Below are 100,804 nucleotides of genomic sequence, written 5' to 3' on the forward strand. Positions count from 1 at the left end.
GTTATAGGACGAACGGCTTGTCCTCGGCACTACAACTACACCATCCGTCCAGCCACGTCGGCCAAACCGATGGAATTGCCCTCCCAGGTGTTCATCAGCGACGGAAGCCGATGGACCATGCCATAGCGGACAGTCACGCAGCGGTAACGATCAGTCACAGGGCAACCAGGAGTCGTCAGAAGTCGTCAGACCCCCCAGAGCATGCAATACCGAGCTTTCCGCCCATAGTTGGGCGGACAGAGTCCTCCCCGGACTCCTTGTCCTATTTTGACATAAGGAGTAGGGAAGGGCGCAAGGGCCCCGTTAGTGCTATCCATCACGCTTGAGGCAAAGGCCCGGTTCGGGACCTAGGTCCCGCGGGCCCGAAGGGACATTCTCGCCCCACCTGTCGCACGCGTCACACCTGGACCGGGTTCACGGTCCGTCAGTTTCTCTCAGGACATCCTCGTTCACCTCCGCAGGGCCTCCTCGGTGCCCACCGATGTCGGACACCTCACAAGATGTCTCTTCCCTGCGGATAGCGGCTCTATGCGATGAAGCATCGTCATTGGCACCGCTTCGGGCTAGTTGGAGGATTGTAGGTCGCGCACCGCCCGCCAGCGTTCCGCGAGACGCCCGTAGGCCACGCCCGCCGCGTCGTGGTCCCCGTCACGCAGCGCCGCGATGCCCTCCGCCACGTCCGCGGCCGACCGGTCGCCGACGAGGTGCTCGCCGCTCAGGGCGTGGACGAGGCCGCCGTAGTCCAGCTCGACCAGGGAACGCGGGTGGAACTCCTCCAGCCAACGGCCCACCTCCACCAGCCCCTCGGTCAGCGGCCCTTCGTCGACGGTCTCCCGCAGGGTCCGCAGCGCACGGGCCAGCCGGCGCCGCGCCTGCACCATCGGGGTCCGGTAGCGCATCAGCCGGCGGTCGGCGGCGCCGTCGGTCACGCACTCCCGCTCCTCGTCGTCGAACAGGACGAACCAGCGCACCGGGACGTGCCACAGCGTGGTCCTGATCCAGGGACGGGCGTCCGGGTTCCGCTCGGCCCACCGCTCGTAGTCCGCCGTCGCCTCGCCCCGCACCACCGGGGGCAGCACGGCGTCCAGCACGGTGGCCGGAAACAGACCCCCCAGTTCGCTCATCGCCAGCCAGCCGCGCATCCGGGTCCGCCACGGACACACACAGAGCACCCCGTCGAGCACCGCGACGAAGGCGTCCCCGCTCTCCCGCACCGGCACCGCGACCGGCGGGGTGGGGACCAGGCCGGCGAGCGACCGGCGCAGTTCGTCCTGCGCCGTGGGAAGGTCCGCACGCCGTGCGTAGCGCGTCCAGTGACCCCGCTCGGGTTCGCGGAAGGCGGCGAGCGGCTCGTACACCCGCAGGTAGGACGCGTAAGGGACGAGCACCGAAGACACCACCGACATGCGTAGATCGTGTCACGGCCGTACTCCACCGGGGGGTGATCCGGGGGAGCGGAACAGATCCGCCCGCCGGGAGGACTTACGCTCGTGCCCAGCCGTCCGGCCGGTTCCGGTCGGTCCGGGACCCTCCCCACCGTCAGGAGGGTCTTCCGCCGCTTCGTACTTGGGAGTCACCACCGTGACCGATGTGACCGGCGTACCCGTCGATGTGCTGCGCACCCTGTTCCACTCGGACCAGGGCGGCCACGAGCAGGTCGTGATCTGCCAGGACCGCGCCAGCGGCCTCAAGGCCGTCATCGCCCTCCACTCCACGGCCCTGGGCCCGGCCCTCGGCGGGACCCGCTTCTATCCGTACGCCTCCGAGGCCGAGGCCGTCGCGGACGCGCTGAACCTGTCGCGCGGCATGTCGTACAAGAACGCCATGGCCGGCCTCGACCACGGCGGCGGCAAGGCCGTCATCATCGGCGATCCGGGCCTGGTCAAGACCGAGGAACTGCTCCTGGCCTACGGCCGGTTCGTGGCCTCCCTGGGCGGGCGCTACGTGACCGCCTGCGATGTCGGCACCTATGTCGCCGACATGGACGTCGTCGCCCGCGAGTGCAGCTGGACCACCGGCCGCTCCCCCGAGAACGGAGGCGCCGGCGACTCCTCCGTCCTCACCGCCTTCGGTGTCTTCCAGGGCATGCGGGCCTCCGCCCAGCACCTGTGGGGCGACCCCACCCTCCGCGGCCGCACGGTCGGTGTCGCGGGCGTGGGCAAGGTCGGCCACCACCTGGTCCAGCACCTGCTGAGCGACGGCGCCCGGGTCATCGTGACGGACGTCCGCGAGGAGTCCGTACGCCGGATCACCGACCTGCACCCCGAGGTCTCCGTCGCCGCGGACACGGACGCGCTGATCCGCACCGAGGGCCTCGACATCTACGCGCCCTGCGCGCTCGGCGGGGCGCTCGACGACACGACGGTGCCCGTGCTCACCGCGAAGGTGGTGTGCGGTGCGGCCAACAACCAGCTCGCGCACCCGGGCGTCGAGAAGGACCTTGCCGACCGATCGGTTCTGTACGCGCCGGACTACGTGGTGAACGCCGGCGGCGTCATCCAGGTCGCCGACGAGCTCCACGGCTTCGACTTCGAGCGGTGCAAGGCGAAGGCCACGAAGATCTTCGACACCACGCTGGCCATATTCGCACGTGCGAAGGCGGACGGGATTCCGCCGGCCGCTGCGGCCGACCGGATCGCCGAGCAGCGGATGGCGGACGCCCGTCGTCCCTGACCCGTCGCCGAGGTGTCCGGGCCCCGTCACCGAGCCGTACGCGAAGGCCGGTGACGGGGCCCTGCACGTGCGTCAGCAGGCCCGTGGTCCACGGGGAGACAAGACTCACTCGGGTCGGCGGGTCGGCCGTCCGCAAGAGGTTAAAATCAGGGTTGACCAGCGAGGAAGGGCACCTCGTCGGTCCTGCTCGGCGGCGCGTGACGCGGGCGGCGTACCGTAGGGCCGAGGAAGCAGGTACGGTTAAAGCCACGGGCGCGGTCTCTCTGCCGAGAGTCCGTCCCGAAACATGAACGCGTGTCAAGACTCTGGGGCCGTCGAGCCCCGTCACCGAGGGGGTCGAGCCATGGGGCGCGGCCGGGCAAAGGCCAAGCAGACCAAGGTCGCCCGCCAGCTGAAGTACAGCAGCGGCGGGACTGACCTGTCGCGTCTGGCCAATGAGCTGGGCGCATCGCCTTCGAGTCAACCACCGAACGCCGAGCCGTTCGAGGACGACGACGAGGAAGATGACCCGTACGCACAGTACGCGGATCTGTACAACGACGACGAGGACGCGGACCAGGACGACCAGTCCGGTCCGTCGTCACAGCGCCGCGGCGCTTGACCTCGCGCTGACACATCGACCCGGTCCGGGCCCGCCCGGACCGGGTTCTGTGCTGTCCGGGCGCGGATCGTTCCCGCGTCGATGGCCGGCGGGCCCGGTGACGCGGCCCCGCCGGTCCGTCGAGGTGCCGGACCGGCGGGTCATGACGTCCTACCGCGCGTAGCTGCCGGTCAGCGCGGCGCCCGTGGCGTGGTCGCCGCGCTCGGTGATCTCACCGGCGACCCAGGAGTCGACACCCCGGTCGGCCAGCGTCGTCAGAGCCGCGTCCACCGAGTCGGCCGGGACGACCGCGATCATGCCGACGCCCATGTTGAGCGTCTTCTCCAGCTCCAGCTGCTCGACCTGTCCGGCCCGGCCGACCAGGTCGAAGACGGCGCCCGGGGTCCAGGTGGACCGGTCGACCGTGGCGTGCAGCGCGTCCGGGACGACCCGGGCCAGGTTGTTGGCCAGGCCACCGCCGGTGACGTGGCTGAAGGCGTGCACCTCGGTCGTGCGGGTCAGCGCCAGGCAGTCCAGGGAGTAGATCCTGGTCGGCTCCAGCAGCTCCTCGCCGAGCGTCCTGCCGAACTCCTCGACCTGGCGGTCCAGGGTCCAGCCCGCGCGGTCGAAGACCACGTGGCGCACCAGCGAGTACCCGTTCGAGTGAAGACCGGAGGACGCCATGGCGATCACGGCGTCACCCGTGCGGATACGGTCCGGGCCCAGCAGCAGGTCGGCCTCGACCACACCCGTGCCGGCGCCCGCGACGTCGAAGTCGTCCGGACCCAGCAGACCCGGGTGCTCGGCCGTCTCGCCGCCGACCAGCGCACAGCCCGCGAGGACACAGCCCTCGGCGATGCCCTTCACGATGGCCGCGACACGCTCGGGGTGCACCTTGCCGACGCAGATGTAGTCGGTCATGAACAGCGGCTCCGCGCCGCACACGACCAGGTCGTCGACGACCATGCCGACGAGGTCGTGCCCGATGGTGTCGTACACGCCCATCTGGCGGGCCAGATCGACCTTCGTGCCGACACCGTCGGTGGCGGAGGCGAGCAGCGGGCGCTCGTAGCGCTTGAGCGCCGAGGCGTCGAAGAGGCCGGCGAAACCGCCCAGGCCGCCGAGGCCCGCGACCTCGGGGCGCTGCGTCTTCTTCACCCACTCCTTCATCAGCTCGACGGCGCGGTCACCGGCTTCGATGTCGACGCCCGCCGCGGCGTAGGAAGCACCTGTTGTCTCAGACATGGCCCGGGATCTTTCGTGTGGGAATACGGGGCTGGTGGGGAGGCAGCCGGTCGGTCCGGGTCACGGACGACGCAGCGCGTCGGCCGCCGCGGTCGCGGCGGGACCGGCCGCCAGCTCGGTCTCCAGCAGCTGCTTGCCGAGCAGCTCCGGGTCCGGGAGCTCCATCGGGTATTCGCCGTCGAAGCAGGCACGGCACAGGTTCGGCTTGGCGATCGTCGTCGCCTCGACCATCGCGTCGAGCGAGATGTACGCGAGGGAGTCGGCCCCCATGGAGCTGCCGATCTCGTCCACGGACATGCCGTTGGCGATCAGCTCGGCGCGCGTCGCGAAGTCGATGCCGAAGAAGCAGGGCCACTTCACGGGCGGCGAGGAGATCCGGATGTGGATCTCGGCGGCTCCCGCCTCGCGGAGCATCCTCACCAGGGCGCGCTGGGTGTTGCCGCGGACGATCGAGTCGTCGACGACCACCAGGCGCTTGCCCTTGATGACTTCCTTGAGCGGGTTGAGCTTCAGCCGGATCCCCAGCTGACGGATGGTCTGCGAGGGCTGGATGAAGGTCCGGCCGACGTAGGCGTTCTTGACCAGTCCGGCTCCGAACGGGATTCCGCTCGCCTCGGCGTAGCCGATCGCCGCGGGGGTCCCCGACTCCGGAGTCGCTATGACCAGATCCGCCTCGACCGGAGCCTCGGCCGCCAGCTTCCGCCCCATCTCCACGCGGGAGAGGTAGACGTTCCGGCCGGCGATGTCGGTGTCGGGGCGGGCCAGGTAGACGTACTCGAAGACACAGCCCTTGGGCTTCGCTTCTGCGAAGCGAGAGGTGCGCAGACCGTTCTCGTCGATGGCGACGAGCTCGCCCGGCTCGATCTCGCGGACGAAGCTGGCACCGCAGATGTCCAGGGCGGCGGACTCGGAGGCCACCACCCAGCCGCGCTCCAGACGGCCGAGGACCAGCGGGCGGATGCCCTGCGGGTCACGCGCCGCGTAGAGGGTGTGCTCGTCCATGAAGACCAGCGAGAAGGCGCCCTTGACCTCGGGAAGCACCTTGGCGGCGGCCTCCTCGATGGTGAGCGGCTTGTCGTCGTCGTCCCGCTGGCCGGCGAGCAGCGCGGTCACCAGATCGGTGTCGTTGGTCGCCGCGACCTGGGTGGCACGCCCGTCCTTGCGGGGAAGGTCGGCGACCATCCCGGCGAGCTGGGCCGTGTTGACCAGGTTGCCGTTGTGACCGAGGGCGATCGAGCCGTGCGCGGTGGCACGGAACGTCGGCTGCGCGTTCTCCCACACCGAGGCACCGGTGGTGGAGTAGCGGGCATGACCGACCGCGATATGGCCCTGGAGCGATCCCAGAGACGTTTCGTCGAAGACCTGCGAGACCAGTCCCATGTCCTTGAAGACCAGGATCTGCGACCCGTTGCTCACTGCGATGCCCGCGGACTCCTGTCCACGGTGCTGCAGGGCATACAGTCCGAAATAGGTGAGCTTGGCGACCTCTTCACCCGGAGCCCAGACACCGTAGACGCCGCAAGCGTCCTGGGGGCCCTTCTCGCCGGGGAGCAGGTCGTGGTTGAGTCGTCCATCACCACGAGGCACGCCACCGAGTGTAGGGGAGATCGACCACCGGTCCGAATTGGGTGGGCGTCCGGAAGCGACCGCGGCCGGGACGGCGGGGCGCCCTCCGCGACGGCCTGACGTGCGGTCGAACGATCACCTTGGGTGACCGGGGCACCCGGCCCGGACCGGCTGCGAGGGCCCCCGGACCCGCCGATGCCGGGGATGGGAGGCGGTTACCGGCGGGTCCGGCAGGACGCCGCCGCCGGACCGGAACCGCCCCGCCTCCGGCACTCGCTGCACCGGCATCACCGCACGGGCCGACGGCGGATGCACTCCCGGACCGTGGCGAGCCTCACACCGCGGGCCCTCCGCCGGGGAGCCCCCGACGCGCTCCCGGGCCGCCCGCCGCCCGGTGCGGCGCCGTCGGCCGGCACGGCGGTCCGGAGGCGTGGCGGCCGGGGTCAGCCCTTGGCCGCGGGGGCGGACGCGTCCAGGCCCTTGCCGCTCTCCGCCTCGATCGACAGCGAGCGGTGCTCGATCGTGTACGAGGTCGTGCCCTTCAGCACCGCGAGCAGCGCGCGCTCCAGCTCCATCTCGGGGCCCGGGCACATCTTCCTGGTGGAGGCGAGCGGCCCGAAGGTGAGCGTGGAGCCGGAGACCTCCGCCTTTCCGTGGAAGGAGTTGCAGCCGAGGTTCCCCTCCACCGTGCCGTCCTCGCCGAAGGTGAGGTGCGCCGCGTCCTGCGTGCCGGCGGGAAGGGCGGAGACGGTGCTGCCGGACACGAGCCCGGTGACCTTCCAGGCGGTCCCGGCGAGCGGCGCCGGCGGCTCCGAGGTGAGGGCGATGGAGTCACCCCGCGCGGTGGTCAGGGTGAGGTTCTTCGCCTCCCCCCGTCCCGCCACGGCGGCCCGCAGCTCGCCGCGGAAGGCCTCGCCCATCGCGTCCTCGAACTGCTGGGACTCCTTCGCGCAGGCCATCCCGGTGCTGGTGACCTCCCCGACGGTGACCTTGTCGCCGTCGAGGCGGGCGTCGGCGGTGAAGCGGTTGCAGCCGAGGTTGCCGGTGGCCTTCCCCTCGGGGTCGATCTCGACGTGCGTGCCCTCGGGGGCGGAGGTCTTCTTCCCGCCGACGGTCAGGGACGACACGTTCCAGTGGACGCCGGTCACGGCGGGTTCGGCGCGCACCGTGCCACTGCCGTCCCCGGAGTCCCCGGACCCCGCTCCGGAGCCCGGTTCCGTACCGCAGGAGGCGAGGGCGAGGGTGGCCAGGACGGCGAGGGCGCTGACGGTCATACGGTGTGTACGCATGGTCCTGGGACGGAACGACCCGCCGATCCGGTTCCCCCGTCAGCCGGCCAGCGGGAGCAGCCCGGCGAGGTCGGCCCGCTCGCCACTGGCGCTGACCTGCGCCGCTTCGCGCGCGTCCGCCCACCGGATCCGGCCGGTCGCCAGCCGGATCCAGGTGAGGGGGTCCGTCTCCACCACGTTGGGCGGGGTGCCCCGGGTGTGCTGGGGACCGCCGATGCACTGGACGACCGCGAAGGGCGGCACGCGCACCTCGACCGAGCCGCCGGGCGCCTTGTCCGCGAGCGCGTCGGCGAGCAGCCGGGTGCAGGCGGCGAGCGCCTGGCGGTCGTACGGGATGTCGAGGCCGGTCGCCCGGTGGAGGTCGTCGGTGAGGACGACGAGCTCCACGGCACGGGTGACCAGCAGGTCGCCGAGGCGCATGGTCCCCGCGCGGGTCGCCACCAGCCGCTCCCCCGGGCTCCCGGCGACGAGCCGCGCGAACCGCTCGGCCGTCTGCGCGTACAGCGCGCCGAGGGCGGGCCGCTCCCCGGCGCCGTCCGCGGTCCCCCCGGTCAGCCCCGCCGAGGTGACGGACCACGCCAGCGGGGTGAGCTGCGGCTTCGCGCCGGGCGGCGCCGGCAGCTCCAGCTCCCGGCTGACCTCCTCCAGCACCGCGGCCGGGAGCGCCGCGAGGTCGTGCACGGTCCGCTCCCCCCGCCCGGACGGAGCGGACAGCTGGTCCTGCGTCAGGGCGCCCACCGACTCACGGACACGGTCGAACTGCGCCAGGACCGCGGTGCGGGTCCGGGCGGGGTCGTAGGCGCGGGGGCGCTTCTTGGCCGGGGGCATGGGGGCGAGACTAACCGGCGCCTGTGACACCGCGCTCCGCCCCCGCGCGGCGGCCCGGCCGCGCCCCTCGCGGGTGCCCGGCCGCGCTCCTCACGAGGTCCCGGCCGCCCTCCGCACGGGGGCCGGGCCGGGCCGCATCCCGTGCGGGGGCCGCGCCCGCGCCCCGTGCCGTGCGCTTCAGCGGCCCCCGTCGCCCCGGCCGCCGTCGCCGCCCCGGCCGCCACCGTCGCCGTCACCCCGGACCCGGACCCGGGTGGCGTCCTGCGGGCGGTCGGCGGCCTCGGCCACGAACGCCTCGCCGTTGCGGGGAACACCGATCCCCCGCCAGGTGAAGGGGATGCCCCGCGCCACGTCCAGATCCGGACGGTCCATCAGCTGGAAGTGCACGTGCGGCTCGGTGGAGTTGCCCGAGTTCCCGCAGCGGGCGACCACCTGGCCCTCGCGCACGGTGTCCCCCGCTTTCACCCGGAGGGAGCCTCGCCGCAGGTGCGCGTACACGGCGTACGTCCCGCCGCCGAGGTCGAGCACCAGGTGGTTGCCGACGACCCGGCGGGCCCCGGCCAGATCCCGCAGGGAGGCCTCCACCACCAGGAGATAGGCCAGCGCGGGCCCCGAGGTGCGGCTGAGGTGATCACGCTGCCCGTCGCCCGCGTGCACGACGGTGCCGTCGGCCACCGCCACGAGCGGGGCGCCGAAGGCCGGGAAGTCCCGGTTGGGGCGGGCGAGCGGCCACAGCGGACGGAAGGACGGGCGGCTCCCCTCCTCCGGCTCCGCGACGACGTCGATCGCGTGGGACTGCCCGTACCCGTGGGTGCCGTGGCTGGGCACCTTGTCGGCCGGGCTGTTGAGCGCCACCCAGCGTCCGGTCACCGGCGGCCCCACCTCCACCGCCGGCCGCTCCTGCGCCGCGGCCGCCCGCCCCCCGCGGGCCACCAGGAACCCGATGAGGACCGCCGCCACCGCGGGCACGAAGGTCAGCCCGTACGGCACCAGCGGCTCGGCGACGACGTCGACCAGCACCAGGGCGACGAACACGAGCCAGCAGCAGCGGTGGAGGATCATCGCGGCCTTGCGCACGGACATGGGGTCCCCCTCGGTCTCGGCGTGCGGGTCTACGGCCGGGCGGCCGTGAGCACCACCAGCAGCGGCACCACCCGGGAGCCGGGCACCTCGTAGCGCCCGCGCCCGGTCGTGTGCAGCCACCCGGCGCCGGTCAGCTGACGCAGGTGGTGGTAGATCTGGCCGGTCGTGCCGGTGTCGTCCAGCCCGGCCAGTTCGGCGGCGGTGCGGCAGCCGCCGAGGATCTCGCGGAGCAGCCGCAGCCGGACCGGATGGCCGAGGGCGGCGAGCGGCTCGGCGGCCTCCGCCCAGTCGGGGCGCTCCTCGTCCGTGCCGAGGAGGCCCGCGGTGAGCGCGCCGTACTGCCACTCGTAGTGCTCGCCGGCGGGCAGTCGCACCGCGCCGGTGAACAGCACACCGCCGTCGGCGGCGGCCTGACCGACCTGTTCGAGCTGATCCTTCAGCCCGTCCAGCGCCCAGAAGTCCCCGTCCCCCAGATCGGGCCTCCCGGCGTCCGCCGCCCGCTCCAGCGCCGCGAGGCGACGCTCCAGCTCGGCGACGCGCTCCTCAAGCTTCACAGAACACAACCTTACGTAATTACGTAACATCCATCAACGGTTTCGTGTGAGAACGCCGAAGCCCCCGTCCGGTCGACCCGGACGGGGGCTTCGGCACAGGCAGAATCTAGGCGAACAGACCCTTCAGGGTTCCCTCGTGCGCCGTGCGCAGCTCCTCCAGCGGAATGCTGAACTCGCCCTGGATCTCGATCTCCTCGCCGTCCACGACACCGATCCGGGCGACGGGCAGACCCCGCGCACCGCACATGTCGGTGAAGCGGAGCTCCTCGCTGCGCGGGACCGAGACGACCGCACGGCCCGCGGACTCCGAGAACAGGAAGGTGAACGCGTCCAGACCGTCCGGGACGACCAGCCGGGCACCCTTCCCGCCGCGCAGGCAGGACTCGGCGACCGCCTGGACCAGACCGCCGTCGGACAGGTCGTGCGCCGCGTCGATCATGCCGTCGCGGGAAGCCGAGATCAGGATCTCGCCGAGCAGCTTCTCGCGGCCCAGGTCGACCACCGGCGGCATACCGCCGAGGTGCTGGTGGACGACCTCCGACCAGGCCGAACCGCCGAACTCCTCACGGGTGTCGCCCAGGAGGTAGAGCAGCTGCCCCTCCTCGGCGAACGCCACCGGAGTGCGGCGCGTGACGTCGTCGATCACACCGAGGACGGCCACGACCGGCGTCGGGTGGATCGCCGTCTCACCGGTCTGGTTGTACAGCGACACGTTGCCACCGGTGACCGGCGTGCCCAGCTCCAGGCAGCCGTCGGCGAGACCGCGGGTGGCCTCGGCGAACTGCCACATGACGTCCGGGTCCTCGGGCGAACCGAAGTTCAGGCAGTCGGAGATGGCCAGCGGCTTGGCACCGGACGCGGCGACGTTGCGGTAGGACTCCGCGAGCGCCAGCTGCGCACCCGTGTACGGGTCCAGCTTGGCGTAGCGGCCGTTGCCGTCGGTCGCCATGGCCACGCCCAGGTTCGACTCCGCGTCGATCCGGACCATGCCGGCATCCTCGGGCATCGCGAGCACGGTGTTGCCCTGCACGAAGCGGTCGTACTGGTCGGTGATCCAGGACTTGGAGGCCTGGTTCGGGGAGGAGACCAGCCGCAGGACCTGCTCGCGCAGCTCCGCGCCGTTCGCCGGACGGGCCAGCTTCCCGGCGTCGTCCGCCTGGAGCGCGTCCTGCCAGGACGGCCGGGCGAACGGCCGCTGGTAGGTCGGGCCCTCGTGGGCGACGGACCGCGGGGGCACGTCCACGATCTGCTCGCCGTGCCAGAAGATCTCCAGCTGCGAGCCCTCGGTCACCTCACCGATGACGGTGGCGATGACGTCCCACTTCTCGCAGATCTCCAGGAAGCGGTCCACGTGCTGCGGCTCGACGATCGCGCACATGCGCTCCTGCGACTCGCTCATGAGGATCTCCTCCGGCGAGAGGGAGGAGTCGCGCAGCGGCACGGTGTCCAGCTCGACGCGCATGCCGCCGGAACCCGCGGAGGCCAGCTCGCTCGTGGCGCAGGACAGCCCGGCGCCGCCGAGGTCCTGGATGCCCGCGACCAGCTTCTCCTTGAAGATCTCCAGGGTGCACTCGATGAGGAGCTTCTCCTGGAACGGGTCTCCGACCTGGACGGCCGGGCGCTTCGCGGGCCCGGTCGACTCGAAGGTCTCCGAGGCCAGCACCGAGACGCCGCCGATGCCGTCGCCGCCGGTGCGGGCGCCGTACAGGATCACCTTGTTGCCGGGACCCGAGGCCTGGGCGAGGTGGATGTCCTCGTGCTTCATCACGCCGATGCAGCCGGCGTTGACGAGCGGGTTGCCCTGGTAGCAGGAGTCGAAGACGACCTCGCCGCCGATGTTCGGCAGACCGAGGCAGTTGCCGTAGCCGCCGATGCCCGCGACGACGCCGGGCAGCACCCGCCGGGTGTCGGGGTGGTCGGCCGCGCCGAAGCGGAGCGGGTCGACGACCGCGACCGGGCGGGCGCCCATGGCGAGGATGTCGCGGACGATGCCGCCGACGCCGGTGGCCGCGCCCTGGTAGGGCTCGATGTACGAGGGGTGGTTGTGCGACTCGACCTTGAAGGTGACCGCGTACCCCTGGCCGACGTCGACCACACCGGCGTTCTCGCCGATGCCGACGAGCATCGCGTCGTTGGCGGGGACCTTCTCGCCGAACTGCTTGAGGTGGACCTTGCTGCTCTTGTAGGAGCAGTGCTCGGACCACATCACGGAGTACATGGCGAGCTCGGCACCGGTGGGACGGCGGCCCAGGATCTCGCGGATCCGGGCGTACTCGTCCTCCTTGAGACCGAGTTCCTTCCAGGGCTGTCCGGCGTCCGGGGTTTCGGCCGCGTGCTCGACCGTGTCCAGGCTCATGCGTTGACCAGCTTCTTGATGATCGAGGTGAAGAAACCCAGGCCGTCGGTGCGACCGGTGCCGATCAGCGGCTCGACGGCGTGCTCCGGGTGCGGCATCAGACCGACGATGTTGCCCGCGGCGTTGGTGATGCCGGCGATGTCGCGCAGCGAGCCGTTGGGGTTGACGTCGGCGTAACGGAAGGCGACGCGGCCCTCGGCCTCCAGCTCGTCGAGCGTGCGCTCGTCGGCGGTGTACCGGCCGTCCATGTTCTTCAGCGGTACGGAGATCTCCTGGCCCGCCGAGTAGTCCGAGGTCCAGGCCGTCTGCACGTTCTCCACCCGCAGCTTCTGGTCGCGGCAGATGAAGTGGAGGTGGTTGTTGCGCAGCATCGCGCCGGGCAGCAGGTGCGCCTCGGTCAGGATCTGGAAACCGTTGCAGATGCCGAGGACCGGCAGACCGGCCTTCGCCTGCTCGATGACGGTCTCCATCACCGGCGAGAATCGCGAGATGGCGCCGGCGCGCAGATAGTCGCCGTAACTGAATCCGCCCGCCAGGATGACCGCGTCGACCTGGTGGAGGTCCTTGTCACGGTGCCAGAGGGATACGGGTTCGGCACCCGCGATCCGCACGGCCCGCAGGCTGTCCTGGTCGTCGAGCGTGCCGGGAAAAGTGACGACTCCGATACGGGTGGTCACTTCTCCTCCTCCACCGTGACGGTGAAGTCCTCGATGACGGTGTTGGCGAGGAAGGTCTCGGCGATCTCGTTAATGCGGGCGAGGGCGGCATCGTCGACCGGCCCCTCGACCTCGAGCTCGAAACGCTTTCCCTGACGAACGTCCGCGATTCCGTCGAAGCCGAGACGGGGCAGTGCGCGCTGCACAGCCTGTCCCTGCGGGTCGAGGATCTCCGGCTTGAGCATGACGTCGACTACGACGCGTGCCACGGGCACTCCCGGTGGTGTGGTGCGGCTGTGTCTGCGAGGGGTTCCCCTGATCCCCACGGGTCCGCTCAGCCTACCTGGCCAGAAATTCTACGCGGGTAGATATCACCCCGGGGCGATCACGGCGAGATATCGGAGGCAACGACTCACGGGAAAAATCCTGGAAAAAATCTTCACCCGGATTGCACATGGACCCGCAGCGGCAACACGCGGACGCAATTGGCCGGGCTTCACAATACGGCTCCCGCCGCTGTACAAATGAATACACGGGAAAGCACGATTACCCGGGAACAGTCGACACCAGTCGATCCGTATCCGCCCAGCCGCCGGAAGGCCGGCATCAACGCATGTCAGGCGTGACGATGCCGCAGGAAAGGACCGATATCCGTGGCTCAGCGCGTAGTGGTGACGCTCTCCGACGACATCGACGGGGGAGAAGCGGCAGAAACGGTCACCTTCGCCCTGGACGGGAAGTCGTACGAGATCGACCTCAATCCCGCCAATGCAAAGAAACTGCGTAAGACGCTGGCTCCGTACGTGACGGCCGGCCGAAAGCAGACAAACACCGGCAAGCGCGGCAGGCCCTCGGTCCCGTACCGCCACACCTCGCTGGCGCCGGACCCCGCGGCCGTCCGCGCCTGGGCCCGCTCGCACCGGATGGAGGTGCCGGCCCGCGGCCGCATCCCCAAGAAGGTCTACGAGGCGTTCGACGCGGCCAGTTGAGGGCAACGCCCGGAATGTTCCATTCCGATCTGCGTCCCTCCGCCCGCCGGAGGGACGCCCCGGGGAGCCGACTTGCACAACACCCCTGCAGGTCGGCTAGAGTCTGGAGCACGCCGAAGGGCAAGGCCGAAAAGCCGGGTCCGACGCAGCGTGCGGGTGTAGTTCAGTAGTAGAACATCCCCCTTCCAGGGGGAAGGCGCAGTGTGCAATTCCTGTCACCCGCTCTGCACTGCCTTACCGGGCCACTCAGTGGATCAGGTAGAGTAGTGAGCGCTCCACCGGTGAAAGCCGAGTGGCAGCAATGCGGACGTAGCTCAGTTGGTAGAGCGCAACCTTGCCAAGGTTGAGGTCGCCAGTTCGAACCTGGTCGTCCGCTCGTGACGCAAAGGCCCCGGTCGATATCGACCGGGGCCTTTGCCGTTTCCGGTGGTCGGCGCGTGCCGTGCGCGGGGAGCCCGCGTCGGGCCCGTCCGTGCCGGCACGGACGGCGAGCGCCGTGTCTGCGGTGAGCGGGTGGTTCCGCCGGGATCCACCTGGCCGAGCCCCGGACGGGGCCGAGGGGGATGCGTGCTGTGTGGGTAGGGACGCAGGTGCGGAGGTGGCGGGCGCGCAGCGGCTTCGACAAGATCGACCTCTATACGCGGGGCACTCTCCACGCCCTGGTGTGGATGGCGGTCGTGTGTCAGGCGCTGCTGTCGGTGACCCGCCCCGTGCGGTCCTCCGGCGCCCCTGCCGCGCTGATCGCCGGGACGGCCCTGATCGCGATCGCCCAGGGGTTCTGCTCGGGGCCGCTGGTGGCCCGGGGGATGGAGAGCTATCTGGTGCGCCGTCCGGTCGAGGGGCCGCTGCCGGCGCTCGGGGCCGCTCTGCTGCTCGCGAACACGGCGGGCCTGCTCGCGCTCGGCGCGTACACCGGGCCGGAGAGGTTCCCCGAGCTGCAGCTGGCCCTGGCCGCGGCGATCGTGCCGTTCACCACGTTCCTCGCCCTGACGGCCCCGCTGTGGATGTCCTGGGTGGCACCGCTCGTGCTGACGGCAGCGGTGGGCGCGGGCGCCGCGGCGGTGGGCGGCGGCGGGCCCTTCGTGCTCCGGACCTGTCTCGGGACGGCTTTCGCCGTGGGGCTGACGGTGGCGACGGTGCGGCTCTCCGCCTGGTCGCTGGGGGTGATGGCGCGGCTCCGTGACGCCCAGGACGTGAAGACCCGGCTGGCGGTCGCGGAGGAGCGGCTGCGGTTCGGGCGGGACATGCACGACGTCCTGGGCCGGAACCTGGCGGTGATCGCGCTGAAGAGCGAGCTGGCGGTCGAACTGGCGGAGCGCGGGAAGCCCTCGGCCAGGGAACAGATGGAGGAGGTCCAGCGCATCGCCCGCGTCTCCCAGCAGGAGGTCCGCGACGTCGTGCGGGGATACCGGGAGGCCGATCTCCGCACCGAACTCCTGGGCGCCCAGGGCGTCCTGCGGGCGGCCGGCATCGACTGCGCCGTCCACGGCGACGGAGGTGTCCGGCTGCCCGCCCCGGTGCGGTCGGCGCTCGGCTGGGCCGTACGGGAGGCGGCCACGAACGTGCTGCGGCACGGCGATCCGCGGCGGTGCGACATCCGGCTGGAGACCACCCCGGACGGCGTCCGGCTGGTGGTGGAGAACGACGGCGTGGGCCCGGGCGGTGGCGCGGGCGGGGGTGCTGGTGGCGCGGGTACGGGTCCCGGCGGGGGCGCGGGTCTCGGGGGCGGCGCGGGCTCCGGTGGGGGCGCGGGTCCGGGTGGCGCGGGTGCGGGCTCCGGCGAGGGCACGGGTCCTGGTGGTGGCGCGGGCTCCGGCGGTGGATCGGGGCTCGGCGATGGCGTGGGCTCCGGTGGGTCGGGGTTGCACGGGCTGCGCGAACGGCTGGCCGCGGTCGGCGGATCGCTGGAGGCCGGGCCGACGGGCGACGGCCGTTTCCACCTGACGGCAGCAGTCCCGCTGCCGTCGCCACGGGCTGACCGGGCGGACGCACCGCCTTCGCCGCGGGCCGACTCACCGCCGTCGCTACGGGCCGACTCGGCGGTCCCGCCGATCTCACCGCGGGCCCACCCGGAGGTTCCACTGCCTTCACCGCGGGCCGACCGGGCGGTCCCGCCGGTGGAGGGGCCGCCGACCGTCAGCGGTCCCGCGTGAACCCGCTCGGGCCACTGGCCACGCGCCACCTCACACCCCCGCCCCGTTCGGAGGGCGGGCTCTGGTCGGGAGAGCGGGGGCGGCAGCCACGCCCCGAAGCCGCGGGCGGCAGCCGCCGGCCACGGCCGGAAGGCGGAGGCGTCCCCCACCGATGGGCAGGGACGCCGGCCACGACCGGAAGACGTGGCGACAGACCACGACCGGAGGCCGGCCGCAGCGGCCGTGTGAGGGTGGCCACATCAGCGGTGGAGAGCCGCCCGGAGGACCGGCCGGGACCGCGCTGTTCCTCGGGGGCCGGCGACGCCGGACCGGCGAGGACAGCGAGGACGGCGAGCGTCCGGGTGTCCGCCCCGGGGACGGCCGGCGCCCGGCGGCGCCCCGGAGCGCGCGTACGGTGCGGACCGAAGACCGGCGCCCGCAAGTGGAGTTGACGGGCCGCGCGGCCCCCTCCGGCGCACCCCGTCGGACGCGGGCGGACCGGAGCGCCCGGGCCGGCGGTGGACCCGGCAGCGGTCGCGGAGGCCACCGGGAGAGCGGGGCCGTCGCGGCCCTGCCCGCCGGGCGGACGGTCCGGCGCCGGAGCCGGGAGGGGCCACTCGGCGGTGCGTCTCGCCGGGGTGAGAGGTTGGGTATAGTGGTCAGCGCGCTGCGGCGCATGCGAACGTAGCTCAGCTGGTAGAGCGCAACCTTGCCAAGGTTGAGGTCGCGAGTTCGAACCTCGTCGTTCGCTCCGTACAGAAAGGCCCCGGTCCTCGTGACCGGGGCCTTTCTGCGTCACCGCTACCGGGCCGACCAGCTCAGGCCCGTCAGAAGCTCGTACGCCTCCAGGTACTTGGCCCGGGTCGCGTCGACGATCGCCTGCGGCAGCGGCGGGGGCGGCTGCTCGCTGCGGCGGTCCCAGCCGGAGGCCGGCGAGGTCAGCCAGTCGCGCACGAACTGCTTGTCGTACGACGGCTGCGCCCTGCCCGGCTCCCAGACCTCGGCCGGCCAGAAACGGGAGGAGTCCGGCGTCAGCACCTCGTCCGCGAGGACCAGCTCCTCACCGCCGTCCTCGGTGGACGCGAAACCGAACTCGAACTTCGTGTCGGCGAGGATGATCCCGCGCTCACGGGCGATGTCCCGGGCACGGCCGTAGACGTCCAGCGTCGTACGACGCAGCAGGGACGCCGTCTCGGGGCCGACCTCGCGGGCCACCACCTCGTAGGAGACGTTCTCGTCGTGGTCGCCGACCGCGGCCTTCGTGGCCGGGGTGAAGATCGGCCCCGGCAGCTCGGACCCGTCGACGAGCCCCTCGGGCAGGCCGATGCCGCAGACCGTCCGGGACGCCTCGTACTCGGCGAGGCCGGAACCCGCGAGATAGCCGCGCGCCACGCACTCGACCTGGACCATCCGCAGCGAACGGCAGATCAGGGTCCGCCCGGCCCAGTCGGCGGGGGCCCCGGCGGGGAGCTCCGTCGACAGCACGTGGTGGGGCACGAGATCGGCGAGCTGGTCGAACCACCACAGCGACAGCTGGGTGAGCACGCGCCCCTTGTCCGGGATCTCGGTGGGCAGGACCCAGTCGTACGCGGAGATGCGGTCGCTGGCGACCATCACGAGGTCACCCGCCTCGTTCCGGTACAGGTCGCGCACCTTGCCGGTGTGCAGATGGGTGAGCCCCGGCACCTGCACGGGCTCGGGCTTTTCTACGAAACCGGACACGCTGCCTCCGCGTAGGTTGATCCAGGAGTCGTTCCGATTGTCCCGCATACGAGGAGCCCACGGCGCCGGGGGTCGCCCCGCGGACGGACCGGGTCACCCCTCCCCCACGCAGCCCGCCCGGGGCCTCCCCCGGCCGCCGCTCAGTCCCGCTTGCAGATCCGGTCGAGGAGATTGGCCGTGGCCCGCTGGATACGGGCGTCCACATGGCCGGGCCGGTCCAGGGCGGGCGACCAGGCGAAGGTGCCCGACGCGAAGACGAGCGCGCCCGACGGGGCGCGGTACAGCGAGGTCTCCTGGTGCCGGGTGGCCCCGTCGCCGTCGGTGTACGGGGAGTGCGCCAGCAGCATGCGGCTCTCGTGCTCGGGCAGCGACGTGCGCGGGAAGTAGCGGTCCGCCTCACCGGCCACCAGCCCGTCGATCTCGTCGCCCTCGGCCGCGCCGGTGGCCTCCCAGAGCCAGTGGCTCGCGTTGCGCACGACCATCGGGTGCGGCTCGGGGACCCGGCCCGCGTACTGGATACCGAGCAACTGCTGCTCGGGGCGGTCGATCTCGCGCCACAGCGCGGACTTCCCGGGGCCGCGGCGCTTGCGGCAGGTGAGGAGGCGGTCGGGGACGCCGGAGGGCGACGGGCCGAGGCCCACCTGCCAGTACATGGTGTTGGCCGAGAGGAAGACCAGCGAGGTGCCGGTGTCGCGGGCCAGCTCGGTGGTGCGGCGCATCGGCACCGACCAGTACTCGTCGTGCCCGGGGAAGACCAGCCCGCGGTAGCGGCTGGGATCGACGCGTCCGGCGTGCAGGTCGCGGGCGTCGGCGTACGCGAGGTCGTAGCCGTAGCGCTCGGCCCAGCGGATGAAGTCGTAGGCGTGGCCGACGTGCAGGGGCAGCCCGGCGCCCGCGTAGGGGCGGTCGAAGGACAGGGTGACGGCGGCGTCCTCCTCCCCCAGCAGCCGGCCCTCCTCGTCCCAGGCGTGGTAGAGGCTCGCGCCGGTGCGGCCGTCCTCGGGGTAGAGGTTGTAGGCCTGCCAGGTCACGTCGGGGAGCAGGAGCAGCAGGTCCGCCGGGTGGTCGTCGCGGATCGTGAAGGGGACGTGCGAGCGGTGGCCGTCGGCGGTGGTGAGCACGGCGACGTACGCGCCGACCGACCAGTAGCTGGGGATCTGCAGCCGCCAGGAGAGCCACCAGTGGTGGCAGGACACCGTCCGCTCCGCGGCCAGCGGGGCCGGCTGGACGATGCCGGAGAGGCGCGGGCTGGTGCTGATCTTGGCGGCGCCGTCACCCGCGTAGTGCCCGATGCGGTAGACGTCGACGGAGAACTGCTGGGGCGGGTCCACGGTGATGTGGAAGTCGATCGCCTCGCCGGGGGCCGCCGCACCGGGGGAGGCGAAGCCCTTGATCTGCTGGTGGACGTCGTCGGCCGAGCGGGTGCCCCCGCCGGTCCCGCCGCGGCCCAGGGCGGCGTCCGCGTACCAGGGGACGACCTGGCCGGTGTCGTCGAAGTAGTGCTCGCAGCCGCGCAGCCAGGGCAGCGGCCCCATTCCGAAAGGGTCGCTCACGGCGTGCGCGAGGGCACCCGATTCCCAGCGCCGGATGTGCTCAGCCCCCATCCCGCACCCCTCCCTCGTCCCCGACACCTCAGGTGCGCCGCCCACCGGCACCACACCAGCACATCACATTACGCACGCATACCGTTACCGTTCGTCGCGAATTGACGGGAACGAAGCCCATACTTCCGGGCATTGACGGGACATCTGGCGCATTGCACCGCCTAAGTGGACGGACGACCGTGCACTCAGGTCGACCGCAGCCCCACCCGCACCGTCAGCCCAGGCGTACGGGCTTGTCGGTGCGCACCCCGACCGCGGTGAGCCAGGAGAGCAGCGGCTCGGCGTCCCCGTCCTCGACGAGGCTGGACACCGGGGCGCCGAAGTCCGACCGGCGTCCGCCGTCGACCAGCAGCGCGGGCCCGTCGAGCCAGTCGAGCCCGGGCGCGGCCCCCGCCGTGTCCACCGCGGCGCAGCAGACCATCGCCACGACGTGGTCGGCGAGCAGCTCCGTGCCCGAGCGCGGGGGCTGGAGGGGGAAGAGCGGCAGCGGGACGGACCCCCAGAGCTCGGAGGCGTCGCCGCCCGCCCCCGACGGGCCGCCCGCCGGGGAGCCGTCGGCGCCGGGCCGCGGCGCCGCCGTCTCCTCGTCCCGGGCCGCGGCGGCGCCGATCCCGGCCGCGAGCGCCTCGCTGTCGGCCCCCGGTGCCGCGAGGTGGTCGATCACCCGGGCCAGCGTGGGGGCACCGTCGGTCCCCGGCGCCGCCGGACCGCCCACGGAGACGCTGCCGGGGACGCCCATGGCGTCGAGCACCCGGTGCAGCCGGCCGGCCTCCGTACGCCACTTCCGGTCGACGACCTCCTCCGGATACTGCTGCCAGTCGATCGGCGCCCACTCGGGACCGGGCTCGGCCGGCCCTCCGTGGAAGAGCCGGGCGGCGAGCAGCGAGGCGGCCTCGTCGGCCGCACCGGGCTCCTCGATCAGATCGCAGGCGGGACGCTCCCCGAGGCGTGAGGTGAAGCCCTCCGCCATTCGGTCGCGCCGCGACAGCTCCGTGAGCGCGGAGACGACACCCGCGTCGAGCCGCGAGGGCCAGCGCCCCATCCGCCAGGCAGGCAGCGCGACCCGGGTCAGCAGGCGGTCCCAGCCCGCGTAGGCGAGACCGACCTGCTCCTGGGCGACGATCCGCAGCCCGTAGTCCACCTCGTGCGCACGCCCCGACGCGGCAGTGGCGACGCAGCGCTCCATCTCGGCCGCATGCCCGCGGCAGCCGCGCAGCAGCACCCCGGCGATCCACCCGACGAACGCCGCGGGGATCCTGCGGGCGAACCCCTGGCCGGGCAGGGCGGCGTCGGCGACGGCGGCGTCCAGACCCCGCAGGAAACGGCGGGCGGCGGCTATGTCCGGGTGTGCGGCCGGCCCGGTGCCGGCGACGACCGGGGCGAGCACCGCCCGCAGCTCGGCGACCCTCATCCACCACAGGAAGGGGGACCCGATCACCAGCACGGGGGCCGCCGGGACCCGGCGGCCCCGCCGGAGCCCCGACCGCCCCTCGGCGGTATCGGCTTCCGACCGCGGGCGCGCGGCGGGGTGGGTACGGTCCTCCAGCCAGCTGTCGCAGTCCGGGGTGAGCGCTATGGCCGACGGCGCCGGGACGTCCAGCCGGTCTGCGAGGTCCCGGACCAGCCGGTAGAGATCGGGGGCCGCGGCCTCGGTGAGCGGGACGGTGGGGCTGACCGCCGGCCTGGCACGCGCCACCGCGAGGGCGACACCGGCGGCGACCAGCAGGACCACGACGGCGCAGGCCGTCACCACCCAGCTGACCGTGGTCCAGACGCCTGGACCGATGTGCCCCTGCGCGACCGCTGCGAGCAGCACGACCGACGCGGCCGCCGGAAGGATCGCCAGGGCGGTGGCTCTGCTGCGGACGCGCAGCAGAGCCACCGCCCTGGCCCGCGCTGCGTGCGCACCGAGCTCCTCAACCGAACCGGTACCGGACACGGCCGTAGGTCACCCCCTCTGCCCCCGCGACGGTGTTGGTCACTCCCCCACTGTGGCACCCGTCACCGACATCGCAATGCCGGTGGGCCAAGTGCCCGAACGCTTGCGCCGCACCCTAGTTGGGGCCCCGGCGGGCGTCATCCGGATGGCTCAGCCGTCACCCGATGGAATGGCTTTGGGCAAAGCTGCTGACGCGCCGGTGCGGAGCCGTTCAGCGATACGACGGCCCTGCCGGGAGCGCGGGAGACGCGCTGCTCGGCGCCGTGCCGGGGGCACGGGAGACGCGCCGCTCGACGCCGTGCCGGGGGCACGGGAGACGCGCCGCTCGACGCCGCGCGAGACCCACGGGGGACGTCTGCTCGACACCCGCGCGAGACCCACGGGGGACGTCTGCTCGGCGCCGAGCCGGGAGCGGGCGTCCTCGTGGGTCCCGCGGCCTCGGGTGCGCGGGGCGGACCGGTAGGGCGCGGCGGTACCGGTAGGGGGCGGTACGGGTGCGGGGCCGCGTGCGGGCGGCTCTCCCCGGATCGTCCGTCCAGGGCACCAGGCGCCCCGGGCGGACCCGATGCCCGATGCACACCGGATACACCGGATACACCGGATACACCGGATACACCGGACCTCCCGGGTCACTGGCTCTGCGGACCCCGGGCCGTCCTCGGGCCGGCCCGGACGGCCCCGGACGCACCCGTGCCCGGCGCCGCCGCCTGCGCGGTGGGCCGGGCACGGGTTCGGAGCCGGGCGGCGGAGCGAAAGAGGACCGGGCGCGGAGCGAAGGAGGGCCGGACACCCGGCCCTCCGACGGGCCTCAGGCCTCTTCGGCGGCCTTGCGGGCGATGTCCGTACGGTGCTGGGAGCCGTCGAGTCGGATCCGGCCGACGGCGGCGTAGGCACGCTCGCGGGCCTGCGTGAGGTCCTTGCCGGTCGCCGTGACGGAGAGCACGCGGCCTCCGGCGCTGACGACGGCGTCGCCGTCCCGCCGGGTACCGGCGTGCAGCACGAACGCGTCCGGCGCATCCTGCGCCACCACGTCCGCGAGGCCCTCGATCGGGTCTCCCGTCCGGGGGGTGTCCGGGTAGTTGTGCGAGGCGATGACCACGGTGACGGCGGCGTCGTCGCGCCAGTTCAGCTCCGGTACGACGTCCAGGGTGCCGTTCGCGGAACCGAGCAGGACCCCGGCGAGCGGCGTCTTCAGCCGGGCCAGGACCACCTGGGTCTCGGGGTCACCGAAGCGGGCGTTGAACTCGATGACCCGCACACCGCGCGAGGTGATCGCGAGGCCCGCGTACAGCAGCCCGGAGAACGGGGTACCGCGTCGGCGGAGCTCGTCGACGGTCGGCTGCAGGACCGTCTGCATGACCTCCTCGACCAGCTTCGGGTCCGCCCACGGGAGCGGGGAGTACGCGCCCATGCCACCGGTGTTCGGGCCCTCGTCGCCGTCCAGGGCGCGCTTGAAGTCCTGGGCGGGCTGGAGGGGCAGCACCGTGGTGCCGTCGGTGATCGCGAAGAGGCTCACCTCGGGGCCGTCGAGGAACTCCTCGATGACCACGCGGTCGCAGGCCAGGGCGTGGGCACGGGCGGCTTCCACGTCGTCGGTGACGACGACACCCTTGCCGGCCGCGAGACCGTCGTCCTTGACGACGTACGGGGCACCGAAGGCGTCCAGCGCCTCGTCGATCTCGGCGGGGGTCGTGCAGACGTAACTGCGGGCGGTCGGGACGTTGGCACCGGCCATCACGTCCTTGGCGAACGCCTTGGAGCCCTCCAGCAGGGCCGCCTCGCGCGAGGGGCCGAAGCAGGGGATGCCGGCCGCGCGCACGGCGTCGGCGACACCGGCGACGAGCGGCGCCTCCGGGCCGACGACCACCAACTCGGCGCCCAGCTCGGTCGCGAGACGCGCGACGGCGTCACCGTCGAGCGCGTCGACCGGGCGCAGTTCGGCCACCTCTGCGATACCGGCGTTGCCGGGTGCGCAGTACAGAGCGGTGACGTCGGGGTCGAGGGACAGAGAGCGGCACAGGGCATGTTCGCGGGCGCCGCCGCCGATGACGAGGACCTTCACGGGATGCAGCCTAACCGCCGGGGACCGGGGGCCTCGACGGCCGCCGCTCCGTGGACAGCACGCGGGCCCGGCGGGGAAAGCAGGTGCGGCCGACGGGGGAGCACACAGGGACAGCGGGGAGGGCGGACGGGGCTCCGGAGCGGGATCGGCTCGGGCAGAGCCCGGTAGCCGGGGCGCTCGCGTACGACCCGGTGGCCCGGGAGGCGTGGCAGACGTGCGGCCCGGCACCACAGCCGGCCCCCTGCCGACCCGGCGGCCCCGAAGGGTCGACCGACGTACGGCCCGGGGAGGACGGACGTTAGGCCCGGGAGGGCGGACGTAAGGCGGCCCGTCACGAGCGACGGACGTACGACCCGGGAGGACGGACGCACGGCCCGTCAGGGGCGACCGATGTAAGGCCCCGGGAGGTGCGACGTACGCACGGCCCGGCGGTCGGCCGGCCACCGGTGGCGCGCACGCCGCGGGGTGCTACTCGTTCGTGAACTCCTCGACGACCGTGGCGCCCAACTCGCGGACGATCAGGTCGTGGCCGGAGAGCGCGGAGTCGACGAGGTCGGGATCGTCCGCCTCGGCGGTGTCGTCCTCGGGGGCGACGGCGTGCGGCGGCTCGGGGGCGCGCTCGTACGCGGAGGGTTCGGGCCGCCCGGCCTGCTGCTGCGTCGGAGGCTGCTGAGCGGGCTGCGGGGCCGGCTCCGGAGCGGCGGGCCGGGGCTCGTACGCCGGAGCCGGGGGCGGAGGCGCGGGTGCGGGCTGGTACGGAGCTGCCGGGGGCCTGCCACCGCCCCCGCCGGTCTGCGAGGGCTGGCCACCGCCGCCCGACGGGTCGACCACCGCGTCGACCCGCCACTTGGCGTTGAACTGCTCGGCGAGCGCCTGCTTGAGGACCTCCTCGCTGCCGCTGCTCGTGAAGGTGTCACGGGCACCGGCGTTGAGGAAGCCGATCTGCAGGGTGCTGCCGTCGAAGCCGGTGACCTGGGCGTTCTGGCTGAGCAGGATCCAGGTGAACCGGCGGCGGTTCTTCACCGCGTCGAGGATGTCCGGCCACATGTTCCGCACCTGCGCGGCGCCCTGTGCCATGCCCTGCCCGCCGGGAGCGGGCGCCTGCGCGGCGGGAGCCGGGGCCGGGGCAGCCGGAGCGGGGGCGGCGGCAGGCGCGGGAGCCTGCGGCATCCCGCCGCCGGGGGCGGAGGCGGTCGGCCAGCCACCCGGCCTGCGTGCCGGCTCCGCACCGGCCGCGCCGCCGCCGGCTCCGGCCGCCGAGGGCCAGGCCCCGGGGCGCTGGCCCGCGGGCGCCGGAGCCTGCTGGGGCTGGGCGGGCTGGACCGGGGCCTGGGCGTGCCCGGACGGGGGCGCCTCCTGCGGCGCCGTCGTCGGCCGGGGCTGCGGCTGCTGCTGGTACTCCGGGGCGGCCGCCGCCTCCGCGGCCCGGGCCGCGGAGGGACCTGCGACGCCTCCCGCACTTCCGGCGGGCATCCCGACGCCCGCCCCGTGCGCCTCCGGACCCGGCACATACCCCAGGGCGGGGCCGGAGCCGGCCGCGGCGAGGGAGGCCCCGCGCTCCAGCCGGTCGAGGCGGGCCTGGAGCGAACGCTCGTCGTCGAAGGCGCCGGGCAGCAGCACCCGGGCGCAGATCAGCTCCACCTGGAGCCGGGGCGAGGTCGCCCCGCGCATCTCGGTGAGCCCCTCGTTGACCAGGTCGGCGGCGCGGCTCAGCTCCGCGGCGCCGAACACGGAGGCCTGCGCCTGCATCCGCTCCACCACGTCGGCCGGCGCATCGATGAGGCCCTTCTCCCCCGCATCGGGCACGGCGGCCAGGATCACCAGGTCGCGGAGCCGCTCCAGCAGGTCGGCGACGAAGCGCCGGGGGTCGTTGCCGCCCTCGATCACACGGTCCACGACCTCGAAGGCCGCCGCCCCGTCGCCCGCCGCGAAGGCGTCCACGACCGAGTCCAGCAGGGACCCGTCCGTGTAGCCGAGGAGCGAGGTCGCCATGGCGTATGTCACACCGTCGTCGCCCGCACCGGCCAGCAACTGGTCCATCACCGACATGGAGTCACGCACCGACCCCGCACCGGCCCGCACCACGAGCGGGAGCACCCCGTCCTCGACGACGCTGCCCTCCCTGCCGCACACGTCCGCGAGGTAACCGCGCAGCGTCCCGGGCGGGACCAGCCGGAAGGGGTAGTGGTGCGTACGCGACCGGATCGTGCCGATGACCTTCTCGGGCTCGGTGGTGGCGAAGATGAACTTGAGGTGCTCCGGCGGCTCCTCGACCACCTTCAGCAGGGCGTTGAACCCCGCCGGGGTGACCATGTGGGCCTCGTCGATGATGTAGATCTTGTACCGGCTCGACGCGGGCCCGAAGAACGCCTTCTCCCGCAGGTCACGGGCGTCGTCCACACCACCGTGCGAGGCCGCGTCGATCTCGATGACGTCGATCGAACCCGGCCCGTTGCGCGCGAGGTCCTGGCAGGACTGGCACTCCCCGCACGGGGTGGGCGTGGGGCCCTGCTCGCAGTTCAGACAGCGGGCGAGGATGCGCGCGCTGGTCGTCTTCCCGCAGCCGCGCGGCCCGCTGAAGAGGTACGCGTGATTGACCCGGTTGTTCCGCAGGGCCTGCTGCAACGGGTCAGTGACATGCTCCTGACCGATGACCTCGGCGAAGGACTCGGGGCGATAGCGGCGGTAGAGCGCAAGGGACGACACATCTACGAGGTTATCGGGGCGCACCGACAACCGGTCCCGCCCGGGACCCGGCGCCCGGCGGAACACCCGTTCCGGACACGCAAGGGCCCCCCACGCACCCGCCAGAGCCAACCTACCCTTGCTGCCTTCCGGCCCTGGGGGAGTTCAGTCAGATAGCGCCACGTGAGGGGCTGACGCCCACCTTAGCCGATCCAGACCCCCTGCCGTCCACCCGCTCCCCTCCCCCATCCCTCCCGGAGGACGGTCCGGAACGATCTCCGGGAGACGTGTTCGCGAGCACCCTCCAACGTCTTGTATTGTTTGCCGCGGAGGATTCGCCTAGTGGCCTAGGGCGCACGCTTGGAAAGCGTGTTGGGGGCAACCCCTCACGAGTTCGAATCTCGTATCCTCCGCCGTTGCTCTCACCGGGCAATACGTCGAAGGGCCCCGCAGCTTGCTGCGGGGCCCTTCGGCGTTGAGGTGGTCTCACTCGCGCACCACTGGCACCACGCCGGCATTGATCCGGCTCCTGCGCGGCAGCTGCAGCCGCGGACAGACTGCCGTGGGCGGGATCGGCAGTGCCGGGCAGGTCCTCCGACGCGTCGCGGCCGGTTCTATAAGCACAGCTCGGTCCGCAGGATCACTTGCTCGGGGCGGCTGCGGCGGCCGGAGCCTGCTTGTCGGCGTCGGTGAAGAGGAGAGTGGGTTCGGCCAGGATGTCCCTGCCGGACTCGCTCTTGTAGATCTCGTCGACGCTGCCGAAGCGGGCTTCGGAGTAGTCGAGGTCGAGCAGGGCGGCTGCCTGGCGGACCGATGCCTCGTCGGGGCCCTCGATCTCGACGAAGGTGGGGAGGTCCGGCCAGGTGTCGAAGTCGAAGGCGACCTCGCCGAGGCGCCATTCCTCGCGGTAGTTCTCCTGGTACCGGACCTCGCGCATGCCGAGGCTGCGCAGGATCTCGGCCATGGCGTGCAGATCCGTCACCTCGGTCTCGATCTCGGTGGTGCCGTTGATCGTGGTGGGGTCGGTGACCTGCTTGAGCGTGAGCGTCGATCGGGTGCCCTCGTCCCGCAGGCGCACCCAGGCGCCTCCTTCGAGTGCGTCGCTCTCGAAGATCCTGCGGGTCAGAAGGGTGCGCGGAAACGCCTGCGTGGCGCCCAGAGCGGTCAGCTGGTTCTGGAGGCCGGTGACGTCGACGGCGAGGAACGTGGCTTCGTACTCGTGCTTCACGGGTTCTTCCTTCGTACGAGGGGAGAGTGCGGGCCGCGAGGAGCAGGCCCACCCGGTGAGGGTGGTCCCGGAGCCGGCCGATGGGGGCTCGCTCGGTGAATCGGGGATACGCGGGGCCCGTAGGACATGCCGGTCACCGATGAAATGACACCGGAGGCCGGTCCCCGCGGCCAGGAGAACAGCACCTATCTGTAGCCAGTGGGCGATCCGGTGAACGCGGCAACTCGCAGGGCTTGTTCAGCCTTGACAGCTTCTTGGCCTCCGCCGCGGAGGCGATCGCTGTGAGCGGCGGGGTCGGAACGCTTGGCGGTGGTGGGGTGGCAGGCTCGTCAGTGGGGGAACTTCCGGCTGCGTTTCCTCGAAGGTCTCCCGCTCCTCCTTCCTCCCCGTCAGGCCGTCGTGTAGACAGCTCGGGGCGTCTTGACGCGAGGGACGAGGGGGAGGGTGCATGGCCGGGTTGGGCAGGCTCGACGGCAGGCGGGCTCTGGTGATCGGTGGTGGCGGGGCGGGGATCGGCCGGAGCATCGTCCGTGCCTGTGCGGACGCCGGCGCGGCGGTGGCCGTGGTCGATGTGGATGCGGCACGGGCGGAGGAGGCCGCGAGCGAGGTGCGGGCGGCCGGGCGGGTGGCCCATGCGCTGAGCGGTGACGTCCGTTCCGCCGAGCAGCTCGAGGCTGTGATCGTCGGCGCGGCCGAACGGCTCGGCGGGCTGGACACCCTGGTCACGGTGGTCGGCGGGCAGGTGGCGTTCGTACCCGCGGTCAGGCTGCACGAGATGGCCGACGAGGACTGGGACACCGTCTACGAGGTGAACCTGCGTTACGTGGCCCGCGCGGTGCGGCACGTGCTGCGGCTGTTCCTGGAGCAGGGCACCGGCGGGAACATCGTCAGCATCGGCTCGGTCACCGGATTCATGGCGGCGCCGCGGCAGGCCGGTTACGGGGTCGCCAAAGCGGGGCTGTACAGCCTGGCGCGGACGGTCGCCGCCGAGTACGCGGCCGACGGGATCCGGATGAACGTCGTCGCGGGTGGGGCGATCAGTACCGCCGTCAACGCCGGGTCCTCCGGCGCGTGGGTCCCCGAGATCCCGGCGGGGCGCTACGGCACGTCGGAGGAGGTGGCTGCCGCGGCCGTCTACCTGGCCTCGGACGAGGCCCGTTACATCACCGGTCAGCAGATCGTGCTCGACGGCGGCGTCTCGGTCCGTGGCCCCTTTCCCGAGTAGTGGCCCTTTTCCCGAGTAGGTGAGCGGCCGTCACCGCCCTCCTCGGGGAGGAGGCCGCAGCGATGGTCCGGGGCAGGCGGAAGACGCTGACACCGCGCGCCGGAAGGGCCGCGCGCGCACCGGTCCGGGCCGGTGGGCGCGGCCGGGCGCTCAGCGGAGTTCCTGGATGCGGATCAGGTTGCCCGCGGGGTCGCGGAAGGCGCAGTCGCGCACGCCGTACGGCTGCTCGGTCGGTTCCTGGACCACCTCGGCGTCACCGGCCTGCACCTTCTCGAAGGTGGCGTCGAGATCCCGGGTCGCCAGGAGGATCCAGCCGTAGGTGCCCTTCGCCATCATCTCGGCGACGGTGCGGCGTTCGTCCTCGGTGATCCCGGGATCGACGGCCGGCGGCGCCAGCAGGATCGACGTGTCGGGCCGGCCGACGGGGCCGACCGTGATCCAGCGCATCGCTCCGGATCCGACGTCCTTGCGGACCTCGAACCCCAGGGTGTCGCGGTAGAAGGCCAGGGCCGCGTCCGGGTCGTCGTGCGGGAGGACGCTGGTGTGAATGGTGATGTCCATGCCGGTCACGCTAGGGGCTGTCCTGTGGCCCGGGCTTCTCGATTCCTGACCGGTCTGGTCATCTGTTTCGCCACGCACGCCGGCACTCCCTCCGCCCCGCCGGCCGCCCGGCGCCGGTAGGTGCTGGGCGGCATGCCGACGAGTTCCGTGAAGCGTGTGCTGAAGGTGCCCAGCGACGAACAGCCGACCGCGAAGCAGACGTCGGTGACGCCGAGGTCCCCCGGCGCAGCAGCGCCATCGCCCGCTCGATGCGCCGCGTCATCAGATAGCCGTACGGCGACTCGCCGTAGGCGGCCCGGAACCGGCGGCTCAGGTGCCCGGCCGACATGTTCACGCCCCGGGCGAGCGCCTCCACGTCCAGGGGCTGCGCGTACTCCCGGTCCATCCGGTCGCGGACCCGGCGCAGCAGGGCCAGATCGCGCAGGTGCCGGGTCTCGGACGGTCTGCTCGTCACAGGGGCGATCGTGCCATGCGGCCCGCCGGGAAGGACGCGTTCCGCCGTTCCGGTGTACGTGACGGGACAGCCGGGGCGCCGGTCAGTGCGGGGCCTTCTCCCACTCGAAGCCGTCCGGGTCGGCGAACGGGCCGCTGTCGCCGGTGAGCACGATCCGGTGCGACCCGGTGCCGTCCGGCGGTACCCCGGCGTCCTTGGCGAGGGCGCGGCGACCGTAGAGAGCGAGCGTGACGGGGCTCGACGGCAGCTCGAACTCGACGTACTTCCGGCCGAAGCTCTTCCCCACGGTGAAGCCCCGGTCGACGTAGAACCGCTTGCTCGCCAGCACGTCCTCGGCTCCCAGGAGGAGCACGAGGCGGTCGATCTGCCGGGTGGCCGGGCCCTTGTCCTTCTTGGCCGAGGTGGCGATCTTCCAGAGGGTCCCGTCGGGAGCCTGTACGACGCCTCCGTAGCCCCACAGGGACTTCTTGACCGGCTTCACCGGCGAGGCACCGGCCGCGAGGGCGGAGTCGACGAGGGCGTCGACCGTGGAGGGCTGGGAGACCGTGAGGGACAGCGTGAAGCCGCGGAAGCCGGTCGACGGCGCCTCCGAGGCCCGCACGCGGAGCTCGGGGCCCAGGCCGAAGGCGGTGGCGTAGAACTGTTCGGCGGCGACGGGGTCGGCCACGTCGAGGGTGACGGATGTGAGAGAAGCCATGGGTCGACGCTATGGCGGCTCGACGCCGCGCGCTTCTCGATTCCTGACCGGTCGGGGATCGGCTTCTGATGGCTTCTGGCTGGTCGGGGTCGTCTACGGACCGGTCGAGGTCACCTACTGACCGGCCGGGGGCGGTCGTGACTGGTCAGGAGCTGGGGTCCGGGACCGTGCGGCTCCGCGGTGCTTGCGTGCCGGGCGGTGACCACGGACCGCCACGGGCGTTCCGGCGTCGGCCGACCGGCACAGGCATACCGGCACAGGCATACCGGCACAGGCGTACCGGCACGCGCGTACCACCCCGCCGCCGCGCGGGTGAGCACCGGCCCGCAGTACCGGGCCACAGCCGCCCCGCGCCGGTGGCCCGCCCGTACGGCCGCCCCGGGAGACCGCGCACCGGCCCCGGACCCCTCGGCCCCCGGCACCGTCCCGGCCGTGGGGGGAGCGCTCGCACGAACCCGTCGATCCGTGGGGCCCGGGGCGGGGCCCGGGGTGGCTGCTCGCGCCGCTCAGGCGGCCGGGGCGGTGAAGTAGTGGCCCTTGTCGAGGTCTTCGAGCAGGCCGGGGTGGGTCGGCCGCCAGTCGAGCAGTTCGCTCGTGAGGGTGTGGGACGCCGTGACGTCGAGTGCGAGGAACCCGCTCAGCCAGGAGAAGTGTCCGGCCGCGTCCGCCGGGTCCACGGAGGTGACCGGCACGTCGAGGTGGCGGCCGATCACCTCGGCGATGTCGCGGATCGTGACGCCCTCCTCGGCCACGCCGTGCAGTACCGAGCCCGCGGGTGCCTTGTCCAAGGCCAGCCGGAACAGTCGTGCGGCGTCCAGGCGGTGGACCGCGGGCCAGCGGTTGGTGCCGTCCCCGAGGTAGCCGGAGACGCCGTGCGCGCGGGCGGTGGCCACCAGGGTGGCCAGGAAGCCGTGGTCCCCCTCGCCGTGGCAGGTGGGGGAGAGCCGCACGACGGAGGCGCGGACGCCGCGCGCGGCCAGGGCGAGGGCCGCCTGCGAGGTGGTCGCCCGTATCGAGGTCGGGGAGCCGTCGATCGTCGGCATGTCCCGCTCGGTGGTCACCCGCCCGGTGGTGAGGCCGGCGACACCGGAGGCGATGACGAGGGGCCGGTGGGTGCCCGCCAGCACGTCGCCGAAGGCGTCGACGGCACGGCGGTCGGCCTCGGCCGCGCCCTGGAAGTCGCCGGTGAAGGCGATGTCGTGCTTGAAGGCGAGGTGGATCACGCCGTCCGACGCGGCGGCCGTGTCCCGCAGGACGCCGAGGTCGTCGACGGTGCCGCGGACCACGTCGGCCCCGGCCGCGGTGAGCGCGGCGGCGGAGGCCTCGGAGCGGGCGAGGCCCACCACCCGGTGGCCCGCGTCGATGAGCTCGGGCACGACGGCGGAACCGATCCAGCCGGACGCACCGGTCACGAAAACACGCATGGAGAACTCCGGAACTGTTGATGTCATGGACTGACATCAAACGTAGCACTCGATGTCAGTCCCTGCCATCACGTAGGATCCGTCCATGGGTAGATGGGAGCCGAACGCGCGAGGACGCCTGGCGGAGGCGGCGTTGGAGCTCTACAGCGAACGCGGATTCGAGCAGACCACCGTGGCGGAGATCGCCGGACGCGCCGGGCTCACCGAGCGGACCTACTTCCGGCACTACGCCGACAAGCGCGAGGTCCTCTTCAGTAACTCCGAGCTACAGGACCTGCTGGTCGCGGCGACCGAGGGCGCTCCGGCGGCCCTGGCGCCGATCGACGTGCTGGCGGTGGGCCTCGACGCGGTCTCCGAGATGTTCGAGGACCGGCGTGCCCATGCGCGGAAGCGTCAGGCCGTCATCGCGGCCAACGCCGAGCTCCAGGAACGCGAGCTGATCAAGCTCGCCTCGCTGTCGGCCGCGCTCGCCGGGACCCTGCGCCGCCGCGGTGTCCCGGAACCGGCCGCCGGGCTGACCGCCGAAGCGGGGATCGCCGTCTTCAAGGTCGGCTTCGAGCGCTGGCTCGCGGAGTCCGAGGAGCGCGGGATGGCGACGGTGATGCGGGAACTGCTGGGCGAGCTCAAGGCCGTGGCCGCCGGCGGACACGGACACGGCGCGTAGTCCTCCGCCGGGCCGGTCACCGCAGGCCCTCCCCCCGGATCCCTCCTCCGGGCCGGTCACCGCAGGCCCTCCCCGGAACCCTCCTCCAGGCCCGTGCCCCGCAGGACCCCGCCCGCCCGTGCCGGTCCCCGCAGGACCTTCCCGGGCCGGTCCGCCGCAGGCCGCCCCGGCGGGCCGTCTCGTGGGCCCGGCCTCGCCGCAGACCGCCGCGTGCGACCCTCCCCCGCCGCAGACCGCCGCGTCCCCCTCCCCCGCTCACCCGCGGCCGGCGGCATGCAACAGGCGGCAGGCAGCAGGCAGCCAGCGTCGGACGGCAGCCACCCGGCAGCAGGGCCCGCCTCAGCCGCCGAAGGAGAGGCCCCTGGTCACCCGGTCCGCCGACGACAGCAGGCTGGCCCGGACCTGACCGGTCCGGTACATCCGGTCCGCACGGAACGAGACGCCGAGCGAACCGAGCGTGGTGCCGTGGCGGACCGGCACGGCGATGCACACCGTGCCGAGGTCGTACTCCTCGCGGTCCATGACCACCGGCGTCGGCGGCGACGAATCGAGCTGCCGGATCAGCTCCTCCCGGTGCGTGAGCGTGCGGGGGGTGAGATCGGTGAGGGCGTGCCGCGAGAGGTACTCGGCGCGTGCGTCGTCGTCCAGTTCGCGCAGGACGCACTTGCCGAGCGCCGTGGCATGGCCCGCGTCCTCGAACCCCACCCAGAGGTCGACCCGCGGTGTCTGCGGGCTGTCGACGATCTCGGCGATCCTGATCTCACCCTCCTCGTAGAAGGTGAGGTAGGCGGCGGCCGACAGCTCGTCCCGCAGGGCGGCGAGGGCGGGGCGGACCCGGCTCATCGGGTCCCGGGCGGGACGGTCGCCTCCCAGGTCACCGCCGAGGTCCTCGCCCAGCACGAAGCCGCCGTCCTCCAGGCCGCGCACGCAGCCGTCCCGCACGAGGGTCCGCAGGACGCGCAGGGCCGTGTCGACGGGCAGGCCCGCAACCCTCGCCAGCCGTTCCGCGGACGCCCCGGCCGGGTGCGCCGCGACCGCGTCCAGCAGGCGCATCGCCTGCTGGACGGATGTCATGGGCGCGCGGCCCACTCGGTCACCCATCACACCAGCGTGACCCCGCCGCCCGGAGACGGCAAGACAGGACTGCCCGCCCCGGCGGGGCAGCCCGCCGCACCGCGGCCCGGGGCGTCCGGGGGCGCACCGGCCGGGTCACCCCGCCGGTGCGCCCCGGCTCAGTCCTCGCCCTCCAGGTCGCCCTCGGTCTCCAGGAACACCTGGCGCAGCGCGTCGAGCACCGCCGGGTCGGGCTTCGCCCACATCCCCCGGGACTCCGCCTCCAGGAGGCGCTCCGTGATGCCGTGGAGGGCCCAGGGGTTGGCCTGCTGGAGGAAGGCGCGGTTCGTGGGGTCCAGGACGTACGTCTCGGTGAGCTTGTCGTACATCCAGTCCGCGACGACGCCCGTCGTCGCGTCGTAGCCGAAGAGGTAGTCGACCGTCGCGGCCAGCTCGAAGGCGCCCTTGTAGCCGTGGCGGCGCATCGCCTCGATCCACTTCGGGTTGACCACCCGGGCGCGGAAGACGCGGGACGTCTCCTCGACCAGGGTGCGCGTGCGGACCGTCTCGGGGCGGGTCGAGTCCCCGATGTACGCCTCGGGGGCGGTGCCCCTCAGCGCGCGCACCGTCGCCACCATGCCGCCGTGGTACTGGAAGTAGTCGTCCGAGTCCGCGATGTCGTGCTCGCGTGTGTCGGTGTTCTTCGCCGCCACCGCGATCCGCTTGTACGCGGTCTCCATCTCGTCCCGGGCCGGACGTCCGTCCAGCTCACGGCCGTAGGCGTAGCCGCCCCACACCGTGTACACCTCCGCGAGGTCGGCGTCCGTACGCCAGTCGCGGGAGTCGATCAGCTGGAGCAGCCCGGCGCCGTACGTGCCGGGCCTGGAGCCGAAGATCCGGGTGGTGGCACGCCGCTCGTCACCGTGTTCGGCGAGGTCGGCCTGGGTGTGGGCGCGGACGAAGTTCTGCCCGGCCGGCTCCTCCAGCGAGGCCGCCAGGCGCACGGCGTCGTCGAGGAGACCGATGGTGTGCGGGAAGGCGTCGCGGAAGAAGCCGGAGATCCGCAGCGTGACGTCGATGCGCGGGCGCCCGAGCTCCTCGTACGGGATCGCCTCCAGGCCGGTGACCCGGCGCGAGGCGTCGTCCCAGACGGGGCGGACGCCGAGCAGGGCGAACGCCTCGGCGATGTCGTCGCCCGCGGTGCGCATCGCGCTGGTGCCCCAGAGGGACAGGCCGACGGAGGTCGGCCAGTCGCCGTTGTCGGCGCGGTAGCGCTCCAGGAGCGAGTCGGCGAGTGCCTGGCCGGTCTCCCAGGCGAGGCGGGAGGGGACGGCCTTCGGGTCGACGGAGTAGAAGTTGCGGCCGGTCGGCAGGACGTTGACCAGGCCGCGGAGCGGGGACCCGGACGGGCCTGCCGGGACGAAGCCGCCGTTCAGCGCGTGCACCGTGTGGGTGAGCTCGTCGGTCGTCGCGGCGAGCCGGGGCACGACCTCGCGGGCTGCGAAGGCCAGGATGTCGGCGACCGCCTGCGGGTGCCCCGCGGCCACCTCGGCGACGGCGGCCGGGTCCCAGTCCGCGTCGTCCATCGCCTGGACCAGCGCGCGGGCCCTCTCCTCGGTCTCGTCGGCCGCGGTGCGGGTGGCCGCCGACTCGTCCAGGCCGAGGGCCTCGCGCAGGCCCGGCAGCGAGGACGTGCCGCCCCAGATCTGGCGGGCGCGCAGGACGGCCAGGACCAGGTTGACGCGGTCCTTCCCGGCGGGGGCGCCGCCCAGGACGTGCAGGCCGTCCCGGATCTGGACGTCCTTGATCTCACAGAGCCAGCCGTCGAGATGCATGATGAACTCGTCGAAGCCCTCGTCCTCGGGCCGGTCCTCCAGGCCCAGGTCGTGGTCGAGCTTCGCGGCCTGGATGAGGGTCCAGATCTGGGCGCGGACGGCCGGGAGCTTGGCCGGGTCCATCGCGGCGATCTGGGCGTGCTCGTCCAGGAGTTGTTCCAGGCGGGCGATGTCGCCGTAGCTGTCGGCGCGCGCCATCGGCGGCACGAGGTGGTCCACGAGCGTGGCGTGCACCCGGCGCTTGGCCTGGGTGCCCTCGCCCGGGTCGTTGACCAGGAACGGGTAGACCAGCGGCAGGTCGCCCAGCGCGGCGTCGGGGCCGCAGGCGGCCGAGAGGCCCGCGTTCTTGCCGGGCAGCCACTCCAGATTGCCGTGCTTGCCCAGGTGGATCATCGCGTCGGCGCCGAAGCCGTTGTCCTCCGCGGACGCGGCGATCCAGCGGTAGGCCGCCAGGTAGTGGTGCGAGGGCGGGAGGTCGGGGTCGTGGTAGATCGCGATCGGGTTCTCGCCGAAACCGCGCGGCGGCTGGATGAGGATCAGCAGGTTGCCGCGCCGCAGGGCGGCGAGCACGATGTCGCCCTCGGGGTTGCGGGACCGGTCCACGAACATCTCGCCGGGCGCCGGGCCCCAGTGCTCCTCGACGGACTCGCGCAGCTCGGCGGGCAGTGTGGCGAACCAGCGTCGGTAGTCGGCGGCCGGGATGCGGACCGGGTTGCGGGCCAGCTGTTCCTCGGTGAGCCACTCCTGGTCGTGCCCGCCGGCCTCGATCAGCGCGTAGATCAGCTCGTCGCCGTCCCCGGAGACCAGGCCCGGGATCTCCTCCTCGGGACCGAAGTCGTACCCCTCCGCGCGGAGCCGGCGCAGCAGGGCGACGGCGCTGGCGGGGGTGTCGAGGCCGACCGCGTTGCCGATGCGGGAGTGCTTGGTCGGGTATGCGGACAGGACGAGCGCTATGCGCTTCGCGGCGGCCGGGATGTGGCGGAGCCGGGCGTGCCGGACCGCGATCCCGGCGACCCGGGCGGCCCGTTCGGGGTCGGCGACGTACGCCGGCAGGCCGTCCTCGTCGATCTCCTTGAAGGAGAACGGCACGGTGATCAGACGCCCGTCGAACTCCGGCACCGCGATCTGGGTGGCCGCGTCCAGCGGGGAGACCCCCTCGTCGTTCTCCTCCCAGGCGGCGCGCGGGCTGGTGAGGCAGAGCGCCTGAAGGACCGGTACGTCGAGGTCGGTGAGCGCGCCCGCGTCCCAGGACTCGTCGTCGCCGCCCGCCGAGGCCGTCGCGGGCTTGGTGCCGCCCGCCGCGAGCACGGTGGTCACGATGGCGTCCGCGGCGCTGAGCTCGCCGATCAGCTCGGGTTCGGGCGTGCGGAGCGAGGCGACGTACAGCGGGAGGGGGCGGGCGCCCGCGTCCTCGACGGCCGTGCAGAGCGCCTCGATGAACGCGGTGTTCCCGCTCATGTGGTGGGCGCGGTAGTAGAGCACCGCGACGGTCGGGCCGGTGACGTCCCGGGCGGTCCGCTCCAGCGGGCCCCACGCGGGGGCCGGGGCGGGCGGCTCGAAGCCGTGACCGGTGAGCAGCACGGTGTCGGAGAGGAAGCGGGCGAGCTGCTCCAGGTTGGCGGGACCGCCGTGCGCGAGGTAGGCGTGCGCCTCGGCGGCGATGCCGATCGGCACCGTCGACGCGGCCATCAGCTGGGCGTCGGGCGCCTGTTCACCTGTCAGCACGACGACGGGCCGTCCGGTGGCCAGCACCTCGTCCAGCCCCTCCTGCCAGGCGCGGACACCGCCGAGGAGGCGTACGACGACGAGGTCGGCCCCCTCCAGCAGCTGCGGGAGGCCGTCGGGGGAGATCCGGGAGGGGTTGGCGTAGCGGTAGCTGACCGGTCCCTGCGAGGCGCGTGCGCTCAGCAGGTCGGTGTCGGACGTCGACAGGAGCAGGATCATGCGGCGTCAGCCCTCCTCGGGGTGTCCACGCCCCGGGCAGTGTCGGATCGGCGGCTCGGACGGGACCGAGCAGCCTGGGAAAGGGAGTTCCTGACTCGCACGGCCGGTGGGCCGGGCTCACAGTGGCGGGACCGCGCCGGCATCTCACCGGGCTTCCTCCCCTGTCGCCGTACGGCGATGGCGGACCGTACGGACCGCCGCTAGGCATAGTAGGCAGGGAGAGGGGGGTTCTGACCAGACGGCCCCCGATCCGGACCGGGGGTACGGCAGGTGTCCCCCAGGTCACAGTGACCACAGGGGTGCTCCACGGTCACGGTCGGTATGCTCGCCGCCATGTCCGCCTCCCCGTCCGCGCCCCGGCCCCCGGGCGATGCGCGCTCCCGCAGCGGCGGCGACGCCTGCCCCGGCGCGCTGCGTCTGCACCGGGCGGACGACGGTGCGCTGGCACGGATCCGCATACCCGGCGGGGTGCTGACACCCCGCCAGGCCGACGCGCTGGGAGGGGCCGCCGGGCGCCTCGGCGACGGTGAGCTGCATCTCACCTCCCGCGGAAACGTTCAGCTGCGCGGACTGCGGCCCGACTGCGGGTCGGAACTGGCCGGGCTGCTGGACGAGGCCGGGCTGCTGCCCTCCGCACGGCACGAACGCGTCCGCAACGTCGTCGCGTCCCCGCTCTCCGGGCTCGACGGCCTCGGGTCCGCCGACGTCAGGGACTGGCTGACCGGCCTCGACCGCCTCCTGTGCGGGAGCGACGGCACGGCCGCGCTCTCCGGACGCTTCCTGTTCGCTCTCGACGACGGCCGCGGAGACGTGGACGCCCTCGGAGCGGACCTCACCCTGCTGGGCCGCGGTGACGGCACGGCCCTGCTGCGCGTCGGGGCCGGCGAGGAGGTCCTCCGCGTCCCCGCCGCCGACGGCCCCCGGGCCGCGCTCATCGCCGCCGAGGCCTTCCTCGCCGCCGCCCGCGAGACCGGCGCCTGGCGGGTGAAGGACCTGCCGGACACCACCGCCGCCGCGCTGCCCGCCGAGATCGTCCGCCGTCTGCGGCGCGCGGGAACCGCCGTCACGGCGGACCGCCGCCCCCGCCCCCTCGAAGCCCTGCCCCCGGCCCACGGCCGCGTCCCGGGCGGACACCGCGAGGCCGCCCTGTCCGTCGGCGTACCGCTGGGACGGCTGGTGCCGGCCCAGTGGCGGCTGCTGTCGGGCGCCGGGGAACTGCGCCTCACCCCGTGGCGCGGCGCCGTCGTCACCGGCGTCGCCCCCGACCGCGCGGACGGCCTGCTGGACGCCCTCGCGGACGCCGGGCTGATCACCGGGCCCGGTTCCCCCTGGGCCGGGGTGGGCGCCTGCATCGGACGGCCCGGCTGCGCGAAGTCGCTGGCCGACGTGCGGGCCGAGGCGGGGGCCGCCGTCGGGCCGGCCGGACGGCTCCCTGTGTACTGGTCCGGGTGCGAACGCCGCTGCGGCCGTCCGCACGGCGAGTGGATCGACGTGGTCGCCGTCCCCGGCGGTCACCGGATCTCCCGCATGCGGGGCGACCTCGCCACCGGGACGGCGACGGTGGCGGACGACCCGGAGGCGCTGGCCGCCGCCGTGGCGACGGCCCGGGGCACACGCACCTGACCACCACCCAGACCCCTGTCCGGCCTCTTCGACCGGTTCGGCGAAGAAGATGAAGAAAGCGACGGCACTGTGCATCAGTACGAGAAGGACGGACCGGCGATCTACCGCCAGTCCTTCGCCACCATCCGCGCGGAGGCGGATCTGGCAGGGCTGCCCGCCGACGTGAGCCAGGTCGCCGTCCGCATGATCCACGCCTGCGGCATGGTCGACCTCGTACGCGACCTCGCCTTCTCGCCGAACGCGGTGGCCGACGCCCGTGCGGCCCTCCGCGCCGGCGCGCCGATCCTGTGCGACGTGGCCATGGTCGCCAGCGGTGTCACCCGCAAGCGGCTGCCCGCGGACAACGAGGTGGTCTGCACCCTGTCCGACCCCGCCGTTCCCGGACTGGCCGCGGAGCTGGGCACCACCCGCAGCGCGGCCGCCCTGGAGCTGTGGCGGGACCGGATGGAGGGCGCCGTCGTCGCCGTCGGCAACGCGCCGACCGCCCTCTTCCGGCTGCTGGAGATGATCGAGGAGGGCGCCCCGCGCCCCGCCGCCGTCATCGGTGTGCCGGTCGGCTTCATCGGGGCCGCCGAGTCCAAGGAGGCCCTGGCCGCCCACCCGTCCGGGCTGGAACACCTCGTCGTGCGGGGCAGGCGCGGCGGCAGCGCCATCGCCGCCGCCGCACTCAACGCGATCGCCAGCGAGGAGGAGTGAGCGTGCCCGAGCAGCAGCACGACACGGTCCCCGGGAGCACGGGCCGGCTGTACGGCGTCGGACTCGGCCCGGGCGACCCGGCCCTGATGACCGTGCGGGCGGTGCAGGTCATCGGCGAGGCCGACGTCGTCGCCTACCACTCCGCGCGGCACGGGCGCTCCATCGCCCGCTCGATCGCCGCGCAGTACCTCCGCGCCGACCACATCGAGGAGGCGCTGGTCTACCCCGTCACGACGGAGACCACGGACCACCCGGGGGGCTACCGGGGCGCGCTGGACGAGTTCTACACGGAGGCCGCGGCCCGCCTCGCGGTCCACCTCGACGCCGGGCGCACCGTGGCCGTGCTCGCGGAGGGCGACCCGCTCTTCTACGGCTCGTACCAGCACATGCACAAGCGGCTCGCGGACCGCTACGAGACCGAGGTCGTCCCGGGTGTCACCTCGGTCAGCGCCGCCGCGGCCCGTCTCGGCACCCCGCTCGTCGAGGCCGAGGAGGTGCTGACGATCCTCCCGGGCACGCTGCCGGAGGAGGAGCTGACCGCACGTCTGGCGGCCACGGACTCCGCCGTGGTGATGAAGCTGGGGCGGACGTTCCCCGCCGTGCGCCGGGCCTTCGAGGCGTCGGGCCGGCTGCCCGAGGCACGGTACGTCGAACGCGCCACCATGGCCGGGGAGCGGACCGGTCACCTCGCCGACACGGACGCGGACTCCGTGCCGTACTTCGCCGTCGCCGTCCTGCCGAGCCGGATCGACGCGCCCCGTCCCGAGCGGAGCCCCGGGTCCGGCGAGGTCGTCGTGGTCGGCACCGGGCCGGCCGGCCCGCTGTGGCTGACGCCCGAGACCCGCGGGGCGCTGGCCGCCGCCGACGACGTGGTCGGCTACACGACGTATCTGGACCGGGTGCCCGTCCGCCCCGGGCAGCGGCGCCACGGATCCGACAACAAGGTGGAGTCCGAACGCGCCGAGTTCGCCCTCGACCTGGCACGCCGGGGGCACCGCGTCGCCGTGGTGTCGGGCGGCGACCCCGGGGTCTTCGCGATGGCCACGGCCGTGCTGGAGGTGGCCTCGCAGGACGCCTACGCGGACATAGCCGTGCGGGTGCTGCCCGGGGTGACCGCGGCCAACGCCGCCGCCGCCAGGGCCGGCGCGCCGCTGGGGCACGACTACGCCACCCTCTCGCTCTCGGACCGGCTCAAGCCGTGGGAGGTCATCGCCGGACGGCTGCGCGCGGCGGCCACGGCCGACCTGGTCCTGGCGCTGTACAACCCCGGCTCCCGCAGCCGGACATGGCAGGTGGGCAAGGCCCGCGACCTGCTGCTGGAGCACCGCTCCCCGGACACCCCGGTGGTGCTCGGCCGTGACGTCGGGGGCCCGTCGGAGACCGTGACCACGGTGCGGCTCGCCGATCTGGACCCGGCCGACGTGGACATGCGGACGATCATCATCGTCGGCTCCTCGCAGACCCGGTGGGTGCACCGCGACGGCGGCCGGCAGATCGTCTGGACGCCCCGCCGCTACCCGGAGGACGGACCCGCGGAGGACTGAGCGGCCGGGCACGACCGGCGGGTTGAACGGCAGGGCCGGCACGGCAGGGGCGTGCCGCCCCGCCGCCCGCACGTCCGCTCGGCTGCTCGTCCGTGCGCCGCCCCGCCGTCCGCGCCGGCCGGTGGCCCCGGTCCGTGTGCCCGCGGGGCGGGACCCGGTGCGGGCGCCGTCTCCCGTCAGGTCAGCCGCGGTGGGTGCGCCGCCCCGTCAGGCCGTCCAGCAGGGCGAGGGCCTCCTCCGGCGTGCCGGCCACCGGCACCCCGGGCGGGACCGGCGGCCGTCCGACCACGACCACCGGGATCGCGGCCTCGCGGGCGGCCGTGAGCTTGGGGGCGGTGGCGTCGCCGCCGCTGTCCTTGGTGACCAGGACGTCGATGCGGTGCCGCCGGATCAGCTCCCGCTCACCCTCCAGGGAGAACGGCCCCCGGTCCAGCAGGACTTCCGTCCGTGCGGGGTGCGGGGGCTCGGGGGCGTCCACCGAGCGCACCAGGAACCACAGCGTGTCCAGGTCGGCGAACGCCGCCAGACCCATCCGCCCGGTGGTGAGGAACACCCGCGACCCCAGCCCGGGCAACAGCTCCGCCGCACCCGCGAGGGATCCGGTGCGGTGCCACCGGTCACCCGCTACGGGCACCCAGCCGGGCCGCCGGAGCGCCAGCAGGGGAACATGGACAGCGGCGGCGGCCGACGCCGCGTTGAAACTGATCGTTCCGGCGAAGGGATGGGTGGCGTCGATGACCGCATCCACACGGTGTGCGCGGAGCCACTCGGCCATGCCCTCGGCCCCGCCGAAGCCGCCGACGCGCACCTCGCCGGGCGGCAGCCTCGGCCGGGCGACGCGTCCGGCGAGCGAGCTGGTCACCCGGAACCCGTCCGCGGCCACCAGGGACTCCGCCAGCCGGCGGGCCTCCGTGGTGCCGCCGAGGACGAGTACGTGCACGAGCATCCGATCGGTCCATCCGTGAGCAGTGAGGCGCAGGGCGGGCGCGCCGCCCAACTCAAGCACACCGGTCTGCGGCCGGGCTGGACGACCGGTGCCTGTGCGACGGCGGCGGCCACCGCCGCGTACACCGCCCTGCTGACCGGTGAGTTCCCCGACCCGGTGACCATCACCCTGCCCAAGGGCCAGACGCCCGCCTTCGCCCTCGCGGTGGAGGAACGGGGCGACGGGCAGGCCACGGCGGGCGTGGTCAAGGACGCGGGCGACGACCCGGACGTCACCCACGGGGCCCTGGTGCGGGCCACCGTACGGCTGCTCCCCCCGGGCTCCGGGGTGGTCTTCCGGGCGGGTTCCGGCGTGGGGACCGTGACGCTGCCCGGGCTGCCGCTGGACGTCGGGGAGCCCGCGATCAATCCGGTCCCCCGCCAGATGATGCGGGACCACATGGCCCGGGTCGCGGCGGAACACGGCGGCACCGGAGACGTCGAGATCACCGTCTCGGTGGACGGCGGTGAGGAGATCGCACGTTTCACGTGGAACATCCGCCTGGGCATCCTGGGCGGCATCTCGATCCTGGGCACGACGGGCATCGTGGTGCCGTACTCCTGCTCGGCCTGGATCGACTCGATCCGCCGCGGGGTGGACGTGGCACGCGCGGCCGGGCACCGCCATGTCGCGGGGTGCACGGGCTCGACCTCGGAGAAGACGGTGGTGGCCGAGTACGGGCTGCCGGAGATCGCCCTGCTGGACATGGGGGACTTCGCGGGTGCGGTGCTGAAGTACGTACGCCGGCACCCGGTGGAACGGCTGACCCTCTGCGGCGGTTTCGCCAAGCTGTCCAAGCTCGCCGCCGGGCATCTGGACCTGCACTCGGGCCGCTCCCAGGTGGACAAGCCGTTCCTGGCACGGCTGGCGCTCCAGGGGGGTGCGAGCACGGCACTGGCCGAGGAGATCGAGGTCGCCAACACCGGCCTCGCGGCCCTGCAGTCGTGCATGGCGGCCGGTGTGCCACTGGGTGACCTGGTGGCCGAGGCGGCCCGGGACCAGGCGCTGTCGGTCCTGCGGGGCGCTCCGGTCGCCGTGGACGTGATCTGCATCGACCGGGCCGGAGCCGTCGTGGGGCGGAGCGAGACCCGCTGAGCGGGGGCGGGACGACGTCGCCCCGCCCGCCCGTCAGCAGATGTGGCGGTCCCGCGCCGGGGAGTACAGGTGGCTGTCGCGGAACTGCTCCGCGCCGAGAGTCCGGCCGACCATGATCACCGCCGTCCTGATCACCCCCGCCTCCTTCACCTGCTCCGCGATGGAGTCCAGCGTGCCGCGCAGGACGATCTCGTCCGGGCGCGAGGCCATGGCGACCACGGCGGTGGGGCAGTCGGCCCCGTAGTGCGGCAGCAGTTCGTCCACCACCCGGTCCACGTAGCGCGCCGCGAGGTGCAGCACGATCAGCGCGCCGCTGCGGCCCAGCGTGGCCAGGTCCTCGCCCTCGGGCATCGCCGTGGCCCGCTGCGCGATGCGGGTGAGGATCACCGTCTGGCCGACCGTGGGCACGGTCAGCTCCCGCTTGAGCGCCGCAGCCGCCGCGGCGAACGCGGGCACCCCGGGAACCACCTCGTAGGGCACGCCCGCCTCGTCCAGCCGGCGCATCTGCTCGTTCACGGCGCTGAAGACCGAGGGGTCGCCGGAGTGCAGCCGGGCGACGTCGTGGCCCTCCTCGTGCGCCCGCACCAGCTCGGCGGTGATCTGGTCGATGTCCAGCAGCGCCGTGTCCACGAGCCGGGCGTCCCGCGGGCAGGCGTCGAGCAGTTCGCGGGGCACCAGACTGCCCGCGTACAGGCAGACCGGGCTGGCGGCGAGGACACGGGCGCCGCGCACCGTGATCAGGTCGGCGGCACCGGGGCCCGCCCCGATGAAGTACACGGTCATCTGTCGTCTCCTGGAGCGTGCGAGGTCTTCTGTACGGACCACTGGGTGACGGGCATGGCCTGACGCCAGCCGGTGAAACCGCCGACGGGCACGGCGTGGGCGACCGCGAGCCGGACCAGGTCACCGCCGTGGCGCCGGTACCACTCGGTGAGCAGCGCCTCCGACTCCAGCGTGACGGTGTTGGCGACGAGGCGTCCGCCCGGGGGCAGCGCCTCCCAGCAGGCGTCGAGCAGCCCCGGCGCGGTCAGCCCGCCCCCGATGAACACGGCGTCGGGTACCGGCAGTCCGGCCAGGGCGTCCGGTGCGCGGCCGGTGACCACCCGGAGCCCGGGGACACCGAGCCGGTCCGCGTTGCGGGTGATGCGCCGCGCCCGTTCGGGATCGCGTTCCACGCTGACGGCACGGCAGGACGGATGGGTCCGCATCCACTCCGCCGCGATCGAACCGGACCCGCCGCCGACGTCCCACAGGAGCTCCCCGGGGGCGGGCGCGAGCACACCGAGCGTGGCCGCCCGGACATGGCGCTTGGTGAGCTGGCCGTCGTGCTCGTACGCCTCGTCGGGCAGGCCGGGCACCGCTCCGAGGCGCAGGGCGCCGGGGGTGCTGCGGCAGTCCACCGCGATCACGTTGAGCGGGTCGCCGGGCGGGTGGTCCCAGGTGTCGGCGGTGCCGTCCAGGCGGTCCTCGGCCGCGCCGCCGAGCTGTTCGAGCACCCGCATCCGGCTGGGCCCGAAGCCGTGGTCCCGCAGCAGGGCGGCGACCTCGGCGGGCGTGGCGGCGCCCGCGGAGAGCACCAGCAGCCGGCGCCCGTCGTGCAGGGCGCCCGCCAGCCGGGCCGCGGGCCGCCCGACGAGGGTGACGGTCGCGGTGTCCTCCACCGGCCAGCCGAGCCGGGCGCAGGCGTACGACACCGAGGACGGGTGCGGCAGCACCCGGAGCGCACCGGCGCCCAGCTCCTCGGTGAGCGCCCGGCCGATGCCGTGGAACATGGGGTCGCCGCTGGCCAGCACCGCCGTCCTGCGGTCCGCGTGCGCCGCGAGCAGTCCGCGCACGGCGGGCCGCAGCGGCGAGGGCCAGGACACGCGCAGGCCCCCGCACTCCGGCGGGAGCAGGCCCAGCTGGCGCTCACCGCCGATCAGCACCTCGGCGTCCCGGAGCACCGCGCGCGACGCCTCCGGCAGTCCCGCCCAGCCGTCGGCGCCGAGGCCCACGACGCTCACGGCGGACGCGGGCACCGGGACGGGGGGCGGAGGGGAAGCGGGGGACACGGCCGGCACCTCGGATTTGGTCGGACAACGCAGCCGAACTCTACGGGGACCGCGCCCGGGCCTCCACGGGGCCCACACCCCGGCCGCACAGCGGGGCACACCCGGCCCCCGCGCGACGGAGCGCCCCGGCCCGCACCCGGCCCCGCGCGGCGAGACGCGCCCCGGCTCCCGGCGACGCCCCTTACGGCGGGACGCCCCCTGCCGCACGCACCCCGCCCCGGCCCGCACGACGGCTCCGCAGGCGCTCCCGCCCCCGGAGCGCGCGGCGGGGTGCCCCGAACGGCCTCCCGGACGGTGCCGGGACGCGGTGGCGGGCCCCGCCGGTCCCGTGCGGCGGCAGGACCGCCCGCCCTGCGCAGCCGGGACCCGCCTCCCGCGGAGGCACGGGCCCGGCTGCCGGGAGCGCGGGGCCCGGGCTGCCGCCGCCGTACGCCGGAGGGACGGGGCATCGCGCGGCCCCGCACCGAGTCGCCGATCCCGGGCACCCTCGCGATCATCGGATCCATGAGCACGAGCGACAACGGCAAGGCCCGCGGCATCCGGATCGCCCAGGATCCCGCCGCGGACGAACTGCTGGGCCGCAGCCCGCTGGCCGCCCTCGTCGGGATGCTGCTGGACCAGCAGGTCCCCATGGAATGGGCGTTCACCGGACCGTTCACGCTGGCCCGGCGCATGGGCGCGGACGATCTGGACGCCCGGGCGATCGCCGCGTACGACCCGGACGCCTTCACCGCGCTGTTCACCGACAAGCCCGCCCTGCACCGGTACCCGGGCTCCATGGCCAAGCGGGTGCAGCAGCTCTGCCGGTATCTGGTGGACACGTACGACGGGCGGGCGGAGGCGGTCTGGACGGACGCCGCCACCGGGCGCGAGCTGCTGGAACGGCTCCACGCCCTGCCCGGTTTCGGCGTCCAGAAGGCGCAGATCTTCCTGGCCCTGCTGGGCAAGCAGTTCGAGGTGCGCCCGGAGGGCTGGCGGGAGGCCGCCGGGCCCTACGGCGAGGACGGCTCGCACCGCTCGGTCGCCGACATCACCGGTCCCGCGTCGCTCGCCGAGGTGCGGGCGTCCAAGCAGCGGGCCAAGGCGGCGGCCAGGGCCGCGTCCCGGTCCGGCTGACCCGCACGGACCCGGCGCTCCCCACCACCGCCCGCACCGGAAGGACCCCCGTGTACGCGACCCGTCGCAGAGCCGTGGCCGTCGTCGCCGCGACCGTCCTGGCCGCACCGCTCCTCCTCGCCTCGTCCCCGGCCCCCGGACGGACGCCGGCCGGTCCGGCCGGGGACGCCGCCGGGCTCGCCCGGCAGCTGGTCGACCGCTCGTCCGCCGAGGGCGCCCACCGGCACCTGGAGCGGTTCCGGGCCATCGCCGACGCGGCGGACGGCCACCGCGCCGCCGGCACCCCGGGACACGACGCCTCCGCCGCCTACGTCCACCGGCTGCTCCGGAAGGCGGGCTACCGGGTCGCGCTCCAGGCGTTCGACTTCGTCGGCACCGAGACCGTCGCCGAGAAGCTCTCCGTCGTCTCCCCCACGCCCCGCGACGTGCCGATCCGGGCGATGACGTACACCGCCTCCACCCCGGAGGGAGGCGTCACGGCCCCGCTCGCCGCCGTCCCGCCCGACGGCACCACCGGCTGCGAGGCGGCCGACTACGCGCCCGCCGGCGTCACCGGCGCGATCGCCCTGATCGAGCGGGGCGGCTGCTCCTTCGCCCAGAAGCAGGCGGCGGCATCGGCGGCGGGCGCGACCGGTGCGGTGATCTGGAACAACACCGACGGGGCCCTCTCCGGCACCCTGGGCGACGCCACGGCGGGCACGATCCCCACCGGCGGGATCACCCGGGACGAGGGGAAGCGGCTGCTGGCGGACCTCGCGAAGGGCGAGGTGAAGGTCTCCCTCGACCTCCGTGAGTCCCGCGAGGAGCGGACCACCCACAACGTCGTCGCCGAGACCCCCGGCGGGAGCACCGCGCGGACGGTCATGCTCGGCGCGCACCTCGACTCCGTCACCGACGGCCCCGGCATCAACGACAACGGGTCCGGCGCGGCCGGGCTGCTCGAAGTCGCCCTGAAGCTGGCCGAGTCGGGGCACACTCCCGTCCACCGGGTGCGGTTCGCCTGGTGGTCGGCGGAGGAGAACGGCCTGCTCGGCTCGGAGGCCTACCTCGCGCGGCTCCCCGCGGCGCAGCGCGAGAGGATCGCGCTCTACCTCAACTTCGACATGATCGCCTCGCCCAACGGCGCGCAGTTCGTCCTGGACGGCGACGACTCCGACGGCACGGGCGAGGGTCCGGGCCCCGCGGGCTCCGAGCAGCTGGAGCGGGACATCAACGCCTTCCTGGACGGCCGGGGCGAGCCGCACACCGGCACGGACTTCACCGGGCGCTCCGACTACGGGCCGTTCGTCGAGGCCGGGATCCCGTCCGGCGGCACGGACACGGGCGCCGAGGGGATCAAGACGGCCGCCCAGGCCGAGATCTACGGCGGTACGGCCGGTGTCGCGTACGACCCCTGCTACCACGCGGCCTGCGACGGGCCGGACAACATCGACACGGGCCGCTTCGAGACCAACATCGACGTGATCGCCCACGCGGTGGGCACCTACGCCGACGACCTGGGCGCGCTGAGCCGCCCGGCGCCCGCGGCCGACGGTCCCCGCCGCGGGGACGCCACGCGCGGGGGACACGCCCACGGCGTCACCGGGTGACGCCCCGGCGCTCCGGGCGGCGGCCCGCGCCACGCCCGCCGGGCGGCGCACCGGGGCGTCATCCGGCCGCAACCGGTCGGCCGCCGTGCGGACACACGGCGCACCCGCGCGGACCGGCCGCCCGCCGTGGCCGGAACGTGCGGCACTTCATGGCGATTCGTACCGTTCCGGGCATCCGCGCAGTCCTGTTCCCCGGCTGCGCCCGGACCCCCTTGCCCGGTAGGCTTTCCGTGTGATCTTCAAGCGCATCGGAAATGGTCGGCCCTACCCCGACCACGGCCGGGAAAGCACCCGACAGTGGGCGGATGTCGCGCCGCGTCCGGTGCGCCTGGACCAACTGGTGACCACCAAGGGCCAGCTGGACCTGGAGACCCTGCTCGCCGAGGACTCGACGTTCTACGGCGACCTGTTCGCCCACGTCGTCAAGTGGCAGGGCGACCTCTACCTCGAGGACGGGCTGCACCGTGCCGTGCGGGCCGCCCTGCAACAGCGTCAGGTCCTGCACGCACGCGTGCTCGAAATGGGCTGAGCCCGCCACTCCCACCTGTGGCGCATTTCGGGCCTTTCGGGTGCTTTTATGCTCGTACGGGTGCCATCGGTTGATCGTTTAGTACGCATCATCACGAGGTCGCACTACGCTGCGCCCATGAGCATGCTGACCCCTCCCGGCATGGGCGGAAAATACCGCGTCACGGGTAACACGTATCCCCGTATGCGCCGTCCCCGTCATCGCCGCAAGCTGGTCCTGTCGGTGACCGGCGCCGTGGTGGCCCTCGGCCTCGCCGGTTGGGGCACACTCCAGATCGTCGACGTCTTCACCGGCGGCGACAAGCAGGCCAACGCGGCGGACCGCCCGAAGGCCTGCCCGTCCCCCAGCGCGACGGCGCCCGCGAAGGTGCTCCCGAAACCGGCCGCCATCAAGGTCAACATCTACAACGCCACGCCCCGCAGCGGGCTGGCCAAGGCCGCGGCCGACGAGCTGAAGAAGCGCGGCTTCGCCATCGGCAAGGTGGACAACGCCCCGGCCGCGTACGACAAGAAGGTGCCCGGCACCGGGATGCTGCTCGGCGGCCCGGCGGCCATGAACGGCTCGTTCCCGGTGCTCACCACTCAGCTGCCGGGCGCCGCGCAGAAGACCGACACCCGCAGCACCGCGGACGTCGACCTGATCATCGGCACGAAGTTCAAGGCGTTCAGCACGCCCGCGGCGGCGGCGACGGCGCTCACCGCCCTGACGGAGCCGGCCCCGGCGCCGTCCTCCTGCTGAGCACGCGGGACGCACGCCGGGCGGCGGAACCGGTCCGGGACCTCCCGGACCGGCCGGACGGCCGCCGGGGTCAGTCGGCGGTGCCGTACATCCGGTCGCCGGCGTCGCCGAGCCCCGGCACGATGTAGCCGTTCTCGTTGAGCCGCTCGTCGACCGAGGCCGTGACGACCGTGACCGGCGTGCCGGCCAGCTCGCGCTCCATGACCTCGACGCCCTCGGGCGCCGCCAGCAGCACGACCGCGGTGACGTCGTCCGCGCCGCGCTTGATCAGCTCGCGGATGGCCGCGACGAGCGTGCCGCCGGTGGCGAGCATCGGGTCCAGGACGTACACCTGACGGCCGGAGAGGTCCTCGGGCATCCGCGTGGCGTACGTCTCCGCCTGGAGCGTCTCCTCGTTGCGGATCATGCCCAGGAAGCCGACCTCGGCGGTCGGGAGCAGGCGCACCATGCCGTCCAGCATGCCGAGCCCGGCACGCAGGATCGGGACGACCAGCGGGCGCGGGTGCGACAGCTTCACACCGGTCGTGGGCGTCACCGGGGTCTCGATGTCGACCTGCTCGGTCCGCACATCCCTGGTGGCCTCGTACGCGAGGAGGGTGACCAGCTCGTCGGCGAGCCGCCGGAAGGTCGGGGAGTCGGTGCGCTTGTCGCGCAGCGTGGTGAGTTTGTGCGCCACCAGCGGGTGGTCGACGACGTGGATCCGCATGCCGTCAACAGTAACCGGGCCCCGGACGGGGTCCCCGCCGGTCTGCGCTGGCATCAAGCACCTGTTCGGGGGGAAGGTGGGTCCCTACGGACCCAGGCTTGGGGTGGTGTGTCGATTGCCCGACGGGAAGCAGCGGTACCAGCGGCAGGCCGGACGCGACGCGCGCGACCTGCCGGACGCTCCGGCCGATGTGCCGGACGCGCAGGAGAGTGAAGCCGCGCGGCGCCGGCGCAGGGCGCAGTTCCTCCGCGAGCTGCACGAGGCGAAGCAGCTGCGGGACCGCGTCCAGCCGCGCCGGGCCCGGGCAGCCCGTATGCGCCAACAGATGCGGATGCGTACGTTCCGCTGGTGAGGGCGGACCCGGGGGCCGGCCGGACGGCCCGCCGGGGGAGCCGCGGGGGGCCGGGCGGCGGACGCGCACTCGGGTAACTGATGCCGACGCAACGACCGAAGAGGTCTCGCATCGCGCTCGTTTCTGCCACGATGCCGAATGGGCGGGGCCCAGAGCGGCCGGACGACCGGCTGCCCTCCCGTCGGACCGATTCGCCTAAGACCAGTGGGAGAGTCACGGTGTACTTCGCCGCACTGCTCGCGCGCACCGAAGACGGGTGGGAAGCGAGCGACACGGAGCTCGACGATGTGGAGACCCTGTCCGACCTGACGGATCTGGCCCGTGAGGCCTCGGTGGACGAGGACACGGTCCTGGTCTACATCGAGCAGGAGGGCGCCTGGTTCGGCGTCGTCCGGGTGGACGGTGAGGAGGACCCCCGTATCTACGTCTCGGACGCGTCCGCCGCCGCCCGCTCCTCGTACGGGGAGATCCTGCTCACCGATGAACTGCTCGGCCGCGAACCCGGGGCCGAGGACGAGATCGCCGCACTCGAGGAGCTCGTCGGCCTCGACGGCACGGAGGACGGCGAGCCGGACGGATCCGGGTCCGGCGCGGACGGCACCGTCACCGGACCCGACCCGGATCACGACCCCGACGCCGTACCGGCGGGGCCGCTCGGCGAACTCGGGGTCCTCGCCGACCTCGGGGTGTCCGAGAAGGATCTGCTGACCCTGCGCACCGACGCACTGGCGGAGATCGCGGACGCGCTCGGGGCGTCCGAGGTCCTGGAGGCCGTCCGTTAGGGTCCGCGGGTGAACGCGCCACCACCCACACCCTCCTCACCGCCTCCCCCCGATCCCGTACGGGACCCGTGGCAGGCGCCCATGCGCCGAGCCCTGGACGAGGCCGCGCGGGCGGCGTCGGCCGGCGACGTGCCGGTCGGCGCCGTCCTGCTGGGCCCGGACGGCACCCTGCTCGCCCGCGGCCACAACGAACGCGAGGCCACCCACGACCCGACCGCGCACGCCGAGGTGCTGGCCCTGCGCCGGGCCGCCGCCGCCCTCGGCTCCTGGCGGCTGACCGGCTGCACCCTGGTCGTCACCCTGGAGCCCTGCACGATGTGCGCGGGCGCGCTCGTCCAGTCCCGGGTCGCCCGGGTGGTCTACGGGGCACGGGACGAGAAGGCCGGGGCGGCGGGTTCGCTCTGGGACGTCGTGCGCGACCGCAGGCTCAACCACCGCCCCGAAGTGATCCACGGCGTCCTGGAGGACCGCTGCGCGGACCTGCTGACCACGTTCTTCCGGGAGCGCTGAGAGCGCCCGGGGCGCCCGCCGGGAAGCGGATTTCGAACCAGGGCCCGGCATGGTCTAAGCTCTCTCTCGGTAGCGTGTCCGAGCGGCCGAAGGAGCTCGCCTCGAAAGCGAGTGTGGGGAAACTCACCGAGGGTTCAAATCCCTCCGCTACCGCAGCGAGATGAAGGGACCGACCCGTCAGGGTCGGTCCCTTCACTGCGTTCCGGGCCGGTTTCCGTCCCGGCCGGCGGTGCGGCGCCACAGGGAGGCACCCGTGTTCCGGGCACCCGTCCCGCTCCGTAAATAATTTTGCAGGATGTGCATTTTTGCCTACCATGCAGGATGTGGCGAAGACCAGGACATCCGCACCCGGACTGCGGGAACGCAAGAAGCAGGCCACCCGCCGGGCCATCGCCGAGGCGGCGGTGCGGCTCGCCGCCGAGCACGGGGTCGAGAACGTCACCGTCGAGGCCATCAGCGAGGCCGCGGGCGTCTCGCCCCGGACGTTCTTCAACTACTTCCCCAGCCACGACGACGCGTTCGTCCTGGTGGACGAGGAGGTGGGCGAGCGGATCAGGGAGTCCGTGCGCCGGGCCCCGGCCGACCGGCCGCCGCTGGACGTCGTCCGCGACGCCCTGGTCACCGAGCTCGACGGGTTCGAGGCCCGCCAGGAGCTCTGGGAGCTCCAGTGCAGGGTGCTCCAGCGGTCACCGCATCTCGTGCACCGCGGGCTGAAGGCCCATGTGACCGAGGAACGCGCGCTGGCCGCCGCCCTCACCGACTGGCTCGAAGCCACCGAGCGGGGCCCGCGCGAGCCGTCCGGCACCGACGTCTTCCCCCGCCTCCTCGCCGCCGTCGCCCAGACCGCCCTGCGGGTCGCCGTCGAGCACTGGTGCGACCACCCGGGCGAGAACGTACTCGCGGACACCTTCCAGGAGGTCTTCGCCCAGCTGGCGCAGGGCCTCCCCCGGCCGCCGGCCTGACCCGCCCGGCCCGCGGTGACCGCCCCGCACCACCGATCCCGCTCCGCCCCAGACCGAAGAAGGACCCCGTGACCGCAACCGAGGCGCCTCCGCAGGCGCCCACCTCCATGTCCAACCGCCAGATACTCCAGGCGATGTCCGGCCTCATGGCGGGCATGTTCGTCGCCATCCTCGCGGGCACGGTCGTCGCCAACGCCCTGCCGAGGATCATCGCCGACCTCGGGGCGAGCCAGTCCTCGTACACCTGGGTCGTGACCTCCGAACTGCTCGCCATGACGGCCACCGTGCCGCTCTGGGGGAAGCTCGCCGACCTGTTCAACCAGAAGCTGCTGCTCCAGCTCTCGCTCGGCCTGTTCGTGGTCGGTTCCCTCGTGGCCGGCTTCTCCCAGGACGTCGTGACCCTGATCGTCAGCCGCGTCATCCAGGGCATCGGGGCCGGCGGTCTGACGGCCCTGGCCCAGATCGTGATGGCCGCCGTCATCCCGCCCCGCAGGCTCGGCAAGTACGCCGGCATCTTCGGTGCGGTCTTCGCCGTGGGCACCGTCGCGGGACCGCTGATCGGCGGCGTCCTGGTGGACACCTCGTGGCTCGGCTGGCGGTGGTGCTTCTTCATCGGCGTGCCGTTCGCGCTGGCCGGCATCGTGCTGCTGCAGCGGACCCTGAAGCTGCCGACCGTGCGCCGCGAGGTCAGGATCGACTGGCTCGGCGCCTTCCTGATCGTGGCCGGTGTCTGCGCCCTGCTCATCTGGACCTCGCTGGCGGGCAACAGCTTCGGCTGGGCGTCCTGGCAGACGGCCGTGCTGGTGACCACCGGGGTGGTGCTCCTCGCGGCCGCGGTCCTCGTCGAGTCGCGGGCCGCCGAGCCGGTCATCCCGCTGGGCATCTTCCGCAACCGCACGGTGTCGCTCACCACCCTGGCGAGCTTCTTCGTCGGTATCGCGATGTTCGCCGGGACCGTGTTCCTGTCCCAGTACTTCCAGATCTCGCTGGGCAAGTCCCCGACCGTCGCGGGGCTCATGAGCCTCCCGCTGATCGGCGGTCTGCTGGTCTCCTCGACCATCGCCGGGCAGATCATCTCCGCCACCGGCCGGTGGAAGGTCTACCTGATCGCGGGCGGCGTCGTCATGACGGCCGGCCTCGGGCTGCTCTCGACCATCGACGCGGAGACGCACTTCGGCCTGCTCAGCGTCTACATGGCCTTCATGGGCATCGGCGTCGGCATGCTGATGCAGAACCTCGTGCTCGCCGCGCAGAACGACGTCCCCGCGCACGAGCTGGGCGCCGCGACCTCGGTGCTGTCGTTCTTCCGCAGCCTCGGCGGCACCGTCGGGACCAGCGTGCTCGGCGCGATCCTCGCGAACCGGGTGGCTGACGAGATGACCAGGGGCCTCGCGGAGAACGGGATCCCGGCGGCCGGCGGCGCACACGGCAGCGCCGTGCCCGACATGGCCACGCTGCCCGAACCGCTGAAGGGCATCGTCGAGCACGCGTACGGCGTCGCCACCGGCGACCTCTTCCTCATCGCGACCCCGTTCGCCTTCCTCGGCCTGATCGCGGTGCTCTTCATCAAGGAGAAGCCGCTCAAGACGACGAGCGGCATGGAGCGCCTGGCCGCCGAGGACGCCGCCGCGGTCACCGTCCCGGCGCCCCGCGACGGTACGGACCCGGGCGTCCAGGAGGCCGCCTCCGGCCCGGTCGGCCTGCGCAAGGACTGACCCGCGGGAGCGACAGCACGAAGGGCCCGGCGGGGTGAGCCGGGCCCTTCGTGCTGTCAGGTCGGGGGAGGCGGCGTCGGGGGGACAAGCCGCCTCCCCCGGTGAGAACGGGGACCGCAGGTCCTCGCCGCGGTCGGGGGAGTCACGCGGTGGGGACCTCGTGGAGGTCCCGTTCCTCGGCCCGCGCATTCCTGCCGGTACGGCGGGCCCACCCACCATCCTGCCGTGTGCCGTATGCCGCGCCTGCCGACAAAGGGCCCGAATCGACGGGTCCTTCGACCCTAAAAGCCATGTCAGTGATCGGAAACGACCAGCGGATACGGCCGTTTGTGCGGCTAGAATCACCCGACTGCACAGGCGATCGAAGGGGAGGGGCGGGGCTGTGGCGCAAGCGAGGAAGATCGCGCTCTACATGATTGTGGTCTTCGTGCTGTACACGATCATCACCTCTCCCGAGCGGAGCGCCGACCTCGTCCAGATAGGGTTCGAGGGTGTGTCGAGCGCCGCGCAGGGCGTCGGAGACTTCATGTCCGAGCTCGTGAAGTAGGAGAACCGCGATGATCCGCCACCTGGTCCTGTTCAAGCTGGACGACGGCGTCGAACGGGACGATCCGCGGGTCGTCGCGGGCGTGGAGGCCTTCCGGGAGCTGGGCGGGAAGATCCCCGAGCTGGAGTTCTGGGAGTGCGCCTGGAACATCACCGACCGGCCGATCGCCCACGACTTCGCCATCAACTCGGCGGTCGCCGACGAGGACGCGCTCACCCGCTACCTCGACCACCCCGACCACCGGGCCGCGGCCGACCGGTGGCGCGCGTTCGCCACTTGGGTGATCGCCGACTACCCCTTCTGACCCCTTCGGATCTCCGGTCCCACCGGCCCCTCCCCCTGCGGGGAGGGGCTTTCCGTCATGTTTAAACCCCGAAACCCTCAACACGGCGCTATGGGGTACTTGCACACAGTGGGCATGTCTTGTGATGCTATGACCGCTTTTGACGGATGAGTTGACCGTAGTTGACCGCAAAGGGGTGGCGACACCGTGCCGGCCAGTACAGCGCCTCAAGTCCCGCCCCAGAGCGTCCAGACGGACGACATCCAGACCGAGACCCCCGATCCCACGACGCCCGCGAGAACCAGGGGCGCGGACACCAGGGCACTGACCCAGGTCCTGTTCGCCCGGTTCAAGGACCTCGAACCGGGCAGCGCGGAGCACCACCGGGTGCGCACCGCTCTGATCGAGGCGAACCTGCCGCTCGTGCGGTACGCGGCGGCCCGCTTCCGCAGCCGCAACGAGCCGATGGAGGACGTGGTCCAGGTCGGCACCATCGGCCTGATCAACGCCATCGACCGGTTCGATCCGGAACGCGGCGTCCAGTTCCCCACGTTCGCCATGCCCACCGTGGTGGGCGAGATCAAACGCTACTTCCGGGACAACGTGCGGACCGTGCACGTGCCGCGACGGCTGCACGAGCTCTGGGTCCAGGTCACCGGCGCCACCGAGGACCTGACGACCGCCCACGGACGCTCACCGACCACCGCCGAGATCGCCGAGCGCCTCAAGATCTCCGAGGAGGAGGTCCTCGCCTGCATCGAGGCCGGCCGGTCGTACCACGCGACCTCGCTGGAGGCGGCCCAGGAGGGCGACGGGCTGCCCGGGCTCCTGGACCGGCTCGGGTACGAGGACCCGGCACTGGCCGGCGTCGAGCACCGCGACCTGGTGCGGCACCTGCTGGTCCAACTGCCCGAGCGCGAGCAGCGGATCCTGCTGCTCCGGTACTACAACAACCTGACCCAGTCTCAGATCAGCGCCGAACTGGGCGTCTCCCAGATGCATGTGTCAAGGCTCCTGGCCAGAAGTTTCGCCCGCCTGCGATCAGCAAACAGGATCGAAGCCTAATCAGAACGGGTAGACCCCCGGAAGAGCGGATCCGGGAGGCGTAAAAGCCGCACACCCCCTGTTTCCTGCGCGGTTCCGGCGCTCGGTTGTCGACTTGTCACTACAGCGTGTTGCCGACATGTGACATTCTGCTGGAACCGCGTTTGCCGCAGCCCCACCTCCGGTATTCAGGGGGAGGCTGCGTTCCTCCGATGGTCGTGGCCACCGCGACCGTCCGCGACCTCAAGGGGGTGGCATGTCCACAGAACAGGGCAGCTCGAAGGTGCTCACGCTCACCAAGAGCGCGCCGGCACCTGCCGTGCTCACCAGCTCGCCGGAAGCCATCGACACCCGGACCCTGTCCCGCTCCCTGTTCCTGCGGCTCGCCGCACTGGGTCCCGCCTCGGGCCCCGACGGAACGGACAGCCCCGAGCGGGCCTATGTGCGGGACACACTCATCGAGCTCAACCTCCCGCTCGTGCGGTACGCGGCGGCGCGGTTCAGGAGCCGCAACGAACCCATGGAGGACATCGTCCAGGTCGGGACGATCGGCCTGATCAAGGCGATCGACCGCTTCGACTGCGAACGCGGCGTGGAGTTCCCGACGTTCGCGATGCCGACCGTGGTGGGGGAGATCAAACGCTTCTTCCGCGACACCTCCTGGTCGGTGCGGGTGCCGCGCCGGCTCCAGGAGCTGCGGCTCGCCCTCACCAAGACCAGCGACGAGCTCGCCCAGAAGCTCGACCGCTCGCCGACCGTGCCGGAGCTCGCCAAGGCGCTCGGGGTCTCCGAGGAGGACGTGGTCGACGGTCTGGCCGTGGGCAACGCCTACACGGCCTCCTCGCTGGACTCACCGTCCCTGGAGGACGACGGCGGCGAGGGCTCGCTGGCGGACCGCCTGGGCTACGAGGACGCGGCGCTGGAGGGCGTGGAGTACCGCGAGTCCCTGAAGCCGCTGCTGGCCAAGCTCGCCCCGCGCGAGCGGCAGATCATCATGCTGCGCTTCTTCGCCAACATGACGCAGTCCCAGATCGGCGAGGAGGTCGGCATCTCCCAGATGCACGTCTCCCGGCTGCTGACCCGGACGCTGACCCAGCTCAGGGAAGGGCTCGTCTCCGACTGAGCCCCACGGGGCACGGACGGCACTCCCGGGCCCGCCGGCCGCCGGGGGCGGCACGACCGCCTCCCCCGGCAGCCCACCCCGACCGGGCGTCCGGGAGCGACGGAGCGGCACGGAGAAGACGCGTACGTACGGGCCGGCGCACGGAAGGCCGGGCCGTACGGGCCCCGCAGAGGGCGTCCTGCGCCGCGCACGCGCGCGCAGGGGCTGGAAACGCAGCCGCTCCCGCGTCGGCGGAGCGGCGCGGGAGCGGGACGCGGAAGGACGGCGCCCACGCGCGCGGGCGCCGGGCAGGCCCTCGCCCCCGGGACGGGGCGGTGGGGCCGGCCGGTGACGGGGACGGTCAGCCGAGTGCGAGCCAGGCGACCGCGCCGAGGACGATGACGACCGCGGCGACGATCACGATCACCCCGGCCTTCGAACCGGACGAGGTCGCGGCGGGCTGCTGCCTGCCCTGCGGCTCGCCGTCGTCGACGAAGGCGCGGAACATCTGCGTGCTGCCCGCCGGGTCGTGAGTGCCCTCGGGGCCCGGCTGCGGGGCGTGGGGGTTGTGTGCCATGGTCCAGGACCCTAGCGAACGCAGCCCTTCCGCCCAACCCCCGGGCCCACAACGGTCGGTGCCCCGCCTCCGCGTCCGCGCGCCGTCCGGCCGCTCCACCGGCGCCCCGCGCACCGCCTCCGCGGCCTCCCGGGACCGGCCGGAGCTGTGACCAGGAACACAGCCGGCCCGGCCCACCCCCCGTGGGCTGCACGCTTGACCGGGCCCCGACGCGGGCTTGGCTTTTCCTTTACTTCTGCACAGTCCGTTTCGTTTGCCTGCGGCAACCAACTGCTTCTATCGTTGCCCTAAGCAACAAGATGACCTCGCGAGACGTCTGGAGGGTCGGTGGCAGCACGGAGCCAGTACGAGGAACTGGCCCGGCAGCTCAGCGCCGTCGGAGCCGTCAAACGGGGCCTCTCCCGCATCCTGCCCGCCGAGTGTCCCGGTGGCTCGGCCACCGTGCTGACGCTGCTGGCCAAGTACGGCGAGATGCGGATCACCCGGCTTGCCGAACTCCTCTCCGTCAACATGTCGGTGACCAGCCGCCATGTGGCGCACGCGGTGGAGAACGGCTGGATCGAACGGTCTCCCGACCCGGAGGACAAAAGGTCCCGCATCCTGCGGCTGACCCCCGCGGGCGACGAACTGCTCGACGAGCTGACCCGGCGGACGACCGAAATGTTCGCCCACAACCTCATCGACTGGACCGACGAAGACGTCGGTCGGCTCAACACGTTGTTGGCCCGGCTGCGCGACAGCTTCTCCTGCCGCGGCTCCGGAGGGTGCGCCCCCGGGAAGCACAGCGGCGACTGCCGCGCCGGGCACTCCGACGACACGCACACCCGTACACCCGTGTAACAGAAGCAAAGACAAGGATTTCAATGGCTACGACCACACCCTCCGGTGTGCGGGGCGGCCACGCCAAGCACGGGGCCGTCGAAGCCCCCTCGGGCGCGCCGATGACACACCGGCAGATCATGGAAGCACTGACCGGGCTGCTGCTCGGCATGTTCGTCGCGATCCTGTCGTCGACGGTCGTCTCCAACGCCCTGCCGGAGATCATCTCCGACCTCGGCGGCGGTCAGAGCGCCTACACCTGGGTCGTGACGGCCTCCCTGCTGGCCATGACCGCCACCACCCCGCTGTGGGGCAAGCTGGCGGACCTGTTCAGCAAGAAGCTGCTGGTCCAGATCGCTCTGATCATCTACGTGGGCGGCTCCATAGTCGCCGGCCTGTCGACCAGCAGCGGCATGCTCATCGCCTGCCGTGTGGTCCAGGGCATCGGCGTCGGCGGTCTGTCCGCCCTCGCCCAGATCGTGATGGCCGCGATGATCTCCCCGCGCGAGCGCGGGCGCTACAGCGGCTACCTCGGCGCGGTCTTCGCCGTCGCCACCGTCGGCGGCCCGCTCCTCGGCGGTGTCATCACCGACACCAGCTGGATGGGCTGGCGCTGGTGCTTCTACGTGGGTGTGCCGTTCGCGGTCATCGCCCTGATCGTGCTCCAGAAGACCCTGAAGCTCCCCGTCGTCAGGCGCGAGGTCAAGGTCGACTGGGCCGGCGCGTTCTTCATCAGCGCCGCGGTCTCGCTGCTGCTGCTCTGGGTGACCTTCGCGGGCGACAAGTACGACTGGATCTCCTGGCAGACCTGGACGATGCTCGGCGGCACCGTCGTCCTCATCGGCCTGTTCCTGCTGACCGAGTCGAAGGCCAGCGAGCCGATCATCCCGCTGCGCCTCTTCCGCAACCGCACCATCACGCTGGCCTCCGCGGCCTCGCTGTTCGTCGGTATCGCGATGTTCGCGGGCACGGTCTTCTTCAGCCAGTACTTCCAGCTGGCCCGGGACAAGTCGCCGACGATGTCCGGCGTCATGACCATCCCGATGATCGCCGGGCTCTTCCTGTCCTCGACCGTGTCGGGCCAGATCATCACCAAGACGGGCCGCTGGAAGGCATGGCTGGTCACCGGTGGCTTCCTGGTCACCGCGGGCCTCGGGCTGCTGGGCACCATCCGCTACGACACCGAGTACTGGCACATCGCGATCTTCATGTTCGTCATGGGCCTCGGCATCGGCATGATGATGCAGAACCTCGTGCTCGCCACACAGAACCAGGTGGCTCCGGCCGACCTCGGTGCGGCCAGCTCCGTCGTGACGTTCTTCCGCTCCCTCGGTGGTGCGATCGGCGTCTCGGCACTGGGCGCCGTCATGGCCAACCGCGTCACCCACTACGTCAAGGACGGCCTCGCCGACCTCGGCCCCGAGGGTGCCGCACTGGGCCACGGCGGTACGGGAGGCGGGGGCATCCCCGACCTGGACAAGCTCCCCGCGCCCCTCCGCACGGTCATGGAGGTCGCCTACGGCCACGGTGTCGGCGACGTCTTCCTGTACGCCGCGCCCGCCGCGCTGGTCGCGTTCGTGCTGACCCTCTTCATCAAGGAGGTCGCCCTGAAGACCCGGGCCGGCAACGACGACACCCCGGCCGAGGTGACCGCCGCGACGGAGTCCGTCGAGGCCACCACCGGCACCGCGCTCACCGCCGAGGGAGCGGCCGGGGTCACCTCGGTCGCCACCTCCGACGAGACGGCGCCCACCGGTCAGCCGACGGTGCAGGGCACGCCCGTGCGCGGTGTGGTGCGGGGCGCCGAGGGCGCGCCCGTCGCCCGCGCGGCCGTCACGCTGATCTCGCTCGGCGGCCGGCAGCTGGGCCGCTCCGTCGCCCAGGCCGACGGCGGCTACGTGCTGGACGCCCCCGGCTCCGGCAGCTACGTCCTGATCGCCTCCGCCGACGGCTTCCAGCCGCAGGCCTCCACCGTGGTCGTCGGCGACGAGCCGCTGGCCTTCGACATCCTGCTCGCCGGGACGAGCGGCCTCTCCGGAACCGTACGGACCGAGGAGGGCAACGTCCCGGTCCGGGGCGCCATGGTGGTCGTGACCGACGTGCGCGGCGACGTGCTGGCCACGGGTGTCTCCGGTGAGGCGGGTGACTTCACCTTCGGTGAGCTGATCCCCGGATCGGTGACCGTCGCCGTCACGGCCGCGGGCTTCCGTCCGCTGGCCCTGCCGGTCGAGGTCGGCGGCCAGGGCGTCACCCGGGTCGACGTGGCCCTGCGCTCCGGTGCGCTGGTCCGTGGGGTCGTCCGGGCCGGCTCCGGCCGGGCCCCGCTGAACGACGCCCGGGTCACGCTGATCGACGCGGCCGGCAACGTGGTCGCCTCCTCCACGACCGGGGAGGACGGCGTGTACGCCTTCGCCGACCTGGACGCCGGCGAGTACTCCGTGATCGCGACCGGCTACCCGCCGGTGGCCGGCTCGCTGACCGTGAGCGGCACCGGAGTCGACGGGCACGACATCGAGCTCGCCCACCCGGGCGCGTAACGACCCGGAAGATTCACCAGGACCCCTGGCGGTACGGCACTTCGAGCGGAGAGGCTGTGGCCGCCGGCGGAAAAGGGCCCCGGGGCGGGAACGGCAGGCAGGGGACGGCCTGCCGACCCCGCCCCGGGGCCCGACTCATTGAGTCGCTGCTTCACGAGTGATTTGAGCAAGGAGAGAACACGGGATGGGACTTCGCGCACAGGTACGCACGCGGGACGGCTGGGCGGTCCAGCACGCGGTCGTGACGGTGACCGACATGACGGGCACCCAGGTGGTCCGGGCGGCCGCCGACGAGAACGGGGCCGTCCGCACCGACGGTCTCCTCCAGGCCGGCGCGTACACGGTGATCGTCACCGCGGTGGGCTACGCCCCCGCCGCGTCCACCGCGCTCGTCACGGCCAGCGGCCGGGTCGAGGCCGGGACCGTCGTGCTGGCCCGGCAGGGCGGCGTGGAGCTGCCCCCTCCGGGCACCTGGTCGCTGGACCCGGTGCACTCCTCGGTGGCGGCGGTCGCCCAGCACCTCGGGATCTCCAGCGTGCACGGCCGGTTCACCGAGTTCGGCGGCCGCATCGAGATCGCCCAGGACGTCCAGCGCTCCCGGGTCGAGGCGTTCATCGCCTCCGGCAGCATCGACACCGGCAACGCCATGCGGGACAAGCACCTGCGCTCGGCGGACTTCCTGGACGTCGACACCTACCCGGAGCTCACCTACCGCTCGCGCGGGCTGACCCCGGCGGGGCCGGACCGCTGGACGGTGCACGGTGTGCTCACCATGCACGGCATCGCGCGGGACGTCGACCTCGACCTCAGCTACCTGGGCACCGGCCCCGACCCGTGGGGCGGGGTGCGGGCCGCCTTCCACGCCACGGCCGAACTGCGCCGCGACGACTTCGCCATGAACTACAACCAGGTCCTGCAGGCGGGCATCTCCGCGATCGGCACCACCCTGCGGGTGGAGCTCGACATCCAGGCGGTCCAGGGCGAGTCCCTCCCCGGCTGAGCCCGGCGGGAGGACCTGAGGGCAGGGCCGTCCCCCCGTCCCCGGCGGGCGCGGGACGACGGCCACGGCGCCCCGCCGCCGTGTCGGAACGCCCGGACCCGCCCGGGACGCGGGCGCCCCTCCGCCGTGCGGTGCACCGCGTCGGACGCCGCCCGCCGGTCCGGCGGCGACGACGGGGCAGCCCGTAGGGTTGGCCGTATGGCACCCAACATCGCGACCAACACCGCTGTGGAGCTCGGGGAGCTTCTGGACTTCGTACGGCCCCGGCACCGGGCGATCCTGCTGACCACCCGGGCCGACGGCCGGCCCCAGGGCTCCCCGCTCACCTGCGGCGTCGACGCCGCCGGCCGGATCGTCGTCTCGACCTACCCCGAACGGGCCAAGACCCGCAACGCGAAGCGCGACGAACGGGTCAGCGTGATCGTCCTGTCCGACGACTGGAACGGCCCCTGGGTCCAGGTCGACGGCTCGGCCGAGGTGATCGACGCACCGGATTCGGTCGAGCCGCTCGTCGAGTACTTCCGCACCATCTCCGGCGAGCACCCCGACTGGGACGAGTACCGGGCGGCGATGCTCCGGCAGGGCAAGTCCATCATCCGGATCACCCCGGAGCGCTGGAGCCCGGTCGCCACCGGCGGTTTCCCCGCCCACCTGGCCGGCGGCAGCTGACCGTACCGATGAAGCCGCCCCACCGGGACCCGCTCGCCCGGGCCCGGCTGCTGACCTCCCCGTCCGTGGGGCCCGCCGTGGTCCGTGAGCTGGAACGGATCACCGGGCGCCCGGCCGGCCCCACCCGCACCACCGGGCCCGACGGCCCCTTCGTGTACGTGGGCGACGCCCTGCCCGAGGCGCTGCGGACCCCGGAGCTGCTGTGGTTCCACAGCGTCAACGCGGGTACGGACGCCCTGCTCGCCGCCGGGCCCTGGCCCGAGGGCGCCCTGCTGACCCGGACCGTGGGGCGCATGGGCGAGCGGATCGCGCAGTACACGCTGGCCTGGGTGCTCGCCGAGTGCCAGTCCGTCCCGGAACACACCGCGCAGCACTCCCGGTCGACGTGGCGCCGGCTGCCGTCCGAACTCGCCGCGGGCCGGACCGCCGTCGTCCACGGCACCGGGCACATCGGATCCGCGGTCGCGGGCCTGCTGCGGGCCTGCTCCCTGCGCACGGTGGGCGTGTCCCGCTCGCCCCGGACCCTGCCCGCGGTCTTCGACCGGGTCGTCGCGGCCGGCTCGCCGGAGGAGGCCGCGGCGCTGGCCGAGGCCCGGTGGGTGGTGTCCACCCTGCCCCTCACCGCCGCGACGGGGCACTTCTTCGACGAGGCCAGGTTCACCGCGATGCGGGGCGCCACCTTCCTCAACGTGGGCAGGGGCGCGACCGTCGACATGGCCGCGCTGGAGGCGGCACTGCGCGACGGGACGGTGCGCCGGGCCGTCCTCGACGTGCTGCCCGACGAACCCGCCGGTCCCGGGGACCGGGCCTGGCGGCTGCCGCACACGGTGATCACCTCGCACTCGGCCGGCATCACGGCCGACGAGGACGTCGTCACCGACTTCGCGACGTGCTGGGACGCGGTCGCGGAGGGGCGCACGCCGGAGCTGGCGGTGGACACCCGCCGCGGCTACTGAACGCCCCACGACGGCCGGCGGCGCGGGTGTGCAGCACTCACACCCGGCGGGCGTCCCGGCGCCGGGACGGGAGCGGGGCGCCGGGACGGGAGCGGGGCGCCGGGACGGGAGCGGGGCGGTGGACCCGGAGCCGGTGCCCCGGGGCCACCGCCCCGCTCACGGTGCGCTGTTCGGGCCGCGCCCCGGTGCCCGTGCCGTCGGCGCGGCCTCAACCCGCCGGTCGGGTCAGGTCGTAGAAGGTCGCGCTTCCCACGGTGACCTCGGTGAAGTTCTCCTCCACCCACGCCGAGATCCGGGACGAGGTGCCCTCGCCGCCCATGCCCCCGCCGCCCGTGCCGCCGGAGATGAAGTAGTGGATCCTGCCCTCCGCCACGTACTCCTTGAACTGGGCGAGGGTCGGTGACGGGTCGCTGCCGTTGAATCCGCCGATCGCCATCACCGGGTCCCCGGTGGCGAGCTGGTAACTCGCGGCGTTCTGCGACCCGATGGCCGCGGCGGTCCAGGTGTAGGCGTCGGCGTTCTGCTTCAGGAGCGTCTTCGCCTCGGAGTCGACGGAGGCGCCGTTGAGCAGGCCGCCCATGCCACCGCCTCCACCGCCCGCGCCACCCTCACCCGTGCCGCCGGGCATGCCGCCCTGCTGACCGCCGGGCGCCCGGCCCTGTCCCTGCCCGCCCTGTCCGGGCGTCCCGCCACCGGGGAAGCCACCGCCCCGGGCGCCGCCCTGCCCGTCGCCGCCGGCCTGACCGCCCTGCCGGGTGCCCTGGCCGGGGGGCTGCATCCCGCCGGGGGATCCGCCGCCGCCGGGACCGCCCGTGCCTCCACCGGGACCGCCCATGCCGCCGGAGGACGGGCCCGCGGTGACGATCGAACCCTGGTGGCCGGTGTTCAGCGTGCTGACGGTGTACGCCGTCGGCCCGGCCAGCGAGGCCGCGAGGCCGAGGCCCGCCACCCCCAGCGCGAACGCCCGGCCGAGCCGTGCCACGAACAGCAGCCCCGCCGCGGCCACCAGACCGCCGGCCAGGACGGCCCAGCGCAGCCACGGGAGGTAGTCCGGCGTGCGCCCCAGCAGGACGTACGACCAGACGGCCGTCGCCGCGGCGGTCACGGCGAGCAGCGCGCCCGCCCACCACCGGCCCCGCTCCTCCCAGAGCACCGTGGCGCCCATGCCGACCAGCGCCGCGACGGGGGGTGCCAGGGCCACCGTGTAGTACTGGTGGAAGATGCCGGCCATGAAGCTGAAGACGAGGGCCGTCATCAGCAGCGACCCGCCCCAGGCGAGGAACGCGGCGCGGGCCGTGTCGGTCCGCTTCGCCCGCCGGGTCAGCCAGACCCCCGCGAGCAGCAGGATCAGAGCGGCCGGCAGCAGCCACGCGATCTGGCCGCCGACCTCGGAGCCGAACATCCGCCCGATGCCGGTCTCGCCCCAGCCGCCGCCCTGGCCGCCGCCTCCCCCGCCGCCGACGCTGCCGGTCTCCTCGCCGCTGATCCGGCCGAGTCCGTTGTAGCCGAAGGTGAGTTCCAGGAAGGAGTTGTTCTGCGAGCCGCCGATGTACGGCCGCGAGGAGGCGGGCCACAGCTCGACGACCGCCACCCACCAGCCGCCGGACACGACCATCGCCAGCGCCGCCAGGGCGAGCTGCCCGAACCGCCTGCGCACGGAGACCGGCGCGAACACCGCGTACTGCACGGCCAGCGGCGGAAGGATCAGGAAGGCCTGCAGGGTCTTCGACAGGAAGGCCAGCCCCACCGCGACGCCCGCCCACACCAGCCACTTCGTCCGGCCGCCCTCGCAGGCGCGGAGCACGCAGTAGACGGTGACGGTCATCAGGAGGGCGAGCAGCGCGTCCGGGTTGTTGAAGCGGAACATCAGCGCGGCCACCGGCGTCAGCGCGAAGACGGCGGTGGTGATCAGCCCGGCGGCCGCGCTGAACCGGCGGCGCACCGCCGCGTACAGGACGCCGGCCGTGGCGACGCCCATCAGCACCTGGGGCGCGAGGATCGCCCAGGAGTTCAGACCGAAGATCCGCACCGAGAGGGCCATCGGCCAGAGGGTGGCCGGGGGCTTGTCGACGGTGATCGCGTTCGCGGAGTCGAGCGAACCGAAGAAGAAGGCCTTCCAGCTCTGGCTGCCGGCCTGCACGGCCGCGGAGTAGAAGGAGTTGGCGTATCCGGAGGCGCTCAGGTTCCACAGGTAGGCGAGCGCGATGACCAGCAGCATCCCCAGGAAGGCGGGCCTGGCCCAGCGCGGGTCCTCGGGCCTGCCCCGGCGGATCCGCCGGGGCAGGGACTCCCGCCGGGCCGCGGCGTGCGCGGGCGGACCCGGGGTGCCGGACGGGACCGGGGGACGGTCGGCGTGCGTGGCGGCGGTCATCGGGCATCCCTCGGTCCGTGTGCGGCACCCGTGCGGGCGTCCTCGTGGTCGGTGCGCCGGTCGGGGAAGACCCAGGCGCGGAAGAGCAGGAACCGCAGCACCGTCGCCGCGAGGTTGGCCGCGATCAGCACGGCCAGCTCCGTACCGTGCGACGCCGAGCCGGCCGCCGTGCCCAGGGCGGCGAGCGAACCGCTGGTGAGGGCGAGCCCGATCGCGAAGACGACGAGGCCCTGCGCCTGGTGACGCACCGCGCCACCCCGGCCGCGTACCCCGAAGGTGAGCCTCCGGTTCGCCGCGGTATTGGCCACCGCGGACACCAGGAGGGCCGCGGCGTTGGCGAACTGCGGGCCGACGCCCAGCCGGAAGAGCGAGTACAGCGCGAGGTAGGCCAGGGTGGAGAGCGCGCCGACGACACAGAAGCCGACCAGCTGCCGGGCGAGTCCGCGCGGCACCCCGGGGACCGCCCGGTCACGCGGGTCGTCCCCGAAGGGCCGGGCCAGCCGGTCCAGCGGGAGCGCTCCGGTGGCGAGGGCCCGGCCCACCCGCCAGACGCCCTTGAGGTCCTCGGTCGCCGTCCTCACGATGTGCACGGTCGAGTCCGGGTCGTCGACCCAGTCGACCGGCACCTCGTGGATGCGCAGCCCGGCCCGCTCGGCGAGGACCAGCATCTCGGTGTCGAAGAACCACCCGGTGTCCTCGACCATCGGCAGCAGACGCTGCGCGACCTCGCGCCGTATGGCCTTGAAGCCGCACTGGGCGTCGCTGAACCCGGCGGCCAGCGAGGAACGCAGGATCAGGTTGTAGGCCCGCGAGATGAACTCCCGCTTCGAGCCCCGCACCACCCGCGAACTGCGGGCCAGACGCGAGCCGATGGCCAGGTCGGAGTGGCCGGAGATCAGCGGGGCGACCAGCGGCAGCAGCGCGTTGAGGTCGGTCGAGAGGTCGACGTCCATGTAGGCGAGGACCGGGGAGTCCGAGCAGGCCCAGACGGTCCGGAGGGCCCGCCCCCGGCCCTTCTCCTCCAGCCGGTAGGACCGCACCTCGGGGATGAGGTCCGCGAGACCTGCCGCCACCTGGGGCGTGCGGTCGGTGCTCGCGTTGTCCGCCACGGTGATCCGGAAACCGTAGGGGAACGTCCGCGCCAGATGGTCGTGCAGGCGCAGCACACACGTTTCGAGGTCCTTCTCCTCGTTGTACACGGGGATCACCACGTCAAGTACGGGTACGGGAGCGCCGGCAGCGCCGACCGCTGCGGCCGGGAGGTGCTCCCGGGCCGGCAGGGTGCTCCAAGGGGTGTCGGTTCGCATGACACCGACACTCGCCAACCGCGCTGTCCCACCCGTGTGCTGCGCCTGTGGTCCGCCTGTGAGTACACGGCTGAGTACACGGCGGGTGTGGTTCCGCGGGCCCGTCGGCGTGGTGCGCAGGCCCGTCCGTGTGGTTCCCCCCGGGGCCCGACGGTGTGGTTCCGCAGACCTGTCGGCCCTGCTCCCGCGGTCCACCGGTGCTGCTCCCCGGGCCCGCCGCCGGGCCGGTCCGGCACGGCGCGGGGACAGGGCCCCGGGCGCGGGGGCTCCGCCGGCCGGGCGCGGTCGGTCCGCGGGGGTGCGGGGGTGCGCCTGCGGCAGGTGGTCCGGAGCGGGCCCCGGCGCCTCCGGTGCGACGGGGTGACGGGGTAGCCGGTCGGCGAGTTGGCGGCGGGCCCGACGGCCTACGGGGCGGACGGGGTACCCGCGGCGGAGCCCTCGGTCCGGGGCGGCGCGGGTGCGTCGACGCGGGCGGCACCGTCCGCCGTCCGCTCGTGGACCGCGTCGGCCGGCAGGTGCACGGCGAACACCGTGTCGCCCGGTACCGACCGCACCTCGGCCAGTCCGCCGTGCGCGGCCGCGACGGCCTGCACGATGGCGAGGCCGAGCCCCGTCGAACCGGCGTGCCGGGACCGGGAGGCGTCGCCGCGCGCGAACCGTTCGAAGACCCGCGGCTGCAGCTCGGCCGGGATGCCGGGGCCGTCGTCCCGGACCTCCAGGGTCACCCGGGGGATCTCCCTGCTTGCCTGCCGCACGCACACGGTGACGGTGGTCCCGGGCGGGGTGTGCGTCCGGGCGTTCGCCAGCAGGTTGACGAGGACCTGCTGGATCCTCGCCGGGTCGGCGTGCACCGTCGCGGGGACCTCCGGAAGTTCCAGGCGCCACCGGTGGGCGGCGCCCGGCGGCCCGCCCGGCACACGGTCCGCCACGCGGGCGTCGCTCACCGCGTCGATGACGAGCGGCGACAGATCGGTGCTCTCGTAGGAGAGCGGCCGTCCCGCGTCGAGACGCGCCAGCAGCAGCAGGTCCTCGACCATGCCCGTCATCCGCTCGGCCTCGGACTCGATGCGTCCGAGGGCGTGACGGGTGTCGGGACCGGCCGTCTCCCGCCCGCGCCGGGTCAGTTCGGCGTAACCGCGGATCGAGGCGAGCGGTGTACGCAGCTCGTGGCTGGCGTCCGCGACGAACTGGCGCACCCGTGTCTCGCTCTTCTGCCGCGCGTCCAGGGCCGAACCGACGTGCCCCAGCATCCGGTTGAGGGCCGCGCCGACCTGGCCGACCTCGGTGCGCGGGTCGGCCTCGGCGTCCGGGACCCGCTCGAACAGGGTCACCTCACCGCTGTGCAGCGGGAGTTCGGACACCCGGGTCGCGGTCGCCGCCACCCTGCGCAGCGGGCGCAGCGCCACACCGACCATGGCCGCACCGGCGATCCCCGCGGCGACGAGCCCGGCCCCGGTCACACAGACCTCGACGAGGATCAGCGTGGTGACGGCCTTGTCCACCTCGGCCGTGGGGATTCCGACCAGGACGTACGTGGTCCCGCCGTACGGGACGGCTTCCACGCGGTAGCTGCCCAGCCCCGGGAGGTCGACGTCACGGGGTTCGCCGCCCGGGGCCGCCCCGGCCGCTTCGAGTGCGGCCGCCTGCGCGTCCGTCAACGCCTCGGTGGTCTGCGGGACCCCCGGACTGCCGGACCGCTTGACGACCTTGGAATCGGTGAGGGAACCGTCGGTGACGACCGCCCCGAACGTATTGAAGGGCTGTCCCCCGCCCATGCCGATGAAGTCCAGCGGCTCCTTCCTCTCCGGGACGCGGGGCGTGATCTTGCCGCTGCCCGGCGGGCGCGACTCGGCCATGCGGGAGATGTCCTGCAACTGCCCGTCGAGCTTCCCGTACATATAGCTGTGGAAGGCGATCGCGGTGACCGAACCGATCACCGCCGCGACGACCGCGATCAGCGTCACGGCGTACACGACGAGCCGGGTCCGGAGCGTCCAGGGACGACGGCCCTTCCGGCCGTTCACGGGACTGCCGGAGCCGCTCGCCGGCCCGTTCCGCACGCTGTCCACCGGGCCGTTCCCCGGGCCGCCCGTGGGGCCGTTCCGCTGCCTGCCCACCGGCTCGTTCCCCGAACCGCCCACCGGGCCGCCCACCGCGCTACGCACCGGGCTTGATCAGGTATCCCGCCCCGCGCCGGGTGTGGATCATCGGGGTGCGCCCCGCGTCGATCTTCTTGCGCAGGTAGGAGATGTACAGCTCGACGACGTTGGCCTGGCCGCCGAAGTCGTAGTTCCAGACCCGGTCGAGGATCTGCGCCTTGCTGAGCACCCGGCGCGGATTGCGCATCAGGAAGCGCAGCAGCTCGAACTCGGTGGCGGTCAGGTGGATCGAGTCGTCGCCCCGGCTCACCTCGTGGCTGTCCTCGTCCAGGACCAGGTCACCGACGACGAGCGTCGACTCGCTGTGCACCGAGGCCGTCCCGGAGCGGCGGATCAGCCCGCGCAGCCGGGCCACGACCTCCTCCAGGCTGAACGGCTTGGTGACGTAGTCGTCGCCGCCCGCCGTGAGCCCGGCGATCCGGTCCTCCACCGAGTCCCGCGCGGTCAGGAACAGCACGGGCACGTCGGAGAGCTCGCGCCGCAGCCGGCTCAGCACCGCGAGCCCGTCCATGTCGGGGAGCATCACGTCGAGGATCACCGCGTCGGGCCGGAAGTCGCGCGCGGTCCGGACGGCCCCCGCGCCGTCGCCGGCGTTGCGCACCTCCCACCCCTCGTAGCGCAGGGCCATGGAGAGCAGCTCGGCGAGCGGAGCCTCGTCGTCCACCACCAGCACCCGGACGGGGCTGCGGTCGGGCCTGAGCAGTTCTGTACGCCCCTGGGGCGAGGTCGTGGTCATGGCTCAAGCCTGTGAGACGGCCGTGAGAGAGAGCTTTCGCCTCCCTGTGAATTTCCTGAGAAACGCACCCCGGGCCGCCCGCGCCGGGGGCGAAGGCCCCTCAGCCGAACAGTTCGCGCGCGTTGTCGTGGCACACCGCCCGCAGCCACGCGTCGCCCAGGCCCAGCCGCTCCAGGGCGTGCAGCTGATGGACGTACGGGTACGGGATGTTCGGGAAGTCCGTGCCGAGCAGGATCCGGTCCCCCAGGTCCGCGAGGCGCTTGGTCTCCTCCACCGGGAACGGCGCGAAGTCCTCGGTGAAGTCCGTGAACGCCATGGTCGTGTCGAGCCGCACACCGGGGTACGCCTCCGCCAGGGCCAGGAACTCCGCGTACTCCGGCATCCCCATGTGCGCGACCACCAGCCTCAGCCGGGGGTGGCGGGACAGCAGCCGGCCGACCGGCCCGGGGCCGGTGTACGCGCCGGGAGCCGGTCCGGACCCGCAGTGCGTCACCACCGGGATGCCGGCCTCCGCCAGCAACCCCCACACGGGATCCAGCAGCGGATCGTTCGGGTCGTAACCCCCGACCTGGAGGTGCGACTTGCAGACGCGCGCCCCGGCCTCGACCGCCTCGCGCACATAGGTCCGCGCGCTCTCCTCCGGGAAGAACGTCGCCGTGTGCAGGCAGTCCGGCACCCGGGCCGCGAAGTCCGCCGCCCACCCGTTGAGCCAGGCCGCCATGCCGGGCTTGTGCGGGTAGAGCATCGACGTGAACCGGAGCACGCCGAACGAGCGGAGCAGCGCCAGGCGCTCGTCCTCGTCCCGCCGGTAGGTGATCGGCCACTCCAGGCCGGTCAGCGGGCCGGCCGCGTCGAAATACGCCCACACCTTGCTGAGCACCCGCTCCGGCATGAAGTGCGTGTGCACGTCGATGAGCCCCGGCAGCCCGAGCCGCTGCCGGAACCGGGCCACGTCCTCACGGTCACGGTCCTCGCCGTCCATCCGCCCCACCCCTGTCTCGTGCGCCGCGCACGCGTCGACTCCGATACCTGCCCTGTCCCACGCGCCGCGCACGTGTCCGTTCCGGACCCTGCCCCACGCGCCGCGCACACGTCGGTGCCGGTCCCTGCCCTGCCCCATGCGCCGCGCACACGTCGGTCCCGGCGACGATCTCAGAACAGCCCGTCCTGCACACCACCGCCCCCGAGCGCCACCACCGGCACGCTCATCCCCGCCCGGGCGTCGGCTCCCGTCAGGTCCCAGCCGGTGACGAGCCGGGTGTCCAGCACGACGATCCCCTCGTCCGCGGTCGCCAGATGGAGGTCGGGCCCGGCCGCCGCCACCAGCCGCCCGGCCACCACACCGCCGTCCGCCAGCCCGGTCACCACCCGCGCCGCGGCTCCCGCACCGCCGAGGCCGAACACCCCGGCGTGGTCGACCGCCTCGAACGGAAGCCGTTCGAGCGCCTCCGGCCAGCCGGCACCCTCCAGGGCCCCGGCCCGCCGGTACAGCCCCTCGATCTCGGCGGCCCGCTCCGCCTCCGCCGGCAACTCCCCCCGCACCGCCCGTTTGCGCGCGTACGGGATCCGGTCGGGCACCCCGAGCGCCGAGCGGAGCAGCTCCTCCGTACGCCGCGCCGCCATCAGCGGCCCACGCCCCAGCCAGCTGAACACCACGGCCCCCTGCTCCCGCAGCCGCGCGGCACCCCGCGCCTCCCCGGTGATCCCGACCTTGACCATGCCGGGCCCGAACCAGGCCAGGTAGACGCGGTACGTCCGCGGATCGTCGGCGATCGTGTCGGCGGCCACCGAGTGCGCCCGGTCCAGCCGCGCGCACTCCGGGCACCGCGCACCCGTGCTGCGTACCGGCACCACGGCCCGGACCGGGCACGGGTTGCCGCGCGCCCCGGTGCAGTGCCGCTCACCCCCGGCACGGAACCCGAGCTCCTTCCCGTAGGCCAGGACACTCGTCCGCCCCGGTCCCGCCCCGTCACCGCGCACCCAGCCGAGGACGGGCGCACCGTCGGGCCAGCGCAGCCCGGTGCACCGCCAGCCGCTCATGCCACACCTCCCGGCTCGCATCCGCCGGGCCGCACCCTGCTGCGACGAGGCCCGCGCAGACCCTAACGAACCGGCCCCCACGACCGCTCCCGCCCCGGTGCTCCGGCCGCCGGGAGGACACGAACCCGTCGCCCGCCGAGCGGTTCGGGCACCGGACAGGGACGACCACCGTGAGAACGCCCGGCCGTCCCCGGGACAGCCCTTAGGATCCGGGGCATGGCTCTGACCGTGAACGACATGGACCGGTTCAAGGCCGCCATGCCCCGCCTGGAAGCCATCGCCTACCGCCTCCTCGGCTCCGCGAGCGACGCCGAGGACGCCGTGCAGGACACGTTCCTGCGCTGGCAGGCCGCGGACACCGAACGCATCGAGGTCCCCGAGGCCTGGCTGACGAAGGTCCTCACCCACCTGTGCCTCAACCAGCTCACCTCGGCCCGCGCACGGCGCGAGACCTATGTGGGCCAGTGGCTGCCCGAGCCGCTGCTCGCCGGCGACCCGATGCTCGGCCCCGCCGACACCGCCGAACAGCGCGAATCAGTCTCGTACGCGGTCCTCGCCCTCATGGAACGCCTGACCCCCAACGAGCGGGTGGTCTACGTGCTGCGCGAGGCTTTCGGCCACCCGCACCGGCGGATCGCGGAGATCCTCGACATCACCGAGGCCGCCAGCCAGCAGATCTTCCACCGCGCCAAGAAGCACGTCGCGGAGGGCAGGACGCGCACCGAGGTCGACGGGGCAGCCGCCCGGCGGATCGTCGACGAGTTCCTTGCGGCCGCCACCAGCGGGCGGACCGAACCGCTCGTCCGGCTCCTCACCGGCGACGCCATCGCGCTCGGGGACGGCGGCGGAAAGGTCCCGGCACGCACGAAGGCCTTCGAGGGCGCCCTCGCGGTCGCGACCTTCATACGGGGCCTGTTCAAGCCCGGCCGGGCCAAGCGCGCCCTTGTGGGCGGCTCCCCCGGGGTCTTCGTCACCACCGCCAACAACACTCCGGCCCTCGTGGTGGTCCTCGACGGCCGGGTCATCGGCGTCATGTGCATGGAGATCGGAACCGACGGCATCGCCGCGTTCCGCAGCCAGGCCAACCCGGACAAGCTCGCCCGCGCGACCCGGCACTGGGCCGCCTCCGACCACGGAGAACCCCTGCTCGTCATGTTCTGACCACCGCGGGACGACCGCCCCGGACCGCCGTGTGAGGTGCTTCACACGGCGGTCCTGTCAGGAAACGGCGGGCTGCCCGGTTCAAGGGGGGAACCCGCGTGAGAGACAGGAGCAGGGACATGAAGCACCGCATCGTCGTCCTCGGAGCCGGCTACACCGGAGCCATCGCCGCCGGCCGCCTCGCACGGCGCCTGCACGGCGCGGACGTGGCCATCACCCTCGTCAACGCCGAGCCGGACTTCGTCGAGCGCGTCCGGATGCACCAGCTGGCGGCAGGACAGGACCTCCGGCCACGGCCCTTCCGCGAGATGTTCGCCGGCACCGGCGTCCGGCTGACGTTCGCCGAGGTCACCGGCATCGACGTGGACGGCAGGACCGTGACCGTCACCGACCCGGACGGGACGCGCGAGCTGGCCTGGGACAGCCTCGTCTACGCCCTCGGCAGCGGCTGGAACACCCACGGGATCCCCGGCACCGCCGAACACGCCCACGACATCACCGGCCGCCCCGGAGCACTGCGGCTGCGCGAGCGGCTGGCCGGGCTGCGGGCCGGAGCACCCGTCGTCGTCGTGGGCGGCGGCCTCACCGGCCTGGAGGCCGCGACCGAGATCGCCGAGGCCCGCCCCGACCTCGACGTCTCCCTGGCCGCCCGCGGTGCGCTCGGCGACTGGCTCTCGCCCAAGGGCCGCGGGCACGTACGGAAGGTCTGCGCCGGACTCGGCATCACGGTGCACGAGCACACCGCCGTCACCGCCGTGGCGGCCGACCACGTCACCACCGCCGACGGCCGACGGGTCCCGGCCGCGGTCACCGTGTGGACCACCGGCTTCGCGGTCCACCCGCTCGCGAAGGCCACCACCCTGGAGGTCACCGGCACGGGCCAGATCGTGGTCGACGGAACCATGCGCTCGGTCTCGCACCCGGACGTGTACGCCATCGGCGACGCGGCCATGGCCATGGGCCCCGGCGACAAGCCCCTGCGGATGTCCTGCGCCTCGGGCACACCCGCGGCCTGGCAGGGCGCCGACGCCCTCGCGGCCCGCCTGACCGGCACGAAGCTCCCCGACATGCCGATCCGCTACTTCAACCAGTGCATCTCGCTGGGCCGCCGGAACGGCCTGATCCAGTACGTGACCGCCGACGACCGCGCCGTACGGGCGGCCCTCACGGGGCGGGCCGCCGCCGTCTACAAGGAACTGATCTGCAAGGGCGCCGCCTGGAGCGTCGCCCACCCGGCCTTCGGCCTTCTCACCCGCAACCGCCGCCTCACCCCACGCCGCCCCGACACCTCCCCGGCCACCCCCACATCCGCCTGACCCCGGCCCGGCCCGATCTCCACCACGGAGCCCCAGGGGCCGGGCCCCCGCACGAGGCCCCGGCCGACGAACCGGCCGGAGCCGCACAACGGGCCGGCCCGCCCCACGGGACGCGGTGGGCGGGCCAGTCTCAACTCATCCGCACGACAGGGGCGTTACCCCCTCGCCACGACACACGAAAGAGGCCCCCAGGATTTCTCCTGGGGGCCTCTCACATGCTGTGCACTCGGCAGGATTCGAACCTGCAACCTTCTGATCCGTAGCTCTAGCCGGATCGGTCAGGGTGGGGCAGAAAGGTCATCATCCAGGCACTGTCGGGTGTTGCAGTCCGTGGCTGGTTGATGTGGTTGCGGTACTTCGCTGCTGTACCGCTGGCTGCCCAGAACTCCCCGTTACGTCACCTACTTCTGCCTTCAACGTCTACGATGCTGCTCTCAATGTGAAACATAGGGGGGCGCATGGGAGTTTTCGAGGAACATCCCGGGTACGAAAAGGTCAGATTCCTTGACGAAAAAACGGCCGCAAAATATAAGGAGTTCATTGATGAAGTGCGCACTAACGTGCCACTCCGAAAAATAGCCAAAAGTGAAGACCTGAATGAACTCCAGCACTACCTCAGCATCATTAATTCCGAGCTCGAATACATTCAATCAGATTCGGTAAATCCGGAATTCCGGATGCGAGCGCGCGCCCAACTCCATCGCAGGAAAGAGCTAATCGCGTCACGCCTCTACGAGGTTAGCAGCAAAAGGCAGATCAGTTCACTGCGCGAGGCTGTAGACCTGATCCCAGAGTCCGGGAATAGAGAGAAGATTGAAGCCGAACTGGATGCGCTCGAAAAAACTGCAGAGGCTCACGCGAGCGACAGTCGAAGAAACATCGCCGAGCAAAGCGAATGGGACAAGAGTGATGCACTACTCAAGCAGCATATATCCGAGCGCAAGTGGAATGTTCGCGCCCAGCTACTTGCTCGCGAGTCCGTTGCTACGCTAGTAGGATCGCTACTCCTGGTCGGGTTGGCAACCGTCATTACGGTCGCCATGTTCCTGAATGTTCAGGTCACAGAGATTTTGACTAACAGTTTCTTGATAGTGCTTGGATACTTCTTCGGCCAGAATAGCGATAAACGGAAGGGTGGGCCGGAAGTCTGAGTCGCCAGATCAGCCCACCACTCTCCCCAGCTCCCATCCCGTCCGCCGTCGACCCACACACCGTGGAGCGGGCGTGGTTCATGGCGTCCAGGTGGAGCGCCCCACTGGACGAACGACCTGGACGCCACGGGCCGCGTCTGCTCGGCTCTGCCTGGGTCGATGGTGGACGGGATGGGAGCCCCCAACGCTCGCCACGATGTGCCCGCGGCCGGGAACGGCGCCGCCTCCCACCCGGTGCCGGCCGATCCCCCGCCGGAGGCATCGTCTGTGACCGTGGGCCGAAGTCGTCGCGTGCTCGCCTCATGACCTCCGGGCCTATCCACTGTGGGCGGGCGTCGGCGCAGCCGGGGCGGAGCGGGCCGAAGGCAGGAGCGGCGCCCCGAGCGGAGCCGGGAAGCCCGCCCGGCGGAGCGGAGCGCAGCCGGGTGCTTGATGAGGTAGAGAAACCTGTAACAGCTCTCAGCGTCGGTCAAGCAGGATGCGAGTCGTTCGGCAGGAGGCGGCTGGTGAAACCGGCTTGGCGGAGTCGCTGATACGCCTCGGCTACATCGGCAGGTACGGGCTGGCGGATCATGAATCCCTGATCCGGATAGATCATCAGACGCTGTAGTGCGCCTGTAAGCATGTCGATCACCAGGTGTGCGTCACCGATGGAGTCGACGTACTCGTCCAGAGTCATCGGTGTCGAAGCGCTGACGATCTCGACCTCGGGCCACAGCTTGCGGGCGGTGGCGTATGCACGCCGCTCCTCGTACGGCTTGCTGATCAGCAGGACAGAAGCCACCTCGACGCCCCTCCCCTCCAGCACTTCTCGCGAGAAGCGGATGTTCTCACCCGTGTTGCGCGCCTTCGGCTCCACAAGAACCGCGGAGCTGGGCACACCCAATTCGATTGCCCGCTCCCGGTAGTGGACTGCTTCTCCGCGAGGCATCCGCTCCCGGGTCGTGGGGCTCGTGGCTCCGGTAAAGAGCAGGAGCGGCACCCACCCCTGCTGATACAGGTCTGCCGAGGTGTCCGCCACTCCCAGATCATGGCTGCCGAGCCCGATGGCAACGGAGCAGGGCTGAAGAGCGTGGCCCATCTGGTGGTAGTCCCAAATGCGCCGAGCGTCTGCCCAGTCCTGTGCAGAGATCACTACGAGCCTTCCTTGTCCCTCGCGGAATCAGGCACCTGGAAGTCGTACTCCCAGGCAAAACGTGATGCCGCATGCACCCCGATAGCGAACTCCACCACCGTGCCATCAGCTGTGAACGTCGTCCGGTGCAGTTCAAAAACGGGCTCTCCGGGCGGCAGCTGGAGAAGCCTCGACTCGTCCGGGGTGGCGGCCCGAGCGAAGATTCGCTCTCTCATGTGGTCGATCTCGTACCCGGCGTCGTAGAGCACGCGGAACCCTCCGCCCCGGCCGGCAGGCCCGGGTGCCGGGTCGACGATGCGGGTTCCCTCGACGTGTTCGGGCCGGTAATAGCTCGTCAAGGTGTAGGTGGGCTGCTCGCCTTCCTTCACAAGCCGCGCCCGCGCGTACACCTCAGCTCCTTCGGGCAGGCCGTGAGCTGCCGATACGGCAGGGGGAGCCTCCACGCGGCTGACAGTCTGCGTCTGCTCGTTCCGGCGGTAGGCACGTCCGCTCGCCACACGGTCCGCAGTGAACGCCACTTCGTCGCCATCGCGCCACTTGGCCTTGTCGTATCGAGCGATACCGAGTCGCTTGAGGGGAACTTGCTGACGCACAACTGTGCCGTGCGGGCGAACTCTGGCAGGACGCTCACGGCCTGGTCTTCACGACCAAGTACAGCACTCCGATCGAGCCGGGGAACCTCACCCGGATGTTCGCGCTCCGGGCTCGCCGTGCCGGCCTCCGGGTGATCCCTCTGCGGAACACCCGGCACACCTGCAGTTCGCTCCTGGTCGCCCTCAAGGTGCACCCGAAGATCGCTCAGCGGATTCTTCGGCACTCGCAGATCGCCATGACGATGGAGGTCTACGCCGAGGCGAGTGAGGAAGAGGTGCGCGCCGCGATCAGCCAGCTGTCCGACGCGATGGGCGGTACCGGCTGACACGGTTGCTGTACTTCGCTGCTGTACGGGCAACGCGAGAGGCCCTCAGGATTTCTCCTGAGGGCCTCTGGCCTGCTGTGCACTCGGCAGGATTCGAACCTGCAACCTTCTGATCCGTAGTCAGATGCTCTATCCGTTAAGCTACGAGTGCGTGTCCTTGGCCTGAGCCTCGGTCCCGCTCCCCGGGTTTTTCTCCCCGGTCGGCGTTGCGAGAACAACATTACATGACCTGCGCCGTGACGCGAAATCCATTAGCCACACCGGACCCGACCTGCGGAAACACCCTTCTGGAGCAACCTCCCGGACCGCTCTCCGGGCCCGGGGACGACCGAAGCCCCGTGCCTGGGGCACGGGGCTTCGGTTTCCTGCGGAGGCGGAGGGATTTGAACCCTCGATGGGCTTTAAGACCCAAACCGCATTAGCAGTGCGGCGCCATAGACCGGACTAGGCGACGCCTCCAGCACACCCCGCGCAAGCGCGGGTGGTGCGTGCAGATGATGACACAGACGAGCGCGCTGTCACCAATCGCCGCTCACGGTACTAGGCAGGTGGGCAGCGTGGCAAAGCCCTTCGGCGGGTGTCCGCCCCGCAGGCTCCGGCCGAGATCACTCCGGTTCTCCCCCGGCACGCACCCCTCGCAGATCCCCCTCTCCTCCCCCTTCGCCCCGTCCCTCCCCCCGTCCGCCGCGTCCGGTCGGGTGTTCCGGGGCGGGTCTTCCGGCGGTCGGCCCCCCATGAGTTGCGCAACGTGTAGGCGTGAGCAGCGTTAGAGAGAGCAACGAGGGCTCCGCCCTCCGTCCGTCACCCCCCAGGTGCCCGGCGTGCGTGATCATCCGGCGCGCGCACGGGCAGGCCGGCGCGCTCCCGGGCGCGCCAGAACAACAGGAGCCCCGCATGCTGCGCCGTATCGCCCTCACCGCTGTCGCGTCCCTCGCCGCGCTGTCCGCCGCGGCGCCCGCCGCCACCGCGTTCGCCCCTCTCGTACCGCTGCCGCCGCTCCCCGTGCTCCAGGGGGACCGTGCGACGGCTCAGGACATGGAGACCCGGCTGACCGTGACGGTCTCGGAGTCCGGCAACCCGGCGGCCGACGGGGTCTTCGAGCTGGAGTGCGGTCCCGCGGGCGGCAGCCACCCCGCCGCGCAGCGTGCCTGCGACCTGCTGGACGAGGCGGCGGAGGAGGGGGACAACCCGTTCGTGGCGACGGACCGCAACGCCATGTGCACCCTGCAGGCCGGCGGGCCCGCCGCCGCCCGGGTGCAGGGCACCTGGCAGGGCGAGACCATCGACGCGCGCTTCAGCCGGGCCAACGGCTGCGAGATCTCGCGCTGGAACAACCTGGTGCCGGTGCTCCCCACCGCCCGCTGACCACCGTCCGGCGGGGCGTGAGCCGGGACTTCGGCCGGGGCGGGCGGCGTCCGCCGGAGCGTGCGCGGGCCGCCCCCGGAGGGCCCGCGGCGCGCGGTCCGGGGCCGGCCGGGGCGTTCACCCGCCCTCGGTCCGACGGCATCGGAGCACGTCAGAGGGGGCGCTCGCAGTCCCGGCCCGGACCACCGGCGTACACCGTGTGCACAGAACCTTGGTGAGAGCTCCCCCTCATCCGCCGCCCGTCGTGCGCTCCTGCCTTTAGACTCCTTCAGTGACAGCCTGAGGCCCGAGGGGCAGGATCGGGCCCGCTGTCGGCAAGGTGCGGTAATCAGGGAGGAAGCGTCGTGAGCAGCAGGCCATCCCGAGGCGCTGCTCGCCTCGCAGCCATACTCGACGCTCTCCCGGACGGGCTCCTGCTCGTCAACTGCAACGGCACGGTCGTCAACGCCAACACCATCGCCCTCGAAATGTTCGAGACCCCGGGCACCGCGCTCGTGGGGCGTGGACTGCTCGATCTGCTGCCGGAGTTCGACTCCCGGCTGATCCCGGGCTCGATGCGGCGGCCGGACACCGCCGACGAGCTGGGCAGGACCAAGCCGACGCGGATGACCGCGCGCCGTACGGACGGCACCGCCTACCCCGTCGAGGTCACCAGCGCCTCGCTGGACAGCGGCCAGGCCGGGTACAACGACATCCACTCCAGCTACACCGGGGACGAGCTGCTGATGCTCGTCGTCCGGGACCTCTCCGGCACCGTCGACACCGAGGTCGAACTGGCCCGTTCGCAGCGCCAGACCGAGATGATCCTGCGGGCCGCCTCCGAAGGCGTCGTCGGTACGGACACCGACGGCAGGGTCGTGCTGGTCAACCCCGCCGCCGCCCAGATCCTCGGCTTCCGTGCCAGCGACCTCGGCGGCCAGGAACTGCACCCGCTGATCCTGCACTCGCGCGCGGAGGGCGGCCCGTTCCCGTACGAGGAGTCGCCGCTCGCCGACACCCTGCGGTCCGGCCGCAAGCACCGGGTGCGCGGCCAGGTGCTCTGGTCCAAGAGCGGTGCCCAGGTGCCGGTGGACCTGACGACCGCTCCGGTGCGGGACGGCGACCAGCTGGTCGGCGCCGTGATGACCTTCACCGACCGCCGGCCGTACGAGGAGCTGACCCAGCAGCAGACCGAGGAGGTCTCCGGTCTCACCGAACGGCACGCGGCCGAGATCGCCGAGCTCACCGAGAAGCACCGCGCCGAGGTCGAGGCGCTCACCGAGCAGCACGCCGCCGAGACCGCCGACCGGACCGAGCGGTACGCCGCCGAGCTGGAGGAGCGGACCGAGCAGCTCGCGGGTCTCGGCGACCGGCACACCCAGCTGACGGCCGTGCTGGGCGAGTCGCTGCGCGGGCCGCTGGAGGAGCTGCGGGGCGAACTGTCCGCCCTCGCCGCGGACCCGGCCGGTCAGCTCTGGCCCGAGGCCAACCAGATCCTGCACCACCTCGCCGCCGGTTACGCGCGCATGACGACGCTCGTCGACAACGTGCTGAGCTACCAGCGCCTGGACACCGGCGCCGAGGAACTCCTCAAGCAGACGGTGCTGCTCGACGCCGTGGTGACCGCGGGGATCGACGGCGCGGTCGAGCTGATCGGTCCCGGGCGCGCCCAGTTCGCGGTGCACGCGCCGCCGATCGAGGCCGAGGTCGACGCCGGCCGGCTGGTCACGGCCCTCGCCCACCTGGTCGCCGACGTGGCCGGTGTCGACTCGACCGGCAAGGCCCGCCCGGTACCGGGCGGCGGCTACGTCGACTCCACCGTCGTGGTGGCCGCGGCGCAGCGCGGTGACGTCGTACGCATCGAGGTGCGCGGGCCGTTCGCCGGGGGCGACCCGGTGCACGTACCGATCGTGCGCGGCATCGTCCGGGCGCACGGCGGTGTGCTCCAGACGCACGAGATGCCGGGGATGAGCGGCAGCGCGTACGTCCTGGAGGTGCCGCTCGGCACGGGTGCCGGGACGATCGCGGCCCCGCCGGTTCCGGTGCCCGAGGAACCCGTCGTGCCGGAGCCCGCCCCCGAGGCCACGCAGGGCGGCCGGCGCCGGGCGCGCAGGGCGTCGACCGACGCGTTCCTGGACGGTCCCGTCGACGGAGGGGCCGCGGCGCCGGAGTCCGGTGACACGGCTGCCGCCGAGCCGACCGGCCGGCGCAGGGCCCGCCGTGGGCCCGCGGACCCGCAGGAGCAGCAGCGGGAACAGGACATGACTCCGCCCCGGCCGGGCGAGGGGTCCGGCCGTCGGCGCGGCCGGCCCAGTCCGGCGGAGACGGGTGCGCCGGCCCCGGCCGAGCAGCCCCGGCAGGCACTGGCCCTTCCCGCGGCGCCCTCCTCGCCCTCCCGGGGATCCGTGGTCACGGCGGCCGAGGGTGCGCAGGGGCACACCGGCCGCCCGCAGCTCGGGCCGACGGTGCCGCCCCAGGGGGTGCCGCAGAACGGCTCCGGCCGGACCGGGCGTCAGGGCGCCCAGCCCGCGCTGCCCGCCCGTGCCTCGGCCGACGCCCCGGGGCAGGAGCCGCGGCAGGACCAGCAGGCCCCGCAGCAGTCCGGAGGGCGACGGGCCCGCCGGGCGCTCGCCGCCGCGCAGGAGCGCGCCACCGCTGCCGAGCCCTCGGGGCCCCGTACCGCGTTCGCGCTGCCGCCCGCCGCCGCGGACCGGATCCCGCCGGCCGCTCCGGGCTCGCCGGTCGTGGCGCCGCCGTCCGCCGCCCCCTCCTCACCGGCACCGCAGCCGGTGCCCCCCGCCGCGCCCGCCCCGCAGGCCCCCGGCCCGCAGATGTCCGCCCCGCAGCCGCCCACCCCGCAGATGTCCGCCCCGCAGCCGCCCACCCCGCAGATGTCCGCCCCACAGGCGCCCGCCGCGGGTCCGGCGCGGCCCGCGCCCGCTCCGCAGGCGTCGTCGGGGGACGGACCGCTGCCCGAGCGCCACGACGCCGCGCGGAACGCCCCGGACGCGGACCACACGCCGCCTCAGCCGCACCCGGTGCCGTCCGGCCGCCGCAGGGCACGGCCCGCGGAGGCGCCGGAGCCACAGGCGCGGCCCGGCCACCCCGTTCCCGGGCAGCCGCTGCCGGCCGTCCCCCCGCAGCCCGACTGGCCGCAGGGCGGTGGCCCGGCGCCCGTTCCGGCCGCGCCCGGACGCGAGGCCGACGTGAATCCGGCCGAGGACGGGCCCTGGGCGGGTCCCGGCAGCACCGCGCACACCACCGGCAACGGCGCCGGAGCCGTGGCCGCAGCGGCTCCCGCGCCGGAGCCGCATCCGGCCGACGGCGAGGCCGCCGGGCCCGTCCCCGACGCGCGGCACCAGCCGCTGCCCGCGGAGGCGCCCATGCCGCCGTCGGCGGATTCGACCCAGGGCCGTGCGTTCAGCGTGCGGACGCTGGGGCAGGGGGTGCCCTTCGCCCAGCACCTCGCGCACCAGCAGAACCAGACGCTCGGCGGTGCCGGGCGGCGCCGTAAGCTCGCCGCTCCGCCGGAGGCCGAACGCCAGGCCCCGCCCGCCATGGCCCCCGCACCCCCGCAGCCGGTCCCGGCCCCCGTGCCGCCGCAGCCGGGTGGCGCGCAGGGAGACACGGTGCAGGGTTCGGGGAACGGCAGGCTGATGTCCGCTCCCGCGTCCGAGGGGCGTTCCTACGCGATAGGGGCCCCCGACGAGGGCGCCGAGGGGCCGGAGCCGCTCGACGGTCCCGGTGGCGCCGTCGAGGTCGCCAACCGCCCGCAGCCGCAGCCCGTCGACGACGAGCTGCCCCCGGAGCCGCTGGACAACCCGCGCCGGCTGCTCGTGTGGCCCGCCCCGGACGTGTCCACCCAGCAGGCCCTCAGCGACCGCGGCTACCGTCCGGTGATCGTGCACTCCCGCGAGGAGGTCGACGCGCAGATAGCGGCGTTCCCGGCCGCACTGTTCGTCGATCCACTGACCGGTCCGATCACCCGCACGGCGCTGCAGTCGCTGCGTCAGGCGGCCGTGGCGGCGCAGGTCCCGGTGCTGGTGACGGCCGGTCTGGGGCAGGCGACCAGGGAGGCGGCGTACGGCGCCGACCCGGCCGTGCTGCTCAAGGCGCTCGCCCCGCGCGACAGTGAACAGCACCCGCCGAGGGTTCTGGTCATCGAGGAGCACGAGGAGATCGCGCTGGCGCTCACGGACACCCTGGAGCGCCGCGGCATGCAGGTCGGCCGGGCATCCGGGGACGGCGAGGCGGTCGATCTCGCCACCCGGATGCGGCCGAACCTGGTGGTGATGGACCTGATGCAGGTGCGCCGTCGGCGTGCCGGGATCATCGACTGGCTCCGTGCGAACGGCGCCCTGAACCACACACCGCTGGTGGTCTACACCTCGGCCGGCATGGAGGAGGGGGACCTGCCGCGGCTCGCCTCCGGTGAGACGGTGCTCTTCCTCGCCGAACGCTCGACGAGCGACGAGGTGCAGGCCCGGATCGTGGACCTGCTGGCGAAGATTGGGACCAACTGACGCCGGACGCGCACGGCGCGGACCGCGCGCATGACGCCGGATCGTGCGACCCGGTGCCCGCGCGCACGCCGGGGGCGGCACGGAAGGATCCGTACCGCCCCCGGCGTGCGTCGAGGCCTCGGGCCGTCCCGCTCAGAGCTGCGTGATGTCCAGCTCCCCCTCGGCGTACTGCCTGCGGATCACCTTCTTGTCGAACTTGCCGACGCTCGTCTTCGGCACCGCCGGGATGATCGTCCAGCGCTCGGGCAGCTGCCACTTGGCCACGGACTGGGCCAGGAAGGTCTTCAGCGCCGCGTAGTCGGCGGTGGCGCCCTCCTTGAGGACGACCGTCGCCAGGGGGCGCTCGCCCCACTTCTCGTCGGGCACGGCGACGACCGCGGCCTCGGCCACGTCCGGGTGCGCCATGAGCGCGTTCTCCAGATCGACGCTGGAGATCCACTCGCCACCGGACTTGATGACGTCCTTGGCCCGGTCGGTGAGCGTGAGGTACCCGTCCGCGCTGATCACGCCGACGTCCCCGGTCTTCAGCCAGCCGTCCTCGCTGAACTTGTCCTCGGGCCGCAGGTCCTCGCCGTCCGCCCCGCCGTAGTACGCACCGGCGATCCAGGGGCCGCGTACCTCCAGCTCACCGGCGGACGCGCCGTCCCACGGCAGGTGTTCGCCCCCGGGGCCGACCAGGCGCGCCTCCACACCGGCCGGGAACCGGCCCTGGGTGATGCGGTAGGGCCACTCCTGCTCCTCGGTCAGCCCGGCGGGCGGGTTGGACATCGTGCCGAGCGGCGAGGTCTCCGTCATGCCCCAGGCGTGGCAGAGGCGCACACCGAGCTTGTCGTACGCCTCCATCAGGGACGGCGGACAGGCGGCGCCGCCGATGGTGACGCTCGCCATCGAGGAGAGGTCGCGGGGCTTGGCGGTGACCTCGGCCAGCAGCCCCTGCCAGATGGTGGGTACGGCCGCGGCGTGCGTCGGCCGCTCCCGCTCGATCATCTCGGCGAGCGGGGCCGGCTGCAGGAAGCGGTCGGGCATCAGCATGTTGACGCCGGTCATGAACGTCGCGTGCGGCAGCCCCCACGCGTTCACATGGAACTGGGGCACGACGACCAGCGTGGTGTCCTTGTCGGTCAGCCCCATCGACTCGGCCATGTTGACCTGCATGGAGTGCAGATAGACGGAGCGGTGGGAGTAGACGACGCCCTTGGGGTCTCCCGTGGTGCCGGAGGTGTAGCACATGGCCGCTGCCTGGCGTTCGTCCAGCTCGGGCCAGGCGTAGGCGGTGGGGCGGCCGGCGATCAGCTCCTCGTAGTCGTGCACCCGGGGCGCGGCGCCGTCGAGCACGGAACGGTCGCCGGGGCCCGACACGACCACGTGCTCGATGGAGGACAGCCGGGGCAGCAGCGGTGCGAGCAGCGGCAGCAGCGACCCGTTGACGAGCACGACCCGGTCGTCCGCGTGGTTGACGATCCACGCCAGCTGCTCGGCGGGCAGCCGCAGGTTGAGGGTGTGCAGCACGGCGCCCATCGAGGGGATCGCCAGATACGCCTCGACGTGCTCGGCGTTGTTCCACATGAGGGTGGCCACCCGCTGGTCGCCGTCGACGCCCAGCTCGTCGCGCAGCGCGTGCGCCAGCTGCGAGGCGCGCCGGCCGATGTCGGCGAAACTGCGCCGGTGCGGCTCCGGCTCGCCGGTCCAGGTCGTCACCTGCGACGTCCCGTGGATGGTCATCCCATGGGTCAGGATGCGGGTCACAGTCAGCGGTACGTCCTGCATGGTGCTCAGCACGGCGTCCTCCCGGTGGGCGCTACGCGGCGGTAAGAGTGCGCTGATTCTGCTCACATACCAAGCGGTATGTCACTACTTCCGGGCGTACGAATCGGTGTCGTCCGGCAGAAAGAGGTCCGGGACGGGCACGGGCGGAGGGATCTCGCACGCACCACGGGCCCGGGGACGCCCATCCGGCGCACCACCCCGTCCGGCCCGGGATTCCGGCCCCCTGACCCTGGCCCGGGATTCCGGCACGGGCCGCCCCGGTCGCCGCACAGGGGGCCGTGGTCGTTGACTTCCCGCATCCGGACGGCAGGCGCGCCGACTGCGCCGGACGGGGGTCCGGCCGTTTGTACGGTGATGATCCGGTCGCCTGCGCGGTGGGACTCCGGCCGTCCGTGTGAGGGCGATCCGGCCGGCTGCGCGGCGGGACTCCGGCCGTCCGCACGGCAGGGATCCGGCCGTCCGACCGGCAGGGATCCGGTCGGGTCAGCGGACGAGGCTGAGCTCCGGGTCCTCACGGAGCTTCCCGAGCGCGCGGGACACGGCGCTCTTGACCGTACCGACGGACACGCCCATCACCTCGGCCGTCTGCGCCTCGCTGAGGTCCTCGTAGTACCTCAGGACGACCATGGCCCGCTGGCGGTCCGGCAGCTTGAGCACGGCACGCCACATCGCGTCGTGCAGCGACTGCCGCTCGGCCGGGTCCGGGGCGGGGGCGGCCTCCTTCTCGGGCAGCTCCTCGCAGGCGAACTCGTCGACCTTGCGCTTGCGCCACTGCGAGGTCCGGGTGTTCACGAGGGCGCGGCGGACGTAGCCGTCCAGCGCCCGGTGGTCCTCGATCCGCTCCCAGGCGACATAGGTCTTGGTGAGCGCGGTCTGCAGCAGGTCCTCGGCGTCACTCGGGTTCGCGGTGAGGGACCGCGCGGTGCGCAGCAGCACGGGGCCCCGGGCCCGCACGTACGACGAGAACGACGGATAGCGGCGGTGTCCGGCGGAGGCAGCGGCCGCCCTGGAGGCTCCGGTGCAGACTGGCGTGGTCATACCTCCACGCTAGGAGCGGGCGCGGACGAGGGGATCGGCCCCAGGTCCCGAAGCCGCGTCCGCCTCAGGTTGTACGGGTCGGGCGCCCTGCACCTCCTGAAGGTGGAGCGGCGGTCCCGCACAGCTCAGGGTGGTCACCCCGAGGCGACGGCCCGCCCCCGCACCGCGCGGGAGCGGGCCCGCACGCCGTGGCCGGTGGCCACCGCCGCACGGACCCGCCCCGGCCGGGTCACCAGAGCGGCGAGAAGTTCACCGCGACGATGTGCGTGGACTGGTCGATCCACGTGAAGTACGAGCCGGTCACCTGCGCCGCGTTGCTGTGGTTCGAGGCGCCGTCACCGACGGCCTGCTGCTGCGACGTCGACGAGTTCCCGGAGTTGTCCCCTCCGACGCCACCGGATCCGATGGTCGCCACTCCCGCGTTCGACCCGCCGCTCGCGAGCGCCCCGTTGTCGGCGGCCGCGACCCCGGTGAACAGAGCCGCGGCGAGCGGCAGGGCGGCCACGGCGGCGAGGGCTCGAGCGGTCCGGATACGTGCCATGTCAATTTCCTCCAGGAACCGAAGATGCGGCTTGGTAGGGCTTCTCGATACGGGTGGTCCGGGCCGGCCGGCCGGTCCCCCCGGTGCGGGTCACGACGTCGCGGAGCAGAACTGCCCACCGCATCCCCGGCGAACCGCCCAGGACACGCGATTCCCCCGCACGTATGAGAACCCCCCGATAAACCCCCCGGGGGGGCAGGCGTTGCACCGCGAGCAGCCCCGCCCCCCCTTCCTTTCTTCGAACGCTTGTACGAAAATGAATCCATGGCCACCACCGACCGGCAGACCGCCACCCTGGCCCTGGCTCACGCGCTCTCCGCCGCGGAGCGCGGGCTCCCCGTCTTCCCGCTGTCCGCCACCAAGCTCCCCGCCCTGCGCTCACCGCACCGGGACGAGGACCGGCCCGTGCGCTGCCGGGGCGCCTGCGGACTGCCGGGACACGGGGTCCACGACGCCAGCACCGACCCGGCGACCGTCCGGGCGCTCTTCGCGGCGGCACCCCGGGCCACCGGGTACGGCATCGCCTGCGGCCGCGCGCCGCACCGCCTGATCGGCATCGACCTCGACATCGACACCAGCCACGGCCACGACTCGGTGGCCGCCCTGCGACAGCTCGCCCTCCGGCACCTCTTCACCCTCCCGCCCACCGTCACGGTCCTCACCCCCAGCGGCGGACGGCACCTCTGGCTGACCGGCCCGCAGGGGATCGACGTGCCCAACTCCGCGGGCCGGCTCGCCCCCGGCATCGACGTACGCGGAGCCGGCGGCTACCTCGTCGGCCCCGGCTCCGTCACGACCCACGGCCTGTACCGGCTCGCCCCCGGCACCGCACACCTGCCCCCGGCCCCCTGCCCCCGCGCCCTGCTGCGCCTGCTCACCCCACGGCCGCACCCCCGCCGCCCCGCCGACCGCACACCCTCCGGCCAGGCACCCTCCGTGCGGGCGCCCTCCGTCCGGCAGGGGCAGGGCCTGGTCCGGTTCGTGCGCGCCGCGCACGAGGGCCAGCGCAACACCCGCCTGTTCTGGGCGGCCTGCCGCGCCTACGAGCACGGCTTCGGCGACGCCCTCGCGGACGCCCTCACCGACGCGGCCGTCCGCACCGGACTGACCGAACAGGAGGCCCGCGCGGCGATCGCCTCGGCCGCGCGCCTGACCACCCCGCGGCGCCACCTCTGACGGCGCGCTCCCCGTCACACCTGCCGGCTCCTCGACCTGTGCCGACGGGCTCCTCGGCCTCTGACGGCGGGCTCCTCATTGCCCGTTCCCGGCAACGAGGAGCCCGCCGTCATGCTCGGATGCCCCCTGACCGTGCCCCCGCTCCCCGTCGCACAATGCACCGGTGACGCCCACCGGAACGGACCCGTCCCGCCCGAGGAACCGACCGAGCGACCGTCCAGGGAACCGCCCGAAGAACCACCCGGGGAGCCGTCCGGGGAACGGCCCGGGGACACGTGCCGCCGGGGTGTTCGGCGCCGTGTGCGTGCTGGTGGCCGGCTGGCTGCTGCTGGTCGGCATGCGCGGCGCACTCGCCGAGGAGAGCGCCTTCAGGTCGGCGCCCGCCTGCACGTCCGGCACCCGGGACGCCGGCGACTCCCGCGATCCCCGCGATCCCCGCGACGCGAACTGCCTGCGGACCGTCACGGTCCGCATCGACCGGACCGACGAGGTGAAGGGCCACAAGACACCGACGTACCGGCTGTACGTCACCGAGCCGGACGGGACCGCCCACCGCACCCACCTGCACGGCAGCCCGCGCGAAGCCCCGCTCGCGAAGCCGGGAACCACGGTCGAGGTCACCTCCTGGCGGGGCCTGATCCGGTACGTCGACTTCCCGACGACCCGCCGCCCCACCCTCGCGGACCCGACGGACGAATACAGGCTCTTCTGCTCGCTGGGCCTCGGCCTCGCCTTCTACGGCGCCGCCTTCCTCTGGGGCGGGTACCGGCTGTCGCGGCGCACGCCCCACACCCTCCGGGCGTACTCCTGGCAGGCGTCGGTGACGGTCGCGGGAGGGCTCTGCCTCACCCTGCTCGGGGTGACCGCGCCCTGGTTCACCGACACCGCCGGAAGCGCGTTGCGGCTCGTCTCCGTGGGCACCCCCGTGGTGCTGATCGCCTGCCTGGGGGCGGCCGTCGTCCTGAAGCGGCGTCACCGCGGTGACGACACCCTCGCCCTGACCCCCGCCGTCCCCACCGAGGAACAGGTCATCGGAGGCCGGGTCCTGGGCGCCACCCCGTACGCGGACGGCGGCGGCGGTTTCCTCGTGGTCGGCCCCGGCTACCTGGCCTCCACCCCCGACCCCACCGGCACCACCCTCCGCCGCGAGACCCCCGGCACGCTGACCCCGGTACGCGTCCGCCCGCCCTACACGACGGACCCCGCCGGCCGCCCCCACTACGGCGGCCGCGCCCTCGTCCTGGAGTGCGAGGACCACGGCGAGGAGGTACTCGTCGTCACCCGCAGACAACACATGCCCACAGTCCTGGGCGCCCTCGGACACCCCCACCACCACACCGACTCCCCAGTCCTGCCGTGACCTCCGCCAGGACACCGGACACATCCCCTCGACCGCCCGTCACGGCGAAGACCTGCACGACAGGCACCACCGAGAACGTCTCGCGGACGGGACGGGAGCTGGGGCAGGCGGTGCAAAGGAGCGTGGCCAGGCGATCCGGCCACCCCATCGACCGTCAGACCTCAGTGCTAGAACACCTGCATGACATACAGGTTCACGGCACTGATTGCGTGCGGACTCGGTGATCCAGAAGTGGACGACTGTCTGATGGCAGGTGTGGCGGAGTCGGACGACGAGGACGGATTCTCGCTGATGTTCATGTGCGACCTCGACGAGCCCGACGCACAGGACGTGTCCCTGGGCATGGACACGCACTGCCTCGTCACACCCGACCAGGGCACTGCCTACGGCTGCGTAACCGAAGTACATCTGGACGACGCCGTGCTGCGGGTGACCTTGGATCCTGGCTCACTGGACGACCTCGGGCTGACCGACCCTGTCGTCGAGGCGCTGCTTCGTGCCCCGGCGGAGGACTTGGCGCGTATGCGTGAAGTCCTGCCGCGCATCCTGCAATACGGACGCCCTGAAGCCCGCCCCAGACTGATCAGGGCGTAACGAGAGTCTCGTGCCCTAGCCGTGCCCGACAGGCCGGGGACTCACGGTGAATCACGGTCTCCAGCGGGCCATGCACACGACGTAGGCCCCCGACCGTTATTCACGATCAGGGGCCTCTCGCCTGGCGGTGGGTGTGGGATTTGAACCCACGGTGACTCGCGCCACGACGGTTTTCAAGACCGCGCCGCGGAAGCAATCCAAGCTGCGCTGACCTGCACCTATGACTCGCGTGCCACCTTGAGCGTCACCGGTGGCCCGCATATGGCCCACAGACACAACCGCACCCCCGCCGAATCGTGTTGTGGATCCGCGCCGCAGAGCAACCTGCAGGTCTCCCACACCCTGAGCTTGGGAATCGGCAGGCGGACTTGAGACCGATGCGCCCTGACCTGCAGTAGTGACGCTGCGGTGCCCGTCTGGCGGCCGCTGCTGTGGCTTCAGGTGACCGCTGCTGACCGATGGTTCTGGCACACGTATGGCACGGGATCAGCGCTGGTTCGCTGCGGTGCTCACGAGGGGCGGGCGAGTCTCCACCGACCCGCTCGGGCAAGCCTGCAGACCAGGCGTTGAGCGCGAACGTTGGGGCGATCAGCGCACCTGCTGTCCGTTCGCCGGCCCCGTGCCGCTTGGGAGGTTAGTTCGTTGTCTAGGCACGATGGGTAGATGTTCGACAGAATGACCACAGTGATCAGCTCGTCGGTCAAGATCGTTTGAGGGTCACTGTCATAGGGGTGGGTAATAATCACATACGACGTTCCAGGGGGGATCTTGGAAACGTGGCCTGACAGCTTCCCGGACGCATGTCCTCCGAGCGATGCGGATGCGGCGACGGGTACTTTTTACCGGTTGGTCGACACCGACCCGCCGACGCAAGATGACTTCATGAACCACCACGAGTTGCTTGGCGTAGGGCGGGTGCGTTCGAGATTCTGGCCCGATGACTGCGAAGCGGCTGGACTGAGCGTTTTCGGCGACGTGGCTGACGCTCGCAAGACCAGGTCTGCTGTCGGACCGCTCAGGAAGAAGAAGATCGCCACAGGTGACATAACAGGGGCAGGAAGGATGAAGCACACGCCGCGGCGTCCGAAATGCACTCACCACACGTGGTGGCGCACTGCGGACGATTCGGCGTGGGAGGGATTTGAGGTTGTGCCGTGAACTGGATGCCGAGAGACACTGTTCTTGGTGAGTTGAAGATGCAGGAGTCGTATGTCTATTACGACGGTCCACGAGTCTTCAGTTGCATCTCGCTGACTGACCAGGTTTATCTTGCCGTCTGGGCGGAAGAGGGTGCGGCAGAGGACGAATGGCTCTACATTCCGATCTCGCGAGCGAGACTCGATATGGTCCGCTCTGGTGGCATCCCGCTTAGATCGGCAATTGAAAATCCCGAGGGCTTTATTTTTAAGGCTTCATTGCCGCATGATGTTGGGCGTGGCGACGTTGTCAAGCCGATTAGGGTTGGTGATATTCCAGAGGACTGGCTTCCAGAGCCTGATTTCGAGCTTGATATCGCTACCCATACGCTTCCCTTGGCTGAACCTAAGGAGGTCATCGCAAGGAAGGCGCAACAGGAGAGCCGAACCCGACTCCGGCTTCACGTCTCGCTCCCGCGTTTCGCCCGAAGCGAGGCACCCGCTAGGGGTATTGGCTGCCTGCTCATGGCAACTCAGTCTGTCTACGACAATGTTGGCTACTCCCTAACGGACGAAAATCCGTCTCCTCGTGGGAGAATTCCGGGCGAAGTCGCAGCTCAGACGGCAATTTCGCTTCTTGAGACCGCCGCTTCCAGTTTCGTGCTGGAGATGGCCTCGAATGAGCTAGACGATCTCCTAGGTGATTCCCTATTTGCTCAGACGACCTCTAAGCTCTTGGACCTCTTGGATCTTAAGCTCGAATATTCTGAGCTTTCTGTGAAATTGGCAGAAATTAAGCCGCGGGCTGCAAAGAGCTTCCGCTTCATGGTGGAGAAGTTCGCCGAGACTGGTGGTGATGTCACAATCGCCGGGGCTGGTACTAGGATGCCCTATATCGCTCGTGAGCTTCCTGCTGGAAAGTTGGAGGAGTTCGCGAAAACGCTTAAAAGGCTTGTTCCTGAGGAACAAGTCGAGGAAGTTCGGCGTCGTATGAGGCTCTACAAGATCGACACGCAGCGTCGCACGTTCGGATTCAAGGACGAATCGATGGATCCTGCCATCGATTACAGGGGGGCAATTGATGAGGCCGCATGGCCTCAGGCTTCACATGCGACTATGCAGGACGTCTATGACGTTCTTATTCTTGGAACGACCGTGTTGGATGAGACTGTCGGGGAGAGAAAGACCACTTACCGACTAATGCAACTATCTCCGAGTGATAGCGACACGGAGCGTTAACCAGTGCTACAGGTCGGCGGAGCGGGTTTGGCCGGTGTCCTGCGCGGTTTGGGGTCGAGCATGATCAGGGGGCCGTACGCTGGCCGGCAACTCGGGCAGGCTGTGATCCTGCCCGGAATTTGAACGAGTGGCCCCCTGGTCTTGGTCGACGCGGGACCCGAACCGGGGAGGTGGCTAAAGCCGTGGAGCCGACCGCCCCAGCCACAGCGGGTTTCTTCCCCACCATGGTGCTCGCTCCAGCCGCGCGACCGGCGTAGCCGGGGCCAGAGCGGGCCGAAGGCAAGAGCGTCAGGCCCCGGCGGTGAGCCGGGGAGCGCGCGGCGAGCGGAGCGAGCCGCCTTGATGAAGTAGGGAAAGTTCTACTGCGTCGGCGCCATGACGGGTTCAAGGCCGGTCTGCGTGTCACCTGTGACCCGGCCGTACGGCCCCGGGCGGCCCCGCGTGCTCAATTCTTGGCCGGAGGTTGGCCAAGGACCCCCGAGTTGGAGCTTTTCGCGTCTGGTCCCACTTGCAGCGGTAGGGCAGGCAAGCTCAGCTCGGTGACGGGTCGTTGGGCGAGCCAACCCGAGCGGCGATGTGCCGGACTCTCCGTGCGGACGTGCTTGAAGCCAAGCCGCTCGTAGTAGGCATGCAGCCCACCGTTCGTGCGCCACGTGTCGATACGCACCCAGTCGCGCCCCTCCAAGGCGGCCAGGTTCGATGTCCAGTCGATCAGGCGCGCCCCGAGATGGCGCCCGGCCGCCTGCCTACCGACGATTAGCTTGTAGAGGTACAAGGCTGATTCGGGGTGGTCGTCGTCGGTCCAGAAGTCACGGTCTACCGGGCCGCGGCTGACGGTTGCCAGGACTTCACCATCACCGGCGACTACGACCCAGGCTCGCCCCTCGTCGATCGATGCCCGCCACTTCGTGATCGCCTTGCCGCCGGTCTCCGGGTCGCTCCACTGGTCAGTGCCCTTGGTGCCGAGCCACCTCTCGGCTTCGGTTCGCAGTGACATTAGGGCCGGTACGTCCTCCGCCCTTGCGGGGCGAAGGTACTCAGTTGGTGTCGACTTCATAGAGGATCTTGTGCCTGTCTCCGGGGAGGATAGTGACCATGCACCGCAACGGCTTGCCGTCGTCGTCATAGCCCGTACGAGTGTGTTCAGCTACCGGGGTCGCGGCAGGCAGCGCAAGCAATTCGGCTTCTTGCCGCGTGGGCATGCGGACCGCGATTTCATCTCGGTACTTGGTCTGGATGAGGCCGATCGAGGCGAGCACGCCCCCCGGTGCGGCCACATCGCGCGGCTCCATCAGCAGCGTCCCGTTCACGAGTTCCTGAGGGAAGTACGAGTCAGCCAGGGCGTAAGGGCGGTTGTCGACGTACCGGACGCGCTTGCGGGCTACGGCCAGTCCCCCATCCGGCAGGGCGAGCGCGTCTCGCACATGGGCCGGGGGCTCGACGATGGACACGCTGATGTCCTGCCGGGGCGCCTTTCCCTCCTGGGTGACGGCACTTGCCCATTGGTCACCAGCGGTCTGCCCCTCCACGGCGTTCTCGTGGCGGCTCCGGCTCTCCAGCGTGGTCCAGTTCCAGACGACTGGCGGGTAGTCCTCACGGACGTACTTGCCTTGCCCCCAACCCGTGACCACCAGCCCTTCCTCTACGAGCGCCCGCACGCCGGCGCGCACGGTCTCGCGGCTGTAGCCGTACTGGCTCATCAGCTTTGACTCACTGGGCAACACCGCCCCGGCCTCAAGATCCCCCGATTCGATCTGCCTGCGCAGATCAGCCGCGATCTCTTGGGCCTTGGTCATTCCGCGTCGCACGGGCATCTCCAACCCCTCTACTCCAACTCCTCCGTACAAGTTAGACGAGAACGCTTGACGAGCCAAGCGACCCGTTGCAGACTCTTGCCCAGGCACTCCTCCAGACAAGCTGTACGGGGTGTCACGTACATCGCTATGCCAAGGGGCCCGGGACAGAGCGGGCCGAGGTGCACCGGCGCCTTGTCATTAACCGGATGGCTTAGACCGCAAGGTCACGTCTCCATGCGCCTACCACGTGGCCATGCCGCGAAGGAGACACGTACGTCAGCCTCGGTATTCACGCCGCGAGGGCGCCGGATCAAATCCGGCCCGAGGCACTGCCACCCAACTGGGGTGGCTCTCATCGGAAGGACTCCCGTGATCTTCGGATTCGCGCAGAACGACAGCGGTTCCTACGACATCGCGTCCACGCCCGAAGAGGTGGCGGATCAGGTCGAGAGCACCGTCACCCTCAGCAGCGGTCAGACGTGGACCGACCCCAAGACCGGCGACACCTACACCACCGACTGACAAGCGTCATCAGCCCCGGCATTCACGCCGTGAGGGCCCGATCGGATCGGGCCCGGGGCACTGCCACCCACCTGGGTGGCCCCACATGAAGAGAGCGGCCCCGGGATGCACCCCGGGGCCGCTCTGTTGAGCCGCACCACCTACCAGGGAGAGAACGACTCATGAAGTCCATCATTGCACTTCAGGCCCTTGTTACGACCGCGTCGCTCGACTTCGAGCCGACCGGCGCCGAGCTGGAGGCGATCGATCGGGAGATGCCGCTCATCCGGGCGGAGGTCGCCCTGCTGGACGCGCAGATCATGACCATCGACCGCCCGGCGAACGAGCTGGACGAGCGGCGTATGCGCCGGGCCCGTAACCGGGTGCTGGCCGCCCGCCGGGACCTGACCAACCGCGCCGGCACCGAGCACACCGGCGGTGCCGCGTGAACGCCAAGACGGTTCTTCCCGCCGTCGGCATGACGGCCGTGTCCATGGTCCTCACGCTGGCCGTGGTGATGATGTGGCTGGGCACGGCGATGCCGTGGCCGGTCGCGCTGGTCGTCGGTCTGGGGATCGACGGCGGGTGGCTCGCCACCCTCGCCTACGAACGCCGCCTGGCCGCGCAGGGCGACCACTCCACCCCGGTCACCCTTGTTGGCTGGACGTTCGGTCTGGTCGCGACCGGTGTGCTGGTCGCTCACGCGCTCACCGCCGAGGAGTCGACGGGTGCGTGGCTGGCCGTCGCATGGCTCCCCATCGCGGCCAAGTCCCTGTGGCTGGTGCACGGGCTGTGGGAGCGGACCGCGCTCACCGGTGAAGCCCTGGACGCGATCCAGGGGATTCAGCAGGAAGCGCGTGATGAAGCCGCGGTGGCGCGTGCCCGGCTGCGGGCGGAGGCGTCCACGGAGGAGACGCGGTTGACGGCTGTGACGCAGGCCGGTGCCCGCGTCGCACACGTCCAAGCCAAGACCGCCGACGCCCTGTCCCGGGCCTGGTCGACGCTGGAGACGGTGCGCGAGGGCGAGGGCACCGGACGGGCCCTGACCAGCGTGACGAGCCGCGTCACAGCAGGTGTCGCATCCCGGTGGGAGCTGCCTGTCTGGGGGCCCACCGAGCCAGTTTCGGCGTTCGCGCTGGAGTCGGCCGGCGCCCTCTCCGACGACGCCTTGGACGCGCTCGTGGACCAGGTCCGCCACAGCGAGACACCTGCCCTGTCCTACCGGGAGATGGCGTCACGCTTCCGTAGCGCCGGGCACTCCGCGTCCGAGGTCCGGCTGCGGGCCGCATGGAAGCGCGTGGCCGCCTGATGGGCGCGCTGCCCGTCTACCGGTGGCGGCTCGCCCCCGCCGGGCTGGCGACCCGCCGTCAGCTCCGGGCGGTCGGGCTGCGGCCCGGCGGTCAGGAAGTGGCCGCGCAGCTGGAGCGGCCCCGGCGCCGTCGGGGCCCGCTGGTCGCCTACCTCTACCGCGTCGACCGGGCCAAGCCGGTCCGGCCCATGACCCCGGGACGCCGCGCCGCCCTGGAAGCGGCGATGCGGGCCCGCCGCACCTGCCCCGCCTGCCGGCGTGACGCCGGGTACTGCATCCCGCGCTCCCTCGGCATGTGCGTGCCCTGTTCGGACTCGTTCACCGCCGCCGCCTGAACTGAAGGAGAACCATGGACCCGCACCTTCCTGCCCCGAGGGCGGTCACCGTCGTCCAGCTCCCCGACGGCACCTACGCCTACACCGACGCGGCCCACCTGCCCGCGCCGCAGCAGGTGCCGCAGCAGATCGTCCAGCACATCCACCAGGCGCCGCCGGACCGCACGGTGCAGCGCATCGCGCTGGGCTCCGGTGTCGGTGCCGGGGCGGTCGCGGCCGGCGTGTACTTCGGCCCGCTGCTCGTCGGGGTTTTGACCGCGATCGCCGCGAACCTCGCCCTGCTCGCCTTCCTCGTCGTCGCGCTGTCCTGGGGTGTCGTCACCGTCGTGAAGTCGGCTGGCGGTACGGACGGGAAGGCCGCCGCGTCCTCGCTCCGCAAGTCCAGCCGCCGCTGACCCGAAGGGACCGTTCATGCCGTTCGCAGCAGGTACCAAGGTGCGGATCGTCGCCTGTCAGGACGACCCGCGCGCGGTCGGCAGGACCGGCCGGATCGTGGACGAGGTCCCGCCCGGCCCGCTCACCGGCGGCCGGTGGACCGTGCACCGGATCAGTCCTCTGATCGGCCCCGTCCTGTGCCACACCAGCGAGTTGCGGCCCGCCTGACGTGCCCCTGTCCGTCCGGTCTCGTACCGGGCGGGCGGAGGACCGGACAGCCCGGCCCGCACCACCGAGGGAGGCACCGCCGTGCACAGCTACACCCGAGCCGAGTCCCGTGAGCGCCGCCGCCTGTTCCTCAAGGGCGCCCACCAGGCACTCGGGGACAACCTCGACCCGAGGGTCACCCGCCGCATGCACGAGATCGACGCCATCGCGGCCGAGCGCGGCGCGAAGGAGCTGGCCGCCCTGGAGCGGCAGGCCGACGCGGCCCGCGACGCGGTGGCCGCCGCCAAGGCGACCGTCCGTGCCAGCAAGTGGGGTGCGGAGCGGTCCGCCGCACGGGACGCGCTGCGGGAGGCGGAGAAGACCCTCCGTCGTGCCGAGCGCGCCTACCACCGCGCCGAGCAGTCCTAGCCCCGCCACGGGGCGGCCGCAATCCGCCAAGACCACCGGCCGCCCCGTGCCCCTGACCACCCAACCGAGCAGCAGGAGTAACCAGCATGACGGAGACTGCCGCCGACACGGTCGGCACCCGCCCGCCCCTCACCCTCGTGAAGAACACCCCCACCCCCGAACCGGCCCCCGAGACCACGGAAGGGGCGGGTCTCGAAGCGGTCGATCGTCCGGACAACCCGTTGGCGGACTGGCTGAGCGTTCCCGACGCCCCGGTCCTGCCCGCGTGGGCCCGTTCCGCCGCCTCGATCAAGTCGAATGCTGCGGCGTTCGGGAGGCTGACGTGGTGGCACACCCAGTACCACGGGTTCCGGGTCCCGAAGTACCTGTTCAAGACGGTGCTTCTGGCCGCCCGCGGCTTCTTCCGGGCGAGCATGGGACTGTGGCCGACGCTGTCCGCGCAGGACCACAGCGCGGTCGTCAAGGCGCTCCGCGCCCAGTCCAAGGCCAGGCCCGAAGACATCGAGCTGGCCGCCCGGCTCCAGATCGCGCACGGCATCCGTACCCGGACCCGCCGGTGGCGCTTCGGCGCCGCCGCAGCAGGTGTGGCCGCCGCTGCCGTCGGCATCGCGCTGGCCGATCCGGTACTGCAAGCCGGTATCGCCGGTGCGGTTGTCACTCCGCTCGCCTACCTGGGGCGGGGCAAGGAAACCCACCTCCTGGACCAGGGCGCCCCGCCGCTGCGGGTGGACATGTCTGCGCAGCAGCTCAACGACGCTTTGCGGGCGGCCGGCCTCCTGAAAAGCGGCCGTGCCGGGGACGACGAGAAGGACGCCCCTCGGGTGTCTTGCTCGATGGGTCCGGTCCGTGACGGCCGTGGCTGGGCGGTGATCTTCGACCTGCCGAGGGGTGGCGGCAAGACCGCCTCCGACGTGCTGGCCAAGCGGGAAGTCATCGCGCAGGAACTGGGGGTCGATGAGATCCAGGTCATCATGTCCCGCGTCCGCGCCTCTAAGGGCGGCAACGCCGGACGGGTGTCCATGTGGGTCGCCGACGATGACCCCTACCTGGGCAAGCCGAACCCGTCCCCGTTCGCGACCGCCGAGCGGTTCTCGATCTGGGACCCGATCCCGTTCGGGCAGGACGCCCGGGGTAACCGCATCGAGGTGCCGGTCATGTGGCAGTCGATGTTCTTCGGCGGCCTCCCCCGGCGGGGCAAGACGTTCACGCAGCGCCTGATGACGGCGGCCGGGCTGCTGGATGCCTACGTGCGGCACTACGTTGCCGACGGCAAGGGCGGCGCGGACTGGATGCCCATGCGGGCCGTAGCCCACCGCCTGGTCATGGGCGCCGAGGACGACGCGATCGAAGCGCTCAAGGCCATGTTGGCTGAGCTGCTGGTGGAGATGGAACGCCGCTTCGCGATCCTGCGGGAGCTGCCCACCTCCATCTGCCCCGAGGGGAAGCTCACCCCGGAGATCGTCCAGCGGTACAACCTGCCGGTCATCTTCGTGACCATCGACGAGCTGCAGGAGTACTTCACCGCGATGGAGCGCGAGGACCGCGAACAGGTCATCAACGACCTGTGCCGCATCGCCCGCAGGGGCCCGGCCGCCGGGTTCGTGTCCAACTTCGCCTCCCAGCGCCCCGACGCCGACAGTGTGCCCACCAAGCTCCGCGAGATCATCACCCTGCGGTACTCGACCCAGGTCGTCGACCGGGCCAGCAGTGACATGGTGCTGGGCAAGGGCAAGGCCGCCCAAGGCGCTGACGCTTCGGTCCTGTCCGAGGACCACGTCGGCACCGGCGTGCTCGTCACCGGGCCCGCCTCCTACGTCACCGTGCGGGCCGACTACCTCGACGGCACCGGGTTCGCCACGCTGTGCCAGAAGGGCCGGACGCTGCGGCAGGAAGCCGGACAGCTCACCGGCGACGCCGCCGGAGACGTGACGGCCGCTGCCGACGCGTCCGGGGTCAAGCTCCCGCCGATCCTCTCGGACGCGCTGGAAGTGATGCGGCACTCCCCGCGGATGTTCACCACCGACCTGCTCGCCGGTCTCGTGAACCTGGATGAGGACGTCTACGGCGACTTCAACGCCGAACGCCTCGCCTCCGAACTCGAAGCGGCCGGCGTCAAGCGCACCAGCAAGCAAGTCAAGATCTCCGGCACGAACGCCGCCGGATACCAGCGCCGCGACATCGAAGCGGCCGTCCCCGCAGAGATCCTCCTCGCCCACGGGTAGAGGGGGACCCCACTACCAACCCCCACCGGAGCACCCTCTCCGGGCCTCTGCCGGCATGTTCGGCCAGGGCCCGGAAGTAGTGGGGTCCCTTTACCCCGGTAGCGGGGCAGGTAACGGGCTCTGACCTGCGAGGTAAGGCGGGTAGAGGGGGATGCGGGCCACCTGCCCGCACCCCTCCACGAGCCCGAATCCAGATGGCTCACCCCACCGGAAGAAGCCCACACCCACGCCCACGGCCTCTCCCCGATGCCCTGCGGCGAGTCCGACAGCGACTGCTGATCCGAGAGGACCACTCCCGATGACCACGCCCACCAGCAACCCCGCCCGCCACCCGGCCAAGGCCGCCGACGCGCTGCGGACCTTCAACCACGCCACCCTGCCCGGCCGTCCCGTGCCCGCCCTCGCCTACCCCGGCACCATCTACAACGCGATCGGCTCGTTCGCCACGCTCGCCCACCGCCTGCCCCAGGCCCTCGATCACATCGCCCTCGCGCTCGCCGACCTCCACCAGGCCGGACACCTCACCGCCGACCACGGCACCCCCACCCAGCACACCACCACCGCCGTGGCCGCCCTGCGCGAGGCCGAACGCCTCGCCACCGCACTGACCGACGCCCTGGAACGCGCCCACATCGCGTCCAGCCCCCTCGGCTACTGCGGCCCGATGCCCGAGGACGACGACCTGTAGCTACGCCGACGGCGGCCCCCGTCTCGCCAAAGTCCGGGGCCGCCGCCGTCTGCCAGCACCTTTCACAGAACTGGAGACACCCAGCATGACCCAACCCACCGCCATCCGGCGAGTAGCCGCGACCCCGCCACTACTCGCCACCGCCCTCGCACTCGCCGCCCGCACGGTGCCGACGCTCCCGCTGCGGGCCGGGAAGCTCCCGTTCGGGAACTGCGCGGCCTGCGCCAACAACGTGTGCGGTGGCCGGCCGGTCATGAAAACCGCCGGGCCCTGCACCTGTCCCGGTGTCTGCCACGGCTGGGCCGCCGCCACGACCGACACCCGCACCCTCACCTCACCGGCATGGGTGCGGGC

Annotated in this window: 85 protein-coding genes, 8 tRNA genes, 1 other RNA gene, 4 pseudogenes and 1 riboswitch; of the genes and pseudogenes, 54 read left to right on the forward strand and 44 right to left on the reverse strand. The window is 72.4% G+C overall.

Annotated elements, in window-relative coordinates; translation table 11 throughout:
• Positions 1–563: 563 nt before the first annotated feature.
• Positions 564–1,406 (reverse strand): hypothetical protein, encoded by an 843-nt coding sequence (locus ABZ172_RS12530; RefSeq protein WP_356883097.1) that lies wholly within the window; start codon positions 1,404–1,406, stop codon positions 564–566.
• A 175-nt stretch (positions 1,407–1,581) separates the two neighbouring features.
• On the opposite strand from ABZ172_RS12530, the gene ABZ172_RS12535 reads away from it, so the two are divergent.
• Together ABZ172_RS12535 and ABZ172_RS12540 are read left to right on the forward strand one after the other, a co-directional pair.
• Positions 1,582–2,673, forward strand: coding sequence for a Glu/Leu/Phe/Val dehydrogenase dimerization domain-containing protein (locus tag ABZ172_RS12535; RefSeq protein WP_356883099.1), 1,092 nt, complete (start codon positions 1,582–1,584; stop codon positions 2,671–2,673).
• 343 nt (positions 2,674–3,016) lie between these two features.
• Positions 3,017–3,274: a DUF3073 domain-containing protein gene (locus ABZ172_RS12540; protein WP_099173078.1), complete on the forward strand. Its 258-nt coding sequence runs from the start codon at positions 3,017–3,019 to the stop codon at positions 3,272–3,274.
• 150 nt (positions 3,275–3,424) lie between these two features.
• Here ABZ172_RS12540 and purM read toward each other — a convergent pair whose 3' ends face one another.
• From purM to purS, 9 genes are all read right to left on the reverse strand, one after another.
• Positions 3,425–4,498 (reverse strand): phosphoribosylformylglycinamidine cyclo-ligase, encoded by a 1,074-nt coding sequence (purM, locus tag ABZ172_RS12545; RefSeq protein WP_356883101.1) that lies wholly within the window; start codon positions 4,496–4,498, stop codon positions 3,425–3,427.
• Between the two features lie 60 nt (positions 4,499–4,558).
• Positions 4,559–6,085 carry an amidophosphoribosyltransferase gene (gene purF / locus ABZ172_RS12550; protein ID WP_356883103.1) on the reverse strand — a complete coding sequence of 509 codons (1,527 nt, stop codon included), beginning with the start codon at positions 6,083–6,085 and terminating at the stop codon, positions 4,559–4,561.
• A 422-nt stretch (positions 6,086–6,507) separates the two neighbouring features.
• Positions 6,508–7,353 (reverse strand): META domain-containing protein, encoded by an 846-nt coding sequence (locus ABZ172_RS12555; RefSeq protein ID WP_356883105.1) that lies wholly within the window; start codon positions 7,351–7,353, stop codon positions 6,508–6,510.
• 39 nt (positions 7,354–7,392) lie between these two features.
• Entirely contained in the window at positions 7,393–8,181 is a 789-nt protein-coding gene (locus ABZ172_RS12560; protein ID WP_356883107.1) for a sterol carrier family protein, read from the reverse strand.
• Positions 8,182–8,358: 177 nt separating this feature from the next.
• Positions 8,359–9,264: a M23 family metallopeptidase gene (locus ABZ172_RS12565; protein ID WP_356883109.1), complete on the reverse strand. Its 906-nt coding sequence runs from the start codon at positions 9,262–9,264 to the stop codon at positions 8,359–8,361.
• Between the two features lie 29 nt (positions 9,265–9,293).
• Complete coding sequence (locus ABZ172_RS12570; RefSeq protein ID WP_356883111.1) at positions 9,294–9,818, reverse strand: helix-turn-helix domain-containing protein; 525 nt, start codon at positions 9,816–9,818, stop codon at positions 9,294–9,296.
• Positions 9,819–9,924: 106 nt separating this feature from the next.
• Entirely contained in the window at positions 9,925–12,174 is a 2,250-nt protein-coding gene (gene purL, locus ABZ172_RS12575) for a phosphoribosylformylglycinamidine synthase subunit PurL (RefSeq protein WP_356883113.1), read from the reverse strand.
• The gene (gene purQ / locus ABZ172_RS12580; RefSeq protein ID WP_356883115.1) at positions 12,171–12,851 is read right to left on the reverse strand and encodes a phosphoribosylformylglycinamidine synthase subunit PurQ; all 681 of its coding nucleotides are present in this window, start codon (positions 12,849–12,851) and stop codon (positions 12,171–12,173) included. The genes purL and purQ overlap by 4 nt, the downstream gene beginning before the upstream one ends.
• A complete protein-coding gene (purS, locus tag ABZ172_RS12585) occupies positions 12,848–13,099 on the reverse strand; it encodes a phosphoribosylformylglycinamidine synthase subunit PurS (RefSeq protein ID WP_014155066.1) in 252 nt (83 codons plus the stop codon). Before purS ends, purQ begins: the two co-directional genes overlap by 4 nt.
• Before the next feature lie 384 nt (positions 13,100–13,483).
• On the opposite strand from purS, the gene ABZ172_RS12590 reads away from it, so the two are divergent.
• From ABZ172_RS12590 to ABZ172_RS12610, 5 genes are all read left to right on the forward strand, one after another.
• A complete protein-coding gene (locus ABZ172_RS12590) occupies positions 13,484–13,819 on the forward strand; it encodes an Lsr2 family protein (protein ID WP_356883117.1) in 336 nt (111 codons plus the stop codon).
• A gap of 152 nt (positions 13,820–13,971) precedes the next feature.
• Positions 13,972–14,043 (forward strand) — tRNA-Gly (locus tag ABZ172_RS12595).
• Positions 14,044–14,122: 79 nt separating this feature from the next.
• Positions 14,123–14,195 (forward strand) — tRNA-Gly (locus ABZ172_RS12600).
• A 196-nt stretch (positions 14,196–14,391) separates the two neighbouring features.
• Positions 14,392–15,972 (forward strand): histidine kinase, encoded by a 1,581-nt coding sequence (locus ABZ172_RS12605; protein WP_356883119.1) that lies wholly within the window; start codon positions 14,392–14,394, stop codon positions 15,970–15,972.
• 657 nt (positions 15,973–16,629) lie between these two features.
• Positions 16,630–16,702: transfer RNA gene (locus ABZ172_RS12610), tRNA-Gly, on the forward strand.
• 50 nt (positions 16,703–16,752) lie between these two features.
• Here the strand turns inward: ABZ172_RS12610 and ABZ172_RS12615 are convergent.
• From ABZ172_RS12615 to ffs, 6 genes are all read right to left on the reverse strand, one after another.
• The gene (locus ABZ172_RS12615) at positions 16,753–17,673 is read right to left on the reverse strand and encodes a phosphoribosylaminoimidazolesuccinocarboxamide synthase (protein WP_356883247.1); all 921 of its coding nucleotides are present in this window, start codon (positions 17,671–17,673) and stop codon (positions 16,753–16,755) included.
• 140 nt (positions 17,674–17,813) lie between these two features.
• Positions 17,814–19,277, reverse strand: a complete 1,464-nt coding sequence (locus ABZ172_RS12620) for a N,N-dimethylformamidase beta subunit family domain-containing protein (RefSeq protein WP_356883121.1) — start codon at positions 19,275–19,277, stop codon at positions 17,814–17,816.
• Positions 19,278–19,491: 214 nt separating this feature from the next.
• Positions 19,492–21,216 (reverse strand): hypothetical protein, encoded by a 1,725-nt coding sequence (locus tag ABZ172_RS12625; RefSeq protein ID WP_356883123.1) that lies wholly within the window; start codon positions 21,214–21,216, stop codon positions 19,492–19,494.
• Between the two features lie 808 nt (positions 21,217–22,024).
• A complete protein-coding gene (gene purD / locus ABZ172_RS12630) occupies positions 22,025–23,278 on the reverse strand; it encodes a phosphoribosylamine--glycine ligase (protein WP_356883125.1) in 1,254 nt (417 codons plus the stop codon).
• Between the two features lie 468 nt (positions 23,279–23,746).
• The gene (locus ABZ172_RS12635) at positions 23,747–25,984 is read right to left on the reverse strand and encodes a DNA polymerase III subunit gamma and tau (RefSeq protein ID WP_356883127.1); all 2,238 of its coding nucleotides are present in this window, start codon (positions 25,982–25,984) and stop codon (positions 23,747–23,749) included.
• 78 nt (positions 25,985–26,062) lie between these two features.
• An RNA gene (gene ffs, locus ABZ172_RS12640) (signal recognition particle sRNA small type) lies at positions 26,063–26,159 on the reverse strand.
• Positions 26,160–26,291: 132 nt separating this feature from the next.
• Here ffs and ABZ172_RS12645 point away from each other — a divergent pair.
• Positions 26,292–26,376 (forward strand) — tRNA-Ser (locus ABZ172_RS12645).
• Between the two features lie 227 nt (positions 26,377–26,603).
• Here the strand turns inward: ABZ172_RS12645 and ABZ172_RS12650 are convergent.
• The gene (locus ABZ172_RS12650; protein ID WP_356883129.1) at positions 26,604–27,191 is read right to left on the reverse strand and encodes a class IV adenylate cyclase; all 588 of its coding nucleotides are present in this window, start codon (positions 27,189–27,191) and stop codon (positions 26,604–26,606) included.
• 448 nt (positions 27,192–27,639) lie between these two features.
• Here ABZ172_RS12650 and ABZ172_RS12655 point away from each other — a divergent pair, with 448 nt between their 5' ends.
• On the forward strand, positions 27,640–28,416 hold the full coding sequence (locus tag ABZ172_RS12655; RefSeq protein WP_356883131.1) for an SDR family oxidoreductase: 777 nt from the start codon (positions 27,640–27,642) through the stop codon (positions 28,414–28,416).
• 150 nt (positions 28,417–28,566) lie between these two features.
• Here ABZ172_RS12655 and ABZ172_RS12660 read toward each other — a convergent pair whose 3' ends face one another.
• The 3 genes and pseudogenes from ABZ172_RS12660 to ABZ172_RS12670 form a co-directional block, all read right to left on the reverse strand.
• Entirely contained in the window at positions 28,567–28,977 is a 411-nt protein-coding gene (locus ABZ172_RS12660) for a VOC family protein (RefSeq protein ID WP_356883133.1), read from the reverse strand.
• Between the two features lie 5 nt (positions 28,978–28,982).
• Positions 28,983–29,431 (reverse strand): annotated as a pseudogene (locus tag ABZ172_RS12665) (helix-turn-helix transcriptional regulator).
• Positions 29,432–29,513: 82 nt separating this feature from the next.
• Entirely contained in the window at positions 29,514–30,128 is a 615-nt protein-coding gene (locus ABZ172_RS12670) for a glyoxalase (RefSeq protein ID WP_356883135.1), read from the reverse strand.
• On the opposite strand from ABZ172_RS12670, the gene ABZ172_RS12675 reads away from it, so the two are divergent.
• Positions 30,127–30,249, forward strand: a complete 123-nt coding sequence (locus tag ABZ172_RS12675; protein WP_356883137.1) for a hypothetical protein — start codon at positions 30,127–30,129, stop codon at positions 30,247–30,249. The two genes, ABZ172_RS12670 and ABZ172_RS12675, sit on opposite strands and share 2 nt — an antisense overlap.
• A 385-nt stretch (positions 30,250–30,634) precedes the next feature.
• Here the strand turns inward: ABZ172_RS12675 and ABZ172_RS12680 are convergent, their stop codons facing one another.
• Entirely contained in the window at positions 30,635–31,552 is a 918-nt protein-coding gene (locus ABZ172_RS12680; RefSeq protein ID WP_356883249.1) for an SDR family oxidoreductase, read from the reverse strand.
• Between the two features lie 85 nt (positions 31,553–31,637).
• On the opposite strand from ABZ172_RS12680, the gene ABZ172_RS12685 reads away from it, so the two are divergent.
• Positions 31,638–32,216 (forward strand): helix-turn-helix domain-containing protein, encoded by a 579-nt coding sequence (locus ABZ172_RS12685; protein ID WP_356883139.1) that lies wholly within the window; start codon positions 31,638–31,640, stop codon positions 32,214–32,216.
• A 339-nt stretch (positions 32,217–32,555) separates the two neighbouring features.
• Here ABZ172_RS12685 and ABZ172_RS12690 read toward each other — a convergent pair whose 3' ends face one another.
• Together ABZ172_RS12690 and cobN are read right to left on the reverse strand one after the other, a co-directional pair.
• Positions 32,556–33,317: an IclR family transcriptional regulator C-terminal domain-containing protein gene (locus ABZ172_RS12690; RefSeq protein WP_356883141.1), complete on the reverse strand. Its 762-nt coding sequence runs from the start codon at positions 33,315–33,317 to the stop codon at positions 32,556–32,558.
• A gap of 131 nt (positions 33,318–33,448) precedes the next feature.
• Entirely contained in the window at positions 33,449–37,048 is a 3,600-nt protein-coding gene (gene cobN, locus ABZ172_RS12695) for a cobaltochelatase subunit CobN (protein WP_356883143.1), read from the reverse strand.
• An 84-nt stretch (positions 37,049–37,132) separates the two neighbouring features.
• Positions 37,133–37,207, reverse strand: a riboswitch (cobalamin riboswitch).
• A gap of 162 nt (positions 37,208–37,369) precedes the next feature.
• Between cobN and ABZ172_RS12700 the strand changes: the two genes are divergently transcribed.
• The 3 genes from ABZ172_RS12700 (at position 37,370) to cobJ (ending at position 40,911) form a co-directional block, all read left to right on the forward strand.
• Entirely contained in the window at positions 37,370–38,671 is a 1,302-nt protein-coding gene (locus ABZ172_RS12700; RefSeq protein WP_356883145.1) for a cobalamin biosynthesis protein CobG, read from the forward strand.
• Between the two features lie 69 nt (positions 38,672–38,740).
• Positions 38,741–39,367 carry a precorrin-8X methylmutase gene (locus tag ABZ172_RS12705; RefSeq protein ID WP_356883147.1) on the forward strand — a complete coding sequence of 209 codons (627 nt, stop codon included), beginning with the start codon at positions 38,741–38,743 and terminating at the stop codon, positions 39,365–39,367.
• Positions 39,364–40,911, forward strand: a complete 1,548-nt coding sequence (cobJ, locus tag ABZ172_RS12710) for a precorrin-3B C(17)-methyltransferase (RefSeq protein ID WP_356883149.1) — start codon at positions 39,364–39,366, stop codon at positions 40,909–40,911. The genes ABZ172_RS12705 and cobJ overlap by 4 nt, the downstream gene beginning before the upstream one ends.
• Positions 40,912–41,092: 181 nt before the next feature.
• Here the strand turns inward: cobJ and ABZ172_RS12715 are convergent, their stop codons facing one another.
• Positions 41,093–41,857, reverse strand: a complete 765-nt coding sequence (locus ABZ172_RS12715) for a cobalt-precorrin-6A reductase (protein ID WP_356883151.1) — start codon at positions 41,855–41,857, stop codon at positions 41,093–41,095.
• A gap of 15 nt (positions 41,858–41,872) precedes the next feature.
• Here ABZ172_RS12715 and ABZ172_RS12720 point away from each other — a divergent pair, with 15 nt between their 5' ends.
• Complete coding sequence (locus ABZ172_RS12720) at positions 41,873–42,991, forward strand: cobalt-precorrin-5B (C(1))-methyltransferase (RefSeq protein WP_356883153.1); 1,119 nt, start codon at positions 41,873–41,875, stop codon at positions 42,989–42,991.
• Positions 42,992–43,024: 33 nt separating this feature from the next.
• On the opposite strand, the gene cobM is transcribed toward ABZ172_RS12720, so the two are convergent.
• Together cobM and cbiE are read right to left on the reverse strand one after the other, a co-directional pair.
• Positions 43,025–43,774, reverse strand: a complete 750-nt coding sequence (cobM, locus tag ABZ172_RS12725; RefSeq protein ID WP_356883155.1) for a precorrin-4 C(11)-methyltransferase — start codon at positions 43,772–43,774, stop codon at positions 43,025–43,027.
• Positions 43,771–45,042, reverse strand: a complete 1,272-nt coding sequence (gene cbiE, locus ABZ172_RS12730; RefSeq protein ID WP_356883157.1) for a precorrin-6y C5,15-methyltransferase (decarboxylating) subunit CbiE — start codon at positions 45,040–45,042, stop codon at positions 43,771–43,773. The genes cobM and cbiE overlap by 4 nt, the downstream gene beginning before the upstream one ends.
• Positions 45,043–45,546: 504 nt before the next feature.
• Between cbiE and ABZ172_RS12735 the strand changes: the two genes are divergently transcribed.
• The 4 genes from ABZ172_RS12735 (at position 45,547) to ABZ172_RS12750 (ending at position 49,014) form a co-directional block, all read left to right on the forward strand.
• Positions 45,547–46,158 (forward strand): HhH-GPD-type base excision DNA repair protein, encoded by a 612-nt coding sequence (locus ABZ172_RS12735; RefSeq protein WP_356883159.1) that lies wholly within the window; start codon positions 45,547–45,549, stop codon positions 46,156–46,158.
• A gap of 50 nt (positions 46,159–46,208) precedes the next feature.
• A complete protein-coding gene (locus ABZ172_RS12740) occupies positions 46,209–47,747 on the forward strand; it encodes a M20/M25/M40 family metallo-hydrolase (protein WP_356883161.1) in 1,539 nt (512 codons plus the stop codon).
• Between the two features lie 232 nt (positions 47,748–47,979).
• Positions 47,980–48,276, forward strand: coding sequence for a type II toxin-antitoxin system VapB family antitoxin (locus ABZ172_RS12745; protein WP_014155093.1), 297 nt, complete (start codon positions 47,980–47,982; stop codon positions 48,274–48,276).
• Positions 48,277–48,417: 141 nt separating this feature from the next.
• Positions 48,418–49,014 (forward strand): LytR C-terminal domain-containing protein, encoded by a 597-nt coding sequence (locus ABZ172_RS12750; RefSeq protein WP_356883251.1) that lies wholly within the window; start codon positions 48,418–48,420, stop codon positions 49,012–49,014.
• Positions 49,015–49,084: 70 nt separating this feature from the next.
• Here the strand turns inward: ABZ172_RS12750 and upp are convergent, their stop codons facing one another.
• The gene (gene upp / locus ABZ172_RS12755) at positions 49,085–49,720 is read right to left on the reverse strand and encodes a uracil phosphoribosyltransferase (protein WP_014155095.1); all 636 of its coding nucleotides are present in this window, start codon (positions 49,718–49,720) and stop codon (positions 49,085–49,087) included.
• A gap of 115 nt (positions 49,721–49,835) precedes the next feature.
• On the opposite strand from upp, the gene ABZ172_RS12760 reads away from it, so the two are divergent.
• The 10 genes from ABZ172_RS12760 (at position 49,836) to ABZ172_RS12805 (ending at position 57,038) form a co-directional block, all read left to right on the forward strand.
• Positions 49,836–50,072 (forward strand): hypothetical protein, encoded by a 237-nt coding sequence (locus ABZ172_RS12760; RefSeq protein WP_356883163.1) that lies wholly within the window; start codon positions 49,836–49,838, stop codon positions 50,070–50,072.
• A gap of 218 nt (positions 50,073–50,290) precedes the next feature.
• The gene (locus ABZ172_RS12765; RefSeq protein ID WP_356883165.1) at positions 50,291–50,854 is read left to right on the forward strand and encodes a hypothetical protein; all 564 of its coding nucleotides are present in this window, start codon (positions 50,291–50,293) and stop codon (positions 50,852–50,854) included.
• Positions 50,855–50,935: 81 nt separating this feature from the next.
• On the forward strand, positions 50,936–51,364 hold the full coding sequence (gene tadA, locus ABZ172_RS12770; protein ID WP_356883167.1) for a tRNA adenosine(34) deaminase TadA: 429 nt from the start codon (positions 50,936–50,938) through the stop codon (positions 51,362–51,364).
• A 68-nt stretch (positions 51,365–51,432) separates the two neighbouring features.
• Positions 51,433–51,517: transfer RNA gene (locus tag ABZ172_RS12775), tRNA-Ser, on the forward strand.
• A gap of 161 nt (positions 51,518–51,678) precedes the next feature.
• Entirely contained in the window at positions 51,679–52,326 is a 648-nt protein-coding gene (locus tag ABZ172_RS12780) for a TetR family transcriptional regulator (protein WP_356883253.1), read from the forward strand.
• A gap of 107 nt (positions 52,327–52,433) precedes the next feature.
• The gene (locus ABZ172_RS12785; protein ID WP_356883255.1) at positions 52,434–54,041 is read left to right on the forward strand and encodes an MDR family MFS transporter; all 1,608 of its coding nucleotides are present in this window, start codon (positions 52,434–52,436) and stop codon (positions 54,039–54,041) included.
• Positions 54,042–54,423: 382 nt separating this feature from the next.
• Positions 54,424–54,588 (forward strand): hypothetical protein, encoded by a 165-nt coding sequence (locus ABZ172_RS12790; RefSeq protein WP_356883169.1) that lies wholly within the window; start codon positions 54,424–54,426, stop codon positions 54,586–54,588.
• A 10-nt stretch (positions 54,589–54,598) separates the two neighbouring features.
• Entirely contained in the window at positions 54,599–54,892 is a 294-nt protein-coding gene (locus tag ABZ172_RS12795; RefSeq protein WP_356883171.1) for a Dabb family protein, read from the forward strand.
• A 186-nt stretch (positions 54,893–55,078) separates the two neighbouring features.
• On the forward strand, positions 55,079–55,936 hold the full coding sequence (locus ABZ172_RS12800; RefSeq protein WP_356883173.1) for an RNA polymerase sigma factor SigF: 858 nt from the start codon (positions 55,079–55,081) through the stop codon (positions 55,934–55,936).
• Between the two features lie 235 nt (positions 55,937–56,171).
• Positions 56,172–57,038, forward strand: a complete 867-nt coding sequence (locus ABZ172_RS12805) for an RNA polymerase sigma factor SigF (RefSeq protein ID WP_356883175.1) — start codon at positions 56,172–56,174, stop codon at positions 57,036–57,038.
• 340 nt (positions 57,039–57,378) lie between these two features.
• On the opposite strand, the gene ABZ172_RS12810 is transcribed toward ABZ172_RS12805, so the two are convergent.
• Positions 57,379–57,594 carry a hypothetical protein gene (locus ABZ172_RS12810; RefSeq protein WP_356883177.1) on the reverse strand — a complete coding sequence of 72 codons (216 nt, stop codon included), beginning with the start codon at positions 57,592–57,594 and terminating at the stop codon, positions 57,379–57,381.
• 327 nt (positions 57,595–57,921) lie between these two features.
• Here ABZ172_RS12810 and ABZ172_RS12815 point away from each other — a divergent pair, with 327 nt between their 5' ends.
• From ABZ172_RS12815 to ABZ172_RS12835, 5 genes are all read left to right on the forward strand, one after another.
• The gene (locus tag ABZ172_RS12815) at positions 57,922–58,434 is read left to right on the forward strand and encodes a MarR family winged helix-turn-helix transcriptional regulator (RefSeq protein WP_356883179.1); all 513 of its coding nucleotides are present in this window, start codon (positions 57,922–57,924) and stop codon (positions 58,432–58,434) included.
• Positions 58,435–58,457: 23 nt separating this feature from the next.
• Positions 58,458–60,950, forward strand: a complete 2,493-nt coding sequence (locus ABZ172_RS12820) for an MFS transporter (RefSeq protein WP_356883181.1) — start codon at positions 58,458–58,460, stop codon at positions 60,948–60,950.
• A 184-nt stretch (positions 60,951–61,134) separates the two neighbouring features.
• Positions 61,135–61,950 (forward strand): YceI family protein, encoded by an 816-nt coding sequence (locus tag ABZ172_RS12825; RefSeq protein WP_356883183.1) that lies wholly within the window; start codon positions 61,135–61,137, stop codon positions 61,948–61,950.
• 198 nt (positions 61,951–62,148) lie between these two features.
• Entirely contained in the window at positions 62,149–62,619 is a 471-nt protein-coding gene (locus ABZ172_RS12830) for a PPOX class F420-dependent oxidoreductase (RefSeq protein WP_356883185.1), read from the forward strand.
• Between the two features lie 8 nt (positions 62,620–62,627).
• A complete protein-coding gene (locus ABZ172_RS12835; RefSeq protein ID WP_356883187.1) occupies positions 62,628–63,575 on the forward strand; it encodes an NAD(P)-dependent oxidoreductase in 948 nt (315 codons plus the stop codon).
• Between the two features lie 208 nt (positions 63,576–63,783).
• On the opposite strand, the gene ABZ172_RS12840 is transcribed toward ABZ172_RS12835, so the two are convergent.
• The 6 genes from ABZ172_RS12840 to ABZ172_RS12865 form a co-directional block, all read right to left on the reverse strand.
• Positions 63,784–65,946 (reverse strand): glycosyltransferase family 39 protein, encoded by a 2,163-nt coding sequence (locus tag ABZ172_RS12840; protein WP_356883189.1) that lies wholly within the window; start codon positions 65,944–65,946, stop codon positions 63,784–63,786.
• The gene (locus ABZ172_RS12845) at positions 65,943–67,253 is read right to left on the reverse strand and encodes a bifunctional glycosyltransferase family 2/GtrA family protein (RefSeq protein WP_356883191.1); all 1,311 of its coding nucleotides are present in this window, start codon (positions 67,251–67,253) and stop codon (positions 65,943–65,945) included. The genes ABZ172_RS12840 and ABZ172_RS12845 overlap by 4 nt, the downstream gene beginning before the upstream one ends.
• 404 nt (positions 67,254–67,657) lie before the next feature.
• On the reverse strand, positions 67,658–69,277 hold the full coding sequence (locus ABZ172_RS12850; protein ID WP_356883193.1) for a HAMP domain-containing sensor histidine kinase: 1,620 nt from the start codon (positions 69,275–69,277) through the stop codon (positions 67,658–67,660).
• A 133-nt stretch (positions 69,278–69,410) separates the two neighbouring features.
• Entirely contained in the window at positions 69,411–70,148 is a 738-nt protein-coding gene (locus tag ABZ172_RS12855; protein WP_356883195.1) for a response regulator transcription factor, read from the reverse strand.
• A 100-nt stretch (positions 70,149–70,248) separates the two neighbouring features.
• Positions 70,249–71,130 (reverse strand): amidohydrolase family protein, encoded by an 882-nt coding sequence (locus ABZ172_RS12860; RefSeq protein ID WP_356883197.1) that lies wholly within the window; start codon positions 71,128–71,130, stop codon positions 70,249–70,251.
• A 170-nt stretch (positions 71,131–71,300) separates the two neighbouring features.
• Entirely contained in the window at positions 71,301–72,188 is an 888-nt protein-coding gene (locus tag ABZ172_RS12865; RefSeq protein WP_356883199.1) for a DUF2797 domain-containing protein, read from the reverse strand.
• A 216-nt stretch (positions 72,189–72,404) separates the two neighbouring features.
• On the opposite strand from ABZ172_RS12865, the gene sigJ reads away from it, so the two are divergent.
• From sigJ to ABZ172_RS12880, 3 genes are all read left to right on the forward strand, one after another.
• On the forward strand, positions 72,405–73,349 hold the full coding sequence (gene sigJ, locus ABZ172_RS12870) for an RNA polymerase sigma factor SigJ (RefSeq protein WP_356883201.1): 945 nt from the start codon (positions 72,405–72,407) through the stop codon (positions 73,347–73,349).
• Positions 73,350–73,468: 119 nt separating this feature from the next.
• Entirely contained in the window at positions 73,469–74,665 is a 1,197-nt protein-coding gene (locus tag ABZ172_RS12875) for an FAD-dependent oxidoreductase (RefSeq protein ID WP_356883203.1), read from the forward strand.
• Between the two features lie 458 nt (positions 74,666–75,123).
• Complete coding sequence (locus ABZ172_RS12880) at positions 75,124–75,816, forward strand: hypothetical protein (RefSeq protein ID WP_356883205.1); 693 nt, start codon at positions 75,124–75,126, stop codon at positions 75,814–75,816.
• 469 nt (positions 75,817–76,285) lie between these two features.
• Here ABZ172_RS12880 and ABZ172_RS12885 read toward each other — a convergent pair whose 3' ends face one another.
• Positions 76,286–76,951 carry a YdcF family protein gene (locus ABZ172_RS12885; protein ID WP_356883207.1) on the reverse strand — a complete coding sequence of 222 codons (666 nt, stop codon included), beginning with the start codon at positions 76,949–76,951 and terminating at the stop codon, positions 76,286–76,288.
• A pseudogene (locus ABZ172_RS12890) lies at positions 76,951–77,556 on the reverse strand (UTRA domain-containing protein); the annotation flags it as partial. The gene ABZ172_RS12885 and the pseudogene ABZ172_RS12890, both read right to left, overlap by 1 nt.
• Here ABZ172_RS12890 and ABZ172_RS12895 point away from each other — a divergent pair.
• A pseudogene (locus ABZ172_RS12895) lies at positions 77,556–77,870 on the forward strand (tyrosine-type recombinase/integrase); the annotation flags it as partial. The pseudogenes ABZ172_RS12890 and ABZ172_RS12895 overlap by 1 nt on opposite strands.
• Positions 77,871–77,948: 78 nt before the next feature.
• Here ABZ172_RS12895 and ABZ172_RS12900 read toward each other — a convergent pair.
• Together ABZ172_RS12900 and ABZ172_RS12905 are read right to left on the reverse strand one after the other, a co-directional pair.
• A tRNA-Arg gene (locus ABZ172_RS12900) sits at positions 77,949–78,021 on the reverse strand.
• A gap of 217 nt (positions 78,022–78,238) precedes the next feature.
• Positions 78,239–78,329, reverse strand: a tRNA-Ser gene (locus ABZ172_RS12905).
• Between the two features lie 435 nt (positions 78,330–78,764).
• Between ABZ172_RS12905 and ABZ172_RS12910 the strand changes: the two genes are divergently transcribed.
• Together ABZ172_RS12910 and ABZ172_RS12915 are read left to right on the forward strand one after the other, a co-directional pair.
• Positions 78,765–79,235 (forward strand): SSI family serine proteinase inhibitor, encoded by a 471-nt coding sequence (locus tag ABZ172_RS12910; protein WP_356883209.1) that lies wholly within the window; start codon positions 78,765–78,767, stop codon positions 79,233–79,235.
• A 344-nt stretch (positions 79,236–79,579) separates the two neighbouring features.
• Complete coding sequence (locus ABZ172_RS12915; protein ID WP_356883211.1) at positions 79,580–83,737, forward strand: PAS domain-containing protein; 4,158 nt, start codon at positions 79,580–79,582, stop codon at positions 83,735–83,737.
• 132 nt (positions 83,738–83,869) lie between these two features.
• Here ABZ172_RS12915 and ABZ172_RS12920 read toward each other — a convergent pair whose 3' ends face one another.
• The 3 genes from ABZ172_RS12920 to ABZ172_RS12930 all read right to left on the reverse strand — a co-directional run bounded on the left by ABZ172_RS12920 (position 83,870) and on the right by ABZ172_RS12930 (position 87,083).
• Positions 83,870–85,516 (reverse strand): long-chain fatty acid--CoA ligase, encoded by a 1,647-nt coding sequence (locus ABZ172_RS12920; protein ID WP_356883213.1) that lies wholly within the window; start codon positions 85,514–85,516, stop codon positions 83,870–83,872.
• 471 nt (positions 85,517–85,987) lie between these two features.
• On the reverse strand, positions 85,988–86,542 hold the full coding sequence (locus ABZ172_RS12925; protein ID WP_356883215.1) for a SigE family RNA polymerase sigma factor: 555 nt from the start codon (positions 86,540–86,542) through the stop codon (positions 85,988–85,990).
• A 229-nt stretch (positions 86,543–86,771) separates the two neighbouring features.
• Positions 86,772–87,083 carry a hypothetical protein gene (locus tag ABZ172_RS12930; RefSeq protein WP_356883217.1) on the reverse strand — a complete coding sequence of 104 codons (312 nt, stop codon included), beginning with the start codon at positions 87,081–87,083 and terminating at the stop codon, positions 86,772–86,774.
• Positions 87,084–87,347: 264 nt separating this feature from the next.
• Here ABZ172_RS12930 and ABZ172_RS12935 point away from each other — a divergent pair, with 264 nt between their 5' ends.
• The 3 genes from ABZ172_RS12935 (at position 87,348) to ABZ172_RS12945 (ending at position 90,213) form a co-directional block, all read left to right on the forward strand.
• The gene (locus ABZ172_RS12935) at positions 87,348–88,259 is read left to right on the forward strand and encodes a bifunctional DNA primase/polymerase (RefSeq protein WP_356883219.1); all 912 of its coding nucleotides are present in this window, start codon (positions 87,348–87,350) and stop codon (positions 88,257–88,259) included.
• A gap of 286 nt (positions 88,260–88,545) precedes the next feature.
• Complete coding sequence (locus tag ABZ172_RS12940) at positions 88,546–89,619, forward strand: hypothetical protein (RefSeq protein ID WP_356883221.1); 1,074 nt, start codon at positions 88,546–88,548, stop codon at positions 89,617–89,619.
• 180 nt (positions 89,620–89,799) lie between these two features.
• Positions 89,800–90,213 (forward strand): Imm10 family immunity protein, encoded by a 414-nt coding sequence (locus tag ABZ172_RS12945; protein WP_356883223.1) that lies wholly within the window; start codon positions 89,800–89,802, stop codon positions 90,211–90,213.
• A gap of 122 nt (positions 90,214–90,335) precedes the next feature.
• Here ABZ172_RS12945 and ABZ172_RS12950 read toward each other — a convergent pair.
• A tRNA-Ser gene (locus ABZ172_RS12950) sits at positions 90,336–90,432 on the reverse strand.
• 944 nt (positions 90,433–91,376) lie between these two features.
• Here ABZ172_RS12950 and ABZ172_RS12955 point away from each other — a divergent pair.
• Complete coding sequence (locus ABZ172_RS12955) at positions 91,377–92,588, forward strand: DUF6575 domain-containing protein (protein ID WP_356883257.1); 1,212 nt, start codon at positions 91,377–91,379, stop codon at positions 92,586–92,588.
• 445 nt (positions 92,589–93,033) lie between these two features.
• Here the strand turns inward: ABZ172_RS12955 and ABZ172_RS12960 are convergent, their stop codons facing one another.
• Together ABZ172_RS12960 and ABZ172_RS12965 are read right to left on the reverse strand one after the other, a co-directional pair.
• Complete coding sequence (locus ABZ172_RS12960; protein ID WP_356883225.1) at positions 93,034–93,585, reverse strand: GNAT family N-acetyltransferase; 552 nt, start codon at positions 93,583–93,585, stop codon at positions 93,034–93,036.
• A 40-nt stretch (positions 93,586–93,625) separates the two neighbouring features.
• A complete protein-coding gene (locus tag ABZ172_RS12965) occupies positions 93,626–94,402 on the reverse strand; it encodes a GntR family transcriptional regulator (protein ID WP_356883227.1) in 777 nt (258 codons plus the stop codon).
• Positions 94,403–94,753: 351 nt separating this feature from the next.
• On the opposite strand from ABZ172_RS12965, the gene ABZ172_RS12970 reads away from it, so the two are divergent.
• From ABZ172_RS12970 to ABZ172_RS13015, 10 genes and pseudogenes are all read left to right on the forward strand, one after another.
• The gene (locus ABZ172_RS12970) at positions 94,754–94,906 is read left to right on the forward strand and encodes a hypothetical protein (protein ID WP_356883229.1); all 153 of its coding nucleotides are present in this window, start codon (positions 94,754–94,756) and stop codon (positions 94,904–94,906) included.
• Between the two features lie 161 nt (positions 94,907–95,067).
• Positions 95,068–95,334 (forward strand): DUF6284 family protein, encoded by a 267-nt coding sequence (locus ABZ172_RS12975; RefSeq protein WP_356883231.1) that lies wholly within the window; start codon positions 95,068–95,070, stop codon positions 95,332–95,334.
• Positions 95,331–96,194, forward strand: coding sequence for a protein spdB (locus ABZ172_RS12980; protein WP_356883233.1), 864 nt, complete (start codon positions 95,331–95,333; stop codon positions 96,192–96,194). The genes ABZ172_RS12975 and ABZ172_RS12980 overlap by 4 nt, the downstream gene beginning before the upstream one ends.
• A complete protein-coding gene (locus ABZ172_RS12985) occupies positions 96,194–96,529 on the forward strand; it encodes an RRQRL motif-containing zinc-binding protein (protein ID WP_356883259.1) in 336 nt (111 codons plus the stop codon). Before ABZ172_RS12980 ends, ABZ172_RS12985 begins: the two co-directional genes overlap by 1 nt.
• A 14-nt stretch (positions 96,530–96,543) precedes the next feature.
• Positions 96,544–96,924 carry a DUF6251 family protein gene (locus tag ABZ172_RS12990; RefSeq protein ID WP_356883235.1) on the forward strand — a complete coding sequence of 127 codons (381 nt, stop codon included), beginning with the start codon at positions 96,544–96,546 and terminating at the stop codon, positions 96,922–96,924.
• Positions 96,925–96,940: 16 nt separating this feature from the next.
• Complete coding sequence (locus ABZ172_RS12995; RefSeq protein WP_356883237.1) at positions 96,941–97,132, forward strand: hypothetical protein; 192 nt, start codon at positions 96,941–96,943, stop codon at positions 97,130–97,132.
• Between the two features lie 81 nt (positions 97,133–97,213).
• The gene (locus ABZ172_RS13000) at positions 97,214–97,540 is read left to right on the forward strand and encodes a hypothetical protein (protein ID WP_356883239.1); all 327 of its coding nucleotides are present in this window, start codon (positions 97,214–97,216) and stop codon (positions 97,538–97,540) included.
• 86 nt (positions 97,541–97,626) lie between these two features.
• On the forward strand, positions 97,627–99,762 hold the full coding sequence (locus tag ABZ172_RS13005) for a cell division protein FtsK (RefSeq protein ID WP_356883241.1): 2,136 nt from the start codon (positions 97,627–97,629) through the stop codon (positions 99,760–99,762).
• 298 nt (positions 99,763–100,060) lie between these two features.
• Positions 100,061–100,450, forward strand: coding sequence for a hypothetical protein (locus tag ABZ172_RS13010; RefSeq protein WP_356883243.1), 390 nt, complete (start codon positions 100,061–100,063; stop codon positions 100,448–100,450).
• 85 nt (positions 100,451–100,535) lie between these two features.
• Positions 100,536–100,804, forward strand: a pseudogene (locus tag ABZ172_RS13015) (DNA primase); the annotation flags it as partial.

Origin of the sequence: Streptomyces sp. NPDC006296 (genome assembly GCF_040613235.1) — a bacterium.
Classification (GTDB): Bacteria; Actinomycetota; Actinomycetes; order Streptomycetales; family Streptomycetaceae; genus Streptomyces.

What these genes read in the sequence shown, in the direction of transcription:
- ABZ172_RS12530 (WP_356883097.1), bottom strand. Translation starts at nt 1,406, where the DNA reads ATGTCGGTGGTGTCTTCGGTGCTCGTCCCTTACGCGTCCTACCTGCGG.
- ABZ172_RS12540 (WP_099173078.1), top strand. Translation starts at nt 3,017, where the DNA reads ATGGGGCGCGGCCGGGCAAAGGCCAAGCAGACCAAGGTCGCCCGCCAG.
- purM (WP_356883101.1), bottom strand. Translation starts at nt 4,498, where the DNA reads ATGTCTGAGACAACAGGTGCTTCCTACGCCGCGGCGGGCGTCGACATC.
- ABZ172_RS12555 (WP_356883105.1), bottom strand. Translation starts at nt 7,353, where the DNA reads ATGCGTACACACCGTATGACCGTCAGCGCCCTCGCCGTCCTGGCCACC.
- ABZ172_RS12560 (WP_356883107.1), bottom strand. Translation starts at nt 8,181, where the DNA reads ATGCCCCCGGCCAAGAAGCGCCCCCGCGCCTACGACCCCGCCCGGACC.
- ABZ172_RS12565 (WP_356883109.1), bottom strand. Translation starts at nt 9,264, where the DNA reads ATGTCCGTGCGCAAGGCCGCGATGATCCTCCACCGCTGCTGCTGGCTC.
- purL (WP_356883113.1), bottom strand. Translation starts at nt 12,174, where the DNA reads ATGAGCCTGGACACGGTCGAGCACGCGGCCGAAACCCCGGACGCCGGA.
- ABZ172_RS12620 (WP_356883121.1), bottom strand. Translation starts at nt 19,277, where the DNA reads ATGGGGGCTGAGCACATCCGGCGCTGGGAATCGGGTGCCCTCGCGCAC.
- ABZ172_RS12655 (WP_356883131.1), top strand. Translation starts at nt 27,640, where the DNA reads ATGGCCGGGTTGGGCAGGCTCGACGGCAGGCGGGCTCTGGTGATCGGT.
- ABZ172_RS12660 (WP_356883133.1), bottom strand. Translation starts at nt 28,977, where the DNA reads ATGGACATCACCATTCACACCAGCGTCCTCCCGCACGACGACCCGGAC.
- ABZ172_RS12675 (WP_356883137.1), top strand. Translation starts at nt 30,127, where the DNA reads ATGGGTCGACGCTATGGCGGCTCGACGCCGCGCGCTTCTCGATTCCTG.
- ABZ172_RS12670 (WP_356883135.1), bottom strand. Translation starts at nt 30,128, where the DNA reads ATGGCTTCTCTCACATCCGTCACCCTCGACGTGGCCGACCCCGTCGCC.
- ABZ172_RS12680 (WP_356883249.1), bottom strand. Translation starts at nt 31,552, where the DNA reads ATGCGTGTTTTCGTGACCGGTGCGTCCGGCTGGATCGGTTCCGCCGTC.
- ABZ172_RS12685 (WP_356883139.1), top strand. Translation starts at nt 31,638, where the DNA reads ATGGGTAGATGGGAGCCGAACGCGCGAGGACGCCTGGCGGAGGCGGCG.
- ABZ172_RS12690 (WP_356883141.1), bottom strand. Translation starts at nt 33,317, where the DNA reads ATGGGTGACCGAGTGGGCCGCGCGCCCATGACATCCGTCCAGCAGGCG.
- cobN (WP_356883143.1), bottom strand. Translation starts at nt 37,048, where the DNA reads ATGATCCTGCTCCTGTCGACGTCCGACACCGACCTGCTGAGCGCACGC.
- ABZ172_RS12700 (WP_356883145.1), top strand. Translation starts at nt 37,370, where the DNA reads ATGCTCGCCGCCATGTCCGCCTCCCCGTCCGCGCCCCGGCCCCCGGGC.
- ABZ172_RS12715 (WP_356883151.1), bottom strand. Translation starts at nt 41,857, where the DNA reads ATGCTCGTGCACGTACTCGTCCTCGGCGGCACCACGGAGGCCCGCCGG.
- cobM (WP_356883155.1), bottom strand. Translation starts at nt 43,774, where the DNA reads ATGACCGTGTACTTCATCGGGGCGGGCCCCGGTGCCGCCGACCTGATC.
- ABZ172_RS12735 (WP_356883159.1), top strand. Translation starts at nt 45,547, where the DNA reads ATGAGCACGAGCGACAACGGCAAGGCCCGCGGCATCCGGATCGCCCAG.
- ABZ172_RS12750 (WP_356883251.1), top strand. Translation starts at nt 48,418, where the DNA reads ATGGGCGGAAAATACCGCGTCACGGGTAACACGTATCCCCGTATGCGC.
- upp (WP_014155095.1), bottom strand. Translation starts at nt 49,720, where the DNA reads ATGCGGATCCACGTCGTCGACCACCCGCTGGTGGCGCACAAACTCACC.
- tadA (WP_356883167.1), top strand. Translation starts at nt 50,936, where the DNA reads ATGCGCCGAGCCCTGGACGAGGCCGCGCGGGCGGCGTCGGCCGGCGAC.
- ABZ172_RS12780 (WP_356883253.1), top strand. Translation starts at nt 51,679, where the DNA reads ATGCAGGATGTGGCGAAGACCAGGACATCCGCACCCGGACTGCGGGAA.
- ABZ172_RS12785 (WP_356883255.1), top strand. Translation starts at nt 52,434, where the DNA reads ATGTCCAACCGCCAGATACTCCAGGCGATGTCCGGCCTCATGGCGGGC.
- ABZ172_RS12795 (WP_356883171.1), top strand. Translation starts at nt 54,599, where the DNA reads ATGATCCGCCACCTGGTCCTGTTCAAGCTGGACGACGGCGTCGAACGG.
- ABZ172_RS12805 (WP_356883175.1), top strand. Translation starts at nt 56,172, where the DNA reads ATGTCCACAGAACAGGGCAGCTCGAAGGTGCTCACGCTCACCAAGAGC.
- ABZ172_RS12810 (WP_356883177.1), bottom strand. Translation starts at nt 57,594, where the DNA reads ATGGCACACAACCCCCACGCCCCGCAGCCGGGCCCCGAGGGCACTCAC.
- ABZ172_RS12820 (WP_356883181.1), top strand. Translation starts at nt 58,458, where the DNA reads ATGGCTACGACCACACCCTCCGGTGTGCGGGGCGGCCACGCCAAGCAC.
- ABZ172_RS12825 (WP_356883183.1), top strand. Translation starts at nt 61,135, where the DNA reads ATGGGACTTCGCGCACAGGTACGCACGCGGGACGGCTGGGCGGTCCAG.
- ABZ172_RS12830 (WP_356883185.1), top strand. Translation starts at nt 62,149, where the DNA reads ATGGCACCCAACATCGCGACCAACACCGCTGTGGAGCTCGGGGAGCTT.
- ABZ172_RS12835 (WP_356883187.1), top strand. Translation starts at nt 62,628, where the DNA reads ATGAAGCCGCCCCACCGGGACCCGCTCGCCCGGGCCCGGCTGCTGACC.
- ABZ172_RS12840 (WP_356883189.1), bottom strand. Translation starts at nt 65,946, where the DNA reads ATGACCGCCGCCACGCACGCCGACCGTCCCCCGGTCCCGTCCGGCACC.
- ABZ172_RS12845 (WP_356883191.1), bottom strand. Translation starts at nt 67,253, where the DNA reads ATGCGAACCGACACCCCTTGGAGCACCCTGCCGGCCCGGGAGCACCTC.
- ABZ172_RS12855 (WP_356883195.1), bottom strand. Translation starts at nt 70,148, where the DNA reads ATGACCACGACCTCGCCCCAGGGGCGTACAGAACTGCTCAGGCCCGAC.
- ABZ172_RS12860 (WP_356883197.1), bottom strand. Translation starts at nt 71,130, where the DNA reads ATGGACGGCGAGGACCGTGACCGTGAGGACGTGGCCCGGTTCCGGCAG.
- ABZ172_RS12865 (WP_356883199.1), bottom strand. Translation starts at nt 72,188, where the DNA reads ATGAGCGGCTGGCGGTGCACCGGGCTGCGCTGGCCCGACGGTGCGCCC.
- sigJ (WP_356883201.1), top strand. Translation starts at nt 72,405, where the DNA reads ATGGCTCTGACCGTGAACGACATGGACCGGTTCAAGGCCGCCATGCCC.
- ABZ172_RS12875 (WP_356883203.1), top strand. Translation starts at nt 73,469, where the DNA reads ATGAAGCACCGCATCGTCGTCCTCGGAGCCGGCTACACCGGAGCCATC.
- ABZ172_RS12880 (WP_356883205.1), top strand. Translation starts at nt 75,124, where the DNA reads ATGGGAGTTTTCGAGGAACATCCCGGGTACGAAAAGGTCAGATTCCTT.
- ABZ172_RS12910 (WP_356883209.1), top strand. Translation starts at nt 78,765, where the DNA reads ATGCTGCGCCGTATCGCCCTCACCGCTGTCGCGTCCCTCGCCGCGCTG.
- ABZ172_RS12925 (WP_356883215.1), bottom strand. Translation starts at nt 86,542, where the DNA reads ATGACCACGCCAGTCTGCACCGGAGCCTCCAGGGCGGCCGCTGCCTCC.
- ABZ172_RS12930 (WP_356883217.1), bottom strand. Translation starts at nt 87,083, where the DNA reads ATGGCACGTATCCGGACCGCTCGAGCCCTCGCCGCCGTGGCCGCCCTG.
- ABZ172_RS12935 (WP_356883219.1), top strand. Translation starts at nt 87,348, where the DNA reads ATGGCCACCACCGACCGGCAGACCGCCACCCTGGCCCTGGCTCACGCG.
- ABZ172_RS12945 (WP_356883223.1), top strand. Translation starts at nt 89,800, where the DNA reads ATGACATACAGGTTCACGGCACTGATTGCGTGCGGACTCGGTGATCCA.
- ABZ172_RS12955 (WP_356883257.1), top strand. Translation starts at nt 91,377, where the DNA reads ATGCCGAGAGACACTGTTCTTGGTGAGTTGAAGATGCAGGAGTCGTAT.
- ABZ172_RS12960 (WP_356883225.1), bottom strand. Translation starts at nt 93,585, where the DNA reads ATGTCACTGCGAACCGAAGCCGAGAGGTGGCTCGGCACCAAGGGCACT.
- ABZ172_RS12965 (WP_356883227.1), bottom strand. Translation starts at nt 94,402, where the DNA reads ATGCCCGTGCGACGCGGAATGACCAAGGCCCAAGAGATCGCGGCTGAT.
- ABZ172_RS12975 (WP_356883231.1), top strand. Translation starts at nt 95,068, where the DNA reads ATGAAGTCCATCATTGCACTTCAGGCCCTTGTTACGACCGCGTCGCTC.
- ABZ172_RS12985 (WP_356883259.1), top strand. Translation starts at nt 96,194, where the DNA reads ATGGGCGCGCTGCCCGTCTACCGGTGGCGGCTCGCCCCCGCCGGGCTG.
- ABZ172_RS12990 (WP_356883235.1), top strand. Translation starts at nt 96,544, where the DNA reads ATGGACCCGCACCTTCCTGCCCCGAGGGCGGTCACCGTCGTCCAGCTC.
- ABZ172_RS12995 (WP_356883237.1), top strand. Translation starts at nt 96,941, where the DNA reads ATGCCGTTCGCAGCAGGTACCAAGGTGCGGATCGTCGCCTGTCAGGAC.
- ABZ172_RS13005 (WP_356883241.1), top strand. Translation starts at nt 97,627, where the DNA reads ATGACGGAGACTGCCGCCGACACGGTCGGCACCCGCCCGCCCCTCACC.
- ABZ172_RS13010 (WP_356883243.1), top strand. Translation starts at nt 100,061, where the DNA reads ATGACCACGCCCACCAGCAACCCCGCCCGCCACCCGGCCAAGGCCGCC.